Annotated in this window: 112 protein-coding genes, 1 tRNA gene and 1 pseudogene (2 of these 114 cut by a window edge); 74 read left to right on the plus strand and 40 right to left on the minus strand. The window is 64.3% G+C overall.

Annotated elements, in window-relative coordinates:
* Positions 1–509, minus strand: partial view of a M16 family metallopeptidase gene (locus tag JX001_RS02660; RefSeq protein WP_205682177.1) — the 5' end (the start) only. Its footprint begins 2,368 nt before the window's first position; the window shows 509 of its 2,877 coding nt (coding positions 1–509); it begins with the start codon at positions 507–509; its stop codon lies beyond the left edge, outside the window.
* 246 nt (positions 510–755) lie between these two features.
* Between JX001_RS02660 and JX001_RS02665 the strand changes: the two genes are divergently transcribed.
* Positions 756–2,477 carry a hybrid sensor histidine kinase/response regulator gene (locus JX001_RS02665; RefSeq protein ID WP_205682178.1) on the plus strand — a complete coding sequence of 574 codons (1,722 nt, stop codon included), beginning with the start codon at positions 756–758 and terminating at the stop codon, positions 2,475–2,477.
* Here the strand turns inward: JX001_RS02665 and JX001_RS02670 are convergent.
* Positions 2,474–3,343 carry an isoaspartyl peptidase/L-asparaginase family protein gene (locus JX001_RS02670; protein WP_205682179.1) on the minus strand — a complete coding sequence of 290 codons (870 nt, stop codon included), beginning with the start codon at positions 3,341–3,343 and terminating at the stop codon, positions 2,474–2,476. The genes JX001_RS02665 and JX001_RS02670 overlap by 4 nt on opposite strands.
* A 99-nt stretch (positions 3,344–3,442) precedes the next feature.
* Here JX001_RS02670 and JX001_RS02675 point away from each other — a divergent pair, with 99 nt between their 5' ends.
* On the plus strand, positions 3,443–4,444 hold the full coding sequence (locus JX001_RS02675) for an NADPH:quinone oxidoreductase family protein (protein ID WP_205682180.1): 1,002 nt from the start codon (positions 3,443–3,445) through the stop codon (positions 4,442–4,444).
* Position 4,445: 1 nt separating this feature from the next.
* Here the strand turns inward: JX001_RS02675 and JX001_RS02680 are convergent, their stop codons facing one another.
* Positions 4,446–4,844 carry a YkvA family protein gene (locus JX001_RS02680; protein ID WP_205682181.1) on the minus strand — a complete coding sequence of 133 codons (399 nt, stop codon included), beginning with the start codon at positions 4,842–4,844 and terminating at the stop codon, positions 4,446–4,448.
* A gap of 55 nt (positions 4,845–4,899) precedes the next feature.
* On the opposite strand from JX001_RS02680, the gene JX001_RS02685 reads away from it, so the two are divergent.
* The gene (locus JX001_RS02685) at positions 4,900–5,682 is read left to right on the plus strand and encodes an SDR family NAD(P)-dependent oxidoreductase (RefSeq protein ID WP_066553203.1); all 783 of its coding nucleotides are present in this window, start codon (positions 4,900–4,902) and stop codon (positions 5,680–5,682) included.
* Between the two features lie 119 nt (positions 5,683–5,801).
* Positions 5,802–5,876: transfer RNA gene (locus tag JX001_RS02690), tRNA-Gly, on the plus strand.
* 376 nt (positions 5,877–6,252) lie between these two features.
* On the opposite strand, the gene JX001_RS02695 is transcribed toward JX001_RS02690, so the two are convergent.
* A complete protein-coding gene (locus JX001_RS02695) occupies positions 6,253–6,741 on the minus strand; it encodes a TetR/AcrR family transcriptional regulator (protein ID WP_241004725.1) in 489 nt (162 codons plus the stop codon).
* A 169-nt stretch (positions 6,742–6,910) separates the two neighbouring features.
* On the opposite strand from JX001_RS02695, the gene JX001_RS02700 reads away from it, so the two are divergent.
* The 3 genes from JX001_RS02700 (at position 6,911) to JX001_RS02710 (ending at position 10,475) form a co-directional block, all read left to right on the plus strand.
* Positions 6,911–7,918 (plus strand): Rossmann-fold NAD(P)-binding domain-containing protein, encoded by a 1,008-nt coding sequence (locus JX001_RS02700; protein WP_205682183.1) that lies wholly within the window; start codon positions 6,911–6,913, stop codon positions 7,916–7,918.
* Positions 7,915–8,919 (plus strand): SDR family oxidoreductase, encoded by a 1,005-nt coding sequence (locus tag JX001_RS02705; RefSeq protein ID WP_205682184.1) that lies wholly within the window; start codon positions 7,915–7,917, stop codon positions 8,917–8,919. The genes JX001_RS02700 and JX001_RS02705 overlap by 4 nt, the downstream gene beginning before the upstream one ends.
* Before the next feature lie 479 nt (positions 8,920–9,398).
* The gene (locus JX001_RS02710; RefSeq protein ID WP_205682185.1) at positions 9,399–10,475 is read left to right on the plus strand and encodes a Fic family protein; all 1,077 of its coding nucleotides are present in this window, start codon (positions 9,399–9,401) and stop codon (positions 10,473–10,475) included.
* A gap of 50 nt (positions 10,476–10,525) precedes the next feature.
* On the opposite strand, the gene JX001_RS02715 is transcribed toward JX001_RS02710, so the two are convergent.
* Entirely contained in the window at positions 10,526–10,873 is a 348-nt protein-coding gene (locus JX001_RS02715) for a winged helix-turn-helix transcriptional regulator (RefSeq protein ID WP_205682186.1), read from the minus strand.
* Positions 10,874–11,034: 161 nt separating this feature from the next.
* Here JX001_RS02715 and JX001_RS02720 point away from each other — a divergent pair, with 161 nt between their 5' ends.
* A complete protein-coding gene (locus JX001_RS02720; RefSeq protein WP_205682187.1) occupies positions 11,035–11,739 on the plus strand; it encodes a glutathione S-transferase family protein in 705 nt (234 codons plus the stop codon).
* Between the two features lie 175 nt (positions 11,740–11,914).
* Here the strand turns inward: JX001_RS02720 and JX001_RS02725 are convergent, their stop codons facing one another.
* A complete protein-coding gene (locus JX001_RS02725) occupies positions 11,915–12,205 on the minus strand; it encodes a winged helix-turn-helix transcriptional regulator (RefSeq protein WP_205682188.1) in 291 nt (96 codons plus the stop codon).
* 125 nt (positions 12,206–12,330) lie between these two features.
* Here JX001_RS02725 and JX001_RS02730 point away from each other — a divergent pair, with 125 nt between their 5' ends.
* The gene (locus JX001_RS02730; protein WP_205682189.1) at positions 12,331–12,984 is read left to right on the plus strand and encodes a flavodoxin family protein; all 654 of its coding nucleotides are present in this window, start codon (positions 12,331–12,333) and stop codon (positions 12,982–12,984) included.
* 112 nt (positions 12,985–13,096) lie between these two features.
* On the opposite strand, the gene JX001_RS02735 is transcribed toward JX001_RS02730, so the two are convergent.
* Positions 13,097–13,477: a winged helix-turn-helix transcriptional regulator gene (locus JX001_RS02735; RefSeq protein ID WP_205682190.1), complete on the minus strand. Its 381-nt coding sequence runs from the start codon at positions 13,475–13,477 to the stop codon at positions 13,097–13,099.
* A 108-nt stretch (positions 13,478–13,585) separates the two neighbouring features.
* On the opposite strand from JX001_RS02735, the gene JX001_RS02740 reads away from it, so the two are divergent.
* Complete coding sequence (locus tag JX001_RS02740; protein ID WP_205682191.1) at positions 13,586–14,764, plus strand: LysR family transcriptional regulator; 1,179 nt, start codon at positions 13,586–13,588, stop codon at positions 14,762–14,764.
* A 3-nt stretch (positions 14,765–14,767) separates the two neighbouring features.
* Here JX001_RS02740 and JX001_RS02745 read toward each other — a convergent pair whose 3' ends face one another.
* Positions 14,768–15,220: a nuclear transport factor 2 family protein gene (locus tag JX001_RS02745; protein WP_205682192.1), complete on the minus strand. Its 453-nt coding sequence runs from the start codon at positions 15,218–15,220 to the stop codon at positions 14,768–14,770.
* A 90-nt stretch (positions 15,221–15,310) separates the two neighbouring features.
* Here JX001_RS02745 and JX001_RS02750 point away from each other — a divergent pair, with 90 nt between their 5' ends.
* Positions 15,311–15,682, plus strand: a complete 372-nt coding sequence (locus JX001_RS02750; RefSeq protein ID WP_205682193.1) for a winged helix-turn-helix transcriptional regulator — start codon at positions 15,311–15,313, stop codon at positions 15,680–15,682.
* 91 nt (positions 15,683–15,773) lie between these two features.
* Positions 15,774–16,945, plus strand: a protein-coding gene (locus tag JX001_RS02755; RefSeq protein WP_114150060.1) for an IS3 family transposase whose coding sequence is annotated in 2 segments (ribosomal slippage) — positions 15,774–16,047 and positions 16,047–16,945 — 1,173 coding nt in all. Because the reading frame shifts where the segments join, the coding sequence is not laid out codon by codon here.
* 163 nt (positions 16,946–17,108) lie between these two features.
* On the opposite strand, the gene JX001_RS02760 is transcribed toward JX001_RS02755, so the two are convergent.
* Positions 17,109–17,822, minus strand: a complete 714-nt coding sequence (locus JX001_RS02760) for a TetR/AcrR family transcriptional regulator (protein WP_205682194.1) — start codon at positions 17,820–17,822, stop codon at positions 17,109–17,111.
* Between the two features lie 214 nt (positions 17,823–18,036).
* Between JX001_RS02760 and JX001_RS02765 the strand changes: the two genes are divergently transcribed.
* From JX001_RS02765 to JX001_RS02835, 15 genes are all read left to right on the plus strand, one after another.
* Complete coding sequence (locus JX001_RS02765; RefSeq protein WP_241004726.1) at positions 18,037–20,274, plus strand: TonB-dependent receptor; 2,238 nt, start codon at positions 18,037–18,039, stop codon at positions 20,272–20,274.
* A 10-nt stretch (positions 20,275–20,284) separates the two neighbouring features.
* The gene (locus tag JX001_RS02770) at positions 20,285–21,667 is read left to right on the plus strand and encodes an alpha/beta hydrolase family protein (RefSeq protein ID WP_205682195.1); all 1,383 of its coding nucleotides are present in this window, start codon (positions 20,285–20,287) and stop codon (positions 21,665–21,667) included.
* A 3-nt stretch (positions 21,668–21,670) separates the two neighbouring features.
* Positions 21,671–23,320 carry a long-chain-fatty-acid--CoA ligase gene (locus JX001_RS02775; RefSeq protein WP_205682196.1) on the plus strand — a complete coding sequence of 550 codons (1,650 nt, stop codon included), beginning with the start codon at positions 21,671–21,673 and terminating at the stop codon, positions 23,318–23,320.
* Complete coding sequence (locus JX001_RS02780; RefSeq protein WP_241004727.1) at positions 23,317–24,678, plus strand: glycoside hydrolase family 1 protein; 1,362 nt, start codon at positions 23,317–23,319, stop codon at positions 24,676–24,678. The genes JX001_RS02775 and JX001_RS02780 overlap by 4 nt, the downstream gene beginning before the upstream one ends.
* Positions 24,675–25,787 carry an alpha/beta hydrolase gene (locus JX001_RS02785; RefSeq protein ID WP_205682197.1) on the plus strand — a complete coding sequence of 371 codons (1,113 nt, stop codon included), beginning with the start codon at positions 24,675–24,677 and terminating at the stop codon, positions 25,785–25,787. The genes JX001_RS02780 and JX001_RS02785 overlap by 4 nt, the downstream gene beginning before the upstream one ends.
* Positions 25,788–25,916: 129 nt before the next feature.
* Positions 25,917–26,477, plus strand: coding sequence for an RNA polymerase sigma factor (locus JX001_RS02790; protein ID WP_205682198.1), 561 nt, complete (start codon positions 25,917–25,919; stop codon positions 26,475–26,477).
* A 40-nt stretch (positions 26,478–26,517) separates the two neighbouring features.
* On the plus strand, positions 26,518–27,501 hold the full coding sequence (locus tag JX001_RS02795) for a FecR family protein (RefSeq protein WP_205682199.1): 984 nt from the start codon (positions 26,518–26,520) through the stop codon (positions 27,499–27,501).
* A gap of 84 nt (positions 27,502–27,585) precedes the next feature.
* On the plus strand, positions 27,586–30,285 hold the full coding sequence (locus tag JX001_RS02800) for a TonB-dependent receptor (protein ID WP_205682200.1): 2,700 nt from the start codon (positions 27,586–27,588) through the stop codon (positions 30,283–30,285).
* A 98-nt stretch (positions 30,286–30,383) separates the two neighbouring features.
* Positions 30,384–31,994, plus strand: coding sequence for an alpha,alpha-trehalase TreF (treF, locus tag JX001_RS02805; protein ID WP_205682201.1), 1,611 nt, complete (start codon positions 30,384–30,386; stop codon positions 31,992–31,994).
* Positions 31,995–32,042: 48 nt separating this feature from the next.
* Positions 32,043–33,368, plus strand: a complete 1,326-nt coding sequence (locus JX001_RS02810; RefSeq protein WP_205682202.1) for a sugar MFS transporter — start codon at positions 32,043–32,045, stop codon at positions 33,366–33,368.
* On the plus strand, positions 33,361–33,744 hold the full coding sequence (locus tag JX001_RS02815) for a nuclear transport factor 2 family protein (RefSeq protein ID WP_205682203.1): 384 nt from the start codon (positions 33,361–33,363) through the stop codon (positions 33,742–33,744). Before JX001_RS02810 ends, JX001_RS02815 begins: the two co-directional genes overlap by 8 nt.
* A gap of 227 nt (positions 33,745–33,971) precedes the next feature.
* On the plus strand, positions 33,972–35,672 hold the full coding sequence (locus JX001_RS02820; protein WP_205682204.1) for an ATP-binding protein: 1,701 nt from the start codon (positions 33,972–33,974) through the stop codon (positions 35,670–35,672).
* Positions 35,673–35,761: 89 nt separating this feature from the next.
* The gene (locus tag JX001_RS02825; RefSeq protein WP_205682205.1) at positions 35,762–36,676 is read left to right on the plus strand and encodes a LysR family transcriptional regulator; all 915 of its coding nucleotides are present in this window, start codon (positions 35,762–35,764) and stop codon (positions 36,674–36,676) included.
* Positions 36,677–36,797: 121 nt separating this feature from the next.
* Positions 36,798–38,087, plus strand: coding sequence for a glycerate kinase type-2 family protein (locus tag JX001_RS02830; protein WP_205682206.1), 1,290 nt, complete (start codon positions 36,798–36,800; stop codon positions 38,085–38,087).
* Between the two features lies 1 nt (position 38,088).
* A complete protein-coding gene (locus JX001_RS02835) occupies positions 38,089–39,354 on the plus strand; it encodes an MFS transporter (protein WP_205682207.1) in 1,266 nt (421 codons plus the stop codon).
* A gap of 34 nt (positions 39,355–39,388) precedes the next feature.
* On the opposite strand, the gene JX001_RS02840 is transcribed toward JX001_RS02835, so the two are convergent.
* Complete coding sequence (locus JX001_RS02840) at positions 39,389–40,624, minus strand: serine hydrolase domain-containing protein (protein WP_241004728.1); 1,236 nt, start codon at positions 40,622–40,624, stop codon at positions 39,389–39,391.
* 74 nt (positions 40,625–40,698) lie between these two features.
* On the opposite strand from JX001_RS02840, the gene JX001_RS02845 reads away from it, so the two are divergent.
* Complete coding sequence (locus JX001_RS02845; RefSeq protein ID WP_241004815.1) at positions 40,699–41,355, plus strand: TetR/AcrR family transcriptional regulator; 657 nt, start codon at positions 40,699–40,701, stop codon at positions 41,353–41,355.
* Between the two features lie 224 nt (positions 41,356–41,579).
* Positions 41,580–41,987 (plus strand): GFA family protein, encoded by a 408-nt coding sequence (locus tag JX001_RS16440; RefSeq protein WP_205682209.1) that lies wholly within the window; start codon positions 41,580–41,582, stop codon positions 41,985–41,987.
* Between the two features lie 129 nt (positions 41,988–42,116).
* On the opposite strand, the gene JX001_RS02855 is transcribed toward JX001_RS16440, so the two are convergent.
* Positions 42,117–42,668, minus strand: a complete 552-nt coding sequence (locus JX001_RS02855) for a TetR/AcrR family transcriptional regulator (RefSeq protein WP_205682210.1) — start codon at positions 42,666–42,668, stop codon at positions 42,117–42,119.
* A gap of 136 nt (positions 42,669–42,804) precedes the next feature.
* Between JX001_RS02855 and JX001_RS02860 the strand changes: the two genes are divergently transcribed.
* From JX001_RS02860 to JX001_RS02870, 3 genes are all read left to right on the plus strand, one after another.
* Complete coding sequence (locus JX001_RS02860; RefSeq protein WP_205682211.1) at positions 42,805–43,659, plus strand: nuclear transport factor 2 family protein; 855 nt, start codon at positions 42,805–42,807, stop codon at positions 43,657–43,659.
* 198 nt (positions 43,660–43,857) lie between these two features.
* The gene (locus tag JX001_RS02865) at positions 43,858–46,332 is read left to right on the plus strand and encodes a TonB-dependent receptor (protein ID WP_205682212.1); all 2,475 of its coding nucleotides are present in this window, start codon (positions 43,858–43,860) and stop codon (positions 46,330–46,332) included.
* 72 nt (positions 46,333–46,404) lie between these two features.
* The gene (locus JX001_RS02870; RefSeq protein ID WP_205682213.1) at positions 46,405–47,655 is read left to right on the plus strand and encodes an MGH1-like glycoside hydrolase domain-containing protein; all 1,251 of its coding nucleotides are present in this window, start codon (positions 46,405–46,407) and stop codon (positions 47,653–47,655) included.
* Positions 47,656–47,962: 307 nt separating this feature from the next.
* Here the strand turns inward: JX001_RS02870 and JX001_RS02875 are convergent, their stop codons facing one another.
* Positions 47,963–48,805 carry an arginase family protein gene (locus JX001_RS02875; RefSeq protein ID WP_205682214.1) on the minus strand — a complete coding sequence of 281 codons (843 nt, stop codon included), beginning with the start codon at positions 48,803–48,805 and terminating at the stop codon, positions 47,963–47,965.
* A gap of 88 nt (positions 48,806–48,893) precedes the next feature.
* Entirely contained in the window at positions 48,894–49,754 is an 861-nt protein-coding gene (locus JX001_RS02880) for a LysR family transcriptional regulator (protein WP_241004729.1), read from the minus strand.
* Between the two features lie 132 nt (positions 49,755–49,886).
* On the opposite strand from JX001_RS02880, the gene JX001_RS02885 reads away from it, so the two are divergent.
* Positions 49,887–50,627 carry an SDR family oxidoreductase gene (locus tag JX001_RS02885; protein ID WP_205682216.1) on the plus strand — a complete coding sequence of 247 codons (741 nt, stop codon included), beginning with the start codon at positions 49,887–49,889 and terminating at the stop codon, positions 50,625–50,627.
* Positions 50,628–50,746: 119 nt separating this feature from the next.
* Here JX001_RS02885 and JX001_RS02890 read toward each other — a convergent pair whose 3' ends face one another.
* Complete coding sequence (locus JX001_RS02890) at positions 50,747–51,085, minus strand: antibiotic biosynthesis monooxygenase family protein (protein WP_205682217.1); 339 nt, start codon at positions 51,083–51,085, stop codon at positions 50,747–50,749.
* Positions 51,086–51,158: 73 nt separating this feature from the next.
* Here JX001_RS02890 and JX001_RS02895 point away from each other — a divergent pair, with 73 nt between their 5' ends.
* Positions 51,159–51,698, plus strand: coding sequence for a MarR family winged helix-turn-helix transcriptional regulator (locus tag JX001_RS02895; RefSeq protein WP_205682218.1), 540 nt, complete (start codon positions 51,159–51,161; stop codon positions 51,696–51,698).
* 308 nt (positions 51,699–52,006) lie between these two features.
* On the opposite strand, the gene JX001_RS02900 is transcribed toward JX001_RS02895, so the two are convergent.
* Entirely contained in the window at positions 52,007–53,017 is a 1,011-nt protein-coding gene (locus JX001_RS02900) for a zinc-dependent alcohol dehydrogenase family protein (RefSeq protein ID WP_205682219.1), read from the minus strand.
* A gap of 120 nt (positions 53,018–53,137) precedes the next feature.
* Here JX001_RS02900 and JX001_RS02905 point away from each other — a divergent pair, with 120 nt between their 5' ends.
* A complete protein-coding gene (locus tag JX001_RS02905; RefSeq protein ID WP_205682220.1) occupies positions 53,138–54,046 on the plus strand; it encodes a LysR family transcriptional regulator in 909 nt (302 codons plus the stop codon).
* A gap of 51 nt (positions 54,047–54,097) precedes the next feature.
* Here the strand turns inward: JX001_RS02905 and JX001_RS02910 are convergent, their stop codons facing one another.
* A complete protein-coding gene (locus JX001_RS02910) occupies positions 54,098–54,544 on the minus strand; it encodes an Lrp/AsnC family transcriptional regulator (RefSeq protein WP_205682221.1) in 447 nt (148 codons plus the stop codon).
* A gap of 120 nt (positions 54,545–54,664) precedes the next feature.
* Between JX001_RS02910 and JX001_RS02915 the strand changes: the two genes are divergently transcribed.
* A complete protein-coding gene (locus JX001_RS02915; protein WP_205682222.1) occupies positions 54,665–55,495 on the plus strand; it encodes a PhzF family phenazine biosynthesis protein in 831 nt (276 codons plus the stop codon).
* A gap of 256 nt (positions 55,496–55,751) precedes the next feature.
* On the opposite strand, the gene JX001_RS02920 is transcribed toward JX001_RS02915, so the two are convergent.
* Entirely contained in the window at positions 55,752–56,288 is a 537-nt protein-coding gene (locus JX001_RS02920; RefSeq protein ID WP_241004730.1) for a YbaK/EbsC family protein, read from the minus strand.
* Positions 56,289–56,638: 350 nt separating this feature from the next.
* Here JX001_RS02920 and floR point away from each other — a divergent pair, with 350 nt between their 5' ends.
* On the plus strand, positions 56,639–57,838 hold the full coding sequence (floR, locus tag JX001_RS02925) for a chloramphenicol/florfenicol efflux MFS transporter FloR (protein ID WP_205682223.1): 1,200 nt from the start codon (positions 56,639–56,641) through the stop codon (positions 57,836–57,838).
* A 122-nt stretch (positions 57,839–57,960) separates the two neighbouring features.
* Here the strand turns inward: floR and JX001_RS02930 are convergent, their stop codons facing one another.
* The 3 genes from JX001_RS02930 to yczR form a co-directional block, all read right to left on the minus strand.
* The gene (locus JX001_RS02930; protein ID WP_205682224.1) at positions 57,961–58,842 is read right to left on the minus strand and encodes a sigma factor-like helix-turn-helix DNA-binding protein; all 882 of its coding nucleotides are present in this window, start codon (positions 58,840–58,842) and stop codon (positions 57,961–57,963) included.
* The gene (locus JX001_RS02935) at positions 58,842–59,255 is read right to left on the minus strand and encodes a putative quinol monooxygenase (protein ID WP_205682225.1); all 414 of its coding nucleotides are present in this window, start codon (positions 59,253–59,255) and stop codon (positions 58,842–58,844) included. Before JX001_RS02935 ends, JX001_RS02930 begins: the two co-directional genes overlap by 1 nt.
* Positions 59,256–59,487: 232 nt before the next feature.
* The gene (gene yczR, locus JX001_RS02940; RefSeq protein ID WP_205682226.1) at positions 59,488–60,921 is read right to left on the minus strand and encodes a MocR-like transcription factor YczR; all 1,434 of its coding nucleotides are present in this window, start codon (positions 60,919–60,921) and stop codon (positions 59,488–59,490) included.
* Between the two features lie 59 nt (positions 60,922–60,980).
* Between yczR and yczE the strand changes: the two genes are divergently transcribed.
* Positions 60,981–61,586 (plus strand): membrane protein YczE, encoded by a 606-nt coding sequence (gene yczE, locus JX001_RS02945; RefSeq protein ID WP_205682227.1) that lies wholly within the window; start codon positions 60,981–60,983, stop codon positions 61,584–61,586.
* 367 nt (positions 61,587–61,953) lie between these two features.
* Here the strand turns inward: yczE and JX001_RS02950 are convergent, their stop codons facing one another.
* A complete protein-coding gene (locus JX001_RS02950; RefSeq protein ID WP_205682228.1) occupies positions 61,954–62,751 on the minus strand; it encodes an alpha/beta fold hydrolase in 798 nt (265 codons plus the stop codon).
* Between the two features lie 316 nt (positions 62,752–63,067).
* Here JX001_RS02950 and JX001_RS02955 point away from each other — a divergent pair, with 316 nt between their 5' ends.
* From JX001_RS02955 to JX001_RS02970, 4 genes are all read left to right on the plus strand, one after another.
* Positions 63,068–63,832 (plus strand): SDR family oxidoreductase, encoded by a 765-nt coding sequence (locus tag JX001_RS02955; protein WP_205683049.1) that lies wholly within the window; start codon positions 63,068–63,070, stop codon positions 63,830–63,832.
* Between the two features lie 166 nt (positions 63,833–63,998).
* Positions 63,999–64,448, plus strand: coding sequence for an ester cyclase (locus JX001_RS02960; protein WP_205682229.1), 450 nt, complete (start codon positions 63,999–64,001; stop codon positions 64,446–64,448).
* Positions 64,449–64,820: 372 nt separating this feature from the next.
* A complete protein-coding gene (gene ada / locus JX001_RS02965; protein WP_205682230.1) occupies positions 64,821–65,909 on the plus strand; it encodes a bifunctional DNA-binding transcriptional regulator/O6-methylguanine-DNA methyltransferase Ada in 1,089 nt (362 codons plus the stop codon).
* A gap of 185 nt (positions 65,910–66,094) precedes the next feature.
* Positions 66,095–66,823: a 2OG-Fe(II) oxygenase gene (locus tag JX001_RS02970; RefSeq protein ID WP_205682231.1), complete on the plus strand. Its 729-nt coding sequence runs from the start codon at positions 66,095–66,097 to the stop codon at positions 66,821–66,823.
* Positions 66,824–67,162: 339 nt separating this feature from the next.
* On the opposite strand, the gene JX001_RS02975 is transcribed toward JX001_RS02970, so the two are convergent.
* Entirely contained in the window at positions 67,163–68,191 is a 1,029-nt protein-coding gene (locus tag JX001_RS02975) for a saccharopine dehydrogenase NADP-binding domain-containing protein (RefSeq protein ID WP_205682232.1), read from the minus strand.
* A 191-nt stretch (positions 68,192–68,382) separates the two neighbouring features.
* On the opposite strand from JX001_RS02975, the gene JX001_RS02980 reads away from it, so the two are divergent.
* The 3 genes from JX001_RS02980 (at position 68,383) to JX001_RS02990 (ending at position 70,512) form a co-directional block, all read left to right on the plus strand.
* Complete coding sequence (locus JX001_RS02980) at positions 68,383–68,859, plus strand: TetR/AcrR family transcriptional regulator (protein ID WP_241004731.1); 477 nt, start codon at positions 68,383–68,385, stop codon at positions 68,857–68,859.
* A 475-nt stretch (positions 68,860–69,334) separates the two neighbouring features.
* Complete coding sequence (locus JX001_RS02985) at positions 69,335–69,748, plus strand: YybH family protein (protein WP_241004732.1); 414 nt, start codon at positions 69,335–69,337, stop codon at positions 69,746–69,748.
* Complete coding sequence (locus JX001_RS02990) at positions 69,745–70,512, plus strand: alpha/beta fold hydrolase (RefSeq protein ID WP_205682234.1); 768 nt, start codon at positions 69,745–69,747, stop codon at positions 70,510–70,512. Before JX001_RS02985 ends, JX001_RS02990 begins: the two co-directional genes overlap by 4 nt.
* On the opposite strand, the gene JX001_RS02995 is transcribed toward JX001_RS02990, so the two are convergent.
* Positions 70,509–70,886: a MerR family transcriptional regulator gene (locus JX001_RS02995; protein ID WP_205682235.1), complete on the minus strand. Its 378-nt coding sequence runs from the start codon at positions 70,884–70,886 to the stop codon at positions 70,509–70,511. The two genes, JX001_RS02990 and JX001_RS02995, sit on opposite strands and share 4 nt — an antisense overlap.
* Positions 70,887–70,965: 79 nt before the next feature.
* Here JX001_RS02995 and JX001_RS03000 point away from each other — a divergent pair, with 79 nt between their 5' ends.
* Complete coding sequence (locus JX001_RS03000; protein WP_205682236.1) at positions 70,966–71,784, plus strand: aminotransferase class IV family protein; 819 nt, start codon at positions 70,966–70,968, stop codon at positions 71,782–71,784.
* Between the two features lie 216 nt (positions 71,785–72,000).
* On the opposite strand, the gene JX001_RS03005 is transcribed toward JX001_RS03000, so the two are convergent.
* Positions 72,001–72,540, minus strand: coding sequence for a MarR family winged helix-turn-helix transcriptional regulator (locus tag JX001_RS03005; RefSeq protein WP_241004733.1), 540 nt, complete (start codon positions 72,538–72,540; stop codon positions 72,001–72,003).
* 65 nt (positions 72,541–72,605) lie between these two features.
* Here JX001_RS03005 and JX001_RS03010 point away from each other — a divergent pair, with 65 nt between their 5' ends.
* Positions 72,606–73,772, plus strand: coding sequence for an MFS transporter (locus JX001_RS03010; RefSeq protein ID WP_205682237.1), 1,167 nt, complete (start codon positions 72,606–72,608; stop codon positions 73,770–73,772).
* A gap of 431 nt (positions 73,773–74,203) precedes the next feature.
* Here JX001_RS03010 and JX001_RS03015 read toward each other — a convergent pair whose 3' ends face one another.
* The gene (locus JX001_RS03015) at positions 74,204–75,115 is read right to left on the minus strand and encodes a LysR family transcriptional regulator (RefSeq protein WP_205682238.1); all 912 of its coding nucleotides are present in this window, start codon (positions 75,113–75,115) and stop codon (positions 74,204–74,206) included.
* Positions 75,116–75,214: 99 nt separating this feature from the next.
* Between JX001_RS03015 and JX001_RS03020 the strand changes: the two genes are divergently transcribed.
* Together JX001_RS03020 and JX001_RS03025 are read left to right on the plus strand one after the other, a co-directional pair.
* Entirely contained in the window at positions 75,215–75,829 is a 615-nt protein-coding gene (locus JX001_RS03020) for a nitroreductase family protein (protein ID WP_205682239.1), read from the plus strand.
* On the plus strand, positions 75,826–76,731 hold the full coding sequence (locus JX001_RS03025) for an EamA family transporter (protein WP_205682240.1): 906 nt from the start codon (positions 75,826–75,828) through the stop codon (positions 76,729–76,731). Before JX001_RS03020 ends, JX001_RS03025 begins: the two co-directional genes overlap by 4 nt.
* Positions 76,732–76,789: 58 nt before the next feature.
* Here JX001_RS03025 and JX001_RS03030 read toward each other — a convergent pair whose 3' ends face one another.
* A complete protein-coding gene (locus tag JX001_RS03030) occupies positions 76,790–77,296 on the minus strand; it encodes an Lrp/AsnC family transcriptional regulator (RefSeq protein ID WP_205682241.1) in 507 nt (168 codons plus the stop codon).
* Positions 77,297–77,340: 44 nt separating this feature from the next.
* Here JX001_RS03030 and JX001_RS03035 point away from each other — a divergent pair, with 44 nt between their 5' ends.
* The 3 genes from JX001_RS03035 to JX001_RS03045 all read left to right on the plus strand — a co-directional run bounded on the left by JX001_RS03035 (position 77,341) and on the right by JX001_RS03045 (position 78,581).
* Positions 77,341–77,649, plus strand: a complete 309-nt coding sequence (locus JX001_RS03035; RefSeq protein WP_205682242.1) for a cupin domain-containing protein — start codon at positions 77,341–77,343, stop codon at positions 77,647–77,649.
* A 16-nt stretch (positions 77,650–77,665) separates the two neighbouring features.
* On the plus strand, positions 77,666–78,145 hold the full coding sequence (locus JX001_RS03040; protein ID WP_205682243.1) for a DUF3995 domain-containing protein: 480 nt from the start codon (positions 77,666–77,668) through the stop codon (positions 78,143–78,145).
* Between the two features lie 79 nt (positions 78,146–78,224).
* The gene (locus JX001_RS03045; protein WP_205682244.1) at positions 78,225–78,581 is read left to right on the plus strand and encodes a DUF2834 domain-containing protein; all 357 of its coding nucleotides are present in this window, start codon (positions 78,225–78,227) and stop codon (positions 78,579–78,581) included.
* Between the two features lie 213 nt (positions 78,582–78,794).
* On the opposite strand, the gene JX001_RS03050 is transcribed toward JX001_RS03045, so the two are convergent.
* Complete coding sequence (locus JX001_RS03050; RefSeq protein ID WP_205682245.1) at positions 78,795–79,586, minus strand: helix-turn-helix domain-containing protein; 792 nt, start codon at positions 79,584–79,586, stop codon at positions 78,795–78,797.
* 107 nt (positions 79,587–79,693) lie between these two features.
* Between JX001_RS03050 and JX001_RS03055 the strand changes: the two genes are divergently transcribed.
* The 5 genes from JX001_RS03055 to JX001_RS03075 all read left to right on the plus strand — a co-directional run bounded on the left by JX001_RS03055 (position 79,694) and on the right by JX001_RS03075 (position 82,965).
* Positions 79,694–80,056 (plus strand): nuclear transport factor 2 family protein, encoded by a 363-nt coding sequence (locus JX001_RS03055; RefSeq protein ID WP_205682246.1) that lies wholly within the window; start codon positions 79,694–79,696, stop codon positions 80,054–80,056.
* Positions 80,053–80,847: an alpha/beta fold hydrolase gene (locus JX001_RS03060; protein ID WP_205682247.1), complete on the plus strand. Its 795-nt coding sequence runs from the start codon at positions 80,053–80,055 to the stop codon at positions 80,845–80,847. The genes JX001_RS03055 and JX001_RS03060 overlap by 4 nt, the downstream gene beginning before the upstream one ends.
* On the plus strand, positions 80,844–81,257 hold the full coding sequence (locus tag JX001_RS03065; protein WP_205682248.1) for a PaaI family thioesterase: 414 nt from the start codon (positions 80,844–80,846) through the stop codon (positions 81,255–81,257). The genes JX001_RS03060 and JX001_RS03065 overlap by 4 nt, the downstream gene beginning before the upstream one ends.
* A gap of 19 nt (positions 81,258–81,276) precedes the next feature.
* Positions 81,277–81,591 (plus strand): putative quinol monooxygenase, encoded by a 315-nt coding sequence (locus tag JX001_RS03070; RefSeq protein ID WP_205682249.1) that lies wholly within the window; start codon positions 81,277–81,279, stop codon positions 81,589–81,591.
* A gap of 202 nt (positions 81,592–81,793) precedes the next feature.
* Positions 81,794–82,965 (plus strand): IS3 family transposase gene (locus tag JX001_RS03075; RefSeq protein WP_114150060.1). Its coding sequence is split into 2 segments (ribosomal slippage): positions 81,794–82,067 and positions 82,067–82,965, totalling 1,173 coding nucleotides; the frame shifts between segments, so codons are not numbered across the junction.
* 87 nt (positions 82,966–83,052) lie between these two features.
* Here the strand turns inward: JX001_RS03075 and JX001_RS03080 are convergent.
* Positions 83,053–83,652: a TetR/AcrR family transcriptional regulator gene (locus tag JX001_RS03080; RefSeq protein WP_205682250.1), complete on the minus strand. Its 600-nt coding sequence runs from the start codon at positions 83,650–83,652 to the stop codon at positions 83,053–83,055.
* 122 nt (positions 83,653–83,774) lie between these two features.
* On the opposite strand from JX001_RS03080, the gene JX001_RS03085 reads away from it, so the two are divergent.
* Together JX001_RS03085 and JX001_RS03090 are read left to right on the plus strand one after the other, a co-directional pair.
* Positions 83,775–85,190, plus strand: coding sequence for a DHA2 family efflux MFS transporter permease subunit (locus JX001_RS03085; RefSeq protein ID WP_205682251.1), 1,416 nt, complete (start codon positions 83,775–83,777; stop codon positions 85,188–85,190).
* A 329-nt stretch (positions 85,191–85,519) separates the two neighbouring features.
* On the plus strand, positions 85,520–86,449 hold the full coding sequence (locus JX001_RS03090; RefSeq protein WP_205682252.1) for an SDR family NAD(P)-dependent oxidoreductase: 930 nt from the start codon (positions 85,520–85,522) through the stop codon (positions 86,447–86,449).
* Positions 86,450–86,585: 136 nt separating this feature from the next.
* Here JX001_RS03090 and JX001_RS03095 read toward each other — a convergent pair whose 3' ends face one another.
* The 3 genes from JX001_RS03095 to JX001_RS03105 all read right to left on the minus strand — a co-directional run bounded on the left by JX001_RS03095 (position 86,586) and on the right by JX001_RS03105 (position 89,611).
* Complete coding sequence (locus JX001_RS03095) at positions 86,586–87,410, minus strand: aminoglycoside 6-adenylyltransferase (RefSeq protein WP_205682253.1); 825 nt, start codon at positions 87,408–87,410, stop codon at positions 86,586–86,588.
* 108 nt (positions 87,411–87,518) lie between these two features.
* Positions 87,519–88,454: a LysR substrate-binding domain-containing protein gene (locus JX001_RS03100; protein ID WP_205682254.1), complete on the minus strand. Its 936-nt coding sequence runs from the start codon at positions 88,452–88,454 to the stop codon at positions 87,519–87,521.
* Positions 88,455–88,666: 212 nt separating this feature from the next.
* Complete coding sequence (locus tag JX001_RS03105) at positions 88,667–89,611, minus strand: LysR family transcriptional regulator (RefSeq protein WP_241004734.1); 945 nt, start codon at positions 89,609–89,611, stop codon at positions 88,667–88,669.
* Between the two features lie 17 nt (positions 89,612–89,628).
* On the opposite strand from JX001_RS03105, the gene JX001_RS03110 reads away from it, so the two are divergent.
* Complete coding sequence (locus tag JX001_RS03110) at positions 89,629–90,462, plus strand: N-acyl homoserine lactonase family protein (protein WP_205682255.1); 834 nt, start codon at positions 89,629–89,631, stop codon at positions 90,460–90,462.
* Between the two features lie 72 nt (positions 90,463–90,534).
* Positions 90,535–91,560, plus strand: a complete 1,026-nt coding sequence (locus JX001_RS03115) for a zinc-dependent alcohol dehydrogenase family protein (protein WP_205682256.1) — start codon at positions 90,535–90,537, stop codon at positions 91,558–91,560.
* A gap of 117 nt (positions 91,561–91,677) precedes the next feature.
* Here JX001_RS03115 and JX001_RS03120 read toward each other — a convergent pair whose 3' ends face one another.
* Positions 91,678–92,040, minus strand: a complete 363-nt coding sequence (locus tag JX001_RS03120) for a cupin domain-containing protein (protein WP_205682257.1) — start codon at positions 92,038–92,040, stop codon at positions 91,678–91,680.
* Positions 92,041–92,286: 246 nt separating this feature from the next.
* Entirely contained in the window at positions 92,287–93,210 is a 924-nt protein-coding gene (locus JX001_RS03125) for a LysR family transcriptional regulator (protein ID WP_350354483.1), read from the minus strand.
* An 88-nt stretch (positions 93,211–93,298) separates the two neighbouring features.
* Between JX001_RS03125 and JX001_RS03130 the strand changes: the two genes are divergently transcribed.
* Positions 93,299–94,333 carry an aldo/keto reductase gene (locus JX001_RS03130; RefSeq protein ID WP_205682258.1) on the plus strand — a complete coding sequence of 345 codons (1,035 nt, stop codon included), beginning with the start codon at positions 93,299–93,301 and terminating at the stop codon, positions 94,331–94,333.
* A gap of 97 nt (positions 94,334–94,430) precedes the next feature.
* On the opposite strand, the pseudogene JX001_RS16445 reads toward JX001_RS03130, so the two are convergent.
* Positions 94,431–94,529: pseudogene (locus tag JX001_RS16445) on the minus strand (LysR substrate-binding domain-containing protein); the annotation flags it as partial.
* Positions 94,530–94,559: 30 nt separating this feature from the next.
* Positions 94,560–94,925 (minus strand): LysR family transcriptional regulator, encoded by a 366-nt coding sequence (locus JX001_RS03135; protein WP_205682259.1) that lies wholly within the window; start codon positions 94,923–94,925, stop codon positions 94,560–94,562.
* Positions 94,926–95,015: 90 nt separating this feature from the next.
* Here JX001_RS03135 and JX001_RS03140 point away from each other — a divergent pair, with 90 nt between their 5' ends.
* The 6 genes from JX001_RS03140 (at position 95,016) to JX001_RS03165 (ending at position 104,066) form a co-directional block, all read left to right on the plus strand.
* Positions 95,016–96,035 carry a glutathione S-transferase family protein gene (locus JX001_RS03140; protein ID WP_205682260.1) on the plus strand — a complete coding sequence of 340 codons (1,020 nt, stop codon included), beginning with the start codon at positions 95,016–95,018 and terminating at the stop codon, positions 96,033–96,035.
* Positions 96,036–96,632, plus strand: coding sequence for a LysE family translocator (locus tag JX001_RS03145; protein WP_205682261.1), 597 nt, complete (start codon positions 96,036–96,038; stop codon positions 96,630–96,632).
* Positions 96,633–97,360: 728 nt separating this feature from the next.
* Entirely contained in the window at positions 97,361–98,047 is a 687-nt protein-coding gene (gene radC / locus JX001_RS03150; RefSeq protein ID WP_205682262.1) for a RadC family protein, read from the plus strand.
* A gap of 7 nt (positions 98,048–98,054) precedes the next feature.
* Positions 98,055–98,960 (plus strand): toprim domain-containing protein, encoded by a 906-nt coding sequence (locus JX001_RS03155; RefSeq protein ID WP_205682263.1) that lies wholly within the window; start codon positions 98,055–98,057, stop codon positions 98,958–98,960.
* 51 nt (positions 98,961–99,011) lie between these two features.
* The gene (locus JX001_RS03160) at positions 99,012–101,114 is read left to right on the plus strand and encodes a ParB N-terminal domain-containing protein (protein ID WP_205682264.1); all 2,103 of its coding nucleotides are present in this window, start codon (positions 99,012–99,014) and stop codon (positions 101,112–101,114) included.
* A gap of 165 nt (positions 101,115–101,279) precedes the next feature.
* Entirely contained in the window at positions 101,280–104,066 is a 2,787-nt protein-coding gene (locus JX001_RS03165) for a strawberry notch C-terminal domain-containing protein (RefSeq protein WP_205682265.1), read from the plus strand.
* Positions 104,067–104,071: 5 nt separating this feature from the next.
* Here JX001_RS03165 and JX001_RS03170 read toward each other — a convergent pair whose 3' ends face one another.
* Both JX001_RS03170 and JX001_RS03175 read right to left on the minus strand, forming a co-directional pair.
* Positions 104,072–104,503, minus strand: a complete 432-nt coding sequence (locus tag JX001_RS03170) for a type II toxin-antitoxin system VapC family toxin (RefSeq protein ID WP_205682266.1) — start codon at positions 104,501–104,503, stop codon at positions 104,072–104,074.
* On the minus strand, positions 104,500–105,108 hold the full coding sequence (locus tag JX001_RS03175; protein ID WP_205682267.1) for a DUF433 domain-containing protein: 609 nt from the start codon (positions 105,106–105,108) through the stop codon (positions 104,500–104,502). Before JX001_RS03175 ends, JX001_RS03170 begins: the two co-directional genes overlap by 4 nt.
* A gap of 180 nt (positions 105,109–105,288) precedes the next feature.
* Between JX001_RS03175 and JX001_RS03180 the strand changes: the two genes are divergently transcribed.
* The 3 genes from JX001_RS03180 to JX001_RS03190 all read left to right on the plus strand — a co-directional run bounded on the left by JX001_RS03180 (position 105,289) and on the right by JX001_RS03190 (position 106,691).
* On the plus strand, positions 105,289–105,645 hold the full coding sequence (locus tag JX001_RS03180) for a single-stranded DNA-binding protein (protein ID WP_205682268.1): 357 nt from the start codon (positions 105,289–105,291) through the stop codon (positions 105,643–105,645).
* Between the two features lie 34 nt (positions 105,646–105,679).
* Positions 105,680–106,105, plus strand: coding sequence for a single-stranded DNA-binding protein (locus tag JX001_RS03185; protein ID WP_205682269.1), 426 nt, complete (start codon positions 105,680–105,682; stop codon positions 106,103–106,105).
* A gap of 121 nt (positions 106,106–106,226) precedes the next feature.
* Entirely contained in the window at positions 106,227–106,691 is a 465-nt protein-coding gene (locus JX001_RS03190; protein ID WP_205682270.1) for a GcrA family cell cycle regulator, read from the plus strand.
* On the opposite strand, the gene JX001_RS03195 is transcribed toward JX001_RS03190, so the two are convergent.
* A complete protein-coding gene (locus tag JX001_RS03195) occupies positions 106,594–107,784 on the minus strand; it encodes a S1 family peptidase (protein ID WP_205682271.1) in 1,191 nt (396 codons plus the stop codon). The two genes, JX001_RS03190 and JX001_RS03195, sit on opposite strands and share 98 nt — an antisense overlap.
* Positions 107,785–108,161: 377 nt before the next feature.
* Here JX001_RS03195 and JX001_RS03200 point away from each other — a divergent pair, with 377 nt between their 5' ends.
* Together JX001_RS03200 and JX001_RS03205 are read left to right on the plus strand one after the other, a co-directional pair.
* Positions 108,162–109,106 (plus strand): DUF2493 domain-containing protein, encoded by a 945-nt coding sequence (locus JX001_RS03200; protein WP_205682272.1) that lies wholly within the window; start codon positions 108,162–108,164, stop codon positions 109,104–109,106.
* A 331-nt stretch (positions 109,107–109,437) separates the two neighbouring features.
* The gene (locus JX001_RS03205; RefSeq protein WP_241004735.1) at positions 109,438–110,682 is read left to right on the plus strand and encodes a DUF3363 domain-containing protein; all 1,245 of its coding nucleotides are present in this window, start codon (positions 109,438–109,440) and stop codon (positions 110,680–110,682) included.
* 94 nt (positions 110,683–110,776) lie between these two features.
* Here JX001_RS03205 and JX001_RS03210 read toward each other — a convergent pair whose 3' ends face one another.
* Both JX001_RS03210 and JX001_RS03215 read right to left on the minus strand, forming a co-directional pair.
* On the minus strand, positions 110,777–110,998 hold the full coding sequence (locus JX001_RS03210; protein WP_205683055.1) for a helix-turn-helix domain-containing protein: 222 nt from the start codon (positions 110,996–110,998) through the stop codon (positions 110,777–110,779).
* A gap of 112 nt (positions 110,999–111,110) precedes the next feature.
* Complete coding sequence (locus tag JX001_RS03215) at positions 111,111–111,317, minus strand: helix-turn-helix domain-containing protein (RefSeq protein ID WP_205682273.1); 207 nt, start codon at positions 111,315–111,317, stop codon at positions 111,111–111,113.
* A 111-nt stretch (positions 111,318–111,428) separates the two neighbouring features.
* Between JX001_RS03215 and JX001_RS03220 the strand changes: the two genes are divergently transcribed.
* On the plus strand, positions 111,429–111,474 hold the beginning of the coding sequence (locus JX001_RS03220; protein WP_205682274.1) for an RNA polymerase sigma factor. Its footprint extends 467 nt past the window's final position; 46 of the gene's 513 nt are visible here — the first part of the coding sequence; its start codon is at positions 111,429–111,431; its stop codon lies off the right edge, out of view.

The following is a 111,474-nucleotide window of genomic DNA, read 5'->3' on the forward strand; positions in this document are numbered from 1 at the left end:
ACGAAGGTCGGCTCGTCCACGACCAGCGAACCCATGCGGTCGGCCTCGGCGAACAGCATCCGCTCCAGGTGGTTGGCGGGCACGGTCTCGAAATAGGCGGTGGTGTCGTCGGCGGTGAAGGCGTTGTTGGAGCCGCCCACGTCCTCGGTCAGCCGGTCGAAGGTTTCGGGCGGCAGATTGGTGGTCGACTTGAACATCAGGTGTTCGAAGAGGTGGGCGAAGCCCGAACGGCCAGCCGGATCGTCCTTGGAGCCGACCTTGTACCAGACCTGGACCGTGACGTTCGAGGTGTCGGCGTCACGCGCCGAATAGACTTCCAGCCCGTTCGCCAGGACGCGCTTGGTGAAGCCTAGCGGGGGCACGGTCACGCCCTGCGGCGCCTGCCCCGTCGATTGAACGGCGGCTGCGGCGGGCGCGACGCCCTCTGCGAAGGCGGGGGCGGCGAGGCCGAGAAGGAGGGCGGAGGCGGCTGCCCCGACTTTGAGGGTGGCGATCAGGCGGGATTTCATGAAGGGCTCCGAAGCCCGGAACGCCGGGCGGCGTGACGTTAACAGCCCTTCGCTGACATGCACCTTACCGAGATGTAATGAACCGGATGCGGTGAAGGTCGTTCATGGACAAATCCACGACGGCGACCTAATCGCCGCAAGTCGCAGTCAAGCGACCACCACCGCCGAGGACGCGTGCCGAGACGAGCGATCGCTACTTCTGTCTCCGAAGAAAAAATCGCGGTCTGGGCCTTCGTCCTACAAAATATGGTTACCCCGCCCGCCGTTCTCTACGGCAGTTGGGCCGCCGCCGGGCTGATTCTGGCCGCCCTGGGTCAGCCTTGGCTCGGGTTTGAGTTCGCCCTGATCGGCATGGCGTTCGACGCCTGGGCCCAAGGGCGCGTCAAGCGATACCAGAAGACCGACGCCCCCATCGCGGGCTGGCCCCCGCTGCTGATGGCTATCGTGGCGATCCGGTTCGCTTTGGGGGTGTCCGGGCCGCTGATCGCCTGGCTGCTGGCCCCGCGTGTCGATGTCATGCTGGTGGTGGTGCTGATCCAGGTCTGGTCGATCGGTGTGGCCTTCGTTCAGTTCAGCGCGGCGCCTCGGCTAATGGCGCTGGCGGCGGCGCCGATCTGCGCGACCGTGCTGGTCGTGATCTATCCCTCGCTGATCGGACCGCACGGTCTGGCGGTGGCGGCGGCCTTCGTCATGCTGGCGACGATTCTGTTCATCATCTCGCGCGCGACCCACGCGCTGTGGTGCGACCTGTTCGCGGCGGACCAGCGCAACAAGGCGTTGCTGATGGACGTGCAGGCGGCGCATGAGGCGGCCGTGCTGGACCGCGACGCCGCCCGATGCGCGCGTCTGGAGGCGGACGAGGCCAATGCCGCCAAGTCCCGCTTCCTGGCTAATATGAGCCATGAGATCCGCAACCCTCTGAACGGCATCATCGGCATGGCGCAGATCATGGCGGGCGACGCGCTGGAGGATCGGCAGAAGGCGCGACTGGAGATCCTGGATCGGTCGGCCCACACCCTGCTGGACCTGATCAACCAGATCCTGGACCTGTCGCGGATCGAGGAGGGGCAACTGGAGATCGTGCCGCAGCCCATCGATGCGGATGCCCTGGTGCATGAGGTCACTGAGACGCTGCGGCCGTTGGCCGAAAGCAAGGGCCTGGCTTTCCACGTCGTTTCACCGGGCCTGGGCTGGGTCAGCGCCGATCCGGTCCGGCTGCGTCAGATCCTGTTCAACCTGCTGTCCAACGCCATCAAGTTCACCGCCGAGGGCCAGGTGGCCTTGGCTGTCGCGCGGACGGACGCCGGGGTGGTGTTACGCGTGTCGGACACCGGGCGGGGCATACCGGCGGACCAGATCGGGCAGCTCTTCACGCGCTTCGCCCAGATCGAGGCGGCGGCCGTCGACCGGCGTGACGGGGCCGGGTTGGGCCTGTCGATTGTGGCGACCCTGGTGGAGCTGATGGGCGGCCGGATCGAGGTGGAGAGCGAGGCGGGCGAAGGGGCGAGCTTCGTGGTCACGCTGCCGCTGAAACCCGCTCAGCCGTTGAAGACCAAAGAGGATGCGCCGGACGCCGAGCCGGAGCGGGCGCTGCGGGTGCTGGTCGCCGAGGACCACCCGGTCAATCAGCAGGTGATCCGGGGCCTTCTTGGCCAGGTCGGGATCGAGGTCGAGATCGTCGATGACGGTCTTCAGGCGGTCGAAGCGACGCAAACGCGCGACTGGGACCTTATCCTGATGGATGTGCAGATGCCGAACATGGACGGTCCAACGGCGACGCGCACGATCCGGCAACGCGAGGCCGACCAGGGGCTGGTCCACACGCCGATCATCGCCCTGACGGCCAATGCGATGGTGGAGCAGGTCGAGAGCTATCTGGCGGCGGGCATGGATGCGGTGGTCAGCAAACCTGTCGATCTGAAATTGCTGCTGACCACCATTTCGGAGTTGATGTCCGCAAAGACCTAGTCGCGGAAGACCTGGACGCCGATCTCGCCGGCAGGCGTCAGCCAGGCGTGCTTCATGCCCTGACTGTTGAAAGGGGCGGCGATGTTTCCGGCGGCGTCCAGGGCGATCACGCCGCCGTCGCCGCCCATCTGACCGATCTCATCGATGACGGCCTGGGTCGCCTCGGCCAGCGACTGACCGGCGGCGACACGCCAGGCGACCTGGGCGGAGGCGGCGACGCGGATGAAATATTCGCCCTGGCCGGTGCAGGAGGTGGCGGCGTTGGCGTCGGCCCAGGTTCCGGCGGCGGGGATCGGAGTATCGCCCACGCGGCCCGGCATCTTGCCGAAGACGCCTGCGGTCGAGGTGGCGGCGGCGAGACGGCCCTGGCTGTCCAGCACGCAGGCGCCGACGGTGCCGTGGCTGAGCGTGCCGGGCGGATGATTGTCCTCACCCTTGCCCGCGCCGGTGAACCAGGCGGCCTCGTCAGCGATGGGCTCCAGCCCCTGGTCGTGGGCGAACAGGCCAGCGCCTTCGCCCGCCAGCATGATATGCGGCGTCTTCTCCATCACCGCGCGCGCGGCGACGACGGGATTGCGGAAGCCTTGGAGTGCGGCGACGGCGCCAGCGCGTTTGGTCGATCCGTCCATGATGCTGGCGTCCAGCTCATAGGCGCCGGCGAGATTGGGGGACGCGCCCTTGCCGGCGACGTAGAGGCCCGAATCCTCCAGCATGACGACGGCGGCCGTGGCGACATCAAGGGCGCTGTCTCCCGCGTGCAGACGAACCTTCATGGCCTCGACCACCTCGCGCATATGCACGACCTCGGCGTCGTAGTTGCGTTCGCGCCGGGCGCCGGCGCCGCCGTGGAGGATGAGGGCGGTCATGTCGTCTTCCTGAGCCTTGTCCTTATCGCCTCTTTCAAACGGGCGTGGCGCTCTTTAGCGTCGCGATGAAGGCCGCGCCATGTCGGCCAAGGAGGAAAGATGCGCGCTGTTCTGTCCAAGACGCCTGGTGGCCCCGAAACCCTGGTCGTGGAGGATGTGCTCGACCCGACGCCCAAGACGGGCGAGGTAATCATCGAGGTCAAGGCGGTGGGGATCAACTATCCCGACACCCTGATCATCGAGGACAAATACCAGTTCCGGCCCGAGCGGCCCTTCTCGCCGGGCGCCGAAGTCGCCGGCGTGGTCGAGGCGGTGGGCGAGGGCGTCAAGGGCGTGCGCAAGGGCGACCGGGTCATCGCCGTGCCGGGCTGGGGCGGGCTGGTCGAGCGGCTGGCGGTGCGGGCCGAGACGGTCATCCCCATCCCCGACGCCATGAGCTTCGAAGAGGCGGCGGCCCTGATCATGACCTATGGCACCAGCTACTATGCGCTGAAGGACCGGGCGCAGCTGAAGGCGGGCGAAACCCTCTTGGTGCTGGGCGCGGCCGGGGGCGTCGGCGCCGCCGCCGTCGAACTGGGCAAGGCTATGGGGGCCAAGGTGGTCGCCGCTGCCTCGACCAACGACAAGGTCGAGTTCGCGCTTGAACTGGGCGCCGACAATGGCCTGATCTATCCGTCGGGACCGATGGACAAGGCGGCGCAGAAAGAGCTGTCCGGCGAGTTCAAGCTGGCGACCGGCCGCGACGGGGCGGACGTCGTTTATGACGCGGTCGGCGGCGACTACGCCGATCCGGCGTTGCGGGCCATGGACTGGAACGGGCGCTATCTGGTGGTCGGCTTCCCGGCGGGCATTCCGTCCCTGCCGCTGAACCTGACGCTACTGAAGTCGGTGTCGGTGATCGGCGTCTTCTGGGGCGCGGCGGTGATGCGCGATCCCAAGGCCCACGCCGCCAACATGGCCGAACTGATGCAGATGTACGCCGACGGCAAGATCAGGCCGCGGGTCTCAAAGACCTTCCCGCTGGAAAAGGCCGGAGAGGCGATCAAGGCCCTGGGCGACCGTCAGGCCCTGGGCAAGATCGTGGTGACGGTCGAGAGCTGAGTTATTTCGCCTTCAGCCGCTGCACCGCGTCCTCGGCCTGGTCGCGGTGGCGGCGTTTGATGTTGGCGCCGACCAGGGCCAGCAGGGCGGTGATGACGGCCGCGTCATCGGTATAGCCGATGCCCGCGAAGATATCGGGAATGGCGTCCACCGGCATGACGAAATAGGCCAGGCCCGCGAAGATCATGCCCTTGGCCGCCATCGGCGTCTGCGGATCGCGCGCGGCGTACCAGGCGGCCAGGGCCTGGTCCGCAAAGGGGATGCGGGCGGCCGTGCGCTGAATCTTGGGCCAGAAGCCCTTGGTCACGCGCGCCTCGTTGATCTTTACCACCGACGGCACGAGCGCCTTTTTCGGGTCCAGGACATCCGATGGATTGGCAGGTTTGGCTTTGGCGGTCATGGCCGCTAAATCCTCAAACGAAACTCAGGTTCACGACAATATAGGAACGATCAGGATGAAACTCGACAACACCATCGCCGCAGTGGTCACCGGCGGCGCCTCGGGCCTGGGCGAAGGCACCGCGCGCGCCATCGCGGCGACGGGGGCCAAGGTCGCCCTGTTCGATCTAAACGCCGAAAAGGGCGAGGCCGTCGCGGCCGAGATCGGCGGCGTCTTCTGCCAGGTGGACGTGACCGACGACGCCTCGGTCGCCGCCGCCTTCGAAAAGGCCCGCGCCGCCCATGGCCAGGAACGTCTGACCGTCAACTGCGCCGGCATCGCCACGGGCCAGAAGACCGTCTCGCGCAAGAAGGACACCGGCGAGATCAAGGCCCACGACATGGCTCAGTTCGAGCGCACCGTGCGGGTCAATCTGTTCGGCACCTTCCGCGTTTTGTCGCAGTCGGCGGCGGGCATGGTGACGCTGGAGCCGATGGCGGACGGCGAGCGCGGCCTGATCGTCAACACCGCTTCCGTCGCGGCGCAGGACGGGCAGATCGGCCAGGCGGCCTATTCGGCGTCCAAGGGCGGCGTCTATGCGATGACCCTGCCGATCGCGCGCGATCTGGCTCAGGAAGGGGTGCGCTGCAACACCATCCTGCCTGGCATCATGTGGACGCCGATGATGGCTGGGATGGATCAGAAGATTCAGGACGCCCTGGCCGCCGCCATCCCGTTCCCCAGCCGTCTGGGCACGCCGGCCGACTATGCGTCGCTGGTGCTGGAACTGGCTAGAAACGTCTACATCAACGGCGAATGCATCCGTCTGGACGGCGCCATTCGTTTGGCGCCGCGCTGAGGCGCGGGGGGGCGTGAGCGGGACTTGATCGCTTTTTGCAAATTCTCTCTTGCAGGACCGATCAACCCTCCGCTATACGCCCCCTCCTCGACGGGGAGCGCACCTAGCTCCTACGGAGTGCGGGCGTAGCTCAGTGGTAGAGCACAACCTTGCCAAGGTTGGGGTCGAGAGTTCGAATCTCTTCGCCCGCTCCAGTCGAGATTGCTAAGGCAATCAGTAGGTTATGGCAGGGCGATCCCAGTGGGATCGCCCACCCCATTTTTCCCGCCGCTACCACGCCGCTACCAAAATATTCTCGCGATCGTTTTTCTTGCCGCTCGGTCCTTGGCTGTGATCGGCTGAAATCGCCTGCACACTGCTGGGAAAAAGTGTGTTCCGGAAAGATTGCGCCCGCTTTTGCCACTCAGTCGTGTCGTCCCGACGGTAAAAACGGCTTTCCGCTCAAACGACACGTGTGAAACCGCTTGAAACCGCTCAGGGCTAGACAGTTGCGTGTCTGGTTGGCGCACAATCCTTCCGCTTCATGGCCTGAACCGCCTACGACGACGCCTGGTTGCTCGCTATTTGGGATCACCTCTGCCGAAAGGCGGCCACGATCAGGTCTGCCAACGCAGCGGAAGCCTCTGCTTCCAACAGTCCGCCCCGCACCATGTCTGAGGACAGAGCCTCGGCCGCACCGACCAATCCCACGCAACGCACACGAACCACTGGCGCGGGAAGCTCGGAGTAGCGTCCAAGCGCGGTTCCGAACCGGTCGACATATCCGCTGAGAAGCTCTCTGTGCGTCGAATCTATTTCGGGATTGCCGCGAAGCGCTCCGGCCACGGCCTGCCATTCGCCCGAGGTATCGGCGTAGCAATGCATATAGGCGTCCGAGATCCGACGGGCGGCGCTGGCGAGATCGTGCGGCTCCGCCGCCATGGCGTCGAACAGAGCCCGGGACTGATCCTGGTCGATCGCCTTGTATAGCGCGACAAGAAGTCCGTCCGTCGATCCGAAATGGTCGTAGGCGACCGGCTTGGTCACGCCCGCTCGCTCCGCCACGCGCGCCAGTGTCAAGCTGGACGTTCCCTCTTCCCGGACCATCATCAGTGCGGTTCGCAGGAGTTGTTCCTGTCGGTCGGCCCTTGAAAGCCGCCGTCTGGGAGCGATGGGCGTCGTGGCTTGATTCATTCCAGCATCTAACTTACGAGTAGTAACTTACTAATCGTAACATAGGGCCTGATCCATGTCTTCCTCTCCCATTCTGCTGATCGGCGGCGCCGGCACCGTTGGCAAACAGACGGCGATGAGCCTGCGGGCCGCTCACCCGGACATCCCGCTTCTGATAGGGGGACGAGATCTTGCCCGCGCCCAACAGGCGGCAGCAGAGATTGGTGGTGGCGAGGGCGTCCAGATCGATCTGACCGCGTCCGACTTGGGATTGGGGGAAAGGGACGTCAGCGCGGTGGCCATCTTCGTCCACGACGACACGCTCGGCTCCCTCAAATATGCTCTGTCCAGGTCCGTGCCCCATGTCAGCATCTCGACGGGAACATTTGAGATCGCGCCTGAGATCGCCGCCTATGTTCACCGACCGACGGCGCCCGTCGTCCTCGGCAGCGAATGGCTGGCGGGCGCGGGCGTCCTGACAACCCTGCATCTGGCGAAAGGCTTCGCCCGTCTGGATCGGGTCGCCCTTTCGGCTGTCCTCGATGAAAAGGATATCGGTGGACCCGCCGCAGACGCCGACTATGCGCGTCTGACTTCGGTGTCTCCGGCGGCCCTCACGTTGATCAATGGACGTTACCATTGGCGGACCCAGGCGGAGGGGGACGTGGTCGTTCATGCCGCCGACGGCGAAGCGCTGGAAGGATTTCCCTATTCTCCGTTCGACATCGTCGCCCTGGCCGCCCGAACCGACGCAACGGATATCCGCCTTGATGTAGCAGTTGGCGTCTCATCGTCGCGCCGCGCGGGCCACACCTACTCGACGGAAATCATAATCGATCTGGAGGGTGTGGATCCTTCAGGTGCCGTGGTTCACTCGCGCCACGCCCTTGTGCACCCTCGCGGTCAGGCGCCTCTCACGGCCCTGGCCGTGGCCTCCATCCTGGAACGGGTCACCGCTCTGGACGGTGGGCCGCCGGTTGGCCCAGGGCTCTACTTTCCAGAAGGTCTGGTGGACCCCGACCTCTTCGTCACGCGCGCTCTGACGAGCGGGGCCGTGCTCACCAAGGTGAAGATCGGCCAGTGACTGATCCCATCCTTATGCTCGGTGGAACCGGGGTCATGGGGACTGCGATCGCCCGGCTCCTTCGAGCGGCTCACCCTCATCTACCGCTCCTCATCGCGGCCCGTGGTTTCGGCCGCGCAAAGAGGCTGGCGGACGAACTCGGTAACGCCCAGGCGATCGAGGCGGATGTTGATCTGCCGAACCTTGGCCTATCCGCTTCAGTCCGGTTCTCCGCAGTGGCCGTTCTTCTGCGCGACCTGGGATACAATTCCATTCGCGCGGCCCAGGCCCGAGGCGTTCCTATCGTGCTGATCTCGGAGGCTGCCTTCGAACTCGCGCCGATCGCAGCCCTTTTCGCCCGCGGTCCGTCCAGATCCGCCATCGTCATGATGGGCCATTCCCATGGGGGTATCCCCATGCTCCTCGCGGCCTCGCGGCTGCCGGAATATCGAAACGTCCAGGCTGTCCGCGTCGGGGTCGTCTTCGATCCCGAAGATCCCCTACCACCCGGCGCGCAGATCGACATGGAGCGGATCGCCGGATCGGGCCCGCCGCCGCTCGCCCTGCGGCAGGGACGGTGGTCCTGGCTGGGCGTCGGCGAGACTGCCGGTCATGTCGTGACGACGGCGCGTGGAGACCGACTTGAAGCGGAGGCCTACGGCCTTCCCGATATCCTGAGCCTGGCGGATCTGGCGCCGGGTGCCGACATCACGCTTCTCGGTGCCGAGGGACGAACCGCGCGTGGGTCGGATGGACGGCCGGGACATGAGGTCACGATCGAGATCGACGGCGAGGACTTGTCCGGTCGGCCCAGTCTTCGCCGCTGGCGGCTCATCGATCCCGAAGGCAACGCCATGCTCGGCGCGCGGGGTATCGCGCTGGCTCTTGAGAGGCTTTCAGGCATTACGGGTCAAACTCCTGACCCAGGCCTCTATTTTCCGGAGAAGCTTATCTTGCCTAAAGATGCTGTCGAGCGGCTGAGCCTCTGGGGGATGGATTTGGTGGAAGAGACGGTGTCCTGATCGGACAGGTTCGATGCAGCATCCGGCATGGCAATCAGATTGACCAAGCCAATCACCGCAGGCTGCGGTCTTGTTTAGCAATGTCTCGAGATCTGGATAATCGCACGCCTGACGACCATGCGTGAAGCGGAGGACGCTCTTCACTGCGCCCCCCCCCTGTTGCTGCGAAGGCCGAGTACACCTCGCGCAAGATGGCGGTGATGATGCCGTATTGGACGATGGCGATGTCTGGGGCGCTTGAGCAGCATCGTCGTCTAGCAGCTTCGACCTTCCCGACGCCCCTCCCCACACAAGACAATTCACAACGCTTATCCAAGGTTATGCGATAAACTTGCTTTTGAGCGCTCTTTCGGTTCACTTGTCCTTGGATGAAGCGAAATGAACTCAGCCATGCGGTGCGACAGTCGTTGACACGGCTGCCTGCGCCACACGCCAGCCACTATGGCGTCGTGCCGGCTGCGCCACCTGAGCAGGGGGTTGTGATCACCGACGTGGCTCGACGGCACGAACTGGCGGTTCAAGCCATGGCCGCGGTCGACGTCTATGCACGAACCCTAAGCGATCCTTTCGTCGTCAGCCGCATCCTGACGCGCCAGGAAGCGGTGAGCAGCTCGGCAATCGAGGGAACTCAAAGCACCCTGGATGAACTCCTCACCGAGGAGGAGACCCATGATGAAGACGGGCGGGCACAGGTCCGACAGGTCAAGGCCTATGCCGCTGCACTGGAAGCCCACGTCCGGCGTGCGCGCCGTCTGGGCCCCGAGGTCTTTACCCAGGACCTTGTCGGACAGCTTCATCGCAAGATCATGAGGGATGATCCGGACTATCCGGATCGGCCAGGGCGGATCCGGGATGTCACCGTCTGGATCGGCACCGGAGGGATCGCCTATTCTACCTTCAATCCTCCGCCCGCCGCGAATGTCGCCGCCTGCCTGGCGGACAACGTCAGTTACATGCAGGCTCAGGGTGTGCACGCCCAGCAGCAGAGTTTGCTGACCCGGATGGCCATCGCCCATTCGCATTTCGAGGCGGTGCATCCTTTCAGGGATGGAAACGGTCGGGTCGGGCGCCTCCTGCTGCCCATGATGATGGCGGCGGAGGGACGCACACCCCTCTATCTGGCGCCCTATATCGAGGCCAACAAGCCCGCCTATTATACGGCGCTCAAGGCATCCCAGCAGAAACTCGATTGGCCGGCCATGGTGGGCTTCTTGTCTGATGCGGTGGTCGGCTCGACAAACGAGTTGATGAAGACTCGCGAGGCCCTTCTGAGGTTGGAGGCCAAATGGGAGGCTCGCCGTGTCTATCGCGGCGGATCCTCCTCTCTAAGAGCGCTCAAGCTGCTGCCCCAGTATCCGGTCGTAACCATCGCCAGACTGGCTGAACTGCTCAAGGTCTCGGTCACCTCGGCGGCCACTGCAGTCGATCAACTGCAGTCGGCCAGGATTCTAAAAGAGCGGACAGGTTACGCCCGGAATCGGGTCTTCTTCGCCTCGGAAGCCCTGTCGATCCTGAACCGTCCCTTCGGCGCAGATCCGATCCTGCCCCGCCGATAGAGCGAAGCCACCCAGGGTGACTACGCCCATTGCGGGCGTGTCGCGCCTGATTATGCCGCGTCAGAAAGAGTTGGCCGTGTCATACGATCAAACTGCGTAACCTCCCACCAGTCGCCCAGGGCGTCGATCAACGGCACAAGCGTCAGGCCGGCAGTCGTCAACCCATAGTCCACTCGGCGCGGATATCCGGGGTGGTCCGTTCTGCTGACGATGCCGATGTCTTCCAGCTTGCGCAGTTCCAGTGTCAGCATGCGGTGCGACACGGTGGGATTGTCGCGCTTCAGATCGCTGAATCGTTTGGAACCGTCCTTCAGGTAATAGATGAGCAAAGACGGCCACCGCCCGCTGAGCGCCCGCATGACCTCTTCGATGGGACAGTCGGAAACGACATCCTTCATGGTCCATGTCCGTTCCGGTTACAGAAAAGTGCCTGATTTACATGGGGCAGGTTCGCTCTAGTTTCCAGTCTCGCTGCGCAGCGTCATCTCTTTAACCAGACCGGTTTGCCGGATGGATCAGCATTCATCCGTAGCCGCGAACTGCTTCAATGGAACAGACCATGCATCCCATCCTGCTCTACGGATTCCCGTCGGGAACCTCCCTCGGACTGATCGCCGCCCTCGAATGGCTGGGCCAACCGTATGACCTCTGCCGCGTCGACATGCTGGGTGAAATGCGTGACCCGAGCTATGCGCGTCTCAACCCCCGACACGAAACACCCGTCCTGATCACCGACGACGGTCGGCCAATCAGCGAAACCGTCGCCATTGCCGCCTATCTGGCAGCGCGCGATCCAGACCGTCGGATCAGTTTCGAGCCTCGATCGGCCCGTTCTGATCGGATGCATCAGTTGATCGGTTTCTTGAACACGGGCTTCACCGGCGCGTTTGGCCCGCTGTGGGCTGCTATGGAGATGGAGACGCCGGACCCGGATTTTCAGGCTGCGCTTCGCCGTTTTGGTCGAGCCGCCGTCATCGAACGTCACGACAAGCTGGAAGACATGGTTGGTGAGAGCCGCTTTCTGGTCGGGGACACGCCTTGCTTGGCGGACGCACTGCTGGCCGGGGTCGCGCGGTGGCTGGAATTCCACGAAGTCGCGGACATCGGGCGATGGCCTAAACTGCACGCCCTGCGCCAGAGAGTCGAAGCCGATCCAGCGGTCCTTTTCGCGACAGCCCTGGAGAATGGAGACCAGCCGCCCGGCAACGGAGCATTGCAAAAGCATGTCCTGCTCACGGACGTCATCTCGCAATACGGACGGTAACGATGAGGAAGCCCGGCAGCGGAACATTCCGCCTGTCGGGTTTCGCAGGACGGTCGTAAGACACACGATGGTCTGATCGAAGCGCGTTCGGTCTTGAACGTTGAGTGAATCAGGAAGACGGCTCGTCAGCGTTTACGCCGAGGCCGCGGGCGGGAAGGTTGTGCTTTCCCCATTCTCACAGCGGCGTCAAAGCAAGGTTGAGCGAAGCCCCCAGAGGGGTGAGCGAATAATCCACGCGCGGCGGGACCTGATGAAAGATCTCGCGGTGGACGAGCCCGTCCGCCTCCATTTCACGCAACTGCTGGATCAGCATCTTCTCGCTGATGCCGGGGATGCGCCGTCTCAGCGCGCCGAAGCGGACCGGGCCATCGTTGAGGTCCCACAGAATAAGGCCCTTCCACTTGCCACCGATGATCTCGAGTACGGGACCCAGTCCGGCATTGTAAGGCTGTGCGCGCGTCGTCATGGCAATAAACTTACCAGAAAGTGAGTACCTGACAAAATAGTCGGTAGTTGATGCTTTGAAAGCGAGACGACAGTTTGCGTGATCACGCGGAGCGTCCTTGCTCCGACCACGAAGGATCGCTCCAGATGGTGAACACGTTACTCGTCCTTGCGGGCAGTCCGCGCAGAGAGGGTAATAGCGCCACTCTCGCAAAGGCCGTCGTGCGGGGCGCCCAAGCGGCCGGGACCGAGGTCGTACTGCGTTTTCTCGATGACTACATCTCCGGTTTTCTGCGCGACTGCCGGACTTGCCGCGGCGCTGACGGCCACTGCACCATCGCAGATCGGTATGGCGCGCTGTTCCGGGAAGACTTCTTGCCTGCAGACGGCGTGGTCTTCTGTTCTCCCATCTACTGGTATGGCCTGTCGGCCCAGACCAAGGCCTTCTTCGACCGCAGCTTTTGCTACTATGCCGCCTCGAATCCGGATTCGGTCGACGTCCTGAACGGCATGGCCGGAAAGCGGTTGGGCCTGGTGCTGGCCTCGGAAGAGACCTATCCGGGTGCCGCATTGGGGATCATGGCCCAGATGCAGGAGTTCGCCCGCTACACTCGCTCGGACCTGGTCGACGTCATACGTGGGATCGGCAACAGCGGCGGTGAGGTCCGCGATGACCCTGCCGATCCCCTTGCCCAGGCCGAACGTTTTGGGGGGGAAATCTTCCAGCGCCCATATTCCGACTATCGCCTGGACACGCCACGCGCTCGCCGCGTGTGGGGGGACGGCGATCACGCCGGCTAGAAGGAGACAGCGGTTCACGGGCGAACGGCGTATGCGCGCGGCGGTGAAAGACGCCCGGCGCTGCAAGCGTGTTCCCTTTCAGCGCTACGCGTCGGGCCAACACTGGACCCGTTCAGGTGGATGATTGATCGAAGCGGCTGCGCGCGCGCTCGAGGTCGGGGATGTGGTCGCCGATCCAGGATGAAACCCCTGATAGACGGGCCGCCAATCCGTGCCCCATGGCGGTGAGTTCGTAGCTGACCTTGGGCGGCACGCTTGTTTCAACCGATCGCAGGACGAGACCATCGCGCATGAGCAGCTTGAGGGTCTGGGACAGCATTTTCTCGCTCACGCCCTCAACCTCGTTACGCAGGATATAGAAGCGGAGAGGGCCGCCTGCCAAAGCGATCAGAACCAGGATGCCCCAGCGACTGGTCACATGATGAAAGACGTCTCTCCAGAGGCAGTCCTGCTGCAGCGGTCCTTTTCCAGATCGATCGGTGTGCGTCGTCATGACCCCATGGCCTTACCAAAACGTGCGTTCTTGCGGTGGGTAAAGGGCTTTCTCATAGTAAGTCCATGGCTTGGAGAGGGTCCGAGCCAGTATTTCAGCGAGACGGAAATGGCCATGGTTTCGGACCGCTTTTATTCAATGATCGATTATTCGATCTCCGGGTCACACACGCCGACGGAAGTGGCGATGGCCTTCGTGCGCATTCAGCATGACTGGGTAGGCGATGCGGCATCCGTCGCCGACGCTGATGTGGGTCGAGGGGCTCATGCTGCTTTCCTTTGGATGGTCGACAACCGGTGGATAGCGCTGGCTAGAGGATACAAAAATTACTATAATGGGATGGTGTCTGTCCAAAAATCAAACAGTCCCGCATCGTTCAAGCTGCATGAGTTGCGGTGCCTAGACGCCGTGGCGCGCTTCGGCAGTTTCCAGTCCGCTGCGGACGCGCTTCATCGATCGCATCCGTCCGTGTTCGCGTCTGTGGCGCGGCTCGAGGCGAACCTCGGTCTGAAACTGCTTGATCGCAGCGGCTACCGGGTCGAGCTGACAGACGCCGGACGCGCCTTTCACGCGAGAGCCGCCGTTTCTTTGCGCGATCTCGATCATCTCGATGCGTTCGGACGTCAACTCGCCAGTGGAGAAGAAGCGATCTTGCGTGTGGTGCTAGGCGACCTCTGCCCACGTCCGATGATCCTTGGGGCCCTCTCCAAATTTTTCGCCGGCCACCCGCGCACACGGCTGCACCTCGACTACGAGGCCGTCACGGGGCCGTTCGAGCGTCTGGATGAGGGCACGACCGATCTGATTATCCACCGAGTAGACGCCTCTCGCTATGATTTCGAGCAAATGGAAATCTGCAAGGTTCAACTCGTCCCTGTCGTAGCGCCCGGCTTTCTGTCGTTCGCACCGACGCCCGAGACCAGGCACGATGCGCTGCGCAGCTTGACCCAATGCGTGATCCGCGACACCGCTCGTCAACCCGGCACCGAGAACCATTTTCTGATCGAAGGCGCGCCCCAATGCTCGGCACCGGACATGGCGATGAAGAAGGAACTGATCCTGAACCGTTTGGCCTGGGGGCATCTGCCAGACTTCATGGTCGAGCAGGAAGTTCGGTCCGGGACGCTCCTAAACCTGCAAGGTCGCCACCTACCCGGCCGACGGGAAACGCTCGCCGTCATGCGGCACCGAAACAAGCCTCATGGACCTGTCGCGGAAGCCCTGTGGCGCTGGATCAGAGACCAGTTGCGATCTGAACCGCAACGCGCTCTCGAGGACGAAGCCTGAAGTCTAGGCCGCTCGTTTTCGAGCCTCGGCCTGGAGGGCCCGATTGCCTTCTTCGTATAGGGTTCTGGATGTCGTCCCCTGTATCACCCAGCGATCTACGACCCGCAGCAACCGAATGTCGTATTGAACGCCGATGGTCCATGAAGGCGGCGTGAGCGTATCGATGACGTGGGTGACGCACACATCCACCCGCGCTCGAGCCCCATCGTCGCCGATCAGATCGACGACACATCCACCGACCAGATGGTGGGTCGCGCTGAAGCCCGGCAGAAACCGTTTGAGCTCTGACACCAAATCATTCCTGCTCATCCGAGCGGGACCGGCTTCCTTGGACGGATACCCGACATCGACGATGTCAACGGTCAAGCCTTCGATCGTGTGCCAATCGTGGCTGTCGAGGGCCTGGAACAGTCTGGATACCGTATCGACGACGTCTGCTCGTGAATGCATGTGCATGTGGGTCGCTCCCGCAGGGTAAGGTTGGCGACACGATAGCAAGACGGTATACATGTTCAACCAGGCACCTTTTTGTAGGTTAAGTACCCAATGGTAACCACGCCGAACGAGAGCTCGGATATCGTCTACAGCGTCGATTGCCCGACGCGAGACGTGATGGATCAGATCTCCAACAAATGGGTGACGCTGATCATGATCGCCCTGGCTGACGAACCGAAACGGTTTCGGCGACTGATGCGCCAAGTCCAGGGAATATCGCAAAAGATGCTCACCCAGACGCTTCGCGGTCTAGAGCGGGACGGACTGGTCAATCGTGCCGTGTTGCCAACCAGTCCGATTCAGGTCGAATACTCGCTGACGACACTCGGGCGCAGTCTCTATGTGCCGCTCGTCGAACTGCGCACGTGGTCTGAGAAAAACATAGAAGCGATTACAGCTGCGCGGGCCGATTTCGGTCGCTAAGAACCGTGGCGCAGCCTGATCTTCTTGGGTGATCCTCCCTCGGTTTGGTGGACACCCATGCTAGCTTTTCGGAGCTGGAGAGGAGTGTCTGATGAGTGTTCAACGCCGGAACTTTCCGGATTCTTTCAAGCGCGAGGCCGTTGACCGCGTCGCCAACGGCGGCCTGAGCGTCGGGGCGGTGGCCCGCGAGCTTGGGCTGCACGAGACGGTGCTTCGTCGATGGATGACGCAGTTCGGGGTGCAGGCGACGGGGGCGTCGCGGCGCCCCACAACGCAGGCGTCGTCCCCGTCGCCGTCGGATCTGGCGGCGGAGGTGGCCCGGTTGCGGCGAGAGAACGGTCAGCTGCGGATGGAGCGGGACATCCTAAAAAAAGCCGCGCTCATCTTCGGAGCGGCCTCCCGATGAAGTTCGGGTTCGTCGATGAGCATCGTCAGGTCTGGCCGGTTCGCGTGATGTGCGCGGTCCTGGGCTTGTCGGCCAGCGGTTACTACGCCTGGCGCGGTCGCCCCGAGAGCCAGCGGTCTGTCGCCAATCGCGAGCTGACCGAGGATATCCGGCTGATCCATGCGGAGAGCAGCGGCTGTTACGGCTCGCCGCGCGTTCACGCCACCCTGCGGCGGCATGGGCGTCGGGTCGGTCGATCCCGCGTGGAGCGGCTGATGCGCCGCGCCGGCCTGCGGGGCTTGGCGGCCTTGCCGCGTCGCGCCCGGACGACGAACAGCCGCCACGGTTATCCCATCGCGCCCAACAGGCTGGCCCGGAACTTCGAGGCGGCGGCGCCCAACCAGGTCTGGCTCGCCGACCTCACCTACATCCCGACCGGCGAAGGCTGGCTCTATCTCGCCGCCATCCTCGACCTGCACACCCGCAAGATCGTGGGCTGGTCCATGCGCCAGACCCTGCACACCGAGATCGCCCTCGACGCCCTCAACATGGCCGTCGAACGTCAGCGCCCCGCGCCCGGCCTGATCCATCATTCGGACCGGGGCATCCAATACGCAGCCGAAGCCTATCGATCAGCCCTGGCCCGATCCGGCATCACCCCGTCGATGAGCCGAAAGGGCGACTGCTGGGACAATGCCCCGATGGAGAGCTTCTTCCACACCCTCAAGACCGAACGCGTTCATCACCGCGTCTACGCCACCCGAGACCAGGCGCGGCGAGACCTGTTCGGATACATCGAGGGCTTCTACAATCCCCATCGCCTGCACTCAGCACTGGGCTATATCAGCCCCGCTGAGGCCGAGCGCAAAGCGGCTTAACCCCGTCCACTTTTACGGGGGAAGATCATGGGTGCGCGACTTGACGCAGCCAGTGCTCTTGGCTTGGGGCTGGACTTGTCCGTTGCGCCTGCTTTTTCTTGCCTTAGAAAAACCCAGAACGTTGAAGTCAATCGTTCGATAAGGGATCGCTGTCGGTCGTACTTCAACGGGCGACCGACCGAAATCCTTCGCTGAAAACGGCGATCATGGTCTCGAGGACTGCGGCCAGATCCGAGGACTTGCACAAGCCGCCTGAGACGTCGTCGATCCGGCCGGTTTGGGCCAGGCCGTGCGTCAGGCTGGAGGAGACGAGGTCGAAGAACCAGTAGATGCGCTCCGGGGGAGCTGTCGGGGCTAAGGCCTTCAACATGCCGATGAAGCGTTGCACGATGGGGTCGAAGTTTTCGGCCATGACGTCCTTGCCGCCGAAATGGGAGGCGTTGGCGTGACCGACGATGGCCGCGAAATAGACCCAACCCTCGCCCTTCTCGATGACCACCTCATAGATGGGGCGCAGGAAGACATCGAGCACACCCTCGATCGTCATGGCCGACCCGACCCTGGCCTCGTAAGCGTCCATCGCCGCGACGCGGGCCGCGTTCACCTCGACTGAACGTCGAGCGAAGACGGCCCGGAAAACTCGATCCTTGTCGCCGAAATAGTAGTGGATCAGGGAGCTGTCGACGTTCGCGCCGGTCGCGATCGCCTTGAGGGTGACGCCGTCGCGCCCGTGCAGGGCGAAGAGTTTTTCGGCCGCGTCGAGGATGGTGTTGGTCGCCTCTTCGCGCCTATCCGCCTGGGCGCGCCGGGGCCGGCGCTTCGTCGCAGGACGGGCGGTGGATCGGGTCTTGGCGGAACGGGCGAGAATGTCAGTCATCGGGGCGCTGTGATCGGTGCCGGCTGAGATCCGGATTTGACCGATTGATAGGAGGAACGACCGGACGAGACCAGCCGGTTTCACTTCTTTATTTCAACGCCAATAAAGTTTGTTGACGCTTCAAATGACCTCGGCTTTAGTTCCGGCGTTCGATCGACGGACATCCAATGAGCCGACGCCAAGCCGGCCGTTCACATAGGGAAAGGGGACCGCCATGCGGCAGACCATCATGACGGGCGTCAGCGCGCTCGCCCTCGCGCTCGCCGCATCGTCGGCTTTGGCCCAGACTGCGGAACCACAAGCCGAGCCGCAGGCGACGACGCTCGATGAGGTCGTCGTCACCGCTCGGCGGACGGAAGAGAATATCCAGGACGTGCCCGTCGCCGTCACCGCCTTCAGCCAGGAGGGCCTGCGTCAGCGGGGCATCGAGACAGGCACGGATCTTCAGAACTTCACCCCGTCGCTCAGCGTCGTGGGCAATACCAATCGCAACCAGGAAAACTATACGATCCGCGGCATCGGCGGGATCGGCAGCCTAGGCACGGGCGGCGGACCGGGCGTCGTCGCCTATTTCGCCGAGGTACCGTCCACGGCAAGCGGACCCGGTTTGCTGTTCGACCTTCAGTCGATCCAGGTCCTGAAAGGTCCGCAGGGCACCCTGTTCGGGCGCAACACCACGGGCGGTGCGGTCCTGCTGGACCCGGTCAAACCCGGCTTCGAGCCGGATGGCTATGTCGAGGGAACCGTCGGGAATCTGGATCGCCGATCTGCACGCGCCGCCGTGACTTTGCCCCTGAGCGACACCCTGTCTTTGCGCCTGGCTGGCCAGTTCGACCAGCGCGAGGGCTTCGTCACCGACGTGAACACCGGCAAGGATTACAACGACCGCAACAACTTCAGCCTGCGCGGCGGCCTGCTCTTCCAGCCCAACGACAGGATCAGCAGCTACACGGCCCTCAACTATGTCGACATCGATGAGAACGGTCCCGGCACGGTCCTGCTGGCGGTCAATCCGGCCGGCCCGGCGGCCGCCCTGTTGAACCCGCTGCTGGCCGCCCAGCAGGCGCGCGGCAACAACCGGATCGCGTTGAGCGCCGACACCAAGAACGTCAGCCAGACCCTGCTGGCCCTGAACAACACCACCTTTCAGCTCACCGACAGCATCACGATCAAGAATGTCCTCAGCTACACCCGCACGAGAGCCGACTTCGGCTCCGACGGCGACGCCTCGATCCTGGTCATCAACGACCTGAACGGCGCCATTCCCGGCCGCTGGAACGTCGACAACGAGACCTGGACGGAAGAGCTTCAGGCGCGGATCGAGCTGGGCCGGCTGACCTTCCAGACCGGGGTCTTCTATTCCGACACCTCGACGGTCACGCCCTTGACCTTCGTCCAGCGCGCCAACCTTGGCGCCGTCACCTTGCTGCAGGACAGCGCCCACGCAAACGACAGCTCAAAGGCCGTCTATGGCCAGTTTTCCTATGCGATCACCGACACCCTGACGGCCAACGCCGGCTATCGCTATACCTGGGACGAGTTCGGCGGCGACATCAGCATCTATATCCCTGAGTTCGGCAACGCCTGCGGCACCAACCCCGGTTTCGCCTTCCCCAACTGCAGCCGCGCCTTTGATGGAGAGAGCGACGGCGACACCTGGCAGCTGGGTCTGGACTGGCAGGCCACGCCCGACACCCTGATCTATGGCGTCAGCCGGCATGGCTACAAGAGCGGCGGGATCAATCCCTCGGTTCTTCTGGTCAGCGCTACGAGTCCCCTGTTCCGGGTGCGACCCGAGACGGTCACTGACGGTGAGATCGGCCTGAAGCACGACTGGTCGGCTTCGGGGATCAATGCCCGGACGAATGTCTCGGCCTTCTACATGAAATATGAGGACATCCAGCGCAGCGACTACGCCCTGATCGGAGGCTTCAACACCCAGCTCATCACCAATGCCGCCGAGGCGACGGTGAAGGGCTTCGAGTTCGAGGGCGTCATCCAGCCCATCGCGCCGCTGACACTTACGGCGACCTATTCGTATAACGACGCGACCTACGACAAGTACATCGATGGCCTCGGCGTCGACCGCAGTGGCTTCCCGTTCCAGTATGTGCCCAAGAACAAGTACAGCGTCGACGCCAAGCTCTATCTGCCTGTCCCGTCGACGATCGGCGATGTCAGCGTGCGCGCCTCCTACGCCTGGCAGGACGACCAGCAGGTGTCTTCGGACCTGCAGCCTTTCGGCGTCATTCCGGCCTATGGCCTGCTCAATGTTCGTCTGGACTGGGAGCATATCGCCGGCTCGGACGTGGCCCTGTCTCTCTACGGCACGAACGTGACGGACGAAGAATACCGCGTCACCTCCAACGCGACCTACAACACCACCGGCCTGGTCGGCGCCGCCTTCGGCGATCCGCGCCAGTACGGCGTGACCCTGCGTTACAGCTGGTAGGAGAAGAGCAATGACCTTGAAGCCGTCGCATGTCCGGGCGCGGACGGCGTTCGCCGCCCTGGCCGCCGCTGCCATACTGACGGGCGCCGGTTGCAGCACCCCGGCCAACGCCGACCTGCAACCGGCCCAGGCCTCCTTTGCCGCAAGGGCCGCGGCCCAGCAGGCGACGAATGTGGAAGTGAAAGCCCGGGAGGATGGCGGCTTCACCGTCAACGGCAAGCTGGAGGGCGATCATTTCGCCATGGCCGTGCCGGCTGACTGGAACGGCCAGGCTCTGGTCTTCGCCCATGGCTATTCGGTGCCCGGCAGTTCGGTCACCGTTTCAGAGGATCCGGCGGACAAGGACCCCTCGGGCGGGCTGATGAAGGGGGCCTATGCCCAGGGCTTCGCCATCGCCCACAGCGATTTCGACAAGGCCGGGGTGGGTGTGGAATCGGCGGTCGAGAACACCCTGCGCCTGCGGGCCTTTCTCGGCCGTATGGGCGTGACCGAGGCCTATGTCGCCGGCGGCTCGATGGGTGGCAACATTGTCATGGCCATCATCGAAACCCAGCCGACCGCCTTCAAGGGCGCCTTGTCCGGCTGCGGATTGGTCGACAACTGGACTGACGAGGTCGGGCTGCTGATCGATCTGCGCGCCCTTTACGCCTACTATACGAAGGACACCCCCTACGCCCTGCCGGGGGAGACGGACCTCAACCGCTCCGCCCTGTCCCCGATCGCGCCAAATGCAATCGGGGCCCTGAACGAGCCCTTCCGGCTCCTCCAGATGAAGCGGATCGCCGACCCGATCGCCGCCCTGTTCAAGGCCGCGAAGGAGACGCCCGGCGGTCGCGAGGCGCAGATCATCGACAAGATCGCCTCCATCGCCGGCGTGACGCCCGAACCGGCCTCCCTCATCGTGCCGATCATGACCGTGTCGCTCGGCATGGACGACATGAACGACACCTTTGGTGGCGGCATCTACGACAACACGTCCAAGGTCTACGCCAGCCCCCTGTTGTCCGCAGAAGAGGCCGCAGCTTTGAATCGTGACATCGGACGGGTTCGGTCGAACCCGTCTGCGGTAAGCTATGCCGATCGCTGGCGGCGTTCAACGGGCCGGTTTTCCGTGCCGCTGGTGGCCATTCACAACCGCATCGATTCCCTGGTTCCCTACAGCCAGTTCGAGGGCCTGATCCGCAAGACCGAGGCCGCCGGCAACGCCGATCGTCTGCTCGCCATCACGGTTCCGGAAATCAACATGCCCCTCACCGGGACGGGTCTGGACGGCCTCGCCCACTGCGGCTTCACTCCGGACCAGCTGGACGCAGCCTTCGACGCCCTCCAGACCTGGACGAATACGGGACAACGGCCGACCCCGGTCATGCCGCCTCCCGCACCGGCGCCCTGATCGATGGCGCTTCGTTTCGCCGACCCTGCGCCGGATGCCTATGCCTATCCCTTGTTGATCCGGCACCTGCTGCAGAGCGCGCTCGATGCGCGGAGCGGTCGCGAGATCGTCGGCTCTGACAACCGGCGTCACGACTACCAAACGCTGGCGCGTCGCGTCGGCCGTCTGGCCGCCGTGCTCGCGGCCCACGGCGTGGATCAGGGCGATGTCGTCGCGGTGATGGACTGGGACAGTCATCGCTATCTGGAGGCCTATTTCGCCATTCCCATGATGGGGGCTGTCCTGCAGACGGTGAACGTCCGGCTGTCCAGGGATCAGATCGCCTACACCCTGAAGGACACACGTCCGCGCGCGATCATCGTCCACTCTGACTTTCTGGAAGCACTCGCCGCGCTGCGCCCGGCGCTCGAGCCAGGCTGCGTGGTCATCACCTGCCACGACGGCCAGCCCGTTTCGCTCGATGACGCGGTCGGGGACTATGAATCCCTGCTGGCGGCGGAAGAGGAGACCTTTCCCTTCATCGACTTCGACGAGAACGCCCTGGCCACGACCTTCCACACCACGGGCACGACGGGCCTGCCCAAGGCGGTGACCTTCAGCCACCGTCAGTTGGTGCTTCACACCCTGGCGGTCGGGCTGGCGATGGGGCAGCAACCCGTCGAACAGGGACTGTGGCGAGAGTCGGTCTATATGCCGGTGACGCCCATGTTCCATGTCCACGCCTGGGGCCTGCCCTATGTGGCCACCCTGCTGGGGCTGAAACAGGTCTATCCGGGCCGCTATGTCCCCGCCCGCCTACTGGCGTTGAAGCGGGACGAGGGCGTCACCTATTCGCACTGCGTCCCGACGATCCTGCAGATGATCCTGGACGAAGCCGGTCCCGACGCCCGGCTCGGTCCCTGGACCGTCATCATCGGCGGATCGGCCCTGCCGGAATCGCTGCTCCGCGCCGCCGCCGCCGTCGGGATCACCGCCGTGGCGGGCTACGGCATGTCCGAGACGGGTCCGGTGCTGACGCTCTCGCGCCACGAGGACGATGACGCTCGCCCGCCCGAGCAGGTGCGCCGCTGGGCAGGCCGCCCCATCCCGCTGGTCCAAGTCCACTTACAGGATGAGAACGGCGACTCTGTCTCCGACGAACCCGGCGCCCAGGGCGAGATCGTGGTGCGCGCGCCGTGGCTCACCCAAACCTATCCGAACAGCGCCGAGGCCGGCGCCGCTCTCTGGTCGGGCGGCTGGCTCCACACCCAGGACGTCGCCACCCGTGAGGCGGCGGGCGACATCGTCATCCGCGACCGACTGAAGGACGTCATAAAAACCGGCGGCGAATGGGTCTCCTCCGCCGAAATCGAGGACCTGGCGCTGCGGGATCCGGACGTCGCCGAGGCGGCGGTCGTGGGGGCTCCCGATCCCCGATGGGGGGAAAGACCGGTGGTGTTCGCCGTGGCGCGAGCCGGTCGCACGCCCGTTCTGCAGACCTTGAAAGACCGAATGTCGCCGTTGGTGTCTGCCGGACACCTCAGCCGATGGGCCGCGCCCGACCGTCTGATCCTGATCGATGCCCTGCCACGGACGAGTGTGGGCAAGATTGACAAGAAAGCCCTTCGTCTCCTGCTCGGAGATGATGTGCTGGACAGCCGGAGCGCTTCATGACCCGTGCCTTCTCCCCCACCCCGAGCCGACGTTCCATCCTGACGGCCGGGACACTCGCCGCCGTCCTCGCCACCCAAGTTTCGGCAAAGCCTGCGTCTGCCGCAGCCCGCGCCGTCCGCGGCGAGGGCGCGGCCCCCTTTTTGTGGGGGGCGGCCACTGCGGGGCATCAGGTCGAGGGCAACAATGTCGCGAGCGACATCTGGCTGCTGGAACAGGTCAAACCGACCCTGTTCAGCGAGCCATCGGGCGACGCCTGTGACAGCTTTGAACGCTGGCGCGAAGACATTGAAATCGTCCGGTCGCTGAACCTCAACGCCTACCGCTTCTCCGTCGAATGGTCTCGGATCGAGCCCGCCGAGGGCCAGGTCTCGCTGTCGGCGCTGGAGCACTACCGGCGCATGGTCGTCGCCTGCCGCGAGGCGGGTCTGGCCCCGATCGTCACCCTCAGCCATTTCACCTCGCCGCGCTGGTTCGCGGCCAAAGGCGGCTGGTTTCACCCGGACGCGCCGACGACCTTCTCACGTCACGCCGAGCGGGTCATTCGCCATCTGGGCGAGGGCGTCAGCCACGTCGTGACCTTCAACGAACCCAATCTCCAGCTTCTGGGCGAATGGGGCAGGACGCCCGACCCGGTCGTGCGCCAGACCATGACGGACATGCTGGCCGCGGCGGCGAAGGCCAGCGGGTCCGACCGCTTCTCTCTCATGAACACAGGCGATGCGGCGGCCATGGTCGCCCCCGTCCTCGAGGCGCATCGGCTGGCACGAGAGGCGATCAGGACAGTCCGCGCCGACCTGCCGGTGGGCATGACCCTGGCCATTCCGGACGATCAGGCGGTGGGCTCCGACAGCCGGATCGAGGAGAAGCGGGCGACGGTCTACGCCCCCTTCTTCGCAGAGGCGCGCCAGGACGATTTTCTCGGTGTCCAGACCTACAGTCGCAGCCTGATCGGCGCTGAAGGACCGCTGCCGGTGCCGGAGGGGGCGGAACGGACCCAGATGGGGGACGAGTTCTATCCGCAGGCGATCGGCGCCTCGATCCGTTATGCCCATGCCCAGACCGGCCGGCCGATTCTGGTGACCGAGAACGGTCTGGCGACCCAGGACGATACAGTGCGGGCCCGGTTCATTCCCGCAGCGACGGCGGCCGTTCTCTCCGCCCGCGACGACGGGGTGCCGGTGATCGGCTACCTGCATTGGTCCCTGCTGGACAATTTCGAGTGGTTCGCCGGTTACGGTCCGAAATTCGGCCTGGTGTCAGTCGACCGCACGACGTTCAAACGCACGGTCAAGCCGAGCGCCCGCATCCTCTCGGACATCGCTCGATCGGACCTCTCATCAAGGCGGCGCACATCATGACCAAACAAATCTGGCCAGCGGCCGCGATCTTCGCCGCAGTGATCTCGGCGGGCGCGCCAGCAGGGGCTCAGACCCCTCCCGCCTCTGCAGTCGATGACCCGTCGACGGCTCACCTGCCGCCGATCGTTCTGCCCTATTCGAACTTCGCCAGCCCCGAGGCGCGCGCCCTGGCGGGCCGGCTGATGCACGAGCCGCCCTTTGAGTTCCGCGACGATATCGCCAAGGCCCGCGAACACTACGGACGGTATAACGATGACCGTCTCGCGGAAGTTCGGGCGCTCTATTCGACCCATGAGGAGCGACAGACGATGGGTGGCGTGCCAGTCGATGTCGTGATGCCGAGCGAAGGCGTTTCAGATCGTAACGCGGCGCGCGTTCTGATCAATGTGCACGGGGGTGCCTGGATGTGGGGATCGGGCAGTGGCGCTCTGGTGGAGGCTATTCCCATCGCTGCGGTCGGCCGGATCAAGGTGGTAGCCGTCGACTACAGGCTGGCACCCGAGCATCGCTATCCCGCCGCCTCGGAAGACGTCGCGGCCGTCTATCGTGAACTTCTGAAGACCTATCAACCGGAGAATATCGGCCTCTATGGCTGCTCCGCCGGCGGGGTTGTCGTGGCCCAGGCCACGGCCTGGTTCCAGACCCACGACCTGCCGGTCCCCGGCGCGATCGGCACCTTCTGCGGCACGGGCTCGGGCTATGGCGGGGACAGCGTCTTCCTCGGCCAGGCGACGACCGGGGGAACGGCTCCACCGCCTGCTGCCGCAGACAGCATCGGTATTCCCAATCCCTACATGGCTGGCGTGCCGCTGGATGATCCCCAAGCCTACCCTGTAACCGACGACGCCGTCATTGCGCGTTTCCCCCCGACCCTCCTGCTCGCCGGCGGCCGCGACTTCGCCGCCTCCACCCTGACGACCATGCATCGGCGCCTGGCTGCGGTCGGGGTGGAGTCCGACCTCTTCCTGTTCGACGGTCTGTGGCATGCCTTCTTCGTCTGGCCAGACTTGCCGGAATCGAAGGAGGCCTATGCGCTGATCGCACGGTTCTTCGATCAGCATCTGGGCGAACCCGCCGCCTCGACGGGACCGGACACCGCACGGCCATGATCCTCGACGTGCCGAATTCGCGGAACCGGTTCGCATTTGGCCCGTGTCTGCGTCCTTGTCTTCTGACGGCCCGTCAGAGGACCGCACGGGGGGCAGGGAAGATGAAGCCGATTTCGGCGGATACGGGTCATGACGACTGATCCGCGTCCAGGCATCGAGCCGGATGCGCGTGGGCGGGATATCATGCTCGACGGCCTCGCGCGCCGCTATGGGCGAGCCCTCAGCCAGTATTTCCAGCGCCGGACCGCGAATCGGGCCGATGTGCCGGATCTTGTTCAGGAGGTTTTCGTCGGCCTGAGCCGAATGAAGAATCCCGCGGACATCGAGAAGCCCGAGACCTTCTTGTTCGTCATCGCCGCCAATGTGCTGCGTGATCGGCGTCGGCGGGCCCTGACCCATCATGCCGCGGCGCACCATTCTTTCGACGAAAGCAACGATATGGGTTCGGGTTTCTCGCCCGAGCGCGTCCTAGAAGCCCGAGACGAGATCGCTGTCATCCGCGCCAGCCTTGCCGAGTTGCCGACACGGACGCGCGACGCCTTCGTGCTTCGGGCCTTCGAGGAGCTGGCGATGCGGGAGGTGGCTGCGGCCCTGGGTGTGTCCACACGGGCCGCCGAAAAACATTATGCAAAGGCGCTGGTCCATGTGACGGCCGCGCTGGAGGGACCCCGCCATCCGCACCGCGGCTGACAACGATGATCCTGTGGCGCTCGAGGCAGCCGAATGGCGCGTGGTGCTGTCCGGCGATCCGGACAAGGACACTCAGGCGCGGTTCGAGGCCTGGCGGGCCCGGCATCCGGGCCACGCCGACACCTATAGCCTGATCGCCTCCACGGAACTCCGGATCAGAACCCTCCGGGATGATCCGGAGCTTCTTGCCCTGCGTCATGAAACCCTGGCGCGGGCGTCCCTCGGGCGGCGTCGTCGTCAATCGGACCACCGACGCCTTTTCGGAGCCATGGCCGCCGCTGTTGTTCTAAGCCTCGCGCCCTTTTTGATGTGGATGGCACAGACCCACCAGGATGTCTCACAAGCTCCGGCAACCTTGCCGACCTATTCCACCGCAGTCGGGCAGCGCATGATCCTGACGCTGGAGGATGGATCCCACGTCACCTTGAACACGAACAGTCGCCTTCGGGTGGCCTATACGCAGGCAGAGCGCAGGCTCTATCTCGATGCCGGTCAGGCCTGGTTCGAGGTCGCCAGAGATGCAGACAAGCCCTTCAATGTGATCGCCGGCGGTCAGCAGGTCACGGCGCATGGCACCCGGTTCGATGTGCGGCTCAAGCCGGGGGCCGTCCAGGTGCTGCTGGTCGAGGGCAAGGTCAGTGTTGCCGCGAGCGGCGGCGGGACCCGAGCGGCCTCGGCGATCCTGTCACCCAACGACATGCTCACCGCCGATGCGCATGGCGTTCGGGTCCAACAGGTCGCCGACACGGGCGTCGTGGAAGGCTGGCGCGACGGCGTCGTCGTGTTCGACGACACGCCGCTCGCCGAGGTTGTCTCGGAAATCAATCGCTATGCAAGCCGTCCTCTGGTTCTGACGGGCGACCGTACGGCGCGGCTGCGGGTCAGCGGCGTGTACCGCATCGGCGGCGAGGCGGTGTTCGCCGAGGGACTCGCAGAAGGCCTGGGGCTCTCGATTGATCTGCGCACGCCGGATCGGATCGGTCTGTCAGCAAACGGGCGAAAAGCGGGGGACGCGGAAGAATAGTCGAGCTTGAGGGTTCGGATTGTCGAGGACGCTGCGTCCTTCAAAGCTGAGAGCTCCACAAAGGAGCCCGGGAGGAGAAATCAGATGAGGCCCATGTCATTCGTGCGCACCCTTGCGCTGTGTTCCGTCGCCCTCGGTGCCGTCAGTCCGGCGCTGGCCCAGGCGGAAAGTCCCGTCGTCGTTCATATCGAGCAGAGGAATCTGGGTCAGGCCCTGACCCAACTCGCGCGCCAGAGCGGTCGCCAGCTGATTTTTACACCAGAGGCCGTGCGCGGGAAACGGGCCCTTCCCCTGCACGGGTCCTACACGCCCGAGCAGGCTCTGAACCGGCTACTCGCAGGATCGGACCTGACCTATCAGCAGACGTCCGGCGGTGCCCTGGTGGTTTCGTCCCGCACCCAGAGCCCGCCCACCCAGGCGACCAGAGGTGGAGCAACCGCCGCGACGACGATCGCGCCGGCCCAGCAGACCTTCGACCCTGACGAGCCAACCGAGATCGACGAGGTGATCGTCATCGGCACCGCCGGGGCCGGGATCCGTCGTCAGGACGCCGCCTTTGCGGTGACCAACCTGTCGAGCGAAGCGATCAGCCAGGCCGCGCCGTCCAGCACCGCGGACCTGTTTCGGCTCGTGCCTGGCGTCACGGCCGAAAGTTCGGGCGGCCAGAACGGCGCCAATATCTTCGTGCGCGGCTATCCGTCGGGTGGTGACGCCGAATATGTCACCCTGCAGACGCAAGGCGTGCCCTTCTTCCCGCCCTCGACCCTGTCCTTCCTCGAGAACAGCCAACTTATCCGCATCGACGAGACCCTGAAGCGGGTCGAGGCCGTACGTGGCGGCACCAGCGCCCTGTTTTCCTCGGGCCAGCCCGGCCTGACGGTCAACTTCGTCCAGCGCGAGGGCGGTCCCGAATTCGAAGGCCTGGCCAAGATCTCGACCACCGACTACGGCGACGTTCGCGGCGACGCCTATGTCTCGGGTCCGCTGGGACCGGACACCACCTTCATGGTGGGCGGCTACTATGCCGGTGGGCCGGGCGTCCGCGATCCGCAGTTCACCGCCGAACGGGGCGGACAGATCACCGCCAATGTCCGTCACCGCTTCGACAACGGCTCGCTGCTGGTATTCGGTCGTTATCTGAACGACCACGGTCAGTGGCTGCTGCCCATTCCCGTAAGCCAGGACGGGGACGACATTTCCGAGTGGAACGGCTTCGACGCCGGAACGGGGACCTTCGCCGGCAACGAAACCCGTCTCTCCGTGCTGAACGACGGAAGTCGAGTCGATCTCGCCGACGGTCGCGGCTCGGACATCGTCAACTTCGGTGCAAACCTGGACTTCGACCTGACCGACAACATCAGCGTCCGGAACAGGACGAGCTACTTGAGCGGTTCGGCTAACACCTTTGGCATGGTCCCCGGGGGGACCCCGCCCCAGACGGCCGCTGCGTATGCCGCCTCTCTCGGTGGAACTCTGACGAGCCTGACCTACGTCAACGGCGGGGGTGCGGTCGCAGACCCTGCAAACCAGTTGGTCATCCCGGTGGGCGTCTGGCGCGTCGAGAAGGACATCGAATCCCTAGTCAACGACCTGGCCTTCGAGTTCCGGGCCGGATCCCATACGATCACGGCGGGGCTCTACTATGCCCAGTATTCTTCGGACGATCGCTGGAACCTCGGCAACGCCCAGTTGCTGACCGCCGAGCCCAACGCGCGACGCCTGGACATGACCATCCGCAACACGGCGACCACGGCTCTGCAACAGGTGACGCGAGCGGGGTTTGCGAGCGGCTCGACCTTCAACGTCAACGCCACCTATGACGGCCGCGATACGGCCTTCTATCTGACCGACGAATGGAAGGTGACCCCTGAGCTCACCCTCGACGGCGGCGTCCGGTATCAGAACCACCAGGTCGATGGCACCCTTGAGAACAACACCTTCGGGGTGGATACCGACGCCAATCCCGACACGCTTTTCAACAACAACTCGGCCGTCCTGAACGGCACCTTCTCGACTCTGACCTACGACGGCGACGAGACGTCCTGGACCTTGGGCGCCAACTACGCCTTCACCCCGTCCTTGTCGGCGTTCGGCCGCTACAGCCGGGGGCACAGCTTCCCCTTCTTCGACAATCTGCGCGACGGTCTTCGGCAGACGCAGAAGGTCGACAGCTATGAGGCCGGGCTGAAAGCCTCGTATGACCGGGTCGACCTCTATGCGACCGTATTCCGCAACGAGTTCGAAGGCCTGGCGACCACGGTGATCACCAATGGGGCACCGATCGCGTCGGTCGGTGGAGCCGAGACGACCGGTGTGGAACTGGAGGGTCAGATCCGGGCGACCGAAGCCATCAACATCGCCTTCTCGGGCACCTGGCTGGATGCCAGCTACCAGGATTTCTTCACGGACGGCGGCACCACCGACCTGACCGGCAATACGGTGCAGCGTCAGCCCGAGTGGCAAGGGCGGATCACCCCGTCCTGGACTGTTCCGGTCGGCGAGACCGGCCAGATCAGTCTCTACACCACCCTGGCCTATGTCGGAGACCGCTTCTCCGATGTGCAGAACCAGCAGACCCTGCCGGCCTTCTACAAATGGGATGCAGGCGTCACCTGGGACGTGAACGAACGAATCCAGGTGCAGGTCACAGGCGACAACCTCACCGACGAGATCGGACTGACCGAGGGCAATCCCCGCACCATCGGGTCACAGGGTTCAGGCGTCATCCTGGCGCGTCCCATCCTCGGCCGCTCGTTCCGTTTGAGTGTCGGCTACCGCTTCTAGAGTCTCCCCAGCCTGGGTTCCCTGTTTCGCCACGGCGAAACAGGGAGCTCGCTTTTTCATTCTGGCCGGTCGTCGGTCAAAAAGTAGAGTGTCCCCCAATGCGTCAGACCGGCTCCCTCATCCGTCGCCTTGTTCTGGCAACCCTCGCCGCGACGACCTTGACAGCCGCGCGCGCTCAGGACGTCACACCCGCCGACCTCTACGGTCCCCTGTTCGAAGCGATCCAGACCGGCAAGGTCTTTCCGGACGGCAAGACCTTCGTGGATGCCGTCCCGCGTCGGCCCGTCGCCGAGATCATGGCCGACTACGCGCGCGACCGCCCGCAGGGCGCGACCGCCCTGCGGGCCTTCGTTGAGGCCCGTTTCATCATTCCGGGCGATACGCCCGTCCCGGACGGTGCGCAGGTCGCCCAGGGTCTGCCGCTGAAGGCCCATATCGCTGCGCTCTGGCCGGTCCTCACCCGCCCGGCCCTGGAGCCCGTCGAAGGCTCTTCGGCTCTGGCGCTGCCGTCGCCCTACGTCGTCCCGGGGGGGCGCTTCCGCGAGATCTACTACTGGGACACCTATTTCACGATGCTGGGCCTCAAGGCCGACGGGCAGGACGCCCTGGTCGAGTCCATGCTCGAGAATTTCGAGGCCCTGATAACCGAGCACGGGCACATCCCGAACGGCGCGCGAACCTATTATCTGAGCCGGTCGCAACCGCCCTTCTTCGCCCTCATGGTCGGACTGTCCGAGCGAAAGGATGCTGTAAGCCGCCGGACCCAGCTCGCGGCGATGCAGGGGGAGTACGCCTTCTGGATGAAGGGGGCCGAGTGCGTCGCCGCGACCGGCGCCTGCGACCACGTGGTCCGGATGCCGGACGGCGCCCTGCTCAATCGCTACTGGGACGCGCGCGACACGCCGCGTGACGAAAGCTGGGCCGAGGACGTCGCCACGGCCAGTGAGGCTGAAGGGCGGCCCGCTGCGGAGGTTTATCGCGACCTGCGCTCCGGCGCTGAGAGCGGCTGGGACTTCAGCTCGCGCTGGTTCGACGATCCACAGGATATCGCCACCCTGCACACGACCGAGATCGTGCCGGTCGACCTGAACAGCCTGCTCTGGACCCTGGAGCGGACCATCGCCGCCCACTGCCGGGCCCTGGCCGAGCGCGCCTGCGTGCGCGACTTCGATCACCGCGCGGGAGCCCGCAAGCGCGCCATGAACCGCTACCTCTGGAACGCCTCGGAGCGCCGCTTCGGAGACTGGGATCGTCGGACCGGCCGCATGACCTCCAGCGTTTCGGCGGCGGGCCTGTACCCCCTGTTCACGGGTTGGGCGAACCGCAGCCAGGCCCGTGACACGGCGCGCCAGACCGAGGCGGTCCTGATCGCACCGGGCGGCCTGCGCACCACCGCCCTGACCACCGGCCAGCAGTGGGACGCTCCCAACGGCTGGGCGCCGCTGCAATGGGTCGCAATCTCGGGTCTCGACCGTTACGGGCATCGCGCCACGGCCGAAACCATTGGCACGCGCTGGCTCGGCACGGTCGACCGCGTCTACCGCGAGACCGGCAAGATGCTCGAGAAATACGACGTCGAGCAACAGCGCCCGGGCGGCGGCGGCGAGTATCCGCTGCAGGACGGCTTTGGCTGGACCAACGGGGTCACCCGCGTTCTTCTGGATCGCTATCCGGACGTCGTGTCCGAAACCGCGCCGACGATGCCCTGACACAAAGCCCCGCTTCCAAGAGACGCCGCCCCTGACCGGAGACACCCTATGATCGCCACGCCCGCCAATGATACCGTTCCGTCGTCGAGCGGCCCGAAGGGAGACGTCGGCTATCTGCAATGGTTCGTCTTCGGGCTGTTCTTCATCTTCGGCGGCATCACCAGCCTCAATGACGTCTTGGTGCCCAAGCTGAAGGAGCTGTATTCGCTCAGTTACTTCCAGGCGATGTTGATCCAGACGGCCTTCTTCGCCGCCTATTTCATCGTCTCCCTGCCTGCGGCCGCCCTCGTCCAGAAGGTCGGCTACATGCGTGGCGCCGTGGTCGGCCTGCTGATCATGATGGCGGGCTGTCTGCTGTTCATCCCTGCTGCCAACGCGGGCCTGTTCGGGGCCTTCCTCGGCGCCCTGTTCGTCCTGGCGGCGGGGGTGACCCTGGTCCAGGTGGTGGCCAATCCGCTGATCTCCATGCTGGGCGCACCCGACACCGCCTCCAGCCGCCTGACCTTCGCCCAGGCCTTCAACTCCCTGGGTACGACCGTCTTCCCTTGGGTCGGAGCCACGCTGATCCTGGGGTCGCTGGCGACGGTGAGCGCCGCAGAGCTGAGCGGAACGGCCCTGACCGCCTACCGTGCCGCGGAATCCGCCGTGATCACCCACGCCTATATCGGCATTGCCGTGGCCCTGGCGGTCGTTGCCGGCGTGGTCTGGCTGAACCGCAATCGCCTGATCGAGGAAAAGACTCCGACCGTCGCCTTCCTGAGCGCCTTCAATCTTCTGAAACAACCCCGCTTCGCCTTCGGGGCCCTGGGCATCTTCGTCTATGTCGGTGCCGAGGTCGCGGTCGCCAGCCTGATGACCAACTATCTGATGCAGGCCGACACCCTGGCCCTGCCGGCCCAGGGCGCCGGCGAGCGCCTCGCCCTGTACTGGGGCGGCGCCCTGGTCGGTCGCTTCATCGGCGCGTGGGTCATGCGGTTCATCGCCCCCTGGAAGGTGCTGGCCAGCGTCGCCCTCGGCGCCGTCATGCTGATCGCCCTGTCGGTGTTCACGACCGGGGCCCTGTCCGGCTATGCGCTGCTTTGCGTTGGGCTGTTCAATGCGGTGATGTTCCCGACCATCTTCACCCTGGCTTCCGCCGGTCTCGGTAAACGCGCAGCGGAGGGGTCGGGCATCATCTGCATGGCCATCGTCGGGGGGGCCATCGTCCCGCCGCTGACGGGCTATGTCGCCGACGTCTCGACCTTGCGGATCGCGCTCGTCATTCCGGTGGCCTGCTACATCGTCATCGCCCTCTATGCGCGGTATTGCGGGGGCATCGGGAAGGATGTCAGCGACATGTCTTGGTCCGAGAGCCGGGAGCCCGGCAATGCCTGAACGGACCGCCCTGCCGGACATCATCCAGCGATATCTCGACGCCTACAATCGGAGGGATGTGGAGGCCCTGGTCGCGTGCGTCTCGGAGACGGTGGTGTTCGAAAATGTCTCGAACGCCACGCCCTCCTTGCGCATCGACGGGCGCGATGCCTTCGCCCGCCTCGCAGCCCAGGCGGCGGAAACCTTCACCCTCCGGCGGCTGGAGGTTCGAACTGCGGTCATCGCCGGGGATCATGTGGCGCTTGAGGTGGACTGGTCCGGTACGCCGGCCGTGGACCTCGGAGAGTTCAGGGCCGGGGAGCGCGTGGTGCTGCGCGGAGCGTCGTTTTTCACCATCTCCGACGACCGGCTCGTCAGGATCGTGGATCTCAGTTGAGCGGCCTGGCGGCAGAGGGCGAATTTCCGGACCGTGGACGGTCGTGTGAGCCGGGGTGGGCGGGTCGTTCCATGGTGCGCTGCGGCCCTCTTCGGCCTCGTCGCCTCGTTCAGCCTGCTGTTAAGGTGCCGCTCCTGGCCGTCGGTGTCTTCCGGCGCCAGGCTTGCGCGGACGCGCCGATTCGATGGTCCGCAATGGCTCTCGGGCGCCTGTGAGGGGGCGATGACATGAACCAGGGCGATCTCAGCCGTCTTGGCGGCGCCATGGCGGCGCGGGCCCGGCAGTGGCGAACCCGGATCGGTCTGGGCGCCGTCATCGCCGTGGCCTTCTTCACCATGACAGGGTGGCTCTTCGCCTTGGGCTGGCTCCTGGTCTATTCGATCCTGCAGGCGCTCGAGTTCTGGGGGTTTCGGGCGTCGCGAAAGTCGGAGGACTGGACGCCTTCGACCGTCTGGGCCTGGTGGGCGGTCGGCTTCATCGCTCTCAACAATCTCGTCTTCGGCGCCTTCGCGGTGCGACAGGCCGTCGGGGGCGAAGACCTCTCTGTCATCGTCGCGATCCTGGTCATGGCCGGAGCCATCGTGAACGGGGTGATCGCCTGTGCAGGCTCCAGGCATCTTACCTGGGCGTCCATTCTCCCGCACATTGGTTGCTTCTGCGCCGTCACCGCATCGGTGCTCATGGCCGGGCATCCGCCCTGGCTCACCGCCCAGATGGGCGTCGCAGGCCTGCTGTTCGTCGTGCTCGCAAGCGTTGCGTCGCGCCAGCTCGCCCAGAAGCTCCAGGTCATGGAGGAGGGGCGATTGACGGCCGAGAGCGCCAACGTTTCCAAGAGCCAGTTTCTGGCAAACATGAGCCATGAAATCCGCACCCCGCTCAACGGCGTGGTGAGCATGGCCCATCTGCTGGCGCGATCGCCGCTCTCGGCCCCGGATCGTGAACTTGTCCAGATCATCCAGTCGTCTGCGGACACCCTGACCACCCTGCTGTCCGACATCCTGGACATGGCTCGCATCGAGGCCGGCGAGGTCACCCTGGAATACGTCCCCTACCATTTCGGGGACATGGTTCGCTCGGCCTGCGCCCTGTTCACCCTGCGGGCGCAGGAGAAGGGGGTCGCCATGGTCCTCGAACTGCCCGAAGACGCGGACCGCTTCGTCAGCGGCGACGGCAATCGCCTGCGTCAGGTCCTGAACAACCTGATCTCAAACGCTGTGAAGTTCACGACGCGCGGCCAGGTCACCGTCATCGTCACCCTGCCCGAGGCCGGCTGTGTCCGGGTGGTGGTCGCCGACACCGGGGTGGGGTTCGACCCGCAGGCCTGCGGCGATCTCTTCGCCCGCTTCCAGCAGGCCGACGGCACGATCACGAGGAAATTCGGCGGTTCCGGCCTGGGTCTGGCCATCTCCCACGAGCTCGTCTGCCTCATGGACGGACGGATCGGCTATGACAGCGTCGCGGGCGAGGGATCGACGTTCTGGGTCGACCTCCCGTTCGAGCCCTGTGCGCCGTCCGGCGTGATCGTCCTGGACGGCGACGAGATCGGGATCGACCGTCCCCTCGCTGTCCTGGTCGCCGACGATCATCCGATCAACCTCAAGGTGGCGACGATGATTCTGGAGCAGACCGGCTCGCGCTGCACCACGGCCGTCGATGGTGCCGAAGCCGTCGCCGCCTTCCAGTCCGGACGGTTCGACCTCGTCCTTATGGACATGCAGATGCCGGTGATGGACGGGCTGACCGCCGTCCGGGAGATTCGCGCCCTCGAAGAACGCTCGGGCCTCGCGCGAACCCCGATCGCCATCCTGTCCGCCAACGCCATGCCCGAGCACATCGCGGCCGCGTCCGATGCCGGCGCCGACGAACATCTGTCCAAACCCGTCCGTCCCGCCGATCTGATCAGGCTCGTGTCGAGGCTCACGGTGTGAGTGCGCTCCAACCTGTCGCCGTCGGTCGCGGACCCGGGGAGCATCCAACCGGCTGCCCCCCTCACGACGCCTTCGTCCGGATCGTCTAGATGCTGGACCTCGGCGATCTGGCGGTCTTCGCCAAGGTGGTGGAGACCGAGAGCTTCACACAGGCGGGCCGACTGCTCGGTCTGCCGAAATCGACGATCAGTCGGCGGATCGTCCGTCTCGAACGCCATCTGGGCGCCCAGCTGCTGAACCGCAGCACCCGATCGGTAAAGGTGACCGAGAACGGCGCCCTGTTCTTTGACTACTGTCTGCGATCCATGGGCGTTCTCCAGGACGGTGAGCGGGCGCTGCAGAGCCTGCAGAACGAGCCCCAGGGCGTGATCCGCATCGTGACGCCGCCCGTTCTCAGCCAGAGCCTTCTGGGCCCCCTGTTCGCGGAGTTCCTGCTCACCTATCCGGACGTGCATATGGTCAACACCGTCTCCGACGACGGCCTGACGGCTCTCCGAGATGCCTGTGACCTCGCCATCACGGTGGGGCCACTGGCCGATTCCGGCTTGATCGCCACCAAGCTCGGCGAGACCGAATGCGGTGTCTTCGCCGCCCCCTCCTATGTGGAGCGGATGGGCGCGCCACAAAGCTATATCGAACTGACGCGTTTCGATCTGCTCGCCCACGGTCTGGCCGATCGTCGCCAGAAATGGAGCCTGTCGCGGGGTCGCGAAGAGGTCGCCATCGATTTCGGCCCCCGGTTCGTCTCCAGCGACATGCAACTTCTCCGGCAGGCGACGATTGCAGGCCTCGGTATCGCGCGCCTGCCGGCCTTCCTGTGCAAGCACGATCTGGCCGAGGGCCGGCTTGTCGAGATTCTGCCTGACTGGCGGACACCCGGTCTGGTGTTCTCCGCCGTCTTCAGCGACCCGCGCACCGTCCCGGCACGTGTTCGGACCCTGATCGATTTTCTCGTCGAGCGCATGCGGCCCCGCCTGTCCTGGGACATTCAGTCCTCCGCGTGATGTTGCTTGGTGGGCAACAGTCTGTTCCGCGCGGGATGGCTTTCGCCCGCCTACGAAGTCGGGTGAGCAGGACGGAACGACGACGCTGAGGTGACCGTCGAGACCGGAGGGCAGCGACCACATGACCGATGATCCGAACGCTCCCCATCGGGCGGCCATGATCGATCTGTTCGCACGCGCCGTGATCGCGGTCTCGGCCGAGGCCGCCATGCCGGATGAGCTTCCCGCCACCCCCTCAGGACGCACCGCGATCATCGCCCTGGGCAAGGCGGCGGTGCCGATGATGCGTGTCGCCCTGCGCCGATCATCGGGCCCCGTCACAGGACTGGTGGTCACCCGCTATGGACATCTCGATTCGGAGGCGTCGTTCGGCCCGGACATCGAGGTGATCGAAAGCGGCCATCCGGTCCCGGACGACAAAAGCCTGGATGCGGCGAACCACGCCCTGCGACTCGCGACGGCGCTCAAGGCCCAGGACCGGTTGCTGCTTCTGCTGTCGGGCGGTGGTTCGGCCCTGGCCTCGGCGCCCGCGGGCGGAGTGTCGCTCGAGGACAAGCAGGCGGTCACGCGGAGCCTATTGCGATCGGGCGCGACCATCGCCGAAATCAATACGGTGCGAAAACACCTGTCGCGCTTCAAGGGCGGTCGTCTGGCCCAGGCCGCGGGTCCTGCCAAGGTCACGACCTGGATCATCTCGGACATCCCAGGCGACGATCCCTCGTTCGTCGCCTCGGCGCCCACCGTCGCGGATCAAACCACGCTACAGACGGCACGCGACATCGTCGCCGAATACGGCGTCGCCGTTCCGCCCGCCGTGGATCAGGCGCTGCTCGATCCCGCCAACGAAACCCCGACCCCCGACAGTCTGGGCCTGGCAGGGGGCGAGGTCAGGATCATCGCGCGCGCACGCGATGCCCTGTCCGCCGCCGCCGAAGCAGCGGAGGCGAAAGGGTTTGTCATCACCAATCTCGGGGACCGGCTCCAGGCCGAGTCCCGGCATCTGGGGGCCAGCCATGCGGGCCTCGCGCGCCGCCTGGCCAGCGATGGTCGACGGCGCGCGATCATTTCCGGTGGCGAGACGACCGTGACCGTCGTCAACCCCGAAGGTCGCGGCGGACGCAATCTCGAATATCTGCTGGGTCTGGCCATCGGTTTGGACGGCGCTCCGGGCATCTGCGCCCTGGCCTGCGACACCGACGGCATTGACGGCACCGAGGACGCCGCGGGAGGCGTGATCTTCCCCGACACCCTGGTCCGTGCGCGGGCCCTGGGACTGGATCCGGTCGAGCACCTGCGCACCAACCGCAGCCATGCCTTCTTTGAAGCTCTGGGGGACCTGGTCGTCACCGGTCCAACCCTGACCAACGTCAACGACTTCAGGGTGATCCTGATCGATGGACAGGAGGATTGACATGATGTCCGCCCCACACTCGTCTTCAAGACCTCCCGCCTCAGCCGCCTATCCGTGGCTGCTCATCGGGCTGCTCTGGGTCGCCTCTTTCCTCAACGCCGCAGATCGCTCGATCCTGGTCGCGACCATGCCGGACATCCGCGCGGAGTTCGGCCTGGACGCGGGTCATCTGGCCCTGATCAATTCGGTGTTCTTCTGGGTCTACGCCGTCGCCGCCTTCTTTTCGGGCCAGCTGGGGGATCGGACCCGACGCTCAAGGGTGATCGTCTATGGCCTGATGTTCTGGAGCGTGGCGACCGGTATGGTCTCGCTCACGACCGGGTTCGGCATGCTGCTGGCGACACGGGTTCTCGTCGCGGTCGGAGAGTCCGCCTACTATCCCAGCGCGACGGCCCTGATCGGCGATTGGCACGGCAAGGCGACGCGCAGTCGCGCGCTCTCGCTTCATCAGACAGGCCTGTTCGCCGGGGCCGGCCTTGGGGCCCTAAGCGCGGGACTTCTGGCGGATCGGTTCGGCTGGCGCGCGCCCTTCGCCCTGTTCGCGGCCGCCGGCTTGGTCTACGCCTTCGTTCTTCTCTGGGCCCTGCGCGACAAGACGGTCGAGGCGCCGGTCGCTTCCGTTCAGAAGACGTCACAGGGAAGCCTGCGCGCCGTTCTCTCCAATCCCGCCGCTCTTGGTCTCTGCCTGGTCTTCTTCCTGGCCAATGGAGCCTCGACCGGCCTGATGGTCTGGGCTCCGACCTTCGCCCACGACGCCTTGGGCCTCAATCTGACCGGGTCGGCCCTGATCGGATCGGCCACGATCAATCTCGCGGGATTCCTGTCCGTCCCCCTCGGGGGGGTGCTGGGGGACGCCCTGGGGCGCCGCACCGGTTTCGGCCGCTTCTATGTCCTGGCGCTCGGGCTCGGGCTTGCGGGCCTGTTCCTGCTTCCCTTGCCGCTCGCCACCACGGCGACCACGGTCGGGCTTGTGCTTCTGGCCTCAAGCCTCGGCAAGGGCATCTTCGACGGATGTATCTATGCGGCCATGCACGACATCGCCGAACCGCGCGTAAGGGCGACCGCCGTCGGCACCATGACGATGGTCGGCTTCATCGGAGCCGGCCTCACGCCCCTGATGGTGGCCGCCCTGTCCGACCGGTTCGGCATGGCGGTCGGCCTCAGCGCGCTCGCCGGCCTCTATGGTCTCGCCGTCATCCTTTTGCTCCTGCTTCGCCGTCCGGCGCTGACTGCGATCGAGAAGAGTGCGGCATGGGATGTAGCCTGACCGGGTCTCGCCCGGACCCGAGGTCAGGCCAGGCCTAATCCACCGCTCCGCCATAGACGGCGTCGCGGACCTCGCCCGGAAAGGCGCCCGACATGCCTTCGAACGTGGTGTTCGTCAGGGCCACGACAGTCAGTCTGTGGACGGGATCGACGAACCAGCTGTGGCCATAGGCGCCGCCCCACTGGATCGTGCCTTTGGCTTGTGGTGTGTGCCCGACTTCGGGATCGTCGAGGACGGCCCAACCATAGCCGAAGCCCCAACCCGGTCCCTGGGTCTGGGCGCTCGGACCGATGTGGTCGGTCATCATGTCCGCGACCGTGGATGGTGCAAGGATTGGCCCACCGCCGGTGCGGACCGCTTCGAGGAAACGCACGATGTCGTCGGCCGTCCCGACCATCCCGCCACCACCCGACGGGTAGGATGACGGATCGAGGGCACGACCGGGTGCGAAGCGGACCACTCCATCGCCCAGGGGCACGGCCATGCCGTCGGTGATCTCCTCCGGTTGCGGGGTTCCGTCCGCATAGGGGGTCGCAAGTCGCTCCGGCTCTCTGACGGAAAACCCGGTGTCCTCCATGCCGAGCGGACCTGTGACGGTTTCCGCCACGATCTCTGGAAGGCTTTTTCCCGAAGCTTTGGCGATCACGCCGCCCAGGACGTCGATCCCGAGCGAATAGCGCCATGAGGTCCCGGGCGGATAGACCAGCGGCGCCTGTTCCAGCCGTTTGAGATTCTCGGCGAGCCCGAGCCCGGGCTGATCAAGCCCGTCCGATACGTTCAATCGGTCATAGGCGCTGCCGGCGGGTTCGATGAAGCGATAGCTCAGGCCCGAACTGTGCGTCAGCAACTGGCGCAGGGTGATGACCGGCGTCGTCCCGTCCGGCATGTGTGGCTGAAAATCGGGCAGCCAGCGCGTCACAGGATCGTCCAGACTGAGGCGTCCCTCCTCGACCAGCCGCATCAGGGCCACCGAGACGATCGGCTTGGATATAGACGCCAGGCGAAAGATCGTGTCCGACCGCATCGGCGTTCTGGCGTCACGATCGGCGAACCCCGCTGCGCGCTGATAGACCACCGCGCCATCCTGCATCACCAGGACAACCGTCCCGACGATCCGCTTCTCGGCGATCGCACGGTCGATGACGGCGTCCAGGCGAGCCGTCGCCATGATACGAGCGGCTTGGCGCGTTTCAGTGGGGGCGATCTGGAGCACGGCCGCATAGGCGGGCGTCGCCATCGCCAGGACGGCGCAAACGAGAGGCTGGAGCACGAGTAAAATCTCCCTATATCATAACGATCGATCCCGAATATGGGGGCGACTTGGACAATTCAAGAGCAATCGTTGTGATAAATGCCCCTCAAACAGCCAGAGCCAGAGGTCGCCCGAGGGCGTTCGCCCGGGACAAAGCCTTGTATGCGGCGGCTCTGACCTTCTGGAGGCTGGGTTATGAAGGGGCGTCGATCGTCGATCTGACCGCCGCAATGGGCATCACGGCACAGAGCCTTTATGCCGCGTTCGGGTCGAAGGCCGCCCTCTACGAAGAGGCGCTCGACGCGTATCAGACGAGCATCGGAGCCTATACCGCGCGAGCGCTTGCCGAGGAACCGACGGCCATCGGCGCCTTTGTGCGCATCCTGACCGAGAGCGCCCTGGAGTTCACCCGGTCTGATCAGCCCAAGGGCTGCATGATCTCGACCGCCACCCTGGCCTGTGCCGAGGAGCACCGCCCACTGGCGCTGAAGGTTGCGGCGCTCCGTAGCGACACTTTGGCGGCATTCGAGGCTCGACTGGAGCGCGGTATCGTCCAGGGCGATCTGGAGCCGGATGCGGATACCGGTGCACTCGCGCGCTTCATGGGCGCGATCATCCAGGGCATGTCGGTCCAGGCCCAGGACGGCGCCAGCCAGTCGGATCTGATGCAGATTGTGCAGATCGCGCAGGCCGAACTGTCACGTCACGGCCATCGCGACCGGAAGGCGACGGTGCCCGTCATCACATGATGATGTTCCGATCTGTGAGCGTTTCGGTTTACGCCGCCTCTCAGTCCGACGAAATCGGTTCCGCCTTGATTTCGGCGAATTCGAACCGGATATCTATTTCCTCGCATACGCAAGTTCATGCTCAAGATGATCTTCGTGCGTGGCTATCACCCTTACCGCGACGGCCAGAAAATCAGCTCAAAATTTGACCGAGCAGACCTGTGGAAACCGGGGGAGTATTTACTATGGATAAGGCTCAATGCGCCTGTGGCTCTCTTGAAGTGCGTTCAAGCCAGCCACCGCAACTTACGGCAATCTGCCATTGCCTGGCGTGCCAGAAAAGGACGGGAGCGCCTTTCAGTGCCAACGCATTCTACTCTGTCGACTGTGTCACGATCTCCGGCCCCTCCACGGCATACGTTCGAACGGCAGACAGTGGTCGCAAGGTCCGAATGCACTTTTGTCAAATATGCGGTTCGACCGTCTATTGGAGGGCTGAGGCGTCGCCCTCTGTCATCGGGATCGCCGTAGGCGCTTTCGCGGACCCGTCCTTCCCGGCGCCAACCTTGTCCGTCTTTGAGGAAACGAAACACGGGTGGGTGCAACTGGACGAGACGGTCGTTCACTTCCAAGGCCTGCCGACGGGTCAATAGTGAGCCGACACCGCCTGCATAGGCTCCAGATTTGTCCGTGCGCGTTGGTTCAAAAATCCGGAGGTCATAAGGGCCACTCGTCGCTATCCCGGATGAGATGCGAAGCCGGACGGCTGTTATGTCGACGGGTCAGAGCGCCCTCATCGCCATGTCCACGATGCCGACGAGCTCATCGCGCGAGGCTCCGTCCTGGGCCTGAAGCGAAAGTCCCTGGACGATCGTGGAATAGAATAATGCCAGTCTTCCGGTGTCGAGGTCAGTGGGGAGATCCCCGTCCAGAACGCCCCTATCCAGCCGTTCGCGGATAAGCCGTGTCGTCTCGCGGCGCAGGGCACGCAGATCGTCGCGCAGAGATGCGTTCGAACTGGAAGCGTTGACCATGCCCAGACTGACCATACACCCGCCCGCTGTCGGACTGGCGAGAGCGACCTCCACACTGGCCAGCAGCATCGCCCTGATCGCGTCCCTGGTCAGAGGAGGCTCATGCAGGGCGGTCATACTGCCCGCCCCGGACGTCGACAGATAGAGGGCGATCGCCTCGCGATAGATCGCCGCCTTGGACTGGAACGCCGCGTAGAAACTCGGCGGGTTGATGCCCATCGCCGCTATGAGGTCGGCGAGCTGGGCGCCTTCATAACCCTTGGCCCAGAACACCCGCATGGCCTGTTCCAGAGCGGCCATCCGGTCGAAGCTCCGCGGTCTGCCTCTGACTGCCACGCATCACCTTTTGTATTCTCTGCTACACAATCTTGACGCAGCCTCGACGTCCGTGGGATATCTGTATGCAGGTTTACAGAATTAGGAAAGGCCGCAAGCGATGATCGGTCCCGTCACGGCAAAGCGCATTGGCATCATCCGCACCTATTTTAGGAAAGTGGACGGGCGCGACCCAAGCCTGTCCGACCTGTTCACCGATGACGTGGAGTTCTTCTTTCCCAAGTTCGGAAGCGCGCATGGCAAGCCGGCATTGGCTCGTTTCGGCGAAGGTCTCCAGCGCCACCTGCGGAGCCTGGAGCACGACATCGCCGGGCTGAAGTTCACCGCTGCGGGCGACCGCATCGCCGTCGAGGGACGCGAACGGGGCGTCACAAGCGATGGGATATCATGGCCCGACGGCGTGACCTCCGAGGGACGCTTCTGCAACCTGTTCGAGTTCGATGGCGACCTGATCTCCGGCCTGTCCATCTATGTCGATCCGGACTTCACCGGCGCCGACACACGGCTCCTGCGCCAGTTCCAAGGCGAGGGTGCGGTGGATATGACGCCCAGATCGGTCGTCGAGCGCTATCTGGACGCGGTCTCCGACTTCTACGCCAACCCCGAATACACAGAAGCATTGTCCGGCATCATGGCCTTGTTCTCCGAGGCAATCGACTGGAACATCGCCGGTAACACCGAGCGCGTGTCCTATATCGGCCCTCGTCGCGGCAAGGCCGAGGTGGCGGCCTTCTACCGTGAACTTCGCGAAGCCATCGAGCCCCTGAGATTCGAGGTTCGCACCATCCTGTCGGCGGACGACACCGTCGTCGTTCTCGGGGATCTCGCCTCCCGGGTGAAGGCCACGGGAAAGGTCATCGAAACCGAGTTTGCGTTCGATATCACCGTCCATGACGGACTGATCGCCCGCTACCGCATGCTTGAGGACAGCTACGCCGTTCAGCAGGCCGTCTGAACGCATCAGGGCTGACGGCCAGGTCGTCTTTGGGGCCCTTCGTTGTGCGAGCTGGAACACAGTGTTCCTGATATCCGGCCTTCTGGAAATCCCTAGGTCATTTCAGGGTGAGGTCGTGACGCCGCCGTCTTCGGAACGGCGAGCGATGGCGAAGACCAGTTCACGACGAACACGGACGGACGCCCTTGGGAGGGGACCATGACCAATAGATCCTTGCGCGGACTCTCGCTCGGCTTGCGCAGCCTGTTGCTGCTCGGCGCAGCCCTCCCCGCGACGGCCTTCGCCCAGACCGCGACGCCGCCTTCGCAAGTTCCGACGTCCGAGGACCCCGCCGCGACGGTTGAAGATATCATCGTCACCGGCACCAGTCGGGCCCGCGCCGCCCTGGTCACCCCGCTGGCGGTCACCAGTCTGAACAGCGAGGCCCTGCAGCGGGCGACCTCGAGCAGCCAGGCCGACATCCTCAACACCGTCCCTTCCGTCAAGGCGGAAGGCGGGGGCGGCGAGGTGGCGGTCAATGTCTTCGTCAAGGGGTTGCCGGTCTCGGGCACCTATCAGCTCACGCCGTTGCAGTACGATGGCATCCCGGTGATGAGCGCCTTCGGCCTCAACTCCTCGGCCTTCGACGTCTACTACCGCAACGATCTCGGCATCGAGAGACTGGAGTTTGTGCGTGGCGGCGTCTCCAACCTGTTCGGTCAGGGCTCGGTGGCGGGCCTGATCAACTACATTTCCAAGACCGGCGATGACGAGACCCATGGCGTGGCCCAGATCGAGGGGGCCACGGAAGGCCGGGTCCGTGTGGATGGAGCCCTCAGCGGTCCGCTGGGCGGAGGCCTCTACTACGCCGCTTCGGGCTACTACAGGAACGACGAAGGACCGATCGATACGGGGCTGCCCACGCGCGGTGGTCAGGTGCGGGGCAACCTCAAGAAGGAATTCAGCGACGGCACGGGCTCCTTCACCCTCTATGGCCAGTACATCGACGACAGCGTGCAGTTCTATCTGCCCATCCCCTTGAGCAGCACCAACCGTGAGCGCGTGGCCGGCAGTGACGGAGAGACCCTCTATTCCGTGCAGACGTCACAGGTCCGCAATCTCGCCTTCAATACCCCCAACGGCGTCTTCCGCACCGATATCGCCAAGGGGGTCGAGACGAGAGGCGGGCAGGTCGCCGCGGTCTTCCGGCGCGAACTCGACTCGGGCTGGGGCGTCAACGCCAACCTCAAATACTCGTCCTACAAACACAGGTTCGGGTTCTTCCTGGATGGGGACGGGGTGGTCAACACACCTGAGACCCAGGCCGCCTTCCTGGCGAACCGCGGCCTGCCGACCAATGCCACCTACACCTATGCCGACGATGGTTCGGTCGTGCCGGCCAGTGTCCTGCTTTTCGCCAACCGCATCCAGGACCGGATCCGTCCGATGGAGGACGTGACTGCAGAATTAAACGTCACCCGCCGCGTCAGCGCGGGCGGCTTCGATCACAACTTCACCTTCGGCGGCTTCGCAGCCAGCGCGGAGGCGACAGACAATGTGATCACCACAAGCTATCTGGCGGCCTTCAACAACACGCCCCGGCTGATCAATCTGACGGTCCGCGACGCCTTGGGGGCGCCGACGATCGTGTCCAACAACGGCCTGGTGAACGCGGGCGTCGGCTATGTGAACAACCGCCACAGCGCCGAGCGCTACGCCCTGTATTTTGCCGACCAGATCGAACGCGACCGGCTGATCATCGACATCGGAGGCCGGATCGAGCGGACGACAGGCGACCTGCGGCGCGAACGCACGGCGACCTATGTCACCGACACCACGACCCCCAACCTGTCGACGGCCCTGCGCGATGTGGTCTGGGGGACCGGAAGCTATATGACCGGCAAGGTCGAGACCGACTCCTGGGCCTTGGCGGCTGGCGCCCTCTACCGGTTGACGCCGGATGTGAGTCTCTATGCCAATGCCAGTCGTGGGTATTTCTTCCCGGCTCTCAATACCGTCGCCTTCAACGCCCTGGGCGAGGTGCAGTCCTACGAGCCTGAAGTGATCCGGCAGGCCGAGGCCGGCGTCAAATATTCGGGCGGTCGGGTCTCGGGGTCTGTGTCGGTTTTCTACAACGACCTGAAGGATCGTCGAACCGTCCAGTTCCTGAACACAGGCGGCGGCGCTCTCGCCGAGGTCGTCAGCGTCGTCTCGACCGAGGCCTATGGCCTGGAAGGGGTGCTGGATGTTCGACTGATCGACAATCTGTCCTTCCGCGGCAATGTCTCGCTGATCCACCACGAATACACGGACTACGATTCGTCTCCGACCTTCATCGGCAACGAGGAGCCCCGTCAGCCGAGTTTCCTCTACAACGCGGGCCTTTATTACGACGACGGCGCCTGGGACGGGTCGGTCTATACCAACTACACGGGCTCGAACTTCACAGACCCCTCGAATGCGATCGAACTGGACGGCTTCAACGTCGTGCGCGCCGATCTGGGCTATACCCTGGAACGCGCCGACGGGCGTTCGCTTCGCCTCGGCCTGGACGTGTTCAACGTCCTCGACGACCAGGGCATTACCGAGGGCTCGCCCCGCCAGGGCCCCGCCCAGGTCAGCGCCGGCGCCTATTTCATCGGCCGGCCCGTCCTGCCCCGACGCTACACGGTGCGCCTGACCTACAGTTTCTGATCCAGTCCACCCTGAGCCGACTGGGGAGGGCGTCCGCGTCCTCCCCTTTTTTCAGGTCTCCCGGAGATGACCATGCGTGACGAGGAAGCCCGAAACATCCTGATCGCGAACGATCGCGGCGGCTACACCGTCCCCAACGGCCGGGTCTATCCCTTCCAGTGGAACTGGGATTCCGCCTTCGTGGCGCTTGGCTTCGCTACCTTCGACCGGGATCGCGCCTGGGTCGAGATCGAGACCCTGTTCAAGGCCCAGTGGACGGACGGCTTCCTGCCGCACATCGTCTTCTGGCAGGACGACCCCGGCTATTTCCCCGGTCCGGAGCGGTGGGCCTCGGGCACGGATCCCCTGACCTCCGGCATCACCCAGCCGCCGGTGGCGGCGACTGTCGTGCGGGCCTTGTGGGATCAGGGCGGCGTGGCGGATCGGCCCAGGCTCGAGGCTCTGTTCCCCAAGCTGATGGCTTGGCACCGGTGGTTCTGGCGATATCGCGATCGTTCCGGCCAGGGGCTGGTGGTTGCCTTACATCCTTGGGAGACCGGTCGGGACAATGCGCCCGAATGGGACCGACCCGGCGCTGCGATCGACGCCTCTGACGTCGCCCCCTACGTCCGTCGTGACACCAGCCATCTCGACGCCTCGATGCGGCCGACCGCACTCGAATACGACCGATACGTCGCCCTGCTCGACTTCGGTCGGGAACGGGGCTGGGACCACGGTCGCATTGCTGCGGAGAATCCATTCCAGGTCGCTGATGTCGGCCTGACCATGATCCTGCTGCGCGCCGACCGGGATCTGCTGGCTCTTGCCGAGGCTCTGGGGCGTCAGGATGACGCCAGCGATCTGCGCGAGCGCATCGCCCTGGCGGAACAGGGCGTGGACTGGCTCTGGAACGAAGAGGTCGGGGCCTATGGCTCGCGCGATCTCCTGACGGGAGAACCGTCGGGCTTCATCACCAGCGCCTCCTTCCTCAGCTTCTACGCGGGACTGAAACACCCCGACCGTGACGCGCGACTTCTCGGCCATCTCGACAGGATCGGCGCGCGGGTCAGATACCTCACGCCGAGCCTTGATCCCGCCGACCCCGGCTTCGACATGATGCGGTACTGGCGCGGGCCCGTCTGGGCGGTGGTCAACTACATGATCGGTCAGGGGCTTGCCGAGACCGGACATGGCGCCATGGCCGAAAGGGTCCGGCGCGACACACGCGACCTGATCCAGACCTCAGGGTTTTACGAAGCCTTCGATCCCACCTCCGGCGCTCCGACGGGCGGCGACGATTTCTCCTGGACGGCGGCGATCTGGCTCTGCTGGGCGGGACGTTAAGCCTCCGGTTTCGCGACCCATGTCAGTCTGCCTGCTTATGTATCGGTGGGCTGAAGGGACGACGAGGACCTTCGTTGAACCTGAACGCCGGGCTGGCGGATTACAGGCCCAGAGACGACGCCCGCCGCCGACACTCAATCAGCCCCCGTTCACATCCAGGCTCGCGAGGGTGAACGGTCTTGACCTCGGCTGAGTGCCTCTGGGGCGAGCCGGACCGGATCCGAGAGTGAAGATGTGAAAACGCCGGCCTGGAGGTTGAGAGACAGGGACTGCGCCTTCAGATGCCGGGTTGAGGGTCTCTCAGGCTTCACGTGGCGTGTTGATCGTCTCCACCGCCGAGCATACGGCGCAGGACAGGCTGGATCGCCGCGAGAAGCGGGTTTGGGTCATTGGGCCTGCCGTCGGGCCATGACGCTTCGTATTCGGCGATCTCCAATCCCAGCACGTCGTGGTCGGCGAGAACCTCAAAGGCCTCCAGCAAGTCACGCCACTGGAGGCCTCCGGCGACCTGGTACTCGGTCGCCAGCAGTCCGGCTGTGAGAACATCACAGTCGAGGTGAATGTAGAGCTGTCGTCCTCTGATGGCCTCCCTGAGCCTCAACCCCAGTTCGGCGCCGGGCGGTACGAGGCTGATTTCCCCCGCGTCGATGCGGGCCTGCTCAGGCGGGTCCAGGTCGCGGGCTCCCACAAGGATGACATTCGCAAGGTTCAATCCCTCGCCCAGCCCGGTCCTCCACTCGCCGGCCGCGCCCGTGATCACCATGCCGCCCAGATAGCTCGCCTCGGTCGCGCCTGGTCCGTCCGGCAGGTTGCTGTCGCCGTGGGCATCGAACCAGACGATGGCCGCGTCTGGATACCGTTGTGCGACCATCGGCAGGGTCGCAAGGCTGGCCGCGCAACGTCCCGTCGTCAGGACAAGGGGCTCGCCGTTGTCGAGACGTTGAGCGATCTTGACCGCAAGTGATCTCAGGTTTGGGAGTGCCGCACTCAGTTGAGCCGCCCAGCCGCCTTCGATGACTGCGGCGGCCTCGCCCACAATGTCGGCGGCCACCCCGTAGGATTGCGCGATCACCGAGCCCAGTTCGACGGATCCGCGCATCGCGCGCAGGTTCCGGTCCCCGGCGGCTCCGGCATAGAGGGTAACCGTCATAGTCTCGCTCTCGAACAACAGGCGGAGACGCCTTCGATGGCGTGAATCTCGCCGACAGCATCCATATCAGCCCGGCTTTTCAGGCAACTCATAGGCGATGTCTTTTGACCTCCTTATTGATGAAGTCGATCAGGGCGCGCAGCGGGCCAGGCGTCTGACGACCACCGGGATAGTAGAAATGGTATCCGGGAAACGACGGGCACCAGTCCTCCAGCACCCGGATCAGGGTGCCGGATTTCAGATCCTCCGCGACTTCGTGTTCGAACACCTGGGCCAGGCCCAGCCCTTCGCGTGCAGCGGCGAGGATCAGTCCGTTGTCGTCGAAGACGGTGCTGCCCTCGACGGCGACATTCAGGCTCCGCCCGTCCTTCTCCAACTCCCAGGCATACAGCGCGCCGGCCGGGAAACGTCGTCCGATACAGTCATGGACGGAAAGAGCCTCGGGGGTTTGCGGAACGGGATAGCGCGTAAAATAGTCGGGCGATCCGACCACCGCGAACCGCTGCGGCGGCCCCAGGGGGATCGCAACCATATCGCGCGACAGGCTCTCCCCGAAACGAACGCCCGCATCGAAACCGTCCCGGACGATATCCACGAAGCCGTCATCCGTCACGATCTCGAGCCGGATGGCGGGGTTCGCGCGAAGGAAGGGGCCGATGAGCGAGGCCACAGGCTGCGCCGCCCCACGCGGCATGTTCAGCTTCAGTGTGCCCATGGGGGTATCGCGATAGGCGTTGACCGCTTCGAGCGCGTCGGCGACCGCGCCGATGGCCGGTTCGAGACGTGAAAGCAGCGATGCGCCGATCTCGGTGGGCGTTACGCTGCGCGTCGTGCGGTTGAGCAGTCGGACGCCGAGCCGGGCTTCGAGCGTCCGCATCGCATGACTGACCGCCGAGCGCGAAATCCCCCGTTCGGCGGCCACCCGGGCAAAACTGCGGCGGCGCGCCACCGCGACGAACAGGGCCAGGTCTGGAAGGTCCAACTCAGGCATTGTCGTATTCTCCTCACCACCTCATGCGCCTTTATAGGGCTTCTGCTGGCCAATGGGAGGCGTCATGTTTGCTGCGAACTGGAGCACGACATGACGCGATTTACGGACAAACGCATCCTCATCACCGGCGGCACGAGCGGGATCGGGCTCGCGGGCGCCCGGCGCATAAGATCCGAGCGCGGGAGCGTTACCGTCACGGGCGTCGATAGCGGCCGTATCGCGGCGGCAGCGGAACATCTCGGCGGCGACACCCTCGCCTTTGCCAATGACGCCGCCGATCCGCAGGCCGCCCTCGATCTGGCAGCCACCGTGAAAAACTGGGGCCGGCTCGACGGTCTTTGGTTGAACGCCGGCTATGCCGATACCGACACGGTCGAAGGGATCGACGCGGCATTTTTCGACGCGATGATGAATGCAAACGTTCGGGGTCCCGTCCTGCAGCTTGCGGCGCTGGCCTCAAGCCTCAATGACGGCGCGTCCATCGTCGTCACCTCTTCGGTGTCTCCTTATGAAGGCCTGGCGTCGACCGCGACCTATGCGGCGACCAAAGGGGCGCTTGTCGCGCTGACAAGGAGTTGGGCGACCGCGCTTGCGCCACGGGGCATCCGCGTCAACGCCTTGATACCGGGTCCCATCGAGTCACGGCTGAGGGATTTCCTGCCCGAGGCGGATCGCCAGGCCTTCGAGGCCAATGCGGTCGGTCAGGTTCCCCTGGGGCGCATCGGAACCGCAGACGAAGCGGCGGCTGTGGCGCTGTTCCTGCTCAGCGACGACGCCAGCTATGTCACGGGAAGCCAGTATTTCGTGGACGGCGGGATGATGATGATCTGAGGGATCTATCGTCGGCGCGAGCCATGTCTCCGGAGGCGAGTGCCTGACATTCGTTTTTCCGACCGCCCGCTCCGCCGACCGCCGATCTGGTAGTCAGGGCCTTATCGTTTCGAGCTGGCTCACGGGATCGTGCTGATCGACACCAGGCCTTGGTAATCACCCAGATCGGCTACAATGCCCAGTTCCGCCATGAATGCTGCCGGATCAAATCCTTGGGTGGTCTGTGCAGAGTGCGATCTATGCTTGGCGACTTCATAGCAGGAAGCGTCTCGCCATTGAACGAACGTCACTACGTTGTAGCGTCCATCTCCGCCTGTTTGCTCCAGAACGAGGTTTTGGTCGCATCCATCGGCCTCATCGAGCAAGCGGTGCGTCATTCGCAGACGATCGAGAAAGACATCTCTCGAACGAGGCGGAACGACAAACTTATCGATCCTGAAAACCGGCGAACTCGACATCAGGCGCTCCTTATCAACCCATGCTCCAATGTGCTAACATTTGACAACCTGTTGTCAAGAGCGAGAGGCGCGTATGGTCGTAGATGATGTTGGAGCCCTGATCCTCGAAGTGTTCCGTTTGAACGGGCGATTGATCGCCGCAGGTGATTCGGTGGTGGGGCCTCTTGGTCTTTCAAGCGTTCGTTGGCAGATTCTGGGATCGGTGATGAGGGCAGGGCATCATTCAAAGACCGTCTCGCAGATCGCCCGTGAAACCGGCGTGACGCGCCAGGCGGTTCAGCGCGTGGTCAATGCCCTGGTCGCACAAGGGGTTCTCAAGCGGGAGGATGACCCTGCAGACAGACGTGCGCCACTTATCAATGCTACAGAGCGGGGACGCCTAATCTATGCAGATGCCGATCAAGCCCGACGCGAATGGCTTTCAGGGGTAGGTGAGCAGTTCACTGCGGAAAGGCTCCGCCAGGCCACGTCCACCCTGACCGACTTGCGAACAAGCTTGACGTCATCCGGGAAGACAAACCAGCAAGGTTCTACAGGGCCGGAAACGCCATCATCTTCGCCATCGCACAGGCGGAGACGCAAGCAACCCGGCGGGCCCGCCGACCAAAAGTGACCGTTTCCGGCCCCTTGCAAAGCGGCGCCCCTCGGACTCTTTGGCTATTCCGCGGGCGATCTGGACACGCCGTTCATCGGCGCCGAGCATTCTGTTCATCGCGCTGGATAGCCGCGAACGGCTGTGGGCGATGCGCTATGACCGGGAATCGGACTTCGAGTTCATGCGACTTCATGGGTTTGCGGCGGTGGCCTTGTCTGGCGCGAGATGCGAGGGCTCTTCGACACACGGATGCAACAAGCGCGGCGAGGCCGGTCGCGAGAAGCGATCGCCTTGCGAGCGTGACGGGACGAATGCAGCGTCATTCCTCACCAGTTCAACTCGATCGCCAGCTTTCCGAAATGACCGCCTGCAGAGAGGCCCGCGTAGCCTTCGGCCAGATCGGCCACGGCGAAGGTACGATCGATGATGGGCGCGATGTCGTGTGCGGCAAGGGCCGCGGTCGCCTGTCGAAGATGCGCGACCGACCCCGTCGTACTGCCCTGGAGTCGGACGGCCTTGCTGATCACCGGCAAGAGATCGAGTGCTGCGGAAGTCCCGCCCAGGAAGCCGATCGTGAAGACGGTCCCTCCGTGGCGCACCGCCGCGATGGAGCGCCCGAACGTCTCCCCGCCTACGGTTTCGACCACGAGATCGGCGCCGGTTCCATCGGTCAGGTCCAGGATCGCGCGGTCCCAGTCCGGGGTCTGCCGGTAGTTCAGGACGTCGTCCGCTCCAAGCGCCCGCGCCCGCTCAAGCTTTTCGTCTGAAGAGGACAGGAGGATGACCCGCGCGCCTCTCGCCTTGGCGAACTGAAGGGCGAAGATCGAAACCCCGCCGGTTCCGAGAAGGACGACCGTTGAGCCGGGTTTCAGGCCGCCGGCTTCTGTGGCGCGCCAGGCGGTCGTCGCGGCGATGGGCAGGGTTGCGATCGCCGGATAGGAGAGATGAGCGGGCGCCCGGACGACGCTGGCCGCATCGACGATCTGCAGTTCCGAGAGTACGCCCGGCAGGCTGGCCCCCCGGGTCGGATTGACGCTCGCCGCCGTGCCGGGTCCGTCGATCCACTGCGGCTTGGAATGCAGGGCGACCCGGTCGCCGACGGCCAGGGCATCGACATCCTCCCCAAGGGCTACGATCTCGCCGGCGCCGTCCGCGACCGGGATCAGGGGGTAGACGATCCCGGGATAGCCGCCGGTGGCGACCGCCAGATCGAGGTAGTTGAGGCTGGCGGCGCGCATGCGAACCAGAACCTCGCCGCGGCGCGGTGCGGATGGTGCGGGAACCTCTCGCTGAATGAAGGAATCAAGCGAGGGGCCGGTGAGTTCAATGAGGTGCATCGACGAGTCTCCATGAGAAGAGGGGAGACCTAGCGCCCATCAGAAAAGCCTGGAATAGGCCGGAAATGCAGGTCAATACTGCGAACCATGCAGGAATCTGATCGCCTCCCGGACATGGACATGATCTCCGCCTTCGTGGCGGTGGCCGAGACCCTGTCCTTCGCAGCGGCGGGGCTCAGGCTGGGTCGAGATCCCACCGTCGTGTCGCGCCGCGTCCAGGCCCTTGAGCAGAAATTGGGAGTGAGACTGGCGGAGCGTACGACCCGCCGCCTGGCCTTGACGGAAGCGGGCCGCCTCTATCTGGAACGGTTGCGCCCGGCGCTCCGCGATCTGCAGTCCGCCCAGCGGGACGTCGCCGCTCTCAACCACGGCCTGCCACAAGGACATTTGCGACTGGCGCTGCCGACGAGCTTCGGCCGGATGTGGCTGAGCCAGATTCTGACGGACTTCCTCATCGCCCATCCGCTGGTGACGGCGGAGGTGGAATACGCCAACCGCTATGTCGACCTGGTCGCGGAAGGGTTTGATGCCGCCATCCGCCTGGGTGTTCTGGAGGACAGCCGGTTGATCGCTAGAAAGCTGTGCGATCGTCGCCGTCTGCTGTGCGCGTCCCCGACCTATCTCGCGCGTCATGGCGAACCGCAGTGCCTCGAGGACCTGGCGGGTCATGCCTGCCTGCGCTTCTCGGGTGCCGCCCAGCCGGACGTCTGGCCGTTCTTCACGGACGGCGGCGGACCCCGGTCCGTCTCGGTATCAGGCCCTTTCGCGGCCGATGACGGCGAGGCGCTGGTTTCGGCGGCGGTGGCGGGTCTCGGTATTCTCAACGCCACGGACTGGCTCGTCGGACGAGAACTGGAGTCCGGGGCGCTTGTTCCGGTCCTGTCGTCCTTCCCGATTCTGGAAGACGGGGCGATCTATCTCGTCCTCCCGTCGCGGACGGGCCTTCCATCGAAGTCGCGCGCGTTCGCCGACTGGGTCGTTCAGGCCATGAACCCTCCGCCCTGGCGCGCCTTGCCGGGGCAAGATTAGCTGATGGTCCAGATCCTGTGGTGGACCGCAAGCCGTGAGGCGGAGCACGGTTTAGAAGGGCGGTCGGCGCGGAGGTATGGGTTTGCGATGCACGATGCTCGTCCTGGTCCGGGCGATGTCGTGCAGAGGCCCCAGCAGGCGATCCAGGTCGCTCACGTCCTTCAGCACGAACCGGGAGACAAAACAGGCCTCGCCTGTGACGACGACACAATCCACGACCTCCGGGATTTCGCGCAGGACCTGCTCGACCGCTGCGAGTTTGCCCGGCAGGGGTTCGACGGTCAGGATGGCTTCGAGCACAAAGCCCAGCGCTCTCGCATTCAGGCGAACGCTGAAGGCTTCGATGACGCCGGTATCTTCCAGTCTGAGAATGCGATCACGCACCGCAGGCGCGGTCAGGCCGACGTCCGCGCCGATGGCGCGCAGGCTCATGCGACAGTCTTCGATCAGCAGATCGATGATGCGGCGGTCGATGTCGTCCAACGTTGATCTGCTCATGTAAGCCATTTTCGCACATAAGCTTTCCAAAGTGACCCAATCATAGCCGTTCGGCCTTTCGTCGCGTTGGTACTTTTCCGTTTGAGATCACTATCCTCCTCCGAAAGCAAGGAGATACCCATGAGAACGATCCAGCGGATAGCGGCCTTCACAGATCACGGAGCCGGCGGGAATCCGGCCGGCGTCGTCATCGGCGACACCCTGCCGGATGCCGCTGAAATGCAGCGTATCGCAGCGGAGGTGGGCTTTTCCGAAACCGCGTTCGCCGCACCGCAGGGAGCGGGCTGGAAGACCCGTTACTATTCCCCCGAGACCGAGGTTCCCTTCTGCGGGCATGCGACGATCGCCCTGGGTGCTGCGCTCGCAAGAGCAAAGGGAGCGGGCCAATATCGCCTGTTCCTTGCGGACGGCGAGATCGAGGTGGAGGCGGGAGAAGAGGATGGCCGGGGCTATGCCACGCTTCGATCCCTTCCGACCCGCAACGAGGCCGTTCCCGACTCCCTCATCGAGGAGGCTCTCACGTTGTTCGGCTATTCCAGAGACGACCTCGATACGAGCCTTCCGCCGAGACGCATGAATGCGGGCGCCGGGCACCTGTTCATGGCGCTGAGCAGCCGCGAACGGCTCAGCACGATGCATTATGATCTGGAAGCGGGCCGTGAGTTCATGCGGCGTCATGGGTTTGTGACGGTGGCGTTCGTCTGGCGCGAGAACCAGGCGCTCTTTCACGCGCGTAACGCCTTTGCCTCGGGCGGCGTGCCGGAGGATCCGGCGACCGGTGCGGCGGCGGCGGCGCTAGGGGGACTGTTACGCGACACGGGTCTTCTGACGGAAGGCGAGATCACCATCCTGCAGGGTAGCGATATGGGACGCCCGTCGCGGCTCCAGGTCCGTTACGGCGCGGAGGTCGGCACACCGGTCTATGTCAGCGGTGAATCCGTGGCGATGTGAGTTGCGACCCGCTGGAGGTTTGAGCCGACGGCTTTCTGCCGATCGGCCGGATCCCGGCCTTGGCGTCACAGGCCGATTTTATGGGTCCTTGCGTCCATGTCCGGCAGCGGTCGTCAGATGATCGACGTCCGCCCACCGGATGGGCGTCAAAGACCTGTTCGGGAGACGGGCGGGGACATGACGTTTGCCGACGCCTGGCCGACCGAGCCAGGAGTGAGGGATGGGTCAGTATTTCCGTCCAAGCCGTGACGCATGATCAGATGGCCTTGTGGGCATCGCTGCCGACTTCCGGATCTGGATTTCGGCAGACGTCGACCCACGTCGCCTGCGTGATCGTCGCCAGTCGTTCCGGACTAATCCCAACGGCGGCGTTGACCGCGCCGGCGGCGGCGATCACCACGGGGTGGGCCCGCAGGCTCACATCGCAATAGACGGGCAACGGCGTTGGCAATCCGAAGGGACAAACTCCGCCGACTGGATGTCCGGTCACGCGCTCCACGGTATCGCGATCCAGCATCGTCGCCTTGGCACCGAAGACCCTCTTGGCCTTGGCGTTGTCGATCCGCACCGTTCCGGACGTGACCACCAGAACGATGCGGTCTCCGATCTGGAACGACAGAGTCTTGGCGATCTGGTCGGGCTCTACCTCATGGGCTGCGGCGGCCTCCGCCACCGTCGCCGAGATTTGCGCGGTCTCGATGACGTCGAGTTCAGGGGCATGGACGCCGAAGAAGGCTTTGACAGTTTCCAGGCTCATGGACGTGACTTTCCAGGTCGAGTCTGTTTGACCCATCCCGATATAGGAGGCTTGGCCGGGCAACCAACTGCGTTAGGCACCCGTCGTCGCTAGCCACCGCGGGGTGCATCGCTTTGACCAGCCAGTCGACGAAGGCGAGCGATTCTGCATGATTTTCCGACGTGTGACGGCAGAGCAGACAGACCGCCCCCTCGACCTTGCCAGGAGAGTGGGGTAACCGAAGTCCATCCATTCTTCAGCGGGATCACATTCATGGGTTTGAAGACGTCGGACGAGTAAGCCGCAACGACAAATCTCGTTGTTGCGGCGTTCTTTAAGTTCCAGTCCAGCCAAATTGCTGAAATGCGGACGCTGCCCGGTATCTCTTATCGAGCGGATAATTTCCCATGACCAAGACTCGCCCTGAATGGGCCTACACGCTCCCGGCAGCCCTGCTGCTGCTAGTGCCTTTCGACATCCTCGCGTCGCTAGCTATGGATATCTACCTTCCCGTCGTTCCAGCGATGCCTAGCATTCTGAACACGACACCCACCATGATCCAGCTCACCCTGAGCCTCTACATGGTGATGCTTGGCGTCGGCCAGGTCATCTTTGGTCCTCTCTCGGATCGCATCGGACGGCGACCCGTACTCCTAGGCGGCATCATGCTTTTCGCCGTTGCCTCGACCGCTGCGGCCTGGTCCACGACAGGTATTGCGTTTGTCGCGTTCCGTGTCGTGCAGGCCATCGGTGCATCGGCGATGCTGGTTGCGATGTTTGCCACTGTTCGCGACGTGTACGCTAAAAGGACTGAGGGGGTCGTCATCTACGGCCTACTGAGTTCGATGCTGGCGTTCGTTCCCGCAGTCGGTCCCATCGGTGGTGCGGTTATCGGCGAGTTTCTGGGCTGGCGCGCAATCTTCATCACGCTTGCTCTATTGGCGTTTGTGGCCGCAGCGAACGCAAGCGTCCGCTGGCATGAAACGCGTCCTCTGGATCAGACAAGGATACGCCGATCCGCGTTGCCGATTTTCGCAAGCCCGGCCTTCTGGGTCTACACCCTCGCCTTCAGCGCCGGCATGGGCTCCTTCTTCGTGTTCTTTTCGACGGCTCCTAGGGTGCTCATAGGTCAAGCTGGCTACACCGAGATCGGATTCAGCCTGGCCTTCGCCACTGTCTCGCTGGTCATGATCGTGACGACCCGTTTTGCAAGTATCTTTGTCAGGAGATGGGGCATAGCGGGATGTGTTGTGCGAGGCATGGCATTTCTGGGTGGTGGCGCTGTTTTGCTGGGGATCGGGGAAGTTGTCGGCTCATCGCCCTTTCTTGGCTTCATCTTGCCAATGTGGGTTGTCGCCGTCGGCATCGTTCTCACCGTTTCCGTAACCGCCAACGGCGCTCTCGCGCAGTTTGACGACATCGCGGGGTCAGCCGTCGCATTCTACTTCTGCATCCAGAGCTTGATCGTCAGCGTTGGCGGCACGTTGGCGGTAACGCTGCTGAATGGCGATACGGCCTGGCCAGTGATCGTTTACGCCGTGACGATGGCGGTGATTGTAGTCCTGGGCCTCGCGCTTCTACGATCCCGGAACGTTGCGGGTTCGTAGCGGCCACAGCCAGTCGAAGCCTCGTGACAGGTCGCCTCGCGTACCCAACGGCTTACCTCGAGCGTAGGCTTCGCGCGTACGGGGTGGATTCCGTTTTGAATCCACCCTGATACGGCGGGTCGTCAGCCAATTCTTCGGACGATCGTCCTCAGCTTGTCCGGGTTTCGCATGATACGAATGCGGGATACGGCGTGGCCGTCGGCGCTCTCGAACCAGATCGCTGCGACGACTGTCGGCCCCTCGCGCAGAACAATGCCGTATCCGAACGCCAGTCTTTTCATCGTCCAGTCGTATCCCCGCCACCAGTTGCGTGCCTGACCGAGGAAGGTGAGGACTTCCGCGCGGCCCTGGAGGGGGGCGGCGATGGTGATAGCCTTTCCGCCCCCATCAGCCTCAAGCCGCACGTCCTCGGCAAGAACGGCTGAGAACGCGGCCATATCATCGGTCAGGATTGCATTCTGGAATGCGGCGAGCAGCATCTGCTGCCGATCAGGAGCGAGGCGCTCACGCCGCTCGCTGGACGCCAAACGCTGGCGGGCGCGCGAGGCGAGCTTGCGGCTAGCGGCTTCGGTGACTCTCAGAGTGATGGCGATTTCAGCGTGCCCGAGCCCGAAAACATCGTGCATCAGGAAGGCCGCCCGTTCCTTCGGCGACGTCTGCTCCAGGACGACCAGAAAGGCGGTTTCCAGGGCGAACGAAAGCTCGAGAGGTTCTCCGATCGTGGTGGCTGCCAACGGTTCTGGCAGCCAGGCGCCGACATAGTCCGACCGCGCGCGGGCGGACGATCGAAGCACATCGATCGCCCGCCGCGTACAGGCGGTCATCAGCCACGCGGCTGGATTGTCTATCCCGGCGCGATCGGCTTGGGACCAGCGAAGAGCGACGTCCTGCAGCACGTCTTCGGCATCCGCCACGGTGCCCAGCATTCGGTAAGCCATGCCGAAGAGCGCGGGCCGCGCGGCTGCCAGGGGCGCGAGCATCGCCGCTTCGTCCTTCATCGCCATCAGCCGCCCTTGATCCATCGCGGTTCGAGGACGGTGACTTCTGGCTCCTGCGCCAACAGAGGTCGTGAGTCTTCCAGGTAGGCGAGATAGGCGGGCGATTGCAGGAATGTGTCGGCCTCCGGCTTCGAGCAATAGATCTGGAAAGCGCCAACGACATCAGGCTCTGCGCCGAAGCTGTAGATGTAGACGACGTGGCCGTCGTTGGCGTCGATCGCAGGCTTCATATGGCGCTGCCATACGGCTTCCAATTCGTCGCGCCGACCCGGTTTGGCGCGATGTTTGAGGAAAAGAGCGTGCATGGTCGTGTCTCCGTTTGCAGAGGGCATCCGGCCCTGCAAACCCTGACGGATCAGGTCGGAGAAACGTGACGCGCCCGGTCTGATTGTTCGCATTTTATCGGACGAACGCCGCATCTAGGGAACGATCGATTTTCCTGGGGGGCCTGAAGCTCGCCATCGTAAGCAAGAATGGCTGCGGGAACCCCTGGCGTTGAGGTCTCACATTCGTGGCCCGGCACCCCTCGATTGACGTCGCGGAGCCCCGTTACGTGGTCGGAATCAAAGCCCGAGACAACGATGTTCATGATCTTGACCGCGCGATCCCCGTCGAGCCCCGGTCCCCGAACATGATACTCGCGCCCCGCGCCTAGAAGACCTCCGTGTCCGGTGCCTTGGCACGCCGACCTGGCCGACTGTTCAGGTCGTCCCACGCCAGAGCCAGGACGTCGATCGCCGCAGCCAGCTCTGTCTCGGGCAAGCAAAAGGGCAACCGCAAGAAGCGCTGAAAGGCACCGTTCACGCCAAACCGCGTGCCGGGAGCGAGGATTAGGCCACGCTTGTGGGCCTCGGTGGCCAGAGCGCCAGCGACAGGGCGCGGCAACGCAACCCAGAGCGACAATCCACCCGATGGCCGTCGGGCCTGCCAATCCGGCAGGAATTGCGACAGTCCACCATGAAGGGCGGCCTCTCGCGCCCCGAGGATTGCGCGACGATCCGAGACAGGTGTTTGGTCTCCCGTCAGGAGATGGGTGGCGGCCAACTGCTCGATGACCGCGGCACCGAGATCCAGAGAAGCCCGCGCCCGCACGACGGCTTCGGCGATTTTCGGTTCCGCCCGGATCCATCCGATCCGGAGGCCGCCCCACCAGGTCTTGCTCATGGATCCCAAGCGGACGACATGGTCTCCCGGGCATGTAGGAGCAGGCGGTGGAGATGTGAACCACAGCTCTCTTTGAGTGTCGTCCAGGATCAGGAGCGCGCCATTTCGGGCTGCCGCTCGGGAAACGGCGGCCTCCTCCTCCGCGCTTATCACATGGCCAGTCGGATTCTGGTGGGCACCGATCAGATAGATAAGGCGGGGACGAACCCTCGCGATTGTCTCGACAAGCCCGTCGATATCCCAACCCGTCGCTGTGAGGGCCACGGGGATGGGCCGCAGGCCCGCACGTACGATCGCTTCGATCGCATGGGGATATGTGGGGTGATCCATCACGACCCCGTCGCCTGGCCGTCCGAATGTCCGCAGCAGGATGGCCAGAGCGTTCTGGGCACCGGTGGTGACGACAATCTCTTTCGGGCCGGTCCGCAGGCCCGCAGCCTCGTATGTTTCCGCCGCCGCCAGCCTCAACGGCAACACTCCAACAGGATCATAGCCGTGGCCCGGCAAATGCGGCGGCAGCGACTCCAGCGCCCTTGCATACGCCGCGTGCACAAAGGCTCCTGCCGGCATGACCGCCGCCGACAGGTTGATCGTGCCAGGTTCCGGCAGGACAGAAAACCCATCCGGCGGACCGGCACCTCCCAGGGGCAAGGCGGTGTAGGTGCCGGACCCGACCCGGCTTGCCAGGAAACCATCGGACCTCAACCGATCCATCGCCGCAGTGACGGTGATACGGCTGACGCCCAGCGCCTCGGCCAACCGGCGCTCTCCCGGCAGACGGGCGTCCAGCGGCAGGCGCCCGTCAAGCACCAGGCCCTTTAAAGCGTCCGCCAAGCTGCGATAGGCGACATCCTCGGTTCCGGATGCGCGCCAGTTCCCAAGATGGCGAGAGAGACTGTTGAGGTTGATGATGCCCGACATAGGGCCAGCGTCAAGAAAGTGGCCATGGATTGCAAGGCCGTTCTTGCTACCCTGAAGCCATGTTCATCCGTCGCTTCATACAGCTCCAACTTGGCCTGCTGCTCTATGGGGTGTCCCTGGCCCTGATGGTTCGCGCCAACCTGGGACTGAACCCTTGGAGCGTCTTTCATCAGGGCCTGTCCGAACTGACCGATCTCAGCCTCGGTCTGATCGTCAATCTCGTCGGAGGCCTGGTGCTCCTGATCTGGATCCCGCTCCGACAGAAACCGGGCGTCGGGACCATCAGCAATATTCTGGTCATTGGAACGGCCGCCGACCTCGCACTCACTATGCTTCCGCCCCTGGAAGGCCTTCCACTCCAAACCGCTTTTCTCGTGGGAGGGATCGTGCTCAACGGCGCGGCGACAGGGGCCTACATTGGAGCGGGTCTTGGGCCAGGTCCGCGAGATGGCCTGACGGTGGGTGGCGTGCGTCTGACCGGCTGGCCGGTGGGATGGGTGCGCACGGCGATCGAGGCGTGTTTGCTCGTGCTGGGCTGGACGTTGGGCGGGACCATCGGTCTGGGGACCGTTCTCTATGCTGTGTCGAATGGCTTCCTGATGCAGTTCTTCCTGCCGATATTTGAAATCCGCCAGCGACATACTTCAGGTTCGGCCGCGGTCTGATGCCGCGCGCCCGGGATCGAACGCCTGCGGTCTGACACTCAGCTATCGCGGGCTTAGGGATTGAGGGGCGGCAGCCATCGACCCATTCGGCCTGTGTGATCATAGCCAGTCGGTCAGGACGTGCCCGAATGGCAGCGTTGACCGCACCTGCGGCGGCGATCACTCCGGAAAACCCCTCACCTGCGATCTTCGTCGCGACGACGCGGTGGTCTGGCGAGATGTCTGAGGAAGAGCGCGTGGGTAGACATGTCGCCGTTGACAGTGGGCATCCGGCCGTACAAGCCGTGACCGATGAGGCCGTCGAATTATGATGTGCGAGGCGCAGTCTGCAGTTTGAGGCTATCGTGGTGAGCGCGCCTCACAGGCCTCAGTCCAGTCGCCGCTGCCGCACAATGACTTCTGAGATGTACCGCGCGAGCGCGACGGGATCTTCGACGTGGGCGAGATGGCCCTGTCCGGCCAGACGGTCCACCGTGGCGGTTGGCATGGCGCTGGAAAAGCGATCGAACGCTGCGCCGTAGGGCGCATGACCGACATTCAGTTCGCCGATGATCAGGCTGATGGGTGCGCCGATCGCCCCGTAGTCCTCATAGGACGGCTCGAACCGGTCGATCGCAGCGAGTTCTTCCGCGAGCGGCAGCGACAGTCGGCAGAGGTTTTCCCATGCGGGTGTCTGGCGCAGCACCCTTACATACTCGGCATCAAAACCCGACACGTCGATATTGATGATCTCGACAGCGCGGTCTGCATCGCCGCGGGCGAGCGCGCTGCGGATCGGGTCGATCGCTTCGGGGACGAAGGGACGCGATACGGGCTCGTAGGCCGTCAGCGAAAGCACGGGAAGACCTTGGGCCGCCGCCTCGACCGCAATAAGCCCGCCGTAGCTCCACCCAAACAGGTGCACGGGCTCTCCGATGGCGGATACCAGACTGGAGACATCGTCGATTTCGGTCGGGATACCATAGTCGGGTCCGAGATCCGGACTGGGCGTTCTTCCCCGACGGTTGACGATCACGACAGGATTAGACGCGGCGATCGCGTCTCCGACCGGCAGCCAGCTTTCGGCATCGGCCATCACGCCCGGAACGATCACCAACGGGGCTCCGCGGCCCGGACGGCGAAGGGCGCCCAAGTGGCCATATTCGATCGGCTCGTAGTCGGTCATCTGTGCTTCTCCTCATCGGACGAGATGTCGTGGGAGGTTGGCCACTAATCAACCCAAGCGGCGATAGGGCCTGACGACATCTCCACCGTACGAGCGCTGGTCCGTTGGCGCTCAGAACAACTTGCCATGGCTGCAAGACGGTGGGTTCGCCGCTGCCCTGGCCGATCATGGAATTGGCCATGATGTTTGTTGCGCCGGTCTGCAGTGACCGTCGCCGACACAGTCGATTCAAGGGCATCAAGCGGAGTGTCGCGGCCTGATCAAGACGGCATTCATCCCTGGGCCGAACAGAAAGCAAAGGAGTGAGGCTTTGAATATGCTCAAGGATAAGGTCGCCATCGTTACTGGAGCGAGTTCCGGAATCGGTTATGCGTCCGCAAGGCTGTTTGCTCAGCAAGGGGCCAGGGTCGTCGTGGCCGCACGACGCAAGGTGGAACTGGACGCGCTCGTCAGCGAAATCAAAAAGTCCGGAGGACAGGCGATCGCTTTGGCGGGCGACGTGCGGGACGAAGAGCATGCCAAGGCTCTCGTCGCGCTCGCAGTGAGCCACTTCGGCGGGCTCGATATCGCCTTCAACAACGCGGGTTCGAGCGGAGAGATGGCACCGGTACCAGATCTGTCCGTCGGCGGATGGCGTGATACGATCGACACGAACCTCACCAGCGCGTTCCTTGGAGCGAAGTACCAGGTACCTGCCATGATCGAACGCGGCGGGGGCTCGATCCTGTTCACGTCGAGTTTTGTCGGCAACACGGTGGGTTTCCCGGGCAGCAGTGCCTATGCGGCTGCGAAAGCGGGGGTCGTCGGCCTGACCAAGGTGCTCGCCGCTGAGTTCGGTGCGAAGGGTATTCGGGCCAACGCCATTCTTCCGGGCGGCACCGACACCCCGGCCAACCACGCCAATGCACCGGGAGCCCCAGACGGCACCCGCGAGTTTATCGAGGGTCTCCACGCCTTGAAGCGCTTGGCACAGCCCGAGGAGATTGCGCAGTCTGCCCTCCACCTCGTCTCCGACGCGTCAAGTTTCGTCACAGGCGTCGCGCTCCTGGTCGATGGCGGTGTTTCGATCAACCGTACCTGACAATCAGCGTACTTCGGCAGAACTCCAGTCGGCGAAAATCGCATACGAAGTAGTTCGCGAAGAAATCGAACATGGCTGCTCGCGGCGTAGCGCTCCAGTGAAACCTATCCGGAACGCTGTGGATGGGTCAGTCGCAGCACGATTTAATAGTAGAAGGAATGAAATTATGACAAAAGAAGACTCCAACAAGACTGTTGTTGGCCGATGGTTTGATGGTTTCTGGGGTAACCCATGGAATCCCGATATCATCGACGAGCTTGCTGCTCCGGATATGCTTTTGCAATATTCGCTGCACGAGCCTCGCCGTGGCCATGATGACATCAGAGCGTTCATGCAGGGCTTTCGAGAGGCGTTCCCGGATCTTGAGTTTGGCGGCGCGGCGGATCTCATCGCTGAAGGCGATTATGTCGTCGGGCGTTGGAAGGGAGGCGGTACGCACACAGGTCCCGCCTTCAGTGATTTTCTTATCGGGTCGCTTCCTGCGAAATCGGGCCGGAAAATGCATTTTACCGGAACGACCGTTCTGCGCGTCGAGAACGGCAAGATCGCCGAAGAAATCGGTCTTGATGACGGGGTGGCCGCGCTTCAGCAACTCGAGCTCATCCGCGCGGTCTGAGACAGTTCGACGTTGAATGCGTGGGCGGGTGATCCGACCCGACAAGTATGTGTTCTGACCCGCTCAATGACTGTTGCCACGCCGCGACCCTGCAGGGTCGCGGCGTGGTGCGATGTCTCCGCATGCCCTGGGCGGGGATTGGAACAGGCCTCGCAGCACATGACGAACAATAGGCCGGAGGTATTGTCTGCGCCGCATGCGAGCGGCGAGGTTGGCCCACGATAACAGGAGAAAGGGCAGACGATATCGTCGGTACGGCAATGTCTGGACGCACGCGATGATAGTAGTCGATTTGAAAGCAAGACCCAGGGTGTGGGCAACGTCAAAGGTCGCCATGAGGATCCTGTACAAAGAAATCCGAAAGATCCAGCCATGAGCCCGCATCCCGTACAACGGCCAAGTTCAAAGCAAACGACCACAACCGAGGACCCGCGTTGGGCGCGTGTTGTTGCGCGTGATCGGTCGATGGACGGTCAGTTCTACTATTCGGTTGCCACAACCGGAATCTATTGCCGCCCGTCGTGCGCATCGCGGACGGCCAATCCGAAAAACGTACGCTTCCACGACAGCATCGCCGACGCGGAAGCCGCCGGGTTCCGGGCCTGCAGACGTTGCAAACCCGATGAGCCCTCCACCGACGTTCAGAATGCTAAACTGGTTGCGCGTGTCTGCCGTCTGATCGAGCAGGCAGAAGAGATCCCGTCGCTCGATGAACTGGCCAAGACCGTCAATCTGAGCTCAAGCTATTTCCATCGTGTTTTCAGAAGTGTGACCGGCGTGACGCCGCGTGACTATGCCGTGGCTCACCGCTCCCGCAAGGTTCGCGACCAGCTCGGCCGCAGCAACTCCATCACAGAGGCCATATACGATGCTGGATTCAATTCGAGCGGGCGCTTCTACGAAAAATCAGACGAGATGCTTGGCATGACTCCCTCTGACTATCGGGCAGGTGGAGCAAATTCCGAAATCCGTTTTGCCGTCGGCGAATGTTCGCTGGGCTCGGTCGTGGTGGCCAGGAGCGAGAAGGGTGTGTGCGCGATCCTGTTGGGCGATGACCCGGATGTGTTGGTGCGGGATCTGCAGGACCGCTTTCCTCGTGCGCGGCTCATCGGCGGTGATGCCCAGTTCGAAGCTCTTGTCGGACAGGTGGTGGGCCTCATCGAGGCTCCGGCGCTCGGCCTGGACCTCCCGCTGGACATCCGGGGCACAGCGTTCCAACAGCGTGTCTGGGCGGCCCTCCGGCAGATACCCGTCGGCGCAACAGCGACCTATACCGACATCGCGCGAGAAATCGGAGCTCCCAAATCGGTCCGGGCGGTAGCGGGCGCTTGCGCGGCCAATGCCCTGGCGGTCGCGATCCCCTGTCACCGAGTGGTGAAAAGCGATGGTTCACTGTCGGGCTATCGGTGGGGGGTCGAGCGCAAACGCGCCTTGATCGATCGGGAAGCCCAGGCCGCTTGAACCCTGCGGGTGCCGGGGCGACATGCCGTCTGCCGCCCAAGACGCGGCTCGATCCGAAAGCAACAATCGGAGTGTGGCTCCCGCGCCGTGGTGCGAAGGTGTCGGAGACGAATTGAATGGCGCCGCGATGGCCGCCACCGGCACCGTCAGACCGCGACGGCGCGAAGTCACCGGAAAGGGTTTCAATGACTACTGCGACGGAATCCCCAGAGGAGGTCTGCCGCCTGGAGGCCATAGACTGGTCGACGGTTTCCGCAGATCTCAACGCAGAAGGCTGGGCCGTTCTGCCGAACCTCATTTCTGACCATGAGTGCGACGCGATCGCGGGGCGCTATGACCACGCAGAAGGCTTTCGAAGCCATGTCATCATGGCTCGACATGGCTTCGGGCGTGGCGAATACAAATACTTTGCCTATCCGCTGCCGGTTTTGATCGAGCGGCTACGTACCAAGCTCTACCGGCATCTCTCGCCGGTCGCCAATCGTTGGTGCGAGACGATGGGGATGGATGTTCGTTTCCCCGACGATCACGCCGCCTTTATCGAGCGTTGCCGTGCGGCGGGTCAGGCCCGTCCCACGCCATTGCTGCTCCGATACGGAAAGGGCGATTACAACTGCCTTCACCAGGATCTTTACGGCGAACACGTGTTCCCCCTGCAGGTCGCGGTCCTTCTCAACGAGCCAGGGGAGGATTTCGAGGGCGGAGAGTTCGTGCTGACCGAACAGCGCCCTCGCATGCAGTCGCGAGCGATGGTGGTTCCGCTGCGAAAGGGCGACGCTGTGGTTTTTGCCGTCAACAGTCGGCCGGTACAGGGCACGCGGGGATCCTATCGCGTGAACCTCCGCCACGGCGTCAGTAAGCTGCTGTCAGGCCGGCGCCATACGCTGGGGATCATATTCCATGATGCCACCTGATCTTTCGGCACTCATTCGCCCGCGCCATGCTGCCAAGGCTTCATCCGGCCAAGCGCGGAGTGATGCGCCGACGATCCGTCCCGCTTCCAGAGCATGCCTTGAAAACCACGGTTGAGGCGGCGTGGCAGACCCCGAGGTCGGACATCATTTCGCGCGTTGGATGATGTCGGTGGTTTGCTGGACCGCTTGGTTCCTTGGCATCATCCTATGACCGATCGACGCCGACGCCGCCAATGCCGTCGATGAACAGGATCACCGGCACCGACAACTTGGTCACGACGCCCGCCACCTTCACGACGCTCGGCTCTGGGCATCGATAGCGCTCCGAGAGGTTCCGGATCAGGAAACCGATTGCGGCTGGAGCACGTCGCTTAGCGCCGCCAGGAACGTCCGCGCGTCGAAGAGTTCGCCCGGTGCGCGTACGCCCGCCCACGCCGGCTTCGCTCCGTCCAGCAAGCGAACGCAGGCTTCGACGACGAGCGGAGCGGTGACCGCGTAGATGTCCCGCCCACTCACTGTCGCCTCGCGCAGTTCCGACCCGTGCCGGGCGCGAACAGACATGGCGAACTGCTGGTCCGATCGGCCGAGGGCGTCGCTCGCGCGCGGTGGGGGTGTCGACGTGTCGACCAGATCGGCAAGCGGCTTCCTGTTCATGTAGCTCGTGATCGCGTCAGCCTTCACGTGACGCGACAGGGAGATGATCTCGGATAACGCGACGCAGGTGACCGGCAGCGACCCGAACGGCTCGGGAAAGCGCCAGACCAGCGCCGGTGGGGGGGACGGAACGGGAACCAGCACCCCATCGCGAACGATGAGCCGGGTGGCCGTGTTTCGCTCCCCCGTAAGGCGAGTCCCAGGCGTCGGATGCCAGGAATCAAGCGCAACCGCTATGTCGATCGCGTCGACGTCGGGCCACCCGCCTACAATGCTGGTCACAAGCAGATCGGCAAGTCCGCCGAAAAAAGCCATCGCCGGCATAACGACCCGGCCGGCGGACTTTGCACCGTCGTCGAATGTTGCGATCGTATCGAGGACGGTGACCTGTTCTGCGGTCACGTCGAGAACATGGCAGCCGGATTCGAGCGCCGCAGCGATCACCGGCCGGCCCGTGTCGAAGAACGGGCCGGCACAGTTTATCACAGCGCCAAGGCCGTCGAAGGCACGCATCAGAGAGGCAGGGTCGCTGACGGATGCGGTCCGAACCTCGCCGTGGTTCAAGGTTGCCTGAAGCGCCGATAACGCAGAACGATCGCGGCCTATCCAACGCGCGGCCAATCCTCGCCGCGCAAGTTCCGCAGCAACAAAGCGGCCAGTATGGCCATTGGCCCCGAAAATGCCCACGCAGCGGTCCGTCATGTCGTTTTCCATACGCTACCGATCGGTATCGCTTTATGATACCGATCGGTAGCGCTGTCAATCAGCACATGGTAGAGCGTCAGTTGGCTTGGCCCCGGGAAATTATGATCGATTCTGTTCTCGCAACATCTAACAGCGCACGAGAGACCGTGCTGTGGATAGCCTCAGACCTGTTTTACCGCGGGGGTGTCCGTGCGGTTGGCATGGAACTGATCGTCGAGAGGTCAGGCGTCGCCAAAACAACGATCTACCGTCACTTTCCCACGAAGGACGCGCTCATCGAGGCGTTCCTGGAGCGTGAGGACCATGATTTCTGGCGACAGTGGGAGGCGGTGGTCGGATCCCATGCGGGAGAGCCCCGACGGGCGCTTTCGGCCTTGTGCGACTGGATTGGCGACAGGGTATCGCGGGACAGTTACCGGGGTTGCCCTCAAATCAATGTGGCTGCCGAGTTTGCCGACGTTGGACATCCCGCGCGAAAGGTCGCGCATCGCCATAAATCAGAGATGGTGGAGAGACTCACCGCGCTGTGTCGAGAACTGGATATGTCAACTGCACCGTTGCGGGCGCATCAGATCGGATTGCTTTTCGATGGCGCATTCATGAGCAACGGACGCCTCGGCAACGTCGGTGCCGCATGGATCCTCAACGACGCTGTGGAGCGGTTGGTCGGAAGTTGAAGTATCCCGAGGTGCGCCAAGCGCCCTTGCCGCCGATCGGCGTTGTCGAAATAAGGAAGCCACAGATTGACGGCGCGCCAGGCCCCGGATTTCTCCTTCAATCACCCACCCATGGGAGAGGAAGAGACGGGCAATCTCGCGCCTTTTGGCACGTGACGGCGAACCGGACTTGGTCGATCTCCGGAGAATCGAGCGTCGTTTGCTGGCGTCCGTGCAGAATATCGCGCCACGGCGTGCGGTCGGCGGCGCTGGCGTGCCACGCCCACGAAGATGAGCGCTAGATCTGCGCCACGGCCATCCAAGACCACACCCAACATCTGATGCGCCGATGGCCATTCACTGGGTCTCAAAAGCGATGGAAGCATTTCATTGTCGAGCGGCCAGAGATGGCGTTCCGGCGTGTGCCTGCGGGGCACTTCTGCGTGGTTCGTGCGTTTTTAACGCCGCTCGCAGTTCTGCCGTTGGAGACACAGACATGGTATCGAAGAACGAGATGTTCGAAGACTTCCTGAGCCGCAGGGAATCAGTTTCCACCGAGTACATCAATGGCGAGGCCGACGGCTTATTAGGCGTCTCCACATCAACCGATCCGGCAACCTTCTTTCCGCCCAGCGGTGCACGCATCAGGGGTGCTGATCGCGTGAACGCCGCAAATGAAGAAGGCGCACAAGCCTTCGGTCCAGGCAGTTCCGGCCGTTTCGAGATTTTGCAGTCCTGGTCGAGCGGTGATCTCGGCTTCTGGGCTGGGATCCAGCATGCCGAGGTCATGTTGCAGGGCAAGGATGTCCCTGTCGCGATGCAGTTGCGCACGACCGAAGTATTTCGTCGGGAGGATGGCGATTGGAAACTCGTGCATCGGCACGCCGACATGCTGGAGCCGGAAGGATGATGCGGCGAACTTTCGTCAACGACGGGTTGACGTTCTCCTATCTCGACCAGGGCGGATCAGGCACGCCTATCATAGCGCTCCATGCCTATTGGATGGAATCCGGCACATACGAAGGCTTGGCCGAGGCCCTTGCGCCGGAGTGGCGCATTATCGCTCTCGATCAGCGCGGTCATGGTTATAGCAGCCATTCGAATGACCTTTCCTGGGATGCGTTCATCAGTGACCTTGGTGCGTTTCTGGACCACCTGCATCTCGGCGACCCGGTGATACTCGCCGGCAACTCGCTTGGTGGAACGGTCGCCTTCCGGTTTGCGGCGCGCTATCCTCAACGGGTCAGCGCCATGATCCTAGAGGAGTCTCCGGCGGAGGAGGATTCCGACCTGGACTTCATGCGCCAATGGGCCGGCGTCTACCCAACGCGAGAAGCGCTGAAGGAAAAGATCGGCGAGCGACTCGCCTGGTCAGTCGAACCGTCCTTCCGGCAAACGACCGAGGGGTGGACCCTGGCTTTCTCCCCCGCGGCGCTGGCCGACGCTCAGAGCGGGCTCAACGGCGACTTCTGGGACGACTGGCGTTCGACCGACTGTCCGACCTTGCTTGTTCGAGGTCGCCACAGTCGTGCCGTCGAGGGCGACGTCTTGGAAAGCATGTCCGTCGAGCGCCCCAATACGACCCTCGTCACGCTCGATGCGGGGCATGTGGTGCATCACGATAAGCCCGAAGCCTTTGCCGATGAGGTGCGAAAGTTTCTAACCGCCCGCTAGGTCGCGATTGGCTGATGATTGCGGTCTCGTTCTAGGTTTTCATGAAAGGCCAAAAGCATGTCGCGACTGCCGGCAAGTCGCTCGATTTTTGCGTTCATGGCGTCGATCTCTCGGCGCAGAACTCTTTGCAACTCATCGCAGGGCTCGAAAGAAGAGCGATCATTGCGCAGGCAGGGCATCAGTTCACGTATCACCGGCAGGGTCAGGCCCGCAGCGTTCAAAAGCTTGATGCGCTCGACAATGTCGGCGTCCGCAGCGCTGTAGTCGCGGTAGCCACTGTCCCTGCGCGCCGGAGAAAGCATTCCCTCGGTTTCATAGTACCGCAGCATCCGAACGCTGATGCCCGTTCGTCGCGCCAGATCGCCGACCTTCATTCGTTACCTCTTGACCTTGACACCGCTGTCAGACTTTACACGTTTCAGCTCCCTTAGAACACACCACCGGAGCAACGAAATGTTCGATACTGATGGACTGAGCCTGGCGCAGATCGACGGCAAACCGGCGACCGTCGCTGATCTGACACCGCTCGCCTTCGCCGGCTTTGCCCACTTCACCGCGATGCAGGTCCGCAATGGTCGCGTCCGAGGCCTGGATCTTCACCTCGAGCGTCTGCGCGACGCATCGCGGGCTCTGTTCGACGCGGACATTGCGGACGATCGGGTACGATCGCAGCTCCGCAGCGCTATCGCGGCAGCCGGCGGAGAGGCGCTGTCAGTAACGGCAACGGTCTTCACCCGGAGCGGAGAATTCACTGCGGCCGGTGAAAAGGGCGATCTGTCGCTTCTTATCCGCACCAGTCCCGCCTCCAACGGACCAGAAGGTCCGCTCAGACTCGCCGCGGTCCAGCATGAACGCGTTCTGCCCGGCTTCAAGCACAACGGCGAGACTGCAAAAACCTACTATCTGCGGGACGCCATCAAGCGAGGCTTTGACGACGCGATCTTTCTTGACCGACAGAACCGTCTCAGCGAGGCGACGATCTGGAACGTTGCATACTGGGACGGCTCGGCTGTCATCTGGCCGGTGGCAGACGTGCTGCATGGCGTGACCATGGGCATTCTGAAGCGCCAACTCACCGAACTGGGTGTGTTGCAACGGGACGTGGCGGTCACGCCCGAGATGGTCGGCGGGTTCGCAGGCGCTGTGGTGATGAACTCCTGGACGCCGGGGGTCTCGATTATCGCGATCGGAGAGACCGCAATCCCCGCCGCTCCGCAGTTCGTGGAACTCCTGCACAAGGCGTATCTGCGTGAGCCGAATGTGGAAATCTGACGGCTCCACCCGTTATCCACGCGTGCCGCTTTTGAGATGAAGCCGCTCGAAGAGTAACACCCCGCGGCGCAATCGATGCCAGGGCTGACGACGTGCTTCCGCCTGACGCGATGCCGCAACTATCGCCCCTGCGCCCGAATACCCACGTTACCACGCTTGACGTCCAATCTGCGGACCGGCGGGCCGCGCCTGACGATGAGGAAGATCTGAGATACCCTATGGCTTTCTGATGCCGTCGGCGTTCTGCTGTGATTGGATCAGTTTGCTGAGGAGCGCGGCAAGCTGACCTTGCTCCCGATCATCCAGACCTCTGACGATGCTTTGCTGATTTGCGACGTGCGCCTCCACCGCGCGCTCGATCAACGCCAGTCCATGGCCGGTCAACGCCACCAGCGTTCCCCGCTTATCCGCTGGATTGGGTCTCCGCTCGACAAATCCGGCCTTCTCCAGCCGGTCGATGCGGTTGGTCATGCTCCCCGAAGAGATCATCGCCGCTTCATAGAGCGCCGTGGGTGAGAGTGCATAAGGTGCGCCACTGCGCCGGAGCGTTGCCAGTACGTCGAACTCGCCGGGTTGCAGACCAAATTCCGCAAACAGCGGATTGAGCCGATCCCGCGCGATCAGCAGCGCGGCTTCACCCAACCGTCCCAGCAGAACCATCGGCCGGGTATCGAGATCGGGGCGTTCGCAAGCCCATTGTTCCGCAGCCGAAGCAGCCCTGTCCATTCCGCGTCCTATCTTGACGTAAAGATACATATCTCTATGTAGAGATATGTATTGGACGGGGTGACCCTGACAAGCGCTTAGTGGCGGAAAACATCATGCGAGAACCCTTCAGTCGGATGCTGCTTCCGACCGCAATCCTGCTCGTCGGCATGAATCTGCGGCCGGCGTTGGCCTCGGTCGGCCCTCTGCTCGACGCGATCCAGCGCGACACGGGTCTTGGCGACATCGGCGCGAGTTTGCTGACCACCTTCCCGGTGTTGTTGATGGGCCTCTGCCTGCTGGGAACGGCGCGGCTGCGCGGATGGATGGGAGAGCGGGCCGGCATCGCCGCTGGTGTCCTGCTCATTCTCCTCGCCTGTCTGGCTCGTTGGGTGTGGCCGCATGCGGCAGCGCTGATTCTGACCGCCATCGTCGGTGGCGTCGGCATCGCCATCGTCCAGGCGTTGATGCCGGGCGTCATCCGCCGCCGGGCAGCAGCAGGCAGTGGACGCCTGATGGGCTTCTACTCCACAGCAATCATGGGAGGGGCGCTGATATCCGCTACGACCTGCGCCTGGATCGGACAGGTCTGGGGCTGGCCGGCCGCGCTGGGCATCTGGGCGCTGCCAGCGCTCCTCGGGCTCGGCATCTGGCTTCTGGTGGCGCAGGGCCCCCACGAGCCTGTGAGATCAGTGCAACGCCGCCCTGTGCGACATGCGCCGCGCGCCTGGCTGCTGATGCTCTTTTTTGGCCTTGGCACGGGTGCCTATACGCTTGTTCTCGCCTGGCTGCCGCCCTTCTACACCCAGCTCGGCTGGTCCGAACAGGGCGCCGGCGCGATGCTCGGAGCCGTCACCCTGGCGGAGGTGGCCGCAGGCATTGCCGTATCGCTATGGGTCGATCGGTCGCCGGATCGTCGCGCCATATTGTTCGCGGCAATCTTTTCGCTGCTGGCGGGAATGCTCTGCCTCTGCATTGCGCCACTGCAACTCGCATGGGTGGCGGCGTTGCTGGCGGGCCTCGGCATTGGCGCGCTATTCCCGCTGTCGCTGATCGTCGCGATGGATCACGGCGAGGATACCGATCAGGCAAGCGCACTCGCCGGTTTCGTCCAGGGCGGTGGCTATGTCCTGGCGGCCGCGCTGCCGCTGGCCGCCGGACTGCTGCGCCAGCGCCTTGCGGATCTCACCCCTGCCTGGTGGCTGATGGCGGGATTGTGCCTCGCACTGGCGCTGATGGCCGCGCGCTTTCGGCCGGGCGACCGACTTTCGCTTCCACACTGACAACGGGGAGCCTTGGACCGCTCATGCCGGCGTCGGGGGACGGTTTCGTGCTTGGGAATCATTGGGCGGGAGAAGGCAGCTGAAAAGCACTCCGCGTGCGTAGCGACCGTGCTTCCCCCCAGCCTGTCCGCAAATGCGTTCTTCCGAAGCTGCCCAGCAGACAAGGACGAAAAAATCCGGCGAACGATGCGACTCTTGGGCCCTTAGAAGCGTCCTGACCTGTTGACTGACGCACATGGGTGCCTGCGGCTTGCTCGTCTGCGATCACGACCGGCATATCCGGCCGCGCCGCACCCGGCGGCGTTTGCGTATCAGCCGGGAGGAATGTCGCAGGTGGTGTAAGATCAACGGGACTGGCCGGACTTGTCGTACTCCGCCCGATGATGAGCACCAGGTCTACGCTGCAGCCGTCCAACGCCGCACGAACTGGGTCACTTTTGTTCGTCGCCGTCGCGGAACACATCGGCAAGGAAATCGAGAAAGACCCTGAGTTTGGGAGCGAGGTGGTGGCGGGAGGGATAGACCGCATACAGCACCGTCTCGACCATATCCCAATCCTCGAGCACCGCCTCCAGTCGACCCGCACCGAGATCGTTCTCGACATAGAGGCGGGGTATGAGGCTGGTGCCGAAGCCGGCGAGCAACGCATCGCGCACGGCGAGGCTGGAGGCGACGCTGTAGCGGCCACGCACCGGGATCCGCTCGACCCGGCCGTTCTGGCGGAACTCCCACAGGTCGGCATGGCCCGAATGGGTGAAGCGGACACATTCGTGTCCGGCCAGTTCGCCGGGGTGCGTGGGTCGGCGACGTGCGGTCCAATAGGCCGGGGCGGCGACCAGGATGTGTTGGAGCGTCGTCAGCCTGCGAGCGATGAGGCTGGAATCTTCGAGGTTGTCGCTGCCGCGGATGGCAAGGTCATAGCCATCGCGAAGAAGGTCAACTCGCCGGTCATCGAGATGAAGATCGAGCGAAATCTCCGGGTAGCGCGCCAGAAACTTCGGGAGGTGGGACGACAGGCGCATGAGCGTGATGCTGGCTGGCGCGGTCACTTTCAATGTTCCGACCGGATTTGCAGTCAGGGGCCCAAGCGCGCGCTCAGCCTCTTGGAGGTCATCCAGGATGCGGCGAACATTCTCCAGATAGGCCGTGCCCGCTTCTGTGAGGTGAAGCCGCCGGGTGGTTCGATTGATGAGTCGGACCCCAAGGTGTGCCTCGAGTTCCGCGACATTCTTGCTGATGGCCGGTGGAGACAGGCGCAGACGACGCGCAGCCGCAGCGAAGCTGCCGAGTTCGGCCACGTGTCGAAACACCTCCAAAGCCTTCAAGCGGTCCAAAACGATCATTCACCAGTACGAACTAGACCCTTCCACAATAATCCCATTATGCCGGTGATTGATATTAATTAGCTTGGGCTCATCCGGACGCTCCGATTGAGGCCAGCCATGCAGCACGAAATCCTGACCCTGATCGAGACGCGCTTCTCTGCAAATCTGTTCGACGCTTCTCAAGGCGTCTCGGACCAGGAGATTGAAACGATGGTCAGCTACGCCATCCGTGCGCCGACCGCCTACAACCTCCAGAACTGGCGCTTCGTCGCGGTACGGTCACCGGATGCAAAGGTGCGTCTGCGAGCCGCGGCGCACGACCAGCCCAAGGTGACGGACGCTGCAGTGGCGTTCATCATCATTGGCATCCTGCCAGATCCAGACGCCGTCGTGACACGCCTGGCGCCAGCCGTTGATGCTGCGATCATGTCGAGAGATATGGCGGAACGCTGGCGCGACGGTGCGCGTACCCTCTACGCCGATCCGGCCATAGCGCGTGACGAGGCGGTGCGCAGCGCCACGTTCGGCGCAGCGACACTGATGTTCGCGGCCTCGGCCCTCGGCTTTGCGTCCGGCCCCATGGTGGGGTTCGACGCCGCGGGTGTGCGGCGAGACTTCGACCTTGCCGATGACGAACTGCCGGTCATGCTGCTGGCGGTGGGGCGAGCCGCGCCGGGCAACTGGCCGCAGAAGCCCAGACGTCTCCTTGGGGATGTGCTGGAGTGGGTGTGAGCACACGCCGCACAACGCTGGCACTGACCGCGCTGGCGCCCGCGATCTGGGGAACGACCTACATCGTCACGACGGAATGGCTCCCGGAAGGCTTCCCGTTGACCGTGTCGTTGCTGCGGGCACTGCCGGCCGGCCTGTTGTTACTGGCGATCGTGCGCGTGCTTCCGCGGGGAATCTGGTGGGGCCGGGTCCTGCTGCTGGGCGCCTTCAATTTTGCCATCTTCTGGTCCCTGCTGTTCGAAGCCGCCTATCGGTTGCCGGGCGGGGTCGCCGCTACGGTGGGTGCGGTGCAGCCGCTGATCGTGCTGATGCTGGCGCGGTTCTGGATTGGCGCGCCGCTTCGCGCGATGGCGATGCTTGCGGCGCTCGGGGGCGTGATCGGTGTGAACTTGCTTGTCCTGCGGCCCGGTGCGGCGTTCGACGCGGTTGGTATCGCAGCGGCGCTCGGCAGCGCGGCGTCGATGGCGGTGGGCACCGTGCTGACCAAGCGATGGCAGCCGCCCGTTTCGGCTTTGACCTTCACTGCCTGGCAACTGGTTGCAGGCGGGGCCCTGCTCCTGATTCCCGCTCTCATCCTGGAGCCCGGCTTGCCGGCACCAAGCACCACCAACCTGGTCGGCTTTGCCTGGCTCGCCCTTGTCGGGGCGGCGCTGACCTACATCCTGTGGTTTCGGGGCATCGCCGCCCTGGGGCCGGCCTCCGTCGCCCCATTGGGGTTCCTCAGTCCCATGACGGCCGTGCTGCTTGGCTGGCTCGTTCTGGGGCAGGAGCTTGCACTGCAACAGATCGCGGGCATCGTGCTTGTTCTTGTCAGCGTCTGGCTAAGCCAGCGCGCGCAGGCCACGAAGATCGCCGCCGCCTGCGATAGGGTGAAGGTCATCCGATCCTCTGACGGCGAGTGATGGCTATGGGAACATCTGAAGCCACAGCGCCCCGGTCAAGCAGCGGTCCCGGTCGAGGTCAAAAAGGACGAGTTACCGATCCTGCTTGCTCAGACAGGATGACGGTCGTCTCCACATCCCCGACCCCTTCGACCGTCCGAAGCCGATCAGCCAGTTCGGAAAGTGCCTGCGGGGACGTGACCAAGACCACAAGCACCGCGTCGCGGTCCCCGGCGATCGAGAATATTCGCTCTACCTCTGACCATGACGCGAGGTGATCGGTAACGCGGCTACATGGCCTCACCGTGATCGACAATGTCACCAGCGCAGAAACGCCCGTCTCCGCGTCCGAAGCGATCGTCGTGGTATAGCCGCGGATGATCCCGTCGCGTTCCAGTCGCGCAATCCGCGCCTGCACGGCCGTTCGAGACAGGTTGAGGTCCCGGGCGAGCGCGGCGGTCGTCCTGCGAGCATCGCGACGCAGCAGTCCCACGAGTCTCTGATCGATCTCGTCTAGCCGTTTGCCTGTGCGGTTCATCAACACCTTCGATGCGTCGTCAATCACGGCGGTCTGAAATGTCGCCAAGCCGACTGCCTTTTAGCAGTCTGACGTCAAAGAAGGAGAACAGGATGAAGATCGTCGAGGCGAGCCAGTTTGAAGGTCGGCGTGCGTGGGAGGCGCTCGACATCGCTGAAATCGACGGCGCGACCGTTCGTCTGCATTGGACGGATCAGCCCTACATTTGGCATGTGAACGATGGACCGGAAGTGTTCGTCGTCCTGGATGGCGTCGTCGACATGGAAGTCCGCGATGTCATCGAACGCGTCTATCGATTGACGCCGGGGTCGATTTTTCATGCTGAACAGGGCGACGCACACCGTGCCATCCCCATCGGCGTCGCGCGCATCCTGGTCATCGAGCGCAGAGGCAGCATCTAGGACGGGAGGAATACGCATGCCGAGATCATCCAGTGCCTTCTTCTGGGCAGCGGCGGTGTCCGGCAGTTTTCATGCCGGCTGGAGCGCCTACTGGCTAATGGGGGGAAGCCTCTTGCTTGAGAGCGTTGGGCAATGGGCCGCGACAACGGGTGACAGCCGCGGCGGCGGGATAATGGCGATGTTGGCTGCGACGATGCTGGTAAAGCTGGGCGCTGCGTGGGTGCCGCTCCTGGCGGAGTACCGTATCCTCGCGGGCCGTAAGGCGTGGCGGACCACAAGCTGGATTGGTGCTGCCTGCATCACGCTCTATGGGTTGGCGAACATCGCCGCCAGCGGAGCCGCACTACTCAACGTCTTGCCGACCGCTCCCGACAGTCGGTCGGCCCATCTCGGTCACGCTTTGCTTTGGGGACCGCTCTTCGTGTTATGGGGAATTGCTCTATTGATCGCACTTGCCCGCTTCAAGCAGGACCAGGCTCGAGGATTGACCTGGTAACTTTTCCCTACAGGGGCGTCTCCAATCCAGTCTGCAGGGACGGTCGCAACACCTCAAACCAATATGGGGACCAAATCTTATGACCAGATCGATGATGCTGCGCTCGTTCTATCTTGCGGCTGCCGTAGTGGGAACGGTTGTGCCATGGGGGTTTTTCGCATCCTATTTCGCCGTCTCTGGCATTGAGGCAACCGGAATTATTCGTAATTTATTTAACAACGGTGCAGCCAGTGGTTTCGTATCGGATGTATTGATATCCATACTTGTTTTCTGGGTCTGGTCTTGGGGCGACGCCATGCGCAATGGCGTCAAATATTGGTGGCTAGTGATCCCGGCGGGTTTTTTCGTAGGTCTGTCACTTGCGATGCCGCTATATTTTTTCTTTCGGGAGGTAAGCACTGGACCCGACGTCCGGCTTACGCGTCAGCCTCGATAGCCAGTCAGGGCTCGCATATGGCTGACCGGCTCCCCGTTTTCAGGCCGCAGATAAACTAGTCTTGGTTTCGTCATGCTCCTGGCGAGGGCGGGTGGTGAATTCGGCGGGTGACATTCCGTCGGGTCTGATTTGCGGACGCACGGAGCTGTAGTCCGTCCGCCATGCCTCGGTGGATCCGCCTCGCTGCAGCCAGCGTTGGGAAGAGGGGCTCGCTTAGCCGTCACGGCCAAGTATCGACCGACGTGTGGTCTCGTCGGCAGGGTAGAAACATTCCAAAGTGAGTTCGGCAAGCGTCACGTCGGTCGCTGTTCCGAACACGGTCGTCGTCGAAATGAACGACAGGCGGCGTTTGGTGACCGGATCGCAGAGTGTCAGTGGCACAGCGATCGGGGGCGTGGGCGAGGGCGGGCACCGGCCTGCGGAGATCGGAAAGGCGCGAAGTTCGTCGTGCAGGGCGAACAGGACAGGATCAGCGGTGCGATCCGCAGTGTCGCGCAAGCGCGCGAGCAGATGATGGCGCCATTCGGCCAGGTTGATGATCGCTGGCGCGAGTCCTTTTGGATGCAGGCTGGCCCGCAGGACGTTGATCGGAGGGGTGAGCAACCCGGGATCGATGCCGTCCAGGAGCGCGCTCGCCGCATCGTTCGCCAGGACCAAATTCCAATGGCGGTCGACCGCCAGCGCCGGAAACGGCGAATGACCGTGCAGCACGGCCTCCACGGCCGTTAGGGCTGCTGCCATATCGGGCGCATCGATCGCGCGTTCGTCGTGGATCGGCGCGAACCCTGCGGCAAGTAAGAGGCGGTTGCGCTCGCGCAGCGGCAGCGCCAGCGGGTCGGCCAAGCGCATCAGCAGTTCGCGGCTCGGCGCCGCACGACCGCTTTCGACGAAGCTGAGGTGGCGCGTCGACACGTTCGCCTCGCCGGCGAGATCGAACTGGCTCAGTCGGCGCCGTCCTCGCCAGTCGCGCAGAAGGTGGCCAACTGTGTCCGATCTCGTGACCATATCCTCCTTCTAGCGCTGTAAGTCGCCGCCGCGCCATTACCTGCGAGGTAATCGCATGCCACGTCCGCTGCCGTCATCCTTGATGCCAACATCCAAGGAGACGAACGATGACCGATCCGACAACGCTGGCCCGCGATTATCTCGCCTTGTGGAACGACGACGACGCCACCTCACGCCGTCGCCGCCTGGCCGACGGCTGGGATCCAGATGCGCGCTACGCTGACCCCATGATGGCAGGCGAAGGTTATGATGGCATCGCGGCAATGATAGAGAAGGCACGCGAGGGTTTTCCTGGCCACGCGTTCACGCTTCGCGGCTTGCCGGACGGGCACGGCAGCTTTGTGCGCTTTTCTTGGACGCTTACGCCCGCGGGCGGCGCGCCGGTCGCGCATGGCACCGATGTCGTGCGGATCGAAGACGGCGGCCGCATCGCGGAAGTCATCGGTTTTCTCGACGGGGACGTCGCGTGAGCCCTGCCTTCGTCCCGCGTGGAGACGGCCATGCGCTCTACGTCCGCGACTGGGGCGAGGGGCCTCCCGTCGTGCTGATGGCGGGTTGGGCGATGGACGGGCGCATCTGGGGTGAGACAATGCTTCATCTCAGCGCCGTCGGACTGCGTCCGATCGCCTATGATCGTAACGGCCACGGGCGATCGACTGACCGCCCCGGCTACGACTACGACGCGCTCGCCGACGATCTTGCTGCAGTGCTGGACGCGCTCGACCTCACCGGCGCAACGCTGGTCGCGCATTCGGGCGCGGGAGGCGAGGCGATCCGCTATCTGACTCGGCGCGGGCGGGCGCGGGTCAGTCGATTAATCCTGGTCGGTGCGACCGGCCCTCGCGTCATCGGCGAAGCCGGGGTCACGGCCGAGATAGTGGACCTGCTCTGCGCGCAACTGACCACTGACCTGTCCGGGTGGATCGGCGCCAACATCGATCCCTTCGCCCCCGGTGCCCCGCCGCGCGTGAAGGACTGGATGTCAGGGATGGTCCTGGACTGTTCGCGCAGGGCGATCGTGGCGTTCCAACGCACGATCGCCGAGACGGATCTGACGGCGGACGCCGCGGCGCTCGACCTGCCCGTTACGATCATCCACGGCGACCGCGACGCTTCGGCGCCGCTCGACGTCAGCGGTCGTCGATATGCCGCGACAATTCCGGACGCCGAACTCGTCGTATACGAGGGCATCGCGCACGGCGTGATGGTGACCGACGCTCGCCGGCTGGCCGCCGACATTGCGCGACGGGTGCTCGGATGAGCGCGATCGAGCCCGCACAGGCGATTATCGCGGGGCGACTGCTCGGCTCGCCGGTCGCGCGCGCGATCGGGCTTGGCCTCGAAAGCGTGGAGACGGGCCTCGTACGCCTGCGTCTCCCCTTCGCTGAGACAAATGTCACCACCGGATCGATGGTCCATGGCGGGGTCATCGCGACGCTCGCGGACGTGGCGGCGGTAGCGGCCGCGGTCTCGTCTGCGCGAGAGCCTCCCGAAGGCGGGGCAACGAGCAGCCTCACGATCAGCTACCTCGCCCCCGCAAACGGCTGCGCGCTCGTCGCCACCGCACGCACCCTGCGCAGCGGCACCCGACAGCATGTCGTGCGGGTCGAGATCGCGTGCGATGCGCAGCGTCCGATCGCCGAAGCGCTGGTGACGGTCGTATTGGCCTGACCTGGCAAGGAGACCATCGATGCCCGAAACCTACGTCATCACCTTTCACGTGAAAGTGGATCAGGTCGCCCGCTTTCACGCATTGCTCGGCCCTGTACTAGACGCGATGCGCGACGAGGCGACGTTTGTCCACGCGGCTCTGCACGTCGATCCCGACCGGTCAGACGTGTTCCAGCTTCATGAGACCTGGATCGATCGCAGCGACGTGCTGAATGTTCAATTGCAGAGGCCCTATAGGCGCGAATGGCACGCAGCGTTGGACGACGTTCTTGCCGCGCCCCGCGAGATTGCCATTTGGCGCCTGCTGCGGTCCGACGCTCGACCACAGGCTTAGGTTTGCGCATTCCCAGGGCTTCTTTGATTCAGACGCTTGCCATCGTTCCGGATGATCGCCGAGCGGGCGCGATGTCTGCACTATAGCCTTTTAACGCCGCGGGCACTCCATACGGCCGCCACTTGCTTAGCGGGGTTCGGTGATCCTCCCTCGGTTTGGTGGACACCCATGCTAGCTTTTCGGAGCTGGAGAGGAGTGTCTGATGAGTGTTCAACGCCGGAACTTTCCGGATTCTTTCAAGCGCGAGGCCGTTGACCGCGTCGCCAACGGCGGCCTGAGCGTCGGGGCGGTGGCCCGCGAGCTTGGGCTGCACGAGACGGTGCTTCGTCGATGGATGACGCAGTTCGGGGTGCAGGCGACGGGGGCGTCGCGGCGCCCCACAACGCAGGCGTCGTCCCCGTCGCCGTCGGATCTGGCGGCGGAGGTGGCCCGGTTGCGGCGAGAGAACGGTCAGCTGCGGATGGAGCGGGACATCCTAAAAAAAGCCGCGCTCATCTTCGGAGCGGCCTCCCGATGAAGTTCGGGTTCGTCGATGAGCATCGTCAGGTCTGGCCGGTTCGCGTGATGTGCGCGGTCCTGGGCTTGTCGGCCAGCGGTTACTACGCCTGGCGCGGTCGCCCCGAGAGCCAGCGGTCTGTCGCCAATCGCGAGCTGACCGAGGATATCCGGCTGATCCATGCGGAGAGCAGCGGCTGTTACGGCTCGCCGCGCGTTCACGCCACCCTGCGGCGGCATGGGCGTCGGGTCGGTCGATCCCGCGTGGAGCGGCTGATGCGCCGCGCCGGCCTGCGGGGCTTGGCGGCCTTGCCGCGTCGCGCCCGGACGACGAACAGCCGCCACGGTTATCCCATCGCGCCCAACAGGCTGGCCCGGAACTTCGAGGCGGCGGCGCCCAACCAGGTCTGGCTCGCCGACCTCACCTACATCCCGACCGGCGAAGGCTGGCTCTATCTCGCCGCCATCCTCGACCTGCACACCCGCAAGATCGTGGGCTGGTCCATGCGCCAGACCCTGCACACCGAGATCGCCCTCGACGCCCTCAACATGGCCGTCGAACGTCAGCGCCCCGCGCCCGGCCTGATCCATCATTCGGACCGGGGCATCCAATACGCAGCCGAAGCCTATCGATCAGCCCTGGCCCGATCCGGCATCACCCCGTCGATGAGCCGAAAGGGCGACTGCTGGGACAATGCCCCGATGGAGAGCTTCTTCCACACCCTCAAGACCGAACGCGTTCATCACCGCGTCTACGCCACCCGAGACCAGGCGCGGCGAGACCTGTTCGGATACATCGAGGGCTTCTACAATCCCCATCGCCTGCACTCAGCACTGGGCTATATCAGCCCCGCTGAGGCCGAGCGCAAAGCGGCTTAACCCCGTCCACTTTTACGGGGGAAGATCATCGGAGCCATCACCATATGCTCGACATCCTTGATGCCGTCCTACGTTGGCAACAGCCGCTCAACCGAACATCTGATCCAGATGGCGCTGCATTAAGCTCAAAGCCGATTCGGCTGTTCGTTGGCCGACCAGCACGCTTGTTCCAAGGCCGTGATTTATTGCGAGCAGGCGGGCGGCCTCGAAGGCGTTGTCTAGCTCGTGCGGCAGCTCGCCGTTCGCCTGTCCCTGCTTCAGCAAGTTTGCGAGCTGCAGCTCCAGGCGATTTGGACCCTCGACGAACGGCTGTTCGGCCAGTTCGGGCTCGGTCATCGCCAGCACCGCATATGAGGTCCACACGAGGTGGAATGTCTTACGACGCTCATCCATCGGCAGTGCTTCAGTAAGCAAGGCGTCCAGGATCGAACGCACAGACTGTGGTGATTTTGATTCAGCAAGTCGGGCCGACCATCGGGCGTTGCTTTGTTCTTCGAGACGCTGGAGCGCCGCATGCATCAGTTGGGCCTTGGTCTCGAAATAGTATTGCACGAGCCGCAGCGACACACCCGCCTCAGCAGCCACCGACCGCATCGTGACAGCGTGAAGGCCGCGGCACCCTGCGACACGTACGAGCCCGTCGGCGATCACCGCGCGACGTTCAATATGATCGACAATCTTCGGCATCGGCTTCCCCGCCCCGCTTTATTGGCCATTGTGATACACATGTATCATAATGGCGTTTGGGGACGCCAGGAAACGAATGCTGATCCCATGGTGGGAGGCACGGCATCTAACATCGAGGTTCTATGACCATGAAAGACGCAGAGCCCCCCGGCGAACCACTGCCGGATATTCCGGCACGGATATGGGGCATCGCCGCTGTGACCGGCGCAGGCGCATTCATGGCGATGCTTGACTCGACCGTCGCCAATCTTGCGATCGAACCCATCCGCGCCGCCTTCGGATCGACCCTCCCGCTCATGCAATGGATCGCCACGGCGTACCTTATCGCCCTAGCCGTCTCGTTGCCCGCCGCCAGTTGGCTTGGAAACCGACTGGGATATGGGCGCGTCTGGACCGGCTCGCTGATGATATTCACCGTCGCTTCCGCGCTTTGCGCTCTTGCGCCGGAGCCATGGACGCTCATCGGCGCGCGCTTCGTACAGGGACTCGCAGCCGGATTGATGATCCCAATGGGACAAGCGGTGATCGGCGCGGTTGCGGGACCCAAACAGCTTGGCAGACTTATGGGAGCCCTTGGTTTGGTGATCAGTCTTGGACCCGCGGTGGGCCCGGCGTTCGGCGGAGTTGTGCTGGACGTGAGTTCCTGGCGATGGCTGTTCTGGATCAACGTCCCCATCGGGCTTGCCGCGCTTGTTGCCGCACGGGGTCTGGTGCCCAGCGGTGTCAAGGATCATGAACGTCCATTGGATCGACTTGGGCTTTTGCTGCTTGGCCTGGGGTTGCCGCTGTTGCTTTACGGGACCGCGGAAGTCGGTTCTGAGGAAGCCACACCTACGACGATCGTCGCGCTCGTTGCAGGTGGCGTTATGGTATCTTGGTTCGTCTTCGCGGCGAGAACTACGAAATACCCACTCATCGACCTGAGCCTGTTTCGTCGCGGCACCTTTGCGGCCGCGACGGCAACCGCCGGACTCACCGGTGCGAATATGTACGGTGGCCTTCTATTGCTGCCTCTGTATCTGCTGCTTATCGTCGGCATGGACGCCTCACAGGCCGGCGTGATGCTCCTTGCCATGGGGTTGGGCAGCGCAGCAGCGCTCTACACCGGCGGCAAGATGACCGATCGGTTTGGTGCCGGGCCTGTCGCGATCACGGGATCGATTTTGTTGGTGCTGACCACGATCCCCTTCCTCCTTCCAGGGGTTCTTTCTACGATTGCACTGGCGGCTGTTTTCGTCGCGCGCGGCGTGGGCATAGCCCTCGCGCAAATGCCTGCAATGACCGCAGCCTATGCCTCAGTCACGACGGAGGAGGTCGGGGACGCATCGACGCTGGTCAATATCGCCCAACGAATAGGTGGCGCTATAGGCGCGATCGTGGTCGTCGTGGTGCTGGCGCAGGCTGGTGGCGGGAGCGACCGCGCCAGTCACGCATGGGCATTCACGGTCCTAGCCGTCGTTTCAATTGCCACCGTCGTTTCGGCGGTCACCCTCCAACATCTCGACCGGCGAAGCAGTCAAAAGGCTGTCGCAAGCTGAGGCGGCGGCTTCTTCATATGGGCCGCGCTTACTTTGCATTAATGGCGTTATCGAGGGGGCTTAGCCATCGCGCAGAACATCGCACCATGGCGTAGAATCCGCGGGGCTGGCGGAGCGTCCGGGATTCGAACGGAGCGGTTTAGACAGCAATGCCGCTTCCCCCTAGCCAGCCTCAAGCTTCGGTTGGCGTCATCCAGTCTAAGCCCACAAGTTTGAAGCGCCGCCGGGCGGTCGCCGTGGCGTGAAGCCCGGCTTCACAGGGCATTCAGCCAAAGGCAGGTTTTTCAGATCGCATGAGCGTCTAGGTCAGCCACGTACAGGAGGCGGACATGACGAACGAAGAGGCTCGAAAGGATCGCAGGCGGCTTTTGGGCGGCCTTGCGGTCGGAACGGTCGCCGGCCTGGTCGGAGCCGCAGCGGGGGCGGCTGTCGCCCATGACGCAAACGCAGTGCCGCCACCTCGGATCGAGGGACCGAAGCGGTTCAAGGGCAAGGTCGTGCTGATCACGGGTGGCACGTCCGGGATAGGGCGGGCCTCGGTGATCGCCTTCGCGGACGAAGGCGCCAAGGTCGTCTTCTGCGGCCGCAGACGTCCGCTGGGAGCAGAGGTCGAGGCGCTTGTGCGGTCACGCGGCGGGGACGCCGCCTACGTCTGGGCGGACGTCCGACAAGACGCTTCTATCAAGGCCCTGGTCGCGGAGGTGAAGCGCCGTCACGGTCGATTGGACGTGGCGTTCAACAACGCCGGCGTCTCCGTCGGGCGACCGCTGCATGAGACCTCTGTGGCGGACTATGAGAACGTGATGGACACCAATGTGCGCGGCGTCTTCCTCTGCCTGCGCGAACAGATACCGTTGATGCTCGACCAGGGCTCGGGCGTGATCCTGATCACCTCTTCGGTCCAGAGCGTGGCGACGCGCCCCGGCAGCGCAGCCTACTCGGCCAGCAAGAGGGGGCTTTTGGGACTGATGCAGGTGGCGGCGCTGGAATATGGCGCGCGAGGTATCCGGGTGAACGCCCTGTGTCCCGAAACCGTCGATACGCCGATGGTGCGCGATCTTGGCGGAGCTGCCGATCTGCCGGATCCGGCATGGGCGATCGCCGCAAAGGCTTGGGGTCGTCAGAACGTCCCGGGCCTGGAGCGAATGGCGACGGCCGACGAGATGGCGCGAGCCGCACTGTGGCTGTCGTCCGACGAAATGTCCTATCTCAACGGCTCGGCTGTGCTGGTGGACGGCGGGATGACCTCGGCGCTGTAGTCAGATCCTTGTGAGCTGACTGGAGCGGAGGTGCTTTTGGGGGAGCCCGAAGTGGTGATCGGATGTCACGGTGCGAGGAGAGGCGAAAATGCCATTCCGAAAGGTCGCGATGACTCACTGGCTCAAAGCACTCGGGCTATGACACAGGAGGCCGAATTTCAGCATTTGCCGCCATGCTCAGGATGTTTCTGACTTCGGTTTGCATCGCTTCGTGGCTGAAATCTTTCAATGCAGCCACGGCGGCGGTCCGGACCGCCACGTCCCTGAAGAGATCCAGGGTGGCGAGAAGCGCTTCACGACTGTCAGAAAGATCAAATGACGCCCAGCACGCGTCAAGTCGCTCCTGGACGTCGATGTCCATCCAGCCTCGCATGCGGGTCCCCAGATACCTCACGTCGATTTTGTCGCCGTAACGGGCGACGTGATCCCACTCTATGAGCCGTAGCAACTCGGTCTTGAGGTCATTGTCCCGAACCTTGACGGTCCACGGTTCATCTCTGACGATGGCTTTTGCGATCATGAAGGCTGATGCATAGCCCCAGTTCAAACATTCGTCGAAAGCATCTTGATCGACCGGCACATGAGATGGCGCATCAGTTCGGAAGTCCGCAGCGTCACCATCCTTGTCGAGCAAAACCTCATACGGTCGATCGTAGACGCCGCGTTCGCCGCGCGTATCGACCAAGGTAAAATCAAGCTTGCCGCCAACGTAGTACACGAGGCGCGTTGGCTGGTTGTCGCCGTTTTCCAGCCGCTCGACGGCGAGTACGTCACCCAGCCGACTCCACCAGGAATCATCCCGTTCAAGCGTTTCGATATCGCGTACATGAATTTCCAGATCGCGATCGGAAAGCGGATGGGCAGTCGCGGATGCGGCCGAACCCGTGAGCACAACACAGCGCACTGTCTCCGTTCGGTCCGCCCACGCCAGTAATGATTTGAGCGCACTGTCATAGTCCACGAACGTTTCTCCGATGCCAGTTTCATCTATCGAAGGACACACCATCATCCTCGACGGCTGGCAGGTTCAAGCGGCACTTTTGTGACCTGATCGGCATCGGGATCCGGCTCAGGATGAGGCCACCGCATCGGTAAGCTTGAACCGGTTTCGAGCAAAGCCGGCGAAGGCCTTGAGGGTCGGTGATCCTTGACGATGACGAGGATAGTAGAGATGGACCCCGTCGCTCGAGGGCATTGAATCTTCCAGTAGAGAGATGAGCTCCCCTCTGCCGATCGCGGCCGCGACGAGCGGTGCCGCGCTATAGGCCAGCCCGAGACCTGCCCGTGCGGCGGCCAGATTGGCCTCGGTCATATCGACGACCATGCCGCCGGAGACAGACACTGACAGAGGGCGGTCCCCCTGCACGAACTCCCAACGATAAATCTCGCCTGACGACGCGGAGCGCACCCGGATGCAACGGTGGTCTGCGAGGTCCCTGGGGTGGACGGGCGTCCCATGACGAGCAAGGTAGGCTGGCGACGCCACCACGGCGAACGGGAAAGGCGGCGAAAGCCGAACGGCGACCATGTCGAGCGCGACGAGTTCGCCCAGGCGGAACCCGCCGTCGAAACCGTCGCGAACGACATCGACCATCCGGTCGTTGGCGCTTAACTCGATCTCGACGTCAGGGTGTTCGGCGCAGAACGGACCTACGACGGCGTCGATCAACAACGGCGCGAGAACCGAGGGCGTGGTGAAGGCGAGGCGTTGAGCGGCTCCGGCATTCACCTGAACAGCCGCAAAAGCTTCGGAAAGACCCTTCAGCACGGGTTCGACCTCACTCAGAAACGAGCGTCCGGCTGTCGTCAGGGCCGTGCTTCGCGTCGTACGGGTCAGGAGGGCGACCTTGAGGTCCGCTTCGAGTTCCCGCACGGCCTGGCTGACAGCTGATACGGAGAGGCCAAGACGATCCGCAGCCGTACGAAAACTGCCCGTTGTGGCGACGGCGACGAACGCCTTGGCTCCCTTGAGTTGCCGGGGCCCGATGGTCAGATTTGACGTCATGGGTATGTGCTCACGCGACAGGACAGGCGCCGCCGATCTCCGTCATAACGAACGCAGCGTGTTGGGGCTATTCCAGCGCCTTGGAGCCAGACCACATGCCGTGCGGCATGCCTCGCACGCTGGACGGCAGACTGCGCGGAGCGGGGGCTTGGCCTCTTTGAGGGCGGCAAGCACCCGATCGATCAGAGAGGTCCGACGGGCCGGGAGCGAGCTCAATCGGGAGCAAATGCCGGCGCCTTGGCAAAGAGGGTGATCAGGTGGTCCGCCACCGCGCGGACGGCGGGCGACTTGCGGATATCGGCATGGGTCACCAGCCAGATCGTGCGGACCGGCGGGGTGGCGTCCGGATCGACCGGGACGAGCTCCGGATCCGGGGCGGCCATGAACCGGGGCAGCATGGCGACGCCCAGGCCAGAGCGGGCCGCGGCAATCTGGCTGTTGACGTCGCTGGAGCGCATCACGACCGCTCGATCGCCCGCGTAGCGCTCGAACCAGTGATGGTGCGGAACATGAGCCAGGGCGGCGTCGTAGCCGATGAAGGTCCAGTCGGTCGGCGGCATGGCGGCCATCAGTGGCGCCGCATAAAGACCCAGATGCACCGCGCCGATCGCCCGGGCGATATGGGACAGATGGTCGGGGCGAACCAGACGCACGGCGATGTCCGCCTGACGCTGTTCCAGCGAAACCAGGCCGACGTCGCCGGACAGGGACACCGCCAGACCGGGGTAGCGTTCCCGCAACGACCCCAGGCTCCCGGCAATGAAATGCGACGCGAGTACCGGCGGTGCGCTGATGGTCACCGTCCCGCTCAGGGAGGTCGAGGCGTCGCGGGCGCGGCGTTGCAATCGCTCTGCCGCGTCGGCCATGCTTCGTGCCAGTTCGGCAAACTCCGCGCCGACGTCGGTCAACGGCGTGCCTTTCGGCAATCGATCGACCAGCCGGACGCCCAGTTCTGCCTCCAGACTGGCCAGACGTCGACCGACCGTCGCGTGATCGACACCCAGTCGGCGCGACGCGGCTGTCAGCGAGCCTGTATCGGCCACAGCGACGAAAATCCTCAGATCATCCCAGTTCAACATCGGTGCAAGATTGCACATCTGAGGTGCGGTGATGAGCAGTTTGTCTGGGGCCCGGTCTGACCGATCTAGGAAGATCAATCATAAGGACCTCCCCCATGCGCCTCGCCGCCAGCCTGTTCGCCATCACCGCAATCCTGGCCGGAACGGCGCATGCCGAACCCGCGGATCCTCTCCAGCTCTACACCCTCGACTGCGGCACATTGGAGCTTCAGGACATGGCTATGTTCTCCGACACCGGGGAACATGCCGGTGAACCCGGCGTCATGGCCGTGCCCTGCTATCTGATCCGGCACGGCGACGACTGGTTGTTGTGGGATACGGGTCTGGGCGACGATCTGGCGGCTCTTCCAGAGGGCAAGGATCAGCTAGGCGGTCGTTGGACGGTGCGCCGCACCCTGACGTCCCAACTCGCCGACCTCGGCCTGGTGCCGCGAGACATCGACTACGTCGCCCTGTCGCATCTGCATGCCGATCACAGCGGCAATATCGGCCTGTTCCCCGCCTCGACCTGGCTGCTGCCCGCCGAAGAACTGCGCTGGGGTGCGGCGGCGCCCGCGCCGCTCGGCGTCGATGCGGCCCTGGTGGCGCAAATCCCCAAGGACAAGCTGCGGTTTCTGGACGGCGATCATGACGTCTTCGGAGATGGCCAGGTCATGATTCTGCGTGCGCCGGGCCACACGCCCGGCCATCGCATCCTGCTCGTCAAGCTTCCAAAATCCGGGCCGGTCCTCCTGTCCGGAGACCTCTTCCATACGCGCGAGAACTACGAGCAGTCCCGGGTGCCGACGGTGAACGTCGATCGCGCCGATACCCTGGCCTCGATCGATCGTTTCGCCGGCCTGGCCGCCTTCCTCCACGCGCGGGTGGTGGTTCAGCACGCGCCTGAGGACTTCGCCGCCATGCCGGTCTTTCCGGCCTTTCTGGATTGAAGCGGCTGAGGACGTCGCTGCCCAGTTGTGGGGGCGGCTCAGACAAACACACAACACCTGGAAGGATAGACGATGGCTGAAACCATGAAGCGCTGGGAGATGTCGGCGATCGGACGGGAGCATCTGGCCCTGACCGAGGTCGCTATCCCCAAGGCGCGTGCGGGCGAGGTGCTGGTGCGCGTCCATGCCGTCTCGCTCAACTATCGCGACAAGCTGGTGATCGAGACGGGAATGGGGTTGCCTCTCGCCTTTCCCTTCACACCGGGGTCCGATCTGGCCGGTGAAGTGGTCGGGATGGGCGAGGGCGCCGATCGGTTCGCGGTCGGCGATCGGGTCATTTCCACTTTCACCCCCGGATGGTTGGACGGCCGGCCCGCCGGCGATGCGCGCCATCCGCCGTACAAGACCCTGGGCGGGGCCTGGCCGGGCGTGCTGTCGCAATATGTCGCCTTCCCTCAGGACTGGTTCGTCCGATCGCCCGAAACCCTCGACTTTGTCCAATCGAGCACCCTGCCATGCGCCGGCCTGACGGCCTGGTTCGCCCTGGTCGAGCGCGGTGATCTCCAGTCCGGACAGACGGTGGCGTTGCAAGGAACCGGGGGCGTGTCTCTTTTGGCGTTACAGATCGCCAGGTCCCGTGGAGCCCGGGTCGTCATCTCGTCCGGCGACGATGAGAAACTCGCCCGCGCCGTCGCCCTGGGCGCCGATCTCGGCGTCAATCGTCACGATGAAGACTGGGTGGAGGCTGTCCGCACCTTCACCGACGATGCCGGGGCGGATCACATCCTCGAACTGGTGGGCGGCGCTCATCTGAACCGCTCGCTGGAGGCCGTTGCCGTCCAGGGGCGGATATCCCTGATCGGCGTCCTCGACGGCTTCGACTTCTCCGGCTCGTCCGGACTGCTGATCACCAAGTCTCCCGTGATCCAGGGGATCAACGTCGGCCATCGCCGCGCCCTGGAGGATTTCGTGGCCGAGATCGACCGGATCCAGCTGAAGCCGGCCGTCGATACGGTCTACCCGCTCGCTGAACTCCCTGCAGCGCTCGACCATCTCGATCGTGGTGCCTTCGGCAAGATCGTGATCACCCTGGTTTGATGGGACCGATCTTGGGCGACGCCGACGTCTGAGGACGGATCAGCGTGGTCAGCGTCATGCTAGTCTCTCGACCGCGATCGTGGATGGCCATAGGGAGTCTCGGTGTCCAGCAGTCGGTCAGACCGTCGCGCCGTCCGGAGCGGTGAAACGATCGTCAAGAACATCGCCCGTGTTCCGAACGGCCGCGGGTTCAAAGATCAGGATCTCGGCCTCCTCGTCGGCGGCTGTCCGGTGCTCGACACCATGGGGCACGACCACAAACTCGCCGGGTCCCATCTCGACGATGCGATCGCGAAACTCGATGCGAAAGCGGCCCTTCCAGACGAGAAACATCTCGTCCTCATGCTCATGCCGATGCCATGGGAACGTCCCGGAGACCTTGACCAGCTTGACCTCCTGACCGTTGAGCTCCGCAACCACCTTTGGCCGCCAATGCTCCTGGAACAGGGCGAACTTCTCTTCGATCACAACCTTCTGCATGGTCAACTCCTGTAGGTTATGGCGGGCGTGGGGCGGTTCGTAGGGCTTCGGGATCCGGGTACGACCGACGGCGTGGCGGCTGGGTATCGGTTCAGCGCTTGTGCTGCCTGGATGCAGGTGGGGACCGGCGATCGTATGGCAAGACCGGCCTGCCCGGGATGCTCGATCGGGAACCGGGCATAGGCGCACGTTGTAACACGCGCGCCCTCAGGTCGCTGTCGGCGCAGGACGGCATGATGGAATGTTCTATGTCTGGGAGCCTGTCAGCTGCTCCACCAGGAAGTCGATAAAGACCCGTACGCGAGCGGGTGTGTTGCTCCCTCCGACGAAGACCGCGTGTATCGCCTCGCGGTCGCCGGGATTGAAGGCTTCCAGCAAGGGGACAAGCCGTCCCTCGCGGATATCGTCCTCGGCGCTGAAGGCCCCGACACGGGTGATCCCCACCCCGTCACGCGCCAACTGGGTCAGGGTCTCGCCGTTGTTGGCCTCAGCCGGCCCCTTGACCGTGAGGGCGAAATCGACACCGTCGCGGCGGAACGGCCAGACCGGTTCGGCGCGGCGGAAGCTGAAGTTCAGACAGTCGTGGTCGTGCAGGTCTTCCGGCGTGATCGGCTCCCCGCGCCGCGCGAGATAAGCGGGCGACGCCACGACGACCCGGCCCGTCTCACCCAGCTTTCTGGCCGTCAGGGCGCTGTCGGGCAGACGCCCGAACCGGATCGCCACGTCCGCCTGGCCCGCGGCCACATCGATCATGACGTCGGTCAGGCTGATCTCGAGCAGGATGTGGGGATACAGCGCCACGAACGCTTTCAGGAGAGGCACGACCACCAGTCGGCCGTGCGCCAGGGCCGCACTCACCCTCAACCGTCCTCGCGGAGCCCCCTGATCCGAGACTGCCTGCTCTGCGTCGTCCAGGTCCGCCAGGATCCGTCGCGCCGCGCTCAGATAGGCCTGACCCTCCGCCGTCAGGGTCAACTGCCGGGTCGTTCGCAGCATCAACCTGACACCCAATCGGGTCTCGATCCGACCGACGGTCCGACTGATCGCCGACGGGGTCAGCCCCAGAATCCGCCCTGCCGCCGACAGACTGCCGACGTCCGCCACGGCGGCGAACACCTCCATCTCTCGCGCCCGGTCCGTTCCGGCGTTCACGAATGTCTTTGCGTTCAAATCACAGATCCTTGGCCTGAAGTCTTACTAACGTCGGGCGAGACCCGCGTCCATCTGTGCCTTCATCAACACCATCTGGAGCTCAGCTATGGACTATCGCCAACTTGGATCGTCGGGATTGCGCGTCCCGGTCCTCAGCTTCGGCACGGGCACCTTCGGCGGCACGGGCCCCCTGTTCGGTGCCTGGGGCACCAGCGACGTCGCCGAGGCGCGCCGCCTGATCGACATCTGCCTGGAGGCGGGCGTCAATCTGTTCGACACCGCCGACGTCTATTCCGACGGCGCCTCCGAACGCGTGCTGGGCGAGGCCGTCAAGGGCCGCCGCGACCAGGTCCTGATCTCCACCAAGACCGGCCTGCCGACCGGCGACGGTCCGGGCGACTGGGGCGTGTCACGTGGCCGGCTGATCGCCTCCGTCGAGGCGGCGCTGAAACGCCTCGGCACGGACCACATCGACCTCCTGCAACTCCATGCCTTTGACGCCTCGACCCCGGCCGAGGAGCTTCTGGCGACGCTCGACACGCTCGTGACGTCCGGCAAGGTCCGTTACACGGGCGTCTCCAACTATCCGGGCTGGGCCCTGATGAAGGCGCAAGGCATCGCCGAGCGCGATGCACGCCCGCGCTTCGTCGCCCATCAGGTCTACTACTCCCTGATCGACCGCGCCTATGAGGCCGATCTGATGCCTCTGGCCGCCGATCAGGGCGTCGGCTCACTCGTCTGGAGCCCGCTCGGCTGGGGCCGTCTGACCGGCAAGATCCGTCGCGACGCGCCGATCCCCAAAGGTAGCCGTTTGCACGAGACCGCTGCCTTCGCCCCGCCGGTCGAGGACGAACACCTCTACCGCGTCGTCGAGGCGCTCGACGTCGTCGCCGCCGAGACCGGCAAGACCGTGCCCCAGATCGCCATCAACTGGCTGCTCCAGCGCCCGACCGTCTCCTCGGTCATCATCGGCGCCCGCAACGAGGAGCAGCTGCGCCAGAACCTCGGCGCGGTCGGCTGGACCCTGACGCCGGAACAGATCGCCACGCTCGATGCCGCCAGCGACGTCCTGCCGCCCTATCCGCACACCCCCTATCGCCAGCAGGAAGGGTTCGCGCGTCTGAACCCGCCCCTGGTCTGAGAGGCCCCATGAAACTCAATCCCCCACTCCTGGCGCTGGCCGCCGGCGCCTTGGGTTTGCCCTTCGCGTTCCAATAGGTCGGGCTCATGACCGGATAGAGGGCGTCGTCCATCAAGGGCTCGCACACCAGATCGGGCCAGGGACCGTTTCCCATGCGTAGGCTCAGATCGGCACCGTCAGCTGCGGGATCGGACAATCTCGGCTGGATGACGACGGAGACCTCGACTCACGGCGCGATTTCGCTCAGACGCGGCAATCGGGGGAGCAGCCAGCGGGCGGCAAGAGACGCTGTGGTCGATATGGTCACGCCATTGCCGCGCCGCCGCTCACGAACCGTCGCGACCGCCTGGTCGAGAGCGTTCATATGCCGGGACGCCGCCTGTCCCAGCGCCTCTCCGGCGGGGGTAAAGGCCAGAACCTTTCGACCCGGGACCCCCTCCAGGAGTTTAACCCCCAGCCATCCTTCCAGCTCGCGCAGATGCCGGCTGACGGCGGCATGGGACACCTGAAGGCGACGCGCGGCTGGCCGAACTCCACCCGTCTCATGGATTGCCGCCAGGGCGCGAAGCGCGGACAGGGGAAGGTCATGCATGGTGATCAAATACTACCAAACCGGCATTATTAGTCACCATCAATCCTGCTCCGCGCATCCTATCCTGAGCCCGCAGCACAGGAGTTTTACATGGGCATGGTCATCGACGGGCAGTGGAGCGACGAGGATCGCATCATTGAGGACGGTGCGTTCAAGCGCGCGCCAAGCCTTTTTGATCTGGAGATCCCCCGTGAAGTCGTGAACGCACTGCGCAACGAGTCCGGTCGTTATCACCTGATCGCTTCGATGAGTTGCCCATGGTCGCAGCGGGCGATCCTCGCCCGTCAGCTGAAGGGCCTGGTCGCCGATGTTCCCTTGCATCTGGCCGGCGGTGAGCGGATCGAGGGCTATCCGGCCAATGGCGGCGACCCGTGGCGCGTTCCGGGCACCGACCGCGACGTCGTCCACCTGCACGAACTCTATACGCTCAGCCTGCCCGACTACACCGGCCGAGTGACCGTGCCGATCCTGTGGGACAGCCAGACCCTCCGGATCGTCAGCAATGAATCGGCTCGCATCATGCGGGCGTTCGACGCCTCCCCCGATCCGAACAGCCTCGACTACACACTTGTGCCCGACGCCCTGTCGGTGGCGATCGACAGGCTGAACCTTCAGCTTCACGACGGCCTGTCCAACGCCGCCTACAGGGCTGGATTTGCCGAAAGCCAGGCGGCCTACGACACGGCAGTCAGGGATGTGTTCAAGACTCTGGACGGTCTGGAGACACGGCTAGCGTCGCAACGGTTCTTGCACGGTCCCGTCATCACCGAGAGCGATTGGCGGCTGTTTCCCACACTCGTGCGCTTCGACATCATCTACTATCTGTTCTCGCGCTGCACCCTGCGCCGCCTCGTCGACTATCCACATCTCTGGGCCTACGCCCGTGACCTCTTCAGCTGGCCCGGCGTGGCCGACACCGTCGATTTCGACGCGATCCGCCGGGCCGCCTATGTTGACCATCCCGAGACCAATCCCTTCGGCATTCTGGCCATTGCCCCCGATATCGACTGGCGCGCGCCGCATACGCGCGCCCAACTGGGGCCAGCGCTCGTCGCCACGAGGACTGGCGACTACCGGACGGTCGAACCGGTCAAGCGGACCGCAATCTGAATGCTCGCCCTCCTGCAGGTCGCGGTCCTGATTTTTGCTGCGGCGATCACACCTGGCCCCAACAATGTCATCGTCATGAACGCAGGAGCACGGGGCGGTCTGGCCGGCGGTTGCCAGGCCGTGGCGGGTGTGATCGTGGGCTCGCTCCTTCTTCTGGCGCTTTCGACCGGAGGCGTCGCAGCGTTGATCGTTGGGGAACCTCGCGCGCACCAGGCCCTTTCCTGGTTGGGCGCTGGCTGGCTGATCTGGACTGGAGGAACGATGATCCTCCGCGCCGGTGTCGTCGCCGACGCGACCGGCTCCACCTTGCCTGGCACGGTTCTGGGCGTGGCCGCGTTTCAACTGATCAACCCCAAGGCCTGGCTGCTCGTGCTCACCGCGACCGCAACGGCGACAGTCGGTGACGGCGACCTGCAGCCCAAAACCGTTGTCGCACTCGCCGCTGTTCTTGCGGGCGTAACGAGTGTCTGTCTCGCACTTTGGGGACTGGCCGGCGCTGTCCTTGGCCCTTGGCTTGCTGCGCCGACCCGTCGCAAGGCGTTCGACCGCCTGATGGGCTCGGTTTTGATCGCGTCCGCCATACTGCTGTTGATCTGATTTCCACCGGACACGTCAAAACCGACGCATCCCGTGACCTCATTGAACAGCGACTATCCAGCCGAGGCCCAGTCTTGGTATTGCTGGCCGGGAAGCAGGCTACGGCTGGATCTCATGTTCGACAGCTTGGGCGATCTCACGACAATGGGCGCTAGTCTGAACAGGCACGCCTGCGCGACGAACAGGCCCCCCCAGTACGGCCGAGCCGGTGCGACACACGCCTCAGTTTCCGCCTTCACGGCCTCCTGCCGCCCGGAGCAAATCTCCGACGCTCCTGCCGTTGAGACGACAGGCCGCGATCACCCGATCATAGACGCGGACCCGACCATTTCGCCCTCGAACCGCGACGCAGGCCAGCCTTCTTCCTCGCACGAGCCGAGACAGGCGATCGCGGTCGGCACGGCCCGTCGGACTGCGGAGTTCCGGGGCGTCGAAGTCCGCCAGTCTCACTTCAATCCAGGTCGCTGGATCGATGCTCGGCCCGACGCACAGACTGTCGCCATCCCCCACATATCGAACGATCCCGGAGAATGTCTCTCCAGCGCGCGTCGGTAGCCGTCCCTCACAAGGATCGGCACGGGCGATGGCCGGCAAGGCGAGGAAGGCGGCGACGGCAATCCACTTCATCGCGCCAACCTGACGTCGGCGCGATAGCGCTGCAAGTGCCGGGAGGGGAAAGGAAGGCTGATGGCGGAGCGCTCCAGGACGGAGCGGCAGAGGAGACCGCCATGAGACAGACCTTGAACCGGACGGACAACGTCTGCGGTGACCCGCAGCCCTTTTCCGCACTCGCCTATGAAACCCTGGATGATCAGACCTTGCTGGGCCTGATGCTGACACGGTCGGATCGCAGCCCCGAAGCCTCGGCCCCTGCCCTGGCGGCCGCTCTGCTCGCGCGTTTCGGATCGATTGGCGCGGTCTCGGCCGCGGACCATCGCGAGCTCCTTCGCGTCAACGGTGTCGATGCGATCCTTTTGGCGGATCTGAAGATCCTGCGCGAACTTGCCGTTCGTCTGGCGCGCATAGACGCCTGCCGTCGACCGGTCATCGCATCATGGACGTCCCTTGTGGCCTACGCCCGCGCCGCCCTGGCGCATCAACCGAGGGAGCAGTTTCGGGCGCTCTATCTCGACCACCGCAACAACCTGTTGGGCGATGAATTTGTCGCCGACGGAACGATCGACCACGCGCCGGTCTACCCCCGGGAAGTCATCCGCCGCGCGCTCGAGCTCTCGGCTTCGGCGCTGATCCTCGTGCACAATCATCCGTCTGGCGACCCGACGCCGTCACGGGCCGATATCGAGATGACGCGGCAGATCGTCGACGCGGCGCGCGTGTTTGGCCTGCAGGTCCATGACCATCTCGTCATCGGCCGCCAGGGCACGGCCAGCTTCAAACAGCTCGGCCTGTTCTGAGGCGGCCATGACCCTGCACGCCATCGTCGCCGCCCTGGGCGGCGATCTCTATGCCGGGGGGACGCGAGCCAGCATCCCCGCACCCGGCCACAGCGCAGACGACCGATCGGTTTCGCTGATGTTGTCTGATGATCGGGTGATCATCCACGGGTTCGGGGGCGCCGACTGGCGGGCCGCTCGGGATGATCTCCGCGTTCGAGGCTTCATCGATGACGCCGGCCGGCTGATCGGCGGTGGGCGTGGGCGCGCCTCTTCCCCCAGGCCGGACCGCGCCCTTCGTATCGAGACTGCGTCGCGTCTGTGGACCGCGACGACCGAGCGACCGCCCCACGGTCCGGCGAGTCTCTATCTGCGGCGGCGCGCGGTCATGGGGGGAGCCGCCGCCTCCAACCTTCGCCTGCACCCCTCGGCGCCACTGTCGGTCTACCAGGCCGATGGCCGAACGCGCCCTGCTCTGATCGCCCGGATCAGCGACGCCGACGATCGTCTAACGGCGGTCGAACTGACCTATCTCGAGGCCAATGGTCTGCCCGCCAACGGTCTGCGTCTGGCTCGCAAGACCGTGGGTCAGGTCCCGCCCGGCGCGGCCGTTCGCCTCTCGTCTGCGGCCGAATACATGCTGGTGGGTGAAGGGGTGGTCACGACCCTGTCGGCCATGGACCGGTTCGGTCTTCCCGGTTGGGCCCTCATGGCCGCCAACAACCTCGCCGTCTGGAGCCCGCCCGCCTGCGTGCACAGGGTCCTGGTCGCTGCCGACCGGGGCGAGGCCGGTGAGGCTGCGGCGGCCCGGCTCCGCCGCCGCCTGGTCCATGACGGTCTTGAGGTTGAGGTGTCATGGCCCGAGCCGCCGTTCGGCGACTGGAACGAGGTTGCGGTCGCGGCGACATCGCAAAGGAAGGAGCGAGGGGGCTGAGGGGTGCCGGAGCGGCGGGGATGGACCCCGTCGCCCGGTAGGAGAGACCTCATGGCCGACCGCATTCCCGTTATCACCCCCACAGTCCCGACCGCAGAAACCACGACCCCGGCCGTCATTTTCACGCCCGTGGAACGCATCGTCCGCCTCGGGGACCTCGGCATCGCGCGGGAGAACCTGCGCTACGGCGAACCGCCGGACGAGGACATCCCGACCCTGGCCGCCACCCTGAAGGCGGCTGGCCAGTTGCAGCCCGTCACCGTTCGCCCAGGTCGCGGCAAGAAGGAGCAGGCGTTCATGGCACTGGACGGCCGCCGGCGTCGCCTGGCCTTGGCGCTTCTGCTCGAGGCCGGCGACATCGACGAGGACTATCCGGTCCGGACCTATGTCGAGACCGATCCGGCGCGCCAGGCGGCGGCGGCTCTGCTGACCAACACCGCCGTTCCGGTCCATGTGGCCGATGTCATCGCCGCCATTGGCCGGATGCTGAAGTCGAAACTGACGATAACGGCCATGGCGCGGGCGCTCGGTTATGACGAGATCGAGATCAAGCGGCTGGCCGCCCTGTCCGGGGTGGCGCCGGCCGCCCTGGTCGCGCTGAAGGCGGGACGCATCACGCTTCGCCAGACCCGGCTGCTGGCGCGCCTGCCGGATCGACAGGAGCAGGAGGACATCGCCCAGATGACGCTGGACGGCCAGGGCTTCCAGGAGTGGCGGGTCAAGGAGCGGCTCGACGACAGCCGGGTCACGACGCGCGATCGCCGCTGCGCCCTGGTCGACCTTCGTGCCTATGCCGACGCCGGCGGGCGCACCGAGACCGATCTGTTCGGCGAACTGCCGCCGGTCCTGCTCGACCCGGACATTCTGACCGAGGTCTGGACCCGTCGCGCACGCGCGATTGCGGCCGTGTTCGAGGCCGAAGGGATCGCGGTCCACGTGACCGCCGGCCCGGAACCCGAACTGCCCGACGATCTGCAGCCGCTCGGCTATGTTTATGGCGGTTCGCTCCCGACCGAGGAGATGGCGGGCTACCGGGCTCAGCGCGACGTCTATAACGGACGGGTCGAGCAAGCCCGTCTGGCTCTGGAGGACAAGGATCGACCGGATGTCGCCGATCTCGCCATCGTCGACATGATCCACGCCAGGCTCGCGGCCGATCAGACCGGCTGCGGCGGCCGGGTCGTGACCACCATGGTGATGTGGCCGGCTACGGGGGCGGGCGTGGAGGTTCGCTGCTATACGCCGGACGAGCCCGAGATCGAGAATGACGAAGACCTCGACACCGAGACCGCGCGACGTCCTTCGGCGCCGCCGGCCTATGTCCCGCCGGAAGTCGAGGCTCCGGAGCCGGAGACACAAGGCGTCAACCATGCCCTGCACGCCGTGCGGACCGATGTAGCGACGCGCGGTCTGATCCGCGCCTTGGCCGACGATCCCGGGGCGGCGCTGACGGCCTTGATCGCCCGGCTGTTCACCGTCCTTGTCCGGCGCGCCCATGTCGCGCGCACGGACTCGGCCCTCGCCATCACGGCCAGCGGGTTTAATCCGGCGAATGGCCGCGTCATCGAGACCCTGGACGGCGACGTTCGGCGACGGCTCGACGATCACCGCACCGCCTGGGAGGCGTCCGGCGAAACCGTCATCGCCTGGGTCCACGGCCTTGCCCACGGCGAGAAGATGGGACTGCTGGCGGAACTGACCGCCATCAGCCTCGATGTTCGCGAGGAAAGGACCTTCTCGATCCGGCGCAGCGCCCGGGCCGAGGCGGCGGAACTGGCCGCGCTGTGCCAGGCGGACATCACCTTGCACTGGACGCCCGACGCCCCCTTCCTGCAGCCGCATTCCAAGGCGCTGTTGACGGGGATGCTCGAGACCATGGGCACCGAGGACGAGCGGGCAAAGACGCTCCGCAAGACCGAGCTGGTCGATTGGGTGGCTGAACAGGCCGCGCAACGGAGCTGGGCTCCGGCCGCCCTGTCCTGGGCCGCTCCGATCGATGCCGAAAGCGTCCCGGACGCCCAGAACATCGAGAACGATGACGATGTCCTCGCGGCCGGAGGAGAAGGGAGCGAGGTCGATGAGGACGACGAAGGGGCCGGGGCCTTCGCCGTCACACCGGCTGGCGAAGCGGCTCTGGACTCTGCCGCCGCCTGATCGTCCGTCTACGGAAACACGGCTCCGGCGATCTGCCGGGGCCGTGTTTTTCTGTTGTCACCGTGAGCGGGCCCAACGGCCGGGAGACGGAGAAAGGGCGGGGCGAAGCGAGCCTGGAGGACCGAGAGGGAGGAGCCCTCCGCTCCAGGCGCTCGGAGCCTTCCCATGTCCAAGACCCGCAACCTGTCCCTGTTCGCTGACGCCGCCACCGGGGATGCTCCGGCCAACATCCTGGCGGCCGCCCGTGCCCTGACCGTCCACCTCGCCCGGTCCCGCCCGCTGGATCGACGCCTCGTGGCCGAGGTGATGACCACCGCCTTCGGCGCATCCGACGCGGAAGGCGGCTGGACCTGGCGGGACGCCTATGACGCCATAGAGGCGGCGACAGTCCTCCAGATCCGCCGCCTCGGCCCGCAGGTCGCCCGGCTCGAGGACGCCCCGGCCGAGATCGCCGCTCTGCTCGCCGGGGTCTCAGCGCTTGGCCTGACCCACAGCCGGCGCAGCGAGGAACAGGTCGCGCTGGACCAGTTCTCCACTCCGCCCCAACTCGCCGCTCTTGCGGTGCTGGCGGCGCAGGTCCGACCGGCGGACCGTGTCCTGGAGCCGTCGGCGGGGACCGGATTGCTGGCCGTGGTTGCGGAAGCGTGCGGGGCGAGCCTGACGCTGAATGAGCTTGCGCCCACGCGCGCCGCACTCCTCGACGGGCTGTTCGCCGGGTTGACGCGCCGGCGGCACGACGGCCGCCATCTAGCCGACCTCCTTGAGGACGCCGGGTCGTTCGACGTCGTGGTCTGCAACCCGCCCTTCTCGGATCTTCAGGCGCATTTGATTGCGTCGCTCAAGGTTCTGGCGGACGGCGGCCGGATGGCGGCGATCGTGCCCCTCACCGCCCTTGCCGACACCGATTTGAGGCGGGAGCTCGAACGACATGGCGTCATGGTGGCCGCCGTGGCGTTTCCCGCACGCGCTTTCGCCAAACACGGCACCTCGGTCGAGACCGGCCTGCTGGTTATGGATCGCGGCGGGACAGCCGTCTGCGATGGCCTCCTTCACCAGCCCGAAGATCTGGAGGCGACCGCCCGGATCCTCGCGCGCCTTCCGGATCGTGGCACCGCTCGTCCGCGCGTGCGGTTGACGTTGGACGCCGCCGCCTTCCTCTCGCCGCGCGAGCGCGGTCTCGCCCTCCCCATCCATCTGATGGAGGCGGTCGAGGATGACGACGGGAACGTCACCATGGTCCCGGTCATGGATGAGGGGCGGCCCGCCGTCAGCCAGGAGGCGCTCGTCCTGCGTGAGGCCCTGATCGAGCGGATGGCCTGCCTGCCCGCCGTTCCGGGTGTGCTCGACGCACTGCTGGAGGCTTTCGGCACGGACGCCGTCGCCGAGATCACCGGGCGGTCACGCCGGGTGGTGGTGCGCGACGGGCGTCGGTTGGTGGAGCGACGCGGCGCCTCGGCGGCCCGGGCCGAGACCGACGCCTTTATGTCCGGTCGCAAGCGGGTGCTGATCTTCTCTGACGCTGGCGGCACCGGGCGCAGCTACCATGCCGATCTGTCGGCTCCGAACCAGCAGCGGCGGGTGCACTATCTGGTCGAGCCGGGCTGGCGGGCCGACGCCGCCATCCAGGGCTTGGGCCGCAGTCACCGCACCCACCAGGCGTCAGCGCCGCTGTTCCGCCCGGTCACCACCGACATTCAGGGCGAGAAGCGGTTCACCTCGACGATCGCCCGACGCCTGGACTCCTTGGGTGCCCTCACGCGCGGGGAGCGACGCACCGCCGGTGCGGGCCTCTTCCGGGCCGAGGACAATCTGGAAAGCCCTTGGGCGCGCCGCGCCTTACTGGTTTTCTACGGCGCGCTCGCCTTCGGAGAGCTGGACTCGATGACACTCGAGACCTTCATGGCCAGGACGAGCCTGAGGCTGCTCGATGACGACGGCGGGCTCAAACCTTCCGATGACCTGCCGCCGATCCATACCTTCCTCAATCGGCTGCTGGCGCTGCGCATCGCCGACCAGAACGCCCTGTTCGCGGACTTCGACCGCATCCTGTCGGGCATACTCGAACGCGCCGCCGCCTCGGGTGATCTGGACAGGGGCCTGGAGGACATCGAGGCCGAGGCGCTTGAGGTCACGGACCAGGAAACGATCCGGACCGATGTGTCGACAGGGGCCGAGACAGCGCTTGTGACCTTCTCGCTCAAGGTCCGGCGCGAGATCCTCGTCTCTGACGATGCCCTGACCTGGGCGGAGGATGTCGCCCACCAGCTGGTCATTAACGAGAAGTCCGGCCGGGCGGCGATCGCCGAACTGGGCCTGACCACATCCACGGAGGAAAACCGCCTGATCACCGCGGTGAGGCTTGTTCGTCCCGATGATCGGCAGACCATGCCCGAGAAGACATTCGCGGAATCCGCGTGGAAGCCGGCGGACAAATCGGACTGGTGTCGCGTCTGGGACGAGGAGGTCGCCCGCACCGACCCTTGGCGGACCCGCGAACTCACCTTGGCCACCGGTCTATTGCTGCCGATCTGGGGGCGTCTGCCGGCGCGGGGCTGTTCCGTCCGTCGCGTCCGGGCACCGGACGGGCGCCGCTGGCTGGGGCGGGTGTTGGACGCCGTCCAGGCCCTCACGCTCAAGACGAGCCTTGGCCTGACCGACGTCGCCGAAGCCTGGGCGGACGGCCCGAAGACCGCCGCCACGATCCTGGACCGCAACGTCCAGCTCTCGCTCGAGGGCGGGCTATGGCTCAAGCGGGCGCGAGTGATGGACCGCTGGCGCATCGAGGTGGTGGGCGGTCGGACGGATCGTGACGTCCTCGTCGCGCTCGGCTGTTTCGTCGAGATCATCGCCTTCACGCCACGGGTCTTCATACCGATCGATCGACCGACCGTGTTGGAAGCGGTCCTGCGCCGTCATCCCGTTCAGACGGCCCTCGACCGGCAGGCCGCCTGAGCGGGTCAGGCGGGCGTCGCCTTCGGTGGCGACCGGGATGGATTCAAAAGGGGAACGCCCCGACCCGTCACATCCTTGATGTTGGCGGTAACGAGGGTCAGACCGTGGACCAGTGCGGTAGCGGCCAAGGCGGTATCCTCCTCATCGCCGTCTCGCTCGGCCAGCATCCGGCCCCAGGCCGCCGCTACGGTTTCGCTGATGGGCAGGATACGGCCCTGATAGGCGGCGATGACCGCGTCCACCCCGTGTGTGATCGCCGGTGCGGTCGGATGGCCCGCGGCTGTCGCCCGCGCCGCTCCGTACCGCATTTCGCGGACGGTCATGGCGCTGATGCACAGGTCGTGGTCATCGACCGACCGGAGCCAGGCCAAGATGTTGGCGGACGGTTTGGGCTTGCTGCTCTGGCTGACGATGTTGGTATCGAGCAGATAGATCATCCCCTCGGCCGCATGAACCGCTCGAGCCCGGTAAGGTCAGCCCCCTGCATCGCGCGCTTCGCCGACGTTGCCGGGTAAGGACGACCGGATTTGGGATGGGCGCGTGCATAAGCGGTCGCCGCCTTGATCTTGGCGAGCGTCAGCGACGGATAGTCCTCAAGGATCTCCTCATCGGTCGCCCCGCCAGCCGAGAGTGCCGCCAACCGGTGGACCTCGATGTCGGTGCCTCTCACGACGGGAGCGCCGTGCTTGATCTCTATGGCGCGATCCACAGCCTCCAGCGCCTTCAGGCGTTGCGCGACATTGGTCCGATGCCGCTTCAGGTGGACGATGAGTGGCCCGACAGAGACGCTGGCGGATTGCGCAGGCTCCTTGGCCACGGCGACGTAGAGGTCGTCGAGCGCGGAAGGCGTCAGGGTGTGGCGATAGGTGGCCACCATGTCGAGATAGACGAGATCGGTCAGACCGACGCATCGCACGGCGCGTCTGGACGGGCCCGAGGCCTCTGGTTTGAGCGGTCTCCGATTGACGTCGCGTTTGATCGCGTCGAGCGGTTGATCAAGGACGAACGCCGCTTCGGGCAAGGTCCACTGGGGATCGGGCATCGAACAGGTCTCCTAATATAATCCAATATAGGATCGCATTGGGATTCGGCAATGTCGATGTGGTCCAGGATCGCGTGCGTGACCGAACACCGTCCAAAGGAGCGGAGGAAGGGAGGCTTCGTGTGAAGTGGAATGAGGGAGATCCGCTCTCTCGGCGCTTCGGATCCATAGGAGACTGACATGCAAAACGTAATGTTCACCGGCCGATTGGCGGCCGACCCCCAGATCACCGACGATTTCGGCAAGGCCGTGTTTCGCCTGCTCGAGAGCCGTGGCGTCGATAATGCCGGCAAGGATAGGCTGGTCGGCGTCAACTGCGTCAGCTGGTCCAAGGGCCTGAACGAAAAGGTCATCGCCCGGGGCCTCGCGCAGGGGTGTGAGGCCGTCGTCATCGGCGCCTTCATCGACACCGCCTATGCGGCAAAGAACGGCACCGAGCGGACGGCCAAGGAACTGGTCATCAACCGGCTCACCGTCCTCGACTGGGCCGAGGACCGCGGCACCCAGGACAGCAGCGCCGACCGCGCCGCCGCCTGACCCTTATCAACATTTAATTCTCAGGAGACCGACCATGCAAACCGTGATCATCGAAGGCTATCTGACAGCCAACCCGTCCGTCCTGGCCGCCCAAGGCACGGGCAAGAAGCGCGCGAGCTTTCGCGTGCTCGAGACCACCCGATTCCGCAAAGCCGATGGCACGCCCGGCGAACGGACCACCGGCTTCAACTGCATCTGCTTCAACGAGGCGACGGCCGAGAAATACATCGGGTCGTTCGCCCGGAAAGGCAGCCGCGTCGTGATCCAGGGCCACGTCGAGAATGACACATGGACCGGCAAGGACGGCGTCGAACACTACGATATGCGGCTGATTGTCGGAGATATCCGCCTGAAGAACAGGCGCGAAGCTTCCGAGGGCGGCGCCGCGGACGGGGGCTTTGGCCGCCAGGTCCAGGAGCCGGCGAGCGGTTACGACCTGAACGACGACATCCCGTTCTAAACGGCGGACGGAAGAGGGCGGCCCGGCGCGCGAGCGTCGGGCCGCTTTTCCTTGTGGCGGGAGGTGAAGGCAGGACGGCGCGGGGGTGAGCCGATCGGGTTCGTCAGCCTCGGAGCTTCCCATGACTGCCTCTGCCTGGACCGATGACCGCATCGGTCGTCTGAAGAAACTCTGGCTCGAGGGCCAGACCGCCGCGCAGATCGCGCGCGATCTCGCCAATGGCATCACGCGCAGCGCCGTGCTCGGCAAAGTCCATCGCATGGGTCTGTCGGCCGGCCGGTCCGGCCGTCCGCCCAAACGACCCGACGCCGGTCCAAAGCCGCCAACCTTCGCACCGACCAGGTCCCTGGCGGCCCGGCCGATTGACGCTCCCCCCGAGGTCGCAAAGCAGCATGGGCTGGCCACAGTTCTCTCGGTTCGGCGCTGCCAGTGCCGCTGGCCTTTCGGAGAGCCCGGCGCCGCTGACTTCAGTCTGTGCGGTCAGCCGGTCACGCGCGGAGCCTTCTGTGCCGTGCATGCCGCCGTCGCCTATCGGCCGGCGGCGGACACGCCCCGCATCCTCGATCGGCTGGCGCGGCTTGACTGAGATTTGCCACGCCCTTGCTACAATCTTGAGGCAATATGATCGGAACGGCGGCCTCTGCGAGGTCGCCGTTCGTCTTTTGTCCGGGTCGCCAAGGTCGAGCTGCCCGCTGTTCGGCCTCCTCCCGCGGAATGCGTGCGCCGATCGCTTTTCCCTCAGGGGTATCGTGGATGGCGACATGGGTTTCGCTGCCGTCCGATTTGATCGCGCCCTGCAAGACCATCTCGATCAGGGGGCGCCGCATCTTCATCGTCAGGCTGGCGCCTGGGGTGCCCATTGTAACGCTCGCTCTCACACCGTTGAGCAGGAGCGGAAAGAACATCGACCCGAGCGACATCGGTCGGTTGAAGAAGTTTTCCGCAGTCGCCGAGTTCAATCCCACGACGCGCCCTTCGGGGGTGATGATCGGGCCGCCGCTCTGGCCATGGGCGATGGCGTTATCGAAGGCGAAGCAAGGACCGTTGGTAAAGCCGGCCGCGAACCGCTGGGTGAAAATCTTCTCGACCGTCCCTTCGGTCACGACGAACCGGTGCCGGTAGTGTTTCGCCCAGTCGAAAGATCCGTTCTGGATATCCTCCAGAAGAATGCCATCCTTGGGTTCGAAGTCGGTGTAGCCCAGACTCCAGACCGTCGATCCGATCCTCGGAGGATCGAAGCTGATCGGAAGCGCCCAGGTCGTTCTGCCGGCCTCGAAGCGGGGAAAGCCGAAGGCGACATCGCCGGGCGGACCGGCGTCGACGGATTCGAGCGGTATCAGGGTGATCCGACCACCATCGGCCGTGCAATCGTCCTGATGCAGGACGTAGAAGGCGCAATTCGTCAGATCGAGGCTCGCCGGCAAATTCCCCGCTGCCAGAAAACGCTCGTAGCGCGGCTCATGACGCAGGGCCTCGGCGATACAATGCAGAGCGGTCATGACGAAGGGCGCATTGCCGCCCAGCCAATAGGCGGTGCCGATCGGCATGAGGCGTGGGCCGATGCGGATAAATAGCGGCAGCACGCCCTTGGAGAGCACATGCCCCCAGGGCGGGAGGTCCCACGTCCGCGCTTCGGGAGAGGGGCGGTGGTCGTAAAGATTGACGGTCGCCAAAGCCATTGGGGGGTCCTCCGTCCGGCAATTATGCACCGGTCTTTCTTCACGCCTGACATGGTGATCATGCTCGAAATGACCATGTCTTCGCCAGGAAACGGCGCGGCCAAGTCTGGCCGCACTGGACAGGCCAGTACCCGGATCGTCGTCCGTATCGGCGCAAGCGATGCGCCGAGTTGTGTCGTCGTCGCGAAGGGCGACGACGACTTGCCCCCACACAACGCCCTCCGATTTTGTCATATCACCCCGGAAGTCAACGGCTGCGCCGTTCCCCTCCACGGAGGACAAGCGGCCCTCCGCTCCGGTGACTGCCGGGGACCCCGATATTGCCAAAACCGGGGTCGTTGCGCATGGGGCGCTCGACATTCTCAAGGAATGTTCCAATGACCTTCTACAGCCGTCCCTTCACCGCCTCCGCTTCCCAGAAGTCCGACTCCGCCTTCGACGACCTGACCGCGTCCCTGGGAGACGGGCGTCCGCACCCGACCGAAGACGCCCTTGTCCAGCTCGGGCGGGCGCTCATGACCGAGTTGATCGACGTCATCGCCGACACCGCGCTGGAGGATTTCCAGACCATCCTGGGAGAGGCCCTGATCGGCGCCTTCCATTCGGCAGCCGGGCGGATCGAACGGGATGCGGACCGGGCGCGGGACACGATGCGATCGCTCGACCGGGACTTCGACGGATCGGAGGCTGCGGACGTCGAACTCCAGGAAGCGACGGCGAAGGCTCGAGCAGGCGATGCGGCGACGCAGGCCTGTGAACTGATCCGGGATGCGGCCTCCGAAACCTGGACGGTGGCGACCGGAGAGGTCTGGACGGCCTGGCGCGGATCGCGGCGCGGCACCCATCTGACGGCGGCGCAGCTGGAAGCGAAACAGGCGATCCGGGCGATCCGCAACCGGAAATCGGGAGAGGCGGATCCGGCCGGTCCTGTCATCGCCTTCCGGGGCGCGCCGACGGCGGACACGTCGGAAGATGCGGGCCGGATATTCGACGCCCTCAACTGGGCGAAGCGGGAGTGGCCCGACATGGCTCTGGCGACGACCGGGGCGAAGGGCTCCGAGAAGCTGGCGATCAAATGGGCCCAGCAAAAGGGCGTGAAGCTGATCCTCGCCCGGGCGGATTTCGACACCCACGGCAAGGCCGCTCCCTTCCGGGCGAACGATGACTTGATCGCGCTCGAGCCGGAGGTCTGCCTCACCCTGGTCCATTCGGTGGCGGGGATGAGGGAGGATCAGCGGCCGTTCGGACCGGCGCTCAACCTCGGGCAGAAGGCGATGGAGTCCGGGCTGCGGCATGTGCCGATCAAGGCACGCGCAGCCTGACAGACCACAACTGAAATCGACGACCCGCTCGGCTTCGGCCGGGCGGGTTTTTGTTTGTCATCCGGCGGCTCGATCCGATCGACGGCCTGTGCAGTGTGTGTATCTCGCTTCCGGTCACCAACCCTGATGACTGTTGATAGGGTGTGTCGGCATGTGATTTCGATGGATGACAATCTGCAAAAAGGGACGGAGGGCAAGATAAAAGGGTGTTTTTGGCTGTGCCGTTTTCTCCTATTCTGTCCGGGAGTTATCGGCAGCCCGGGACGGGATTGACGACTTGTCTTGAGTTGTCGTCCTTCGAGGGTTCTGCGCTTGCTCTGGAGGACTGAGAATGCTGATCCGGAACGAGATCGACGGGCGAGTTTCCGCCGGCTCCGGCCAGGTTGCCGACGCCGTGCGGATCGGTCTGCCGCTGTCCCTCAAGACCGAGCGGATGAACGTCAAGAACGGCATGCTCAAACGTCTAGCGAGCTCGAAAGCCTTCGCCCTGGGCAACCGGTCCGGGGTGCTCAAGGCGGCCCAGAATCGGTCAGGCCGCGCCTTCCGGCTGGACGTTCGCCAGAAGGTGATCGTCAAGGCGCTGGTCTCGCGACACATGGGCAAGGGCGCCGATCGGGCAGCCGCGCTCGCCAAACATATGGCCTATCTCGGACGTCAGGGCGTCGGCGTCGAAGGCGAGCGGCCGGAGTTTTTCGACCGATATGTCGATGGCGTCCTGCCCGGCGTCGAGACCGAAGGCTGGAGCGAAGACCGCCATCATTTCCGTTTCATCATCTCGCCCGAACACGGGGAACGGCTCGATATGAAATCCTATGTTCGCGAGGTCATGGGACGGGTCTCGGCGGACCTCGGAGAGCCCAATCTGAGATGGGTGGCGACCTGCCATTTCGACACCGATCAACCCCATGCCCATGTGCTCGTTCGGGGGCGTCGCGAGGATGGCCGAGACCTCGTCATTCCGCGCGACTACATCGGCTATGGGTTTCGCGCACGGGCGCAGGAAGTGGCCCAGGAACGGCTGGGGGATCTCTCGCGGGTAGAGGCCGAACGGCGCATCTGGAAAGAGACCGAGGCCGACCGTTTCACGGGGTTCGACCGGCGGCTGATCTCGGAGACGGACAAGATGGGGATGGTCGATGACGGGGTCGGATCGACCGACGCCTGGGCGGCTCTGACGCGGGGGCGGCTAAGGCACCTGGAGCGACTCGGCCTCGCCACGCGAAGCGGGCGACGGTATCGGCTGGACGGCGAAATGGAGACGAAACTGCGCAGGCTTCAGGTGCGGCGCGACATCATCCGTACCCTCAATCAGCGGCGGCTGGAGGGTGCGAGAGATGTGCGGGTTCTGGGGAAGGACAACGTGCGGGGTGTGGTCGTGAAGACTGGGTTTCATGATGAGGCGGGGGCTTCGCCATGGGCGGTGGTGCGAGATGGATCGGGTGTGGAACACTACGCCAGGCTTCGGACGGGGCACGTTGGCGTTCGTCTAGACCAGGGCGTGACCCTGGTTCCATCGACGAACGGCGTCGCTCAACTTATTGTCGGCAAAGGAGCGGACCTGAGCTGCGGCAGTTAGATCCCCTGCCGGTGGTCGGACCCGCCAACTCCAATACAGGCTGGGCCGGGACAGTGCGGACCGTGCATGTCGGCTTGTGGAGATTTGGCGGCTACTAACTCTGGCTGACTTCTTCCTGCAGAAGGACCAAGGCATCCACTTCGAGCGCTCGGGCGATCCGTTCAACAACCTTCAGCGTTGGATTGCGCCTGCCACGTTCCAACTCACCGACATAGCTGTAGGATAAACCAACGTCGTGAGCGAGCGCTTCAAGGGTGATTCCCCTATCGAGGCGCCGCCGCCGTACGTTCGTTCCGAAAACGCCTGCTAACCCCATTTGGGCTAACACAACCAAGCAGCGCGCTAGAGCCAGTTACTATAGTAACCAAGCAGGTCGCGACCCTCTGATTGCGGGCGGATGCTGCAGATGGAGCGTTTACGCCGGAAGTCTAGCTTTCGAACAGCCGTGCAACGTCTATGCCTAGGCCCTTCGCCAATGACTCCACGACATCAAGAGTTGGATTTCGGAGTCCCCGCTCGATTTCACCCACATAGCTGTAAGATAGCTCGCTGTGGTGGGCTAAGCCCTCGATAGTCATGCCTTTGGCTTTCCGGCTGCGGCGGACGTTAAGCCCAAATTTCTCCCGCAACTCCATCACCACAGCCGGCTGGAAATCGCAAAACTCCACCAGTCACTATAGTAACCATTCAACCCGTCCGTTAGGATTCAGCCACCGCATTTGATTTGCTTTTGGGCGGAGGTAGCCATGTCGGATGTGAAGACCGGCGCAGTGTCCGCTATGTCGAGCTCGC

The organism is Brevundimonas fontaquae, from assembly GCF_017086445.1.
Lineage (GTDB): Bacteria > Pseudomonadota > Alphaproteobacteria > Caulobacterales > Caulobacteraceae > Brevundimonas > Brevundimonas fontaquae.

What these genes read in the sequence shown, in the direction of transcription:
- JX001_RS02750 (WP_205682193.1), top strand. Translation starts at nt 15,311, where the DNA reads ATGGTAACCACGCCGAACGAGAGCTCGGATATCGTCTACAGCGTCGAT.
- JX001_RS02775 (WP_205682196.1), top strand. Translation starts at nt 21,671, where the DNA reads ATGGCGCTTCGTTTCGCCGACCCTGCGCCGGATGCCTATGCCTATCCC.
- JX001_RS03040 (WP_205682243.1), top strand. Translation starts at nt 77,666, where the DNA reads ATGCCGAGATCATCCAGTGCCTTCTTCTGGGCAGCGGCGGTGTCCGGC.
- JX001_RS03190 (WP_205682270.1), top strand. Translation starts at nt 106,227, where the DNA reads ATGACTGCCTCTGCCTGGACCGATGACCGCATCGGTCGTCTGAAGAAA.
- JX001_RS02930 (WP_205682224.1), bottom strand. Translation starts at nt 58,842, where the DNA reads ATGGCGATGAAGGACGAAGCGGCGATGCTCGCGCCCCTGGCAGCCGCG.
- JX001_RS03170 (WP_205682266.1), bottom strand. Translation starts at nt 104,503, where the DNA reads ATGATCTATCTGCTCGATACCAACATCGTCAGCCAGAGCAGCAAGCCC.
- JX001_RS02890 (WP_205682217.1), bottom strand. Translation starts at nt 51,085, where the DNA reads ATGTCGAGTTCGCCGGTTTTCAGGATCGATAAGTTTGTCGTTCCGCCT.
- JX001_RS02995 (WP_205682235.1), bottom strand. Translation starts at nt 70,886, where the DNA reads ATGAAGGTCGGCGATCTGGCGCGACGAACGGGCATCAGCGTTCGGATG.
- JX001_RS02830 (WP_205682206.1), top strand. Translation starts at nt 36,798, where the DNA reads ATGACCGATGATCCGAACGCTCCCCATCGGGCGGCCATGATCGATCTG.
- JX001_RS02975 (WP_205682232.1), bottom strand. Translation starts at nt 68,191, where the DNA reads ATGGAAAACGACATGACGGACCGCTGCGTGGGCATTTTCGGGGCCAAT.
- JX001_RS03155 (WP_205682263.1), top strand. Translation starts at nt 98,055, where the DNA reads ATGACCCTGCACGCCATCGTCGCCGCCCTGGGCGGCGATCTCTATGCC.
- yczE (WP_205682227.1), top strand. Translation starts at nt 60,981, where the DNA reads ATGTTCATCCGTCGCTTCATACAGCTCCAACTTGGCCTGCTGCTCTAT.
- JX001_RS03085 (WP_205682251.1), top strand. Translation starts at nt 83,775, where the DNA reads ATGACCATGAAAGACGCAGAGCCCCCCGGCGAACCACTGCCGGATATT.
- JX001_RS02720 (WP_205682187.1), top strand. Translation starts at nt 11,035, where the DNA reads ATGCATCCCATCCTGCTCTACGGATTCCCGTCGGGAACCTCCCTCGGA.
- JX001_RS02685 (WP_066553203.1), top strand. Translation starts at nt 4,900, where the DNA reads ATGAAACTCGACAACACCATCGCCGCAGTGGTCACCGGCGGCGCCTCG.
- JX001_RS02895 (WP_205682218.1), top strand. Translation starts at nt 51,159, where the DNA reads ATGGTCGTAGATGATGTTGGAGCCCTGATCCTCGAAGTGTTCCGTTTG.
- JX001_RS02715 (WP_205682186.1), bottom strand. Translation starts at nt 10,873, where the DNA reads ATGAAGGATGTCGTTTCCGACTGTCCCATCGAAGAGGTCATGCGGGCG.
- JX001_RS02935 (WP_205682225.1), bottom strand. Translation starts at nt 59,255, where the DNA reads ATGCGGCGTTCGTCCGATAAAATGCGAACAATCAGACCGGGCGCGTCA.
- JX001_RS02905 (WP_205682220.1), top strand. Translation starts at nt 53,138, where the DNA reads ATGATCTCCGCCTTCGTGGCGGTGGCCGAGACCCTGTCCTTCGCAGCG.
- JX001_RS02800 (WP_205682200.1), top strand. Translation starts at nt 27,586, where the DNA reads ATGAGGCCCATGTCATTCGTGCGCACCCTTGCGCTGTGTTCCGTCGCC.
- JX001_RS02725 (WP_205682188.1), bottom strand. Translation starts at nt 12,205, where the DNA reads ATGACGACGCGCGCACAGCCTTACAATGCCGGACTGGGTCCCGTACTC.
- JX001_RS02700 (WP_205682183.1), top strand. Translation starts at nt 6,911, where the DNA reads ATGTCTTCCTCTCCCATTCTGCTGATCGGCGGCGCCGGCACCGTTGGC.
- JX001_RS02915 (WP_205682222.1), top strand. Translation starts at nt 54,665, where the DNA reads ATGAGAACGATCCAGCGGATAGCGGCCTTCACAGATCACGGAGCCGGC.
- JX001_RS02680 (WP_205682181.1), bottom strand. Translation starts at nt 4,844, where the DNA reads ATGACCGCCAAAGCCAAACCTGCCAATCCATCGGATGTCCTGGACCCG.
- JX001_RS03000 (WP_205682236.1), top strand. Translation starts at nt 70,966, where the DNA reads ATGTTCGATACTGATGGACTGAGCCTGGCGCAGATCGACGGCAAACCG.
- treF (WP_205682201.1), top strand. Translation starts at nt 30,384, where the DNA reads ATGCGTCAGACCGGCTCCCTCATCCGTCGCCTTGTTCTGGCAACCCTC.
- JX001_RS02865 (WP_205682212.1), top strand. Translation starts at nt 43,858, where the DNA reads ATGACCAATAGATCCTTGCGCGGACTCTCGCTCGGCTTGCGCAGCCTG.
- JX001_RS02855 (WP_205682210.1), bottom strand. Translation starts at nt 42,668, where the DNA reads ATGGCCGCTCTGGAACAGGCCATGCGGGTGTTCTGGGCCAAGGGTTAT.
- JX001_RS03010 (WP_205682237.1), top strand. Translation starts at nt 72,606, where the DNA reads ATGCGAGAACCCTTCAGTCGGATGCTGCTTCCGACCGCAATCCTGCTC.
- JX001_RS03120 (WP_205682257.1), bottom strand. Translation starts at nt 92,040, where the DNA reads ATGCAGAAGGTTGTGATCGAAGAGAAGTTCGCCCTGTTCCAGGAGCAT.
- JX001_RS02875 (WP_205682214.1), bottom strand. Translation starts at nt 48,805, where the DNA reads ATGACGGTTACCCTCTATGCCGGAGCCGCCGGGGACCGGAACCTGCGC.
- JX001_RS02790 (WP_205682198.1), top strand. Translation starts at nt 25,917, where the DNA reads ATGACGACTGATCCGCGTCCAGGCATCGAGCCGGATGCGCGTGGGCGG.
- JX001_RS02760 (WP_205682194.1), bottom strand. Translation starts at nt 17,822, where the DNA reads ATGACTGACATTCTCGCCCGTTCCGCCAAGACCCGATCCACCGCCCGT.
- JX001_RS02740 (WP_205682191.1), top strand. Translation starts at nt 13,586, where the DNA reads ATGGCCATGGTTTCGGACCGCTTTTATTCAATGATCGATTATTCGATC.
- JX001_RS02810 (WP_205682202.1), top strand. Translation starts at nt 32,043, where the DNA reads ATGATCGCCACGCCCGCCAATGATACCGTTCCGTCGTCGAGCGGCCCG.
- JX001_RS03145 (WP_205682261.1), top strand. Translation starts at nt 96,036, where the DNA reads ATGCTCGCCCTCCTGCAGGTCGCGGTCCTGATTTTTGCTGCGGCGATC.
- JX001_RS03065 (WP_205682248.1), top strand. Translation starts at nt 80,844, where the DNA reads ATGAGCGCGATCGAGCCCGCACAGGCGATTATCGCGGGGCGACTGCTC.
- JX001_RS02770 (WP_205682195.1), top strand. Translation starts at nt 20,285, where the DNA reads ATGACCTTGAAGCCGTCGCATGTCCGGGCGCGGACGGCGTTCGCCGCC.
- JX001_RS03175 (WP_205682267.1), bottom strand. Translation starts at nt 105,108, where the DNA reads ATGCCCGATCCCCAGTGGACCTTGCCCGAAGCGGCGTTCGTCCTTGAT.
- JX001_RS02885 (WP_205682216.1), top strand. Translation starts at nt 49,887, where the DNA reads ATGACGCGATTTACGGACAAACGCATCCTCATCACCGGCGGCACGAGC.
- JX001_RS02675 (WP_205682180.1), top strand. Translation starts at nt 3,443, where the DNA reads ATGCGCGCTGTTCTGTCCAAGACGCCTGGTGGCCCCGAAACCCTGGTC.
- JX001_RS02815 (WP_205682203.1), top strand. Translation starts at nt 33,361, where the DNA reads ATGCCTGAACGGACCGCCCTGCCGGACATCATCCAGCGATATCTCGAC.
- JX001_RS03135 (WP_205682259.1), bottom strand. Translation starts at nt 94,925, where the DNA reads ATGCATGACCTTCCCCTGTCCGCGCTTCGCGCCCTGGCGGCAATCCAT.
- JX001_RS03130 (WP_205682258.1), top strand. Translation starts at nt 93,299, where the DNA reads ATGGACTATCGCCAACTTGGATCGTCGGGATTGCGCGTCCCGGTCCTC.
- radC (WP_205682262.1), top strand. Translation starts at nt 97,361, where the DNA reads ATGAGACAGACCTTGAACCGGACGGACAACGTCTGCGGTGACCCGCAG.
- JX001_RS02980 (WP_241004731.1), top strand. Translation starts at nt 68,383, where the DNA reads ATGGAACTGATCGTCGAGAGGTCAGGCGTCGCCAAAACAACGATCTAC.
- JX001_RS03005 (WP_241004733.1), bottom strand. Translation starts at nt 72,540, where the DNA reads ATGTATCTTTACGTCAAGATAGGACGCGGAATGGACAGGGCTGCTTCG.
- JX001_RS03100 (WP_205682254.1), bottom strand. Translation starts at nt 88,454, where the DNA reads ATGACGTCAAATCTGACCATCGGGCCCCGGCAACTCAAGGGAGCCAAG.
- JX001_RS02730 (WP_205682189.1), top strand. Translation starts at nt 12,331, where the DNA reads ATGGTGAACACGTTACTCGTCCTTGCGGGCAGTCCGCGCAGAGAGGGT.
- JX001_RS02960 (WP_205682229.1), top strand. Translation starts at nt 63,999, where the DNA reads ATGACAAAAGAAGACTCCAACAAGACTGTTGTTGGCCGATGGTTTGAT.
- JX001_RS03160 (WP_205682264.1), top strand. Translation starts at nt 99,012, where the DNA reads ATGGCCGACCGCATTCCCGTTATCACCCCCACAGTCCCGACCGCAGAA.
- JX001_RS03210 (WP_205683055.1), bottom strand. Translation starts at nt 110,998, where the DNA reads ATGGGGTTAGCAGGCGTTTTCGGAACGAACGTACGGCGGCGGCGCCTC.
- JX001_RS02950 (WP_205682228.1), bottom strand. Translation starts at nt 62,751, where the DNA reads ATGACCGACTACGAGCCGATCGAATATGGCCACTTGGGCGCCCTTCGC.
- JX001_RS02820 (WP_205682204.1), top strand. Translation starts at nt 33,972, where the DNA reads ATGAACCAGGGCGATCTCAGCCGTCTTGGCGGCGCCATGGCGGCGCGG.
- JX001_RS03180 (WP_205682268.1), top strand. Translation starts at nt 105,289, where the DNA reads ATGCAAAACGTAATGTTCACCGGCCGATTGGCGGCCGACCCCCAGATC.
- JX001_RS02860 (WP_205682211.1), top strand. Translation starts at nt 42,805, where the DNA reads ATGATCGGTCCCGTCACGGCAAAGCGCATTGGCATCATCCGCACCTAT.
- JX001_RS03110 (WP_205682255.1), top strand. Translation starts at nt 89,629, where the DNA reads ATGCGCCTCGCCGCCAGCCTGTTCGCCATCACCGCAATCCTGGCCGGA.
- JX001_RS02835 (WP_205682207.1), top strand. Translation starts at nt 38,089, where the DNA reads ATGATGTCCGCCCCACACTCGTCTTCAAGACCTCCCGCCTCAGCCGCC.
- JX001_RS03080 (WP_205682250.1), bottom strand. Translation starts at nt 83,652, where the DNA reads ATGCCGAAGATTGTCGATCATATTGAACGTCGCGCGGTGATCGCCGAC.
- JX001_RS02900 (WP_205682219.1), bottom strand. Translation starts at nt 53,017, where the DNA reads ATGCACCTCATTGAACTCACCGGCCCCTCGCTTGATTCCTTCATTCAG.
- JX001_RS03055 (WP_205682246.1), top strand. Translation starts at nt 79,694, where the DNA reads ATGACCGATCCGACAACGCTGGCCCGCGATTATCTCGCCTTGTGGAAC.
- JX001_RS03020 (WP_205682239.1), top strand. Translation starts at nt 75,215, where the DNA reads ATGCAGCACGAAATCCTGACCCTGATCGAGACGCGCTTCTCTGCAAAT.
- JX001_RS03090 (WP_205682252.1), top strand. Translation starts at nt 85,520, where the DNA reads ATGACGAACGAAGAGGCTCGAAAGGATCGCAGGCGGCTTTTGGGCGGC.
- JX001_RS03205 (WP_241004735.1), top strand. Translation starts at nt 109,438, where the DNA reads ATGCTGATCCGGAACGAGATCGACGGGCGAGTTTCCGCCGGCTCCGGC.
- JX001_RS03140 (WP_205682260.1), top strand. Translation starts at nt 95,016, where the DNA reads ATGGGCATGGTCATCGACGGGCAGTGGAGCGACGAGGATCGCATCATT.
- JX001_RS02920 (WP_241004730.1), bottom strand. Translation starts at nt 56,288, where the DNA reads ATGGGTCAAACAGACTCGACCTGGAAAGTCACGTCCATGAGCCTGGAA.
- JX001_RS02825 (WP_205682205.1), top strand. Translation starts at nt 35,762, where the DNA reads ATGCTGGACCTCGGCGATCTGGCGGTCTTCGCCAAGGTGGTGGAGACC.
- JX001_RS03070 (WP_205682249.1), top strand. Translation starts at nt 81,277, where the DNA reads ATGCCCGAAACCTACGTCATCACCTTTCACGTGAAAGTGGATCAGGTC.
- JX001_RS03035 (WP_205682242.1), top strand. Translation starts at nt 77,341, where the DNA reads ATGAAGATCGTCGAGGCGAGCCAGTTTGAAGGTCGGCGTGCGTGGGAG.
- JX001_RS03165 (WP_205682265.1), top strand. Translation starts at nt 101,280, where the DNA reads ATGTCCAAGACCCGCAACCTGTCCCTGTTCGCTGACGCCGCCACCGGG.
- JX001_RS03045 (WP_205682244.1), top strand. Translation starts at nt 78,225, where the DNA reads ATGACCAGATCGATGATGCTGCGCTCGTTCTATCTTGCGGCTGCCGTA.
- JX001_RS03015 (WP_205682238.1), bottom strand. Translation starts at nt 75,115, where the DNA reads ATGATCGTTTTGGACCGCTTGAAGGCTTTGGAGGTGTTTCGACACGTG.
- JX001_RS02870 (WP_205682213.1), top strand. Translation starts at nt 46,405, where the DNA reads ATGCGTGACGAGGAAGCCCGAAACATCCTGATCGCGAACGATCGCGGC.
- JX001_RS02670 (WP_205682179.1), bottom strand. Translation starts at nt 3,343, where the DNA reads ATGACCGCCCTCATCCTCCACGGCGGCGCCGGCGCCCGGCGCGAACGC.
- JX001_RS03200 (WP_205682272.1), top strand. Translation starts at nt 108,162, where the DNA reads ATGACCTTCTACAGCCGTCCCTTCACCGCCTCCGCTTCCCAGAAGTCC.
- JX001_RS02990 (WP_205682234.1), top strand. Translation starts at nt 69,745, where the DNA reads ATGATGCGGCGAACTTTCGTCAACGACGGGTTGACGTTCTCCTATCTC.
- JX001_RS03185 (WP_205682269.1), top strand. Translation starts at nt 105,680, where the DNA reads ATGCAAACCGTGATCATCGAAGGCTATCTGACAGCCAACCCGTCCGTC.
- JX001_RS02665 (WP_205682178.1), top strand. Translation starts at nt 756, where the DNA reads ATGGTTACCCCGCCCGCCGTTCTCTACGGCAGTTGGGCCGCCGCCGGG.
- JX001_RS03115 (WP_205682256.1), top strand. Translation starts at nt 90,535, where the DNA reads ATGGCTGAAACCATGAAGCGCTGGGAGATGTCGGCGATCGGACGGGAG.
- JX001_RS02745 (WP_205682192.1), bottom strand. Translation starts at nt 15,220, where the DNA reads ATGCACATGCATTCACGAGCAGACGTCGTCGATACGGTATCCAGACTG.
- yczR (WP_205682226.1), bottom strand. Translation starts at nt 60,921, where the DNA reads ATGTCGGGCATCATCAACCTCAACAGTCTCTCTCGCCATCTTGGGAAC.
- JX001_RS02955 (WP_205683049.1), top strand. Translation starts at nt 63,068, where the DNA reads ATGCTCAAGGATAAGGTCGCCATCGTTACTGGAGCGAGTTCCGGAATC.
- JX001_RS03195 (WP_205682271.1), bottom strand. Translation starts at nt 107,784, where the DNA reads ATGGCTTTGGCGACCGTCAATCTTTACGACCACCGCCCCTCTCCCGAA.
- JX001_RS03050 (WP_205682245.1), bottom strand. Translation starts at nt 79,586, where the DNA reads ATGGTCACGAGATCGGACACAGTTGGCCACCTTCTGCGCGACTGGCGA.
- JX001_RS02780 (WP_241004727.1), top strand. Translation starts at nt 23,317, where the DNA reads ATGACCCGTGCCTTCTCCCCCACCCCGAGCCGACGTTCCATCCTGACG.
- JX001_RS02985 (WP_241004732.1), top strand. Translation starts at nt 69,335, where the DNA reads ATGGTATCGAAGAACGAGATGTTCGAAGACTTCCTGAGCCGCAGGGAA.
- floR (WP_205682223.1), top strand. Translation starts at nt 56,639, where the DNA reads ATGACCAAGACTCGCCCTGAATGGGCCTACACGCTCCCGGCAGCCCTG.
- JX001_RS03215 (WP_205682273.1), bottom strand. Translation starts at nt 111,317, where the DNA reads ATGGAGTTGCGGGAGAAATTTGGGCTTAACGTCCGCCGCAGCCGGAAA.
- JX001_RS02765 (WP_241004726.1), top strand. Translation starts at nt 18,037, where the DNA reads ATGCGGCAGACCATCATGACGGGCGTCAGCGCGCTCGCCCTCGCGCTC.
- JX001_RS02735 (WP_205682190.1), bottom strand. Translation starts at nt 13,477, where the DNA reads ATGACGACGCACACCGATCGATCTGGAAAAGGACCGCTGCAGCAGGAC.
- JX001_RS16440 (WP_205682209.1), top strand. Translation starts at nt 41,580, where the DNA reads ATGGATAAGGCTCAATGCGCCTGTGGCTCTCTTGAAGTGCGTTCAAGC.
- JX001_RS02910 (WP_205682221.1), bottom strand. Translation starts at nt 54,544, where the DNA reads ATGAGCAGATCAACGTTGGACGACATCGACCGCCGCATCATCGATCTG.
- ada (WP_205682230.1), top strand. Translation starts at nt 64,821, where the DNA reads ATGAGCCCGCATCCCGTACAACGGCCAAGTTCAAAGCAAACGACCACA.
- JX001_RS02785 (WP_205682197.1), top strand. Translation starts at nt 24,675, where the DNA reads ATGACCAAACAAATCTGGCCAGCGGCCGCGATCTTCGCCGCAGTGATC.
- JX001_RS02970 (WP_205682231.1), top strand. Translation starts at nt 66,095, where the DNA reads ATGACTACTGCGACGGAATCCCCAGAGGAGGTCTGCCGCCTGGAGGCC.